Raw genomic sequence first — 115,343 nt, 5'->3', positions numbered from 1 at the left:
AGGTCGCGTTCCCAGTGCTTGCCGCCTTCGCCGTAGCCCAGCCAGGCGTAGCCGCCGCGCGGGTCCATGTGGCTGCCGTCGATGCCGCTGCCGCGCACGTACAGGGCGCTGAAGGTCAGGCCGGGCACGCTGTAGCCGGCCATGTTCAGGTCGTAGCGGGCCTGCCAGGAGGCTTCCTCAGGGGCGTTGAAGTCCGACAGGGCCACGGCGTTGCTCAGCAGGATCGCGCCGCGGGTGACGTAGTCGTAAGGCGTGTCGCCGTCGACCTTCTGGTAGCCCAGGCCAAAGCTGTGGGCGCCGCTCTTGTAGGTCGACATCAGGCTCCAGGTGGTGTTGTCGATGCGCCCGGACAGGGCCTTGCCGGTGTCCTGGGTGCGGTACAGGTTGAAGTCGAACGTCAGGTCCTGGCCCGGGCTCAACGGCAGGTTGTAGAGCGCGCCGAGGTACTGCTGGCGCCAGGTGTCTTCGTACAGGGCGCTGAACAGGCTGGCGTTGAGACCCTTGATTGCAGTATTGCGCACACCGATCAGGTCGAAGCTGTCGCCCTGCTGGCCATTGGAGTAATTGACCACGAAACCCTGGTCGTGGCTGGTGGCGTTGCGGTCGGTGCTTTCGTTGAAGTGGCCGCCGTACAGGGTGGTGTCGCTCAGCTCGCGGCTGGTGAGGAACCAGCCGGTGGCGGTCTCGGGCAGCAGGCGGCTGTCGGAGGAACCGAACACCGGGGTCTTGACCCGCTGCTCGCCGTAGCGCAGTTCGGTGGAGGAAAAACGCAGCTTGGCCACCGCGCCGCCGCGGCTGAATTCGTCCTTGGGATGGCCGTCGTTGTCCACCCCCAGCAACCGCGCCTTGCCGGCCCGGCCACCGCCGCTGTCGAGTTTCCAGCCGGAATACACATGGGCGTCCAGGCCGAAGCCGAGCGTGCCCTGGGTGAAACCGGAGCTGTAGTCGGCCATCAGGCCGTAGGCCCACTCCTCGGCCAGGTCGCTGCGTTCGGCGCGGGGCTTGTAGGCGTTGCGCGCGCCGTTGCTCAAGGAACCGTGCCGATAGTCGCGACGGTCGTAGAGGCTGCGGTTGAACAGGCTCCACTGGCTGTCTTCGATAAAGCCCTTGGCATTGTCCTGCTCCGCGGCCAGCGCGAGCAGGCTCTGGCCTCCCCAATGCCAAAGAAATGCCAACAACAGGGTGTGTCGGGTCAAGGTTTTCACTGTGGAACTCCCGAAAATCGATAAATGACAGGCGATAGGAAGCAGTGCGCCGCTATACGGGCGCACCACCGGGATCCCACTCAGAGGTATTTGAGGATCGCGATATCGCGGCGACGCTGCTTGAGGCCGGCGAACCAGCGCGTCGGGAAGAACAGCAGCACGCCGAGGATCAGGCTCCACAGCCAGACGCCGGACAGGTTGTCGAAGCCGTAGTAAGTGCCCTGGTTGGCGCCCCAGATGGCCACGGCCACCAGGTACATGGCCTTGAGTACGTACAGGTGCAGCAGGTAGAAGAACATCGGCGCGCCGCCGTAGATCGCCAGTTGCGCGGTCGACCAGCGCTCCTGGACCTTCTCGAAGTACGCCAGGAGGATCAGCCCCAGGCCCAGGGTGGGCATCAGGAACATCAGCGACGGCGGGTACTTCTTGGCGCTCATGAAGCTCATGAAGGTGCGCAGCGCATCGCCGGTCTGCACCCAGGGTTTCTCGCCGTAGACGTTCAGGTAGCGGATGAACACGAAGGCCACCAGCAGGCCGACGCCGACCTTGAGCAGCCGCGAAATGCGCGCCGCCGGCTGCACGTCCTTGCCGAACCACGGGCCGATGGCCCAGCCCAGCAGGATCACACCGATCCACGGCAATACCGGGTAGGTGGTGCGGGCGCGGGTGAACTCGGTGATGTCGATGAACACCCGCTGGTGCAGGATCGACCAGGGCACGAAGAACGGCGACTCGGGGCCCACCACCACATCATCCAGCAGGTTGTGCCCGGCGACGATGGCCACCCCCAGCACGATCAGCCAGCTGCGTTTGAAGTGCAGCAGGCCGGCCAGCACGATCATGCAGATGCCGATGCACCAGATCACCTGCAGCCACAGGGTCTTGGGCGGGAACTCGGCGTTCCAGGCAAAACACACGAAGGTCAGTTCGAGGAACACCAGGAACAGGCCGCGCTTGAGCAGGAACACCGAGGTTTCCCCGAGGCTGTGTTTCTGGCTGTAGAGCCAGGCCGACAGGCCGGTGAGGAAAATGAACACCGGCGCGCAGATCTCGCTGAGCATGCGGGTGAAGTACAGGTCCGGGGTCACGCTCAGGGCGTCGATCGGGTCGGTGACCTGGCGATGCAGGAGGAAGGTCTCGCGCACGTGGTCCACCAGCATGCACAGCATGACGAAGCCACGCAGGGCGTCGATCGCCAGCATCCGCGTATTGGCCTTGGCCACGCTGCCCGCCAGCGCAGGGGACGCAACGCCCGCCTGCCCTGCCAATCCAGTAGAAAGAGTCATATCGCTCACTTGTGTGGAAGGTCGTTAAACCTGGGCAGGACGGTCGCGGCGGGACGCGGGCTCGGGATGGTTCTTCGGGGTACAGGGGCTGGCCCTGTGGGGGTGTTTGCCATGCTCATTGGCATTGTCGTGTGCTCCTTTGGACTCTCATTCAACGAATCGCCTCCCCACGCTCTGATGGCGTTGCAATTGCTCGGGGAAAGACTGCGCGCCTGCCTCTGGCGGGCATTGCCGCGCGGTGCTTGGGTTGTCTGCTGGGGGCTGTCGTGCACAGGGCTTTGCCTTGCGCGCGCAACCCGCTGTCGGTCGAAGCTTCGTGGGCCGTTATCGCCCGGGTCTGGCAAATGGCCGGCCCAGACGCAAGCGCGCCCTTTTGAGGCGCGCGCGGGAGTGAACGATCAGACGACGAAATGTTATCAGATAACATTTCATATTGAGAGTGGAACGAGTGAGCGGCGTGACAATTTACGTCGGGGAGGATGCGGTCTTTGGGGATCGACGAGCAGATTGCGCCCTTTCCAGCCCGGCAACGCAACGGGCCCTGTGCGAACCGGCGGCGCCGGCGCCTGCAACCCCCCATGTGACTGTAAAACCAGCGTTTTATTCGATCCTGGCGAGGCACTGGCGGACCGACGGTCATGTCGTGTCCAACGCGAACGGTCACGCCTGCTCAATGGGAATTCCTGTCCCACAGCCAGTTCCACAGCCCCGGCAACCGCACCGGCTGTTCGCTGTTGGTGACAGTACGGGTCATGACCGCCCGTTGCAGCGCCACGGTATCGTCGTAGAACGGCTTGGGTGCGGTCGCAAGGCCAGTGGCCTGGGCGCTGTCGAGCAGGATCTGCAGGTATTCCCGGGTGTGGCGGGCGGTGTAGCGATTGAGGTCGTGGAAGGTCACCACCACCGGGATCACTCCGTCCACCGTCGGCAACTGGCCCAGGGCAATGCGTTCGCGCACCTGCGACAGCTGGCGCAGCATGTTGGCCCGGCGCCGTGGGCTGGCGTTGAAGCCCCAGACCTTGCCGTCGTTGGCGCTGAGGTCGGTGAGCAACACATGCAGGCCATGCCGTTGGTAGGCGGCGAAGGTGCGCTTGTCGTAGTTCCAGAATGGCGGGCGCACCAGGTTCGGCGGCACACCGGTGATCAGCGCGATATCGGCGCTGCCGTCGTTCAGGGACGCCTCCAGTTCCGGTGGGTCGAGCGAGCGATGGTTGGTGTGCCTCGGCGTGGCGGTATGAAAGCCCAGCACATGGCCCTCGGTGTGCTCGCGGGCCATGATCCGCCGCCCTATGTCGCTGCCGCCGGCCCGCGAGGCCCGGGTCTGGACGAAGAACACCGCTTTGATCGCCGGTTGCAGTGGATTGTCGAGCAGGTCGTCGAGCACCCGTTCGGTCGGGTTGTAGAAACTGGAAGCGCTGGGGCCGTCGTCGAAGGTCAACAGAAAGCGGATCGACGCCTGGGCGCGCAGGCGTTGCTCGGTCTGCGCGGTCATTTCGATGGGGGCAGCGATGCAACCGCCCAGACCAGCGGCGAGCAACACTGCGCAGAGAAGCTTGAAGCCTTGTTTCATGTTTTGCCCTGTGCCGGACCGTTGCGGTCGTCACCTCAATGGCAAAAATCCCTCGCCCATGGATCCCTCGCCCGGCCTGCACGCAGCGCCGGGCACAGCTTGGAGGGGCAACGGCGGTTTTGGTTCCGGAGCGCCCGCTTTCAGGCAGCCCGGGCCTTCATGCCGAACCGCCTTCGCAGGGGCGCTGCCAGGCGCGCTGCAACAGGTCGATCACCTCCTCGTCCGAGGTCTGGGCAAAGTCCGCGTAACCATTGCCGATCGACACGAACCACAGGGGCGTGATCGGGCAGATCAGCTCGTCGACCTCGAAACTCAGGGTGTCGACGGTTTCCTGCGGCGCCAGGGGCACGGCCACCACGATCCGCGCCGGGTGCTGCAGGCGCGTCGCCTGTACCGCGGCGTGCATCGAGGCGCCGGTGGCCAGCCCGTCGTCCACCAGGATCACCACCTGGTCACGCAGGTCGGGCGCGGGCCGGGCGCCACGGTAGACCCGCTCGCGGCGCTGCAACTCCTGGGTTTCCCGTACGGTCACCGCTTGCAGCGCGGCATCACCGAGGTGATGGCTGCTCAGGACGTCCTGATTGAGGATGCGGATACCACCGCTGGCGATGGCGCCCATCGCCAGTTCTTCATGGCCGGGCACGCCAAGCTTGCGCACCAGCATCAGGTCCAGCCGCACCTCCAGGGCCCGGGCGATTTCCCAGGCCACCGGCACCCCGCCCCGGGGCAACGCCAGCACGATCACCTCGGGCCGGCGGCTGTATTTCTGCAACGGCGCGACTAGCCCTTGCCCGGCGGCCTGACGGTTGCGCAGGGTCATCTGCAATGACGGATATTCGCTCATGTCTCACCTCCCAAGGCGCCCGGCTACAGCGCCAGCAGGCTGCAGGGCAGCTGATACAGCGCGTGCTCGGTGGTGCTGCCCACCAGTTTCTCCAGGCCCTGGCGATGCACGCGGCCCATGACCAGCACATCGGCCTGGTTCTCGGTGACGAAGTTGGCCAGCACGGTGACCGGTTGTCCGAGGATGAAATGCCGGCGTTCCTCGGGCACGCCATAACGCTCGGCCAGTTCCAGGAAGGCTTTTTCCAGGGTCACCCGCAGTTCCCGGGTCAGGTCCGCCAGCACCAGGCCACCGCCCCCGGCATCGCCCAGGTAGACCGACGACACGTCATAGGCGTGCAGCAGGTGCAGCTCGGCATCGCATTGCAGGGCCAGGCTGTTGGCTTCGTGGATGATCCGGTCGTTGAGCCCGTTGTGCTGGTACTCCGGCCGCGACGGATCGACCGCCGCGACCACCATTTGCGGCAACGTATGGCCGTGGCGGCCCATGAGATACAGCGGTACCGGGCACTGGCGCAGCAGATGCCAGTCCATCGGCGTGAGAAAGGCGCGTTTGAGCGCCGGTTCGTGCTGCACGTCCTTGATCAGCAGGTCGGGCTGGATTTCCGCGACGTGCTGCAGGATTTCCTCCAGCAGGTCGTCGGCCCAGGTCACCTCGCCGTTGACCGTGACACCATGGCCACGCAGACGATGCACCTCCTCCTGCAACCATTCCTGATGCCCCAGGCGGTAACGTTCGCGCGCCTCATTGCGCACGTTGTGCTCGAACAGGGAAAGAATCGACGCCGGTTTCAGCAAGGCCGCGATATGCAGGCTCGCGCCGCTGGCCTTGGCCAGGGCAGCGGCACGCGGGATCGCGGGGGACTGGCGCATTGCCGGGTCGATGACCAGCAACAAGCGTTGATACTGGCTCATGGCGCACCTCCAGATAGGCTGGACGCCCACGCCGGCCACCGGCGCCCGCTTCTCTATACGCCAGTGCGTCAACGCCGGATCGAACGCCAGCATGACTTCAGACTTCCCACTGACAATGCGCCCGTCGCGGCGTTACGGCAAGTGCGTCCAGCGCCGGTGCAGACCACGGGCCAGGCTGTCCAGGGCAAAGCCCAGGGCGCCGATCAGCAGCACCATGGCCATCAGTTCCGAATAGGCCAGGCGGTCGCGGGTATCGAGGATGAAATAGCCCAGGCCGGCGCTGACGCCGAGCATTTCGCAGGGCACCAGGACGATCCACAGAATGCCGATGGCCAGGCGCACGCCGGTCAGTACATGGCCCAGCACCCCGGGCAGGATCACCTTGCGCAAGGTTTCCCAGCGGGTGGCGCTGAGGCTGCGGCTCAGTTGCAGCCAGCGCGGGTCGAGCTGGCGCACCCCGGCCGCGGTGTTGAGCAGGATCGGCCAGACTGCGGCGAAGGCCAGCAGGAAGTAGATCGGCTGGTCCCCTACCCCCATCAGCATCACCACCACCGGCATCCACGACAGCGGCGAGATCATTCGCAGGAACTGGAACGCCGGGGTGGTGGCCGCCTCCAGGTGGCGGTAGCTGCCGATCAGCAGGCCCAGGGGCACGCCGACCAGCAAGGCCAGGGCCAGGCCGACCAGGATGCGCTTGAGGCTGACCAGCACATGCTCGTACAGCTCGGCGCGGCCCAGCAGTTCCAGCAGGCTGGCCAGGGTCGCCGCCGGCGAAAAACGCACCGCGAGCCCGTCGGCGCTGCCAAACAGGCGCACCCCCAACCACCACAACAGCAGCAGGCACAACAGCCCCGCCACGCCCAGCAGCCCATGCAGGATCGATGCGGATCGCTTGGCCATCAGAGGCTGAACTCCTCGCTGCGTTCGAAGCTGTCGGGCAAGCCGAATGCCTTGAGCCCGCCAACCGACGCGATGGCGTTGCGCACGAAGCGGTCGTCCACCAGGTCCCGGGCGGTGTGCTGCGGGTCGAGGCTGGCCAAGAAGCCCTTGTCGCCTTCGACCAGGGTGTCCTTGAGGCGCTTGACCAGTTCCTCGGTGTAGCTGGGGAACGGGTACGGCTGGAAGTCGATGCGCTGCTCGTCCCACTGGGCGTGCTGGATCGCGCCGTCGGCCAGGTACTGCTGGCGTTCGCTGGCACTCGGCGCCAGGACCCGGCTCAGCACCTGGGGCGCATGCGGGGTGTAGCGGTTGGCGCCGTCGCGGGACAGCAGACTGGCGGCCTCGGCGCGGTGGTCGCGGGTCCACAGCTGCGCCTTGACGATGGCGTTGACCACCTTCTGCGACCATTCGGGGCGGTTATTCAAATCCTGCTCGTGCATGAACACCACGCAGCAGGCGTGGTTGCGCCAGATATCCCCGGTAAAGCGCTGCACCCGGCCGACCTTGAGCTCCTCGGCCAGGGCATTGAAAGGCTCGGCGACTATGTAGCCGGCGATGCGCTTGCTGGCCAGGGCCGGCGGCATGTCCGACGGCGGCAGCACCAGCAGGTTGACCTCGTTGGCCGCCAGCGGACTGTTGGCTGGCCGGCTGACCGGGGTCAGGCCGTTGTCGCGCAACAGTTGCTGCACCACCACGTTATGAATCGAGTACCAGAACGGAATCGCCAGCGCCTGCCCGCCCAGTTGCCGGACCTCGGTGATGCCCGGCGCCACGGTCAGGCCGGAGCCGCCGACGTGGTTCCAGGCCACCACCTTGGCTGGCACCTGACTGCCATAGCGAGCCCAGACGGTCATCGGCGACAGCAGGTGGATCACATTGACCTGCCCGGAAATAAAGGCCTCGATCACCTGCGCCCAACTGCGCAGCAGCACCGGGCGCTCGGAGCGGATGCCCTCGGCCTCGAACAGGCCGTTGTTATGGGCCACTAGCAAAGGCGTGGCGTCGGTGATCGGCAGGTAGCCGATGCGCACCGGCGCGTCCGGCTCCGCGGCGGCGCGGGCCTGCAGGCTATTGAGCAACGGCAAGGCGCCGCCGGCGGTGAGCAAGGCGCTGAGCTTGAGGAAGTCGCGACGGCTGTGGGTGAAGTCATCCAGGCACATGGTGTATCTCCGATCATTCGGGCAAGGGGTTGAACCCGGCCATTTACCGCCTATTCCGGCTCATCCGGCTCGTCCGGCTCTTATGTAGGAGCGAAGCTTGCTCGCGAATGACCTCAACGTTGACGGGGTGTCTGGGACCCTGCGCCGCACTGACGTTTTTATCGCGAGCAAGCTTCGCTCCTACAGAGACAGAGGTGCGGGCTGAGGCAGCAAGGCTTGGGGTTGTGCAGCGCGGCTCGCCCGCCGAAGGGTTTTGAGAATCTCGATACGCAGGGCGCCCAGTTCTTCCACCCGCTCGGCGCGCGGCTGAGGCAGGTCGATGCGCCACTCGCCGAGGGTCCGCGCCGGGCTGTTACCCAGTAGCAGGATTCGGTCGGAAAGCAGCAGGGCTTCGTCGATGTCGTGGGTGACCAGCAGCGCCGCGGTGCGGTGCTCGGCAATCACCTTGAGCAGCAGTTGCTGCATGTCGGCGCGGGTCACTTCGTCCAGCGCGCCGAAGGGTTCGTCGAGCAACAGCACCTGCGGCTGGCGCGCCAGGCAACGGGCCAGCGCGGTGCGCTGGGCCATGCCGCCGGACAGCTGCGCCGGGTAATGCCCGCGGGCATGCTGCAGGCCGACCTCGACGATTGCCTGGTCGATCCGCGCCTGGCGCTGCCGGGCGTCCAGCGCCGGCTGGCGGGCGAAATCGAGGCCGAAGGCGACGTTGTGTTCCAGGTTCAGCCAGGGCAGCAGGCTGGGGTCCTGGAACGCCACGGCCACCCGTGGATGCGGCCCGTCCAGCGCCTGGCCCAGCAGGCTGACGCTACCACTGAGGGGCGCCTGCAAGCCGGCCAGGACCCGCAACAGGCTGGACTTGCCGACGCCGCTGGGGCCGAGGATCGACACCACCTCCCCCGGCTGCAAGCGCAAGTCGAAGCCTTCCAGCACCGCTTGCCAGCCTGCTTCACCGGGGTAGCCGAGGCTGATCTGCCGGGCTTCGAGCAAGGCCGCACTCATGCCGCCGCGTCCCGGGCCTGGCGCTGCAACTCGGCGCGCAACTGCACCAGGCTCGGCGTGACGATCGGCACGAAGGCCGACTCGCGCCAGCGCCGGGCAAAGCCACCGCCATGCTCGCTCAGGTAGGCCTTGCCGCCACTGGCCTGCAACTCCAGCTGAACGGCGTTGGCGGCAGCTTCGGCCAGGGCGATGCGCAGCCGGAACAGCGCCGCGGGCTGGGTCAGGAAACGCCCCTCCAACAGGCCGCGCTTGAGCTCGGCGACGCTCTCCTCCAACTGCTGGCGTTGCTCCTGCAACGGCTCGCGAAGAATCGAACGACCGCTGTGCAGGTGCGTCTGCACTTCATCCAGCGCGCGCCGCGCCAGGCCAATGGCCATGCCGCATTGCAGGCCGAGAAACGCCGGGCGCACCGCAGGCAGAAAGGCCTTGGCGTCCTCATGCAGCAACCAGTCGTGGCCGACCTCGACCTGTTGCAACTCCAGCGCCGCGGTGTTGCTCGACTGCAAGCCCATCAGTTGCAGGTCCTCGGAACGTTGCAAGCCAGCCAGGCCCGCGGGGATCGCCAGGATAAAGGGTGCGCCGCCCTGCTCGTGCTCGATGGCCGCGGCCACCACAAAACCGCTTTTGCGCAGATTGGTCACCCAGTGCAGGCGCCCGTTCAGATTCCAACCACCAGCCCGTGGCTGCGCGCGGACTTGCAGGGCCTCGATGCCGGAGAGGAACTTCATGGCGTTCGACAGCCCGGTGGCCCCCGCCAGTTCGCCGCTGAGCAGGTCCGGCAACAGACGCTCGCGCAAGGCCGCGTTGGGGCTGTGCAGCAGGTATTCGATAAAGGCCCGCTGGCCCCAGAACACAAAGGCCGCCGCCAGGGAACGGCTGGCCACCGCGGCCACCGCCTCCACGGCGTCGCCCAGGTCGCCGTCGCTACCGCCCTGCCCGGCCGGAATGCCGATGCGCAGCACCTGCGCCTCGGCCAGTCGCGCCAGTACCTGCTGTGGGTCGCAGTGGCCCAGATCCAGGGCCTGGGCCTCGGCGTCCAGCCATTGACTGAATGCGGGGTTGAGCATGTGGTTTTCTCCTTTTTACGCGGCACCGACCAAACGGCCGTGCCTTGAATCCAGCCGCTGCATCATTGCTGCGGCGCTTGCCAGCGGTACTTGGCCAGTTCCGGGTTCAGCGGCGTGCGGGCGAACACGTTGGCGAAATTGCACAGGGTCGCCAGGCTCACCCCGAGTATCACTTCCAGGGCATTGCCCTCGCTGTAGCCGGCGGCCTTGAACGCCGCGAACGTCGGCTCGCTGACGTTGCCGCGGGTGGCGATCACCTCGGCAGCGAAGGCAGCCAATGCCTGCAGTTTTTCCTCCGGCACCGGGCTTTGCTCACGCAACGCACTGATCACTTCGTCCGGCAGCCTGGCCTTGTTCTGCGCCACCGCAGTGTGCCCGGCCACACAGAAATCGCAACCGTGGGTGGTGGCGGCCACCAGTTGCACCACCTCCCGTTCGGCCAGGCTCAGCTCGGCCTTGCCATTGAGCGCCGATACCGTAACGTAGGTCTCCAGCGCCGCCGGGGCATTGGCCAGGATGCCCAGCAGATTGGGGATGAACCCCGAGTTGTTCTGGGCGTTCTGCAAAAACGGCCGGGCCGCTTCGGGGGCGCTTTGCAGGCTGTGCAGAGTGATGCGCGACATGGGGTGAACTCCTGTTGTAGAGGTGTCCGGCCAGTCTGTTGGTTATAAGAATTTCGATCCATATTCTAAAGTAGCGATTACTTGCTCCTGAGTGTTTCCCTTAGATGATTTCGTCCAGCCCACTGGTTGATTGGTTATTAGAAAGCCTCGAACTCGATGCCAGCCTGTTCCATGTCGGCCGCTACTGCGGCGGCTGGCACGCCAGCACCCACGGCCTGGCCCGGGCCAGCTTCCACCTGATCGTGCAGGGCCATTGCTGGCTGCATATCGAGGGCCATGAGCCGGCCCAGCGCCTGAATGCCGGGGATGCGCTGTTCCTGCTGCGCGACCTGGACTATCGCCTGTCCAGCGCCCAAGCGCATGGCGCCGCTCTTGAACTGCCACGCAGGGCCATGCAGGCGCTCGACGCTCACGCACAAGATCAGGCCGAGGATGGCGTGGGCCTGGTCTGCGGCTTCTTTCATTTCAAGTCCGGGTTGTCGTCGCTGATCATCGACGGCCTGCCGGACTGGATCGTCCTGCGCGCCGGCGATCCGTCCCTGAGCGCCGCCCGGGCCCTGTTCGAGCTGATCCTGGACGAGTGCCAGCGCACGCCCGCGCCCTCCTCGGCGCTGCTGGAGCGCCTGAGCCATCTGCTGTTCCTCTATGTGCTGCGCCAGCAAGTAGCCGACAACCAGGGCCTCGGCGGGCTAGTGGCACTGGCCCGGCACCCGGCGTTCGCGGCGCTGCTGGAACAGCTGATCGAGCGCCCGGAACAACCCTGGCCCCTGGAAAGCATGGCGGCCTGCACCGGGTTGTCGCGCTCGGCGTTCTTCAAGCGCTTCAACGAACTGGCCGGGCAATCCCCGGGCCAGGTCCTGCTGGCGCTGCGCATGCGCCATGCCTGCCAGTTGCTCAAGGCCAACCACACCGTGGAGCAGGTCGGCGCGGCGGTGGGCTATCAATCGGTCGCGGCCTTCACCCGGGCCTTCGCCAAGACGGTGGGCGTGCAGCCGGGGCTTACCGGCGCCAGCACGAAGGGCGGTGAGGGCTAGCGCTTCGCTGGCTCAGGGCCTGGGTAGACGAAGTGGTGTGCCGGCGAGTACCTGATCTACCGCCTCGCGGTTGAAGGATTCGGGAAACGTCTTCTGGTCTGGGTCATGAACGCTCTTTGCGGTGGACATTATCCACTGTGAGTCAGTCTCCACTCAGCCCGGGACATACCACCCTAGCTCTTGCAATTACCGAGGCCGGCGATTATCGGAAGAGCTTCTTACCCCCATCTTTTTCTGCCTGCGTGGTCATCGCATACAACTGGTCACGGTCAATATCAGCAACAACTTTGCGCTTACTGGACTCGTACAGATTGCGACGTCCACATCCAACACATTGGTACTGGCAAGGTTCCAAAACCTCTAACTAGCGTCCTCACCGTCGGACCAGTTCCTCCGGGGAGTTCACCAGGCGAGAGGCCTGAAATCCCTCTTTTGGGATTCACATTCATTGCTCTCAGCACGATCTCCATACACGTCCCTGAGCGGGTTGCCTACGGGGTAACCGACTTCGTCTAGCGCTCGAGAAGGGACCTATCGAACGCGATGGTGAGTGCGCCCGACAGGACGACATCCGAGTCGCTGTGACTTCTATGGAGAGGACTATGGACGGTCGTACTTTACTGTGCTGCATGGGTCAAAACAGTTCGGAATGGAGCGTAATTCAGAGAGGCTATTCAGAGTTATCCTCACGAGAGGTATCAGCTGCATTGAGGATGATCAACGATGAATTCTCTCGAGAATTGTTCTGCTACGTTTGGTGGCCGGATAGTGCATCCCACAACAAACGAGACATAGAGCGAATGCTGTTGCGGCAAGTTCTGGACCAATGCAAGGTACGTGCAATTCAGGCTCTAACTACCCAGCTGACTCATGACATAGCGGAGCTTGAGCTGACCGCGTTTAGGCATCGCTCGCAAAGCCCGGCAAGTAGCCTTACTTCCTATCGAAGCGCGATGGAAGTGGCTAAAGAACAACGATGGCCCTCTCCCAGCCCCGTCTATCAACGCCTTACTCGTGGCGTGTTGGTCGAGTTGAGTACCGCGGTGATTTGCTCGATATGTCGGGGAGCCAGGTATCAGCTTGCTCATGGACGCTCCGGGCCCTGTCAAAAGTGCCTGGGCAGTGGTCGTCGCCCTTGTTCAGATTTGGCTCGCGCTCATACCCTGGGGATTACTTGGCATGCCTATGCCAAGGCGTGGAAAGCCCCGTTCGAATGGGCATTGAAGCTATGTGAGCAGGCGATCCAGTTGGCCTGTGATGTCCTGTGCGCAATCTTGGCATCGCAGGTGAACGACACAAGGCGGCGGAAGTCTTGAGCTAGTGCCCGGGCACTGAATCCTGCCCCCTGCCACATCGAGTCGACCCATCGCTGGTTCTCGTTCTACCGCTCCTTGAACCGAGCAATCAGCGACGACTCAATCCCGTTGAATCTGTTGCACCACTTGTTGAATGCCGCTGAACTGACTCGGTGTCTGTAGCTGTGTTCTGGTGCCAGCGTCTGGGCCTCGCCCTCCCCCCTTGAGTACCGCGGTGATTCAGCGACCGACAATGCGGGACTCTGCAAGTCGGACGGTAAGAAAGTCCCCCCGCCGAGCCAAAGGCTTTCCCAACTTGTTCGCCCCGTCAACATCCCGGCGCACTGTTTTGCAGTGTTGGCGCTGACGTCGATGTCTGCGGTTCAGGATACGAGAGCAGTGGAAACGTCATTGGTACTAGCGAGGTTCCAAACGCTCGAACTAGCCTCCTGATCGTCGAACCAAATCCTCTGGCGAGCTCATTACCGCCCCGCGGTATGCCGTCATCCACTGGCTTCAGGTGAAGGGAAAAGGCGGCTGAAAGTCGATAGCAACGGAGCTGATGCTACAGCTGGCTATCTGCATGACACCACGCCGAGAGGTTCGCAGTGCAACGTCTCAATTGCGAGGAGAGAACACGGACCATGAACGCTCCCATCGAAACACTGCCGGCGACCAACGACCAATGGCAATTGATGGTCCTCCCCTTTATGACTCGAGCCATTGCTGTGATGGGGCTTCTGTTCTTTCTGAGTAGCTTTATCCAGATACACCTGATGCGCGTCGAGCTGCAAACTGCCCCTGAAGTCGAGGAAGCATCAGCGTCCTTTGACAACTTAGAAAGCACAGCCAAGGCCGAGCTGATGCGATGGAACGCCCTGGTGACTCTCGAGCGTGAAACGCTTCGAGCAAGAGAGCAGGCCACCAACGCGGTGATTCTGCGTCAGGCCTCGTTGCTGAACCACGGCTTCTTGACCGGAATGGTGCTGTGTCTGGTCGGTGCGGTCTTCGTGCTGGGTCGATTACAAGAACCAGCCACCTCCCTCAGCGGAGAAACACCGCAATTGAAGGTAGCGCTGAACACGTCCTCTCCCGGCATCGTTCTGGTTGTGCTTGGAGCAGGACTGATCTGCGCCACGCTCTTCCATCACTTTCAGTTCAACCTGCCCGACAAGACCGTGTACCTGCCGCCGGCCCAGTACACGCTGTCAATACCCTCGGGTACCCCACAGACGTCAACCGCCATCCATCTGCCAGTTGCCACTGCGCCGAGGGAATCTACCGGCAACAACACAAGTTCACCTGCACCACTACCTTAGAGGAAACAAGCATGAGTCTAATTATCTCGGATCAGGCATGGACCGCATCGGCACAAAATCTTGGCGTGGAAGTCGCATGCCTGCAGGCCGTCGCCAGCGTTGAGTCGGCTGGCACCGGCTTCCTTCCACCGCCGTCCAATGAACCGAAGGTGCTCTTCGAGGGGCACATCTTTCACCGACTTACGAGCGGGCGCTTCGATGCCACTGCTCCCGACCTGAGTTATCCGCACTGGGACAAGTCCAAGTATGCCGGTTCGCTGGAAGGAGAATGGGCCAGGCTTAATGCCGCTATGGCCCTGGACCACGACGCTGCATTGAAGTCCGCCAGTTGGGGGACGTTCCAGTTAATGGGCTTCAACTATCCCACATGCGGCTTTTCGACAGTGCGCGACTTCGCCGAAGCACATCGTGCAGGAGCAGATGAACAGCTGGCGGCATTCGTGCAGTTCATCGATCGGCCTCCGTTCCGCGACGCGTTGAGGACAAAGGACTGGGCCGTTTTTGCAGCTGCCTACAACGGACCCGATTACGCAAAGAATCAATACGACATACGGCTGGCCACTGCTTATTCGCAGCACTGCGGATAAGTGGCCTCTGTGTACTGGGGCTCAGACGGCTGCACACCCTCGCATTATTAGTGCATTGGACATGGGCTTCTTCATCGACCTCTGAACGGTGTTCGTCGAGGACCGCATCAATCATGCGGAAAAAGAGTTGTAACGAGTGGGCACGGTAAGTACACCCCAGAAGTAGGCGTACGGATCATGGTAGGCAGGCTCTGTGATTGAAGGTGATGTAACACTTTGATCTTTTCGCCTGCACGCTAGATTGCCGAAGCAACATTATGACGGCCACGGACGGGTGACGCAAAGTCCATTGGCTCTTGCGAAAACAAGGAGAAATATCATGGCATTTGGTATCACGGCGACAGTCACTGTGGCGGAAATGGTGGCCGCAGACCTGGGTTTCGTATTTATTGATGGTGGTGAAAGTGCGGCAGTGACAGCAGGGAAAATTAGTTTTGGCATCGTGAAATCCGAAGGCACGGATGCCGCTAAAACATGGGGTATTGGCCCAGCAATGGAGGGCCTAGAGTTGGCTAACGCGATAACGGATGCCCCGTCAGCCGTCAACTACAACAACGTGAGTTATGTTTTCACCCAGAGCGGGGGAATACTCCAGTATTCTACCTGCAGTGGGAGCGGCTGGTCCGCAAGCACGACGTTGGTTCAGTCTGGCCTCTGCCTCACCGATACACCAGAACCCACCAGATTCACCCCAGAGTTCGGGCCCTCCGCAGTCGTGTTCAACGATCTGTTGTATGTCTTCTACCAGGGCACACCTCTCGGGAGCACCACCACCGGGCTCTATTACAGTGTGTTCAATGGAACAACCTGGTCTGACGCCATTCAGGTTGATAATGTGGGTATTTCCTGTTCGCCATGCGCCGTCGTGTTCAACTACCAGCTCTACGTGTTCCACCAGGGCGGGGGTAATAATGGACAACTGTGTTACAGCGTGTTCAATGGCGCCAGCTGGGCGGCCGACAAGCAGGTAGCGGGCGTTGGTATGTCTGTTTCGCCGGCCGCCGCGGTGTACAACGGCGAGCTGTATGTCCTGTACCAGGGCAGTGGTAACGATGGGCAACTGTGGTACAGCACGTATAACGGAAACTGGAGCAGCTCCAATAACACCGACAGCAGTGGGGGCATTAGTGCCGAGCCATGCGCCATCGTGTACGACGGTGAACTGCTTGTGCTCCATCAGGGCTCTGGAAACTCTCGGAATATCTATGTCAACGCTTTCAATGGCAGCAGTTGGGTCGGCGACACCCAAATGGCCCCGATAAGGATCTCAAACTCCCCCGCCCCCGTCATTTTCAACGATGAACTGTATTGCTTCTGGCAAGGCCCAGGATCAAATGGACAACTGCAATATAGTGGAAGTGATAGCAGCAACTGGATGCCAACTACGACGCTGAGTGGCGCCCAAATGTCGTGCAGCCCGAGCGCCACGGAATTCAACAATCAGCTGTATTGCATGTATCAGGGCTCGTGGCAAAGCGGCTACCTTTACCAAAGTGTTGGCACTGTCCAATCGACCTGGTCTTCGCCAAGCACCGCAAGCCCGATTAGCCTGTCCGCGTCACCTTCTGTGGTCGCCGTCTCCGACACGCTGCTTTACTCCTTCTTCCAGCAGGAGGGGCAGCTCTGCTATACCACCTGTACCAGCACCAATGCGTGGACATCGCCCTACCTTGTCGGGTGGTCGTCATCGGCCACCCAGCTCAACACCATCGGCCTCATGTACACCCCCTCGACCGTCATGTTCACACCGAGCGGGGCCACCTCGGCCCAGCTCTACATCTTTTACCAGACCGCCGATAACACCGTCTCCGGACAGCTTTGGTATGTGATCTTCGATACCGCCACGGGAACCTGTTCGCCCCCGATTCAGGTAGCCAACGTTAGCCTGTCGTACTCACCTTCGGCAGTTGTTTTCAATAAGCAGCTCTACGTCTTTTACCAAGGCGGCGCGGGTGGGCAGGGCAATAGCGGGCTGTACTATGACTGTCTGTCGACTGCAGGAGCCTGGTCCGGCAGCCAACAAGTCCCCGGCGTTGGAATTGCATACTCGCCGGCGCCTGTCGTCTACAACAATCAGCTCTACGTCTTCCACCAGGGCGAAGGAGGCGGACAACCCGACAATGACCTTTTCTACGACTGCCTGTCGAGCGCTGGCACTTGGTCTGGCGACACCCAGGTTTCTTGGGTCAACCTCTCGTACTCACCATCGGCCGTCTTCTGCGGCAATCAGATCCTTGTCTGCTACCAAGGCGAAGCAAATGGTCAACCCGATGGCTGCACTTACATCGCATCGTTGACAAGCTCCGGGGGTACCTCGCTTGAGGGCTACGTCGATATAGTACCTGCGACCCCCCCGGTCATGAATGGGCCAGGGACGGCAGCCGCGCCCATTACCTATGCACCCGCGGTCGCTGTGTGCAACGACAATCTCTATATCCTGCACCAAGGGGGCGGTGCTAGTGGCCAGCTCTGGTTCAACGTGATGAACAGCACCAGCTGGAGCGGTGCTACCCAAGTGAATCCGCAGGTACTGTCGGCATCGCCGTGTGCGGTGAACTTCGGCAATGTGATCTACAGCTTCTACAATCAAGGTGGTCAACTGTGGTGTAACGGCAACGCCGGTGGGGCGGCCACCTGGTTGCCTGAAACCCAGATCCCCGGTGTCATGCTCTCCGGGACACCGTCCGCGGTCGTGTTCAATAACGAGATCTACGTTTTCTACCAGGGGGCCAGCAATAACGGGCAGCTCTGCTACGTGACCTACAATCCGAGCACGAGCAGTTGGGCCTCGCCAGTCTGGATAAACTCTGCGGGCGAAGTACTGATGGAAAACTCGCCGTCCGCGGTGGTTTTCAACAATGTACTGTACGTCTTCTATCAGGGTGTTGGCGTAAGTTGGTGCTACAACACCTGCAGTGACGGGTCGACGTGGGGCGGGCAGGTCCAACCGTCCATTGGTGGAGGGGAGGCTTCACCGTCTGCCGTCGTGTACAACGATCAGCTCTATCTCTTCTACCAGGGCGGAGATGACTGGGGGGTGTATTACAATATATTCGATGGGAGCAGTTGGACTCCTGACGCCCCTATACCAGACTATCCCGTCATCTCCGCTTCGCCGTCAGCCGCGGTCTATGCGGGTGAGCTTTATGTCTTTTACCAGACCTCGGCTAATAGTGGCGGGCTCGACTACTCCGTGCTTAACGGAAGTACTTGGAGCTCAACCCTTGAGGTGATGCCCACTGGCTCCATGTCCGGATCGCCGGCGGCGGTCCTACTCAACAACTACGCCCTTTGGGTCTTGTATGAGGGCCCTGGCAATAACGGCGAGCTGTGCTACGTAGCCTACAACGGCCAACTCAGCTGGAGCACGCAACACCAGGTGGTCCCCGCCGTCTCCTCAACCTATTACTCCGGTCAGAATGCCATTCTGTCGTGGTGTCCGAATCTGTTGGTCTCGGACAACCTCCTCTATGTATTCATGCCCGCATCGAAAGAGGCAGATGTCCCCTACTACCTGTGGTCTGCCGACGGAAGCAGTTGGAGCACCCTGTACAAGGTCCCCGGTACGGGCATTTGGGATTCCCCATCGGCCGTCGTGTTCAATAACACGATCTACCTCTTCCACACGGGCACCAGTGGCACCTCATCCGGCACTGACAGTCAGCTTTGGTGCAACAGCGCGCCCTGCAACCCTGCCGGCCCACTGACCTGGTCCGGCGACAAGCAACTTGTGAACGGGGCCACAGGGCAAGCTATGGGGCTGATGGCTAACCAGTCACCTTCTGCGGTGGTGTTTAACAACAACATCTATTGCTTCTTCGCGTCACCGAACAATACGCTCAGCTATGTCATATTTAATGGCAGCAGCTACAGCCCAGGCATTAATTATATTATTCCCAGTTCGGGCTCAAACGAGATAGCGAGTTCGAGTCCGGCGGCGATCGTTTACAACAACCAGCTTTACGTCTTCTTCCAGGGCGTTGGTCGTAATAGCCAGCCGGATGGGCAACTTCTGTACGTTACCTCCTCTAACGGATCTAGCTGGTCTGGTGTCCAACAAGCTGGGTACCTGCAAGCGGCGACCGGACTCTCCGTTTGGAATATCCTGTCGACTCAGGTTCAGTCCTTGATCCCTCCAGTGATGACGAACCTCAAGGGCCAAGGCCCCGTTGATGACAAGGATATTTTTGGACCAAACCTGTTTCCAGCGCCTTGATGAAACAGAACTCCTCGATAGATAGAGAATGCATCTATCGAGGCGTTTTTCATGACCGACAAACGCAGAACATTCAACGACAGCTTCAAGCTGGAAGTCATGAGGATGATCAAGGACAAGGGCCTGGGCGTTTCACAGGTTTGTCGTGATCTTGATATTGGTGATACGGCCGTTCGGTGCTGGGGACAACAGTACAAAGCCGAGCAGTTAGGGCTCCTTCAGCCATCCGAACATACGCTCGATAATATTGCGCCGCCGGTATTTGGGCCGATCAAACAACCTGGGCAAACCCGGTCGAGGCTTTCGCTTCATGCTTCGCAACGGGATCACTGGCTGCATCCGATAACGATCGCAGTAACGGCGCAAGGCCAATGCGTCATAACCCTTGTCAGCCAGCAGCCATCGACAGCGTGCAGGGACGGCCGCGCAGGCTTGAAATGCAAGCCTCATCCAGCAGCGGCTGGGCATACGCGATATCGCTGACCTGCCCGCCTGAAAGTAGGAAGTGCAAAGGCACGCCATTGGCATCGCACAGCATGTGAATCTTGGTCATCAGGCCGCCCCGACTGCGTCCGAGCGCGTGGTCTTGCGGCTCTTCAGGCCCTCTTTATATCTTCTATCAAGGCGGCAGCAATGACGGTGCGCTTTGGTATGTAACCTCGACTAATCCGTCCAACTCACAAAGTTGGTCTTCACCCATCAAAACTCCTGGAGTGAGCATTGCTCAATCGCCATCCGTGGCAACTGTTGGTAACCAGATTTACGTTTCGTACCAAGGTGCCGGCACCAACTCCGGGCAGTTCTATTATATAACTTCGTCCGATGGACACACCTGGAGCGCTCCAACGCAAGTCACAAGCCCGAACCCTCAGTTTTCTGGCAGCCCTGTAGCGGCGATTGCATTGATACCAGATGCTTTGGCCGTGCCCTTCCTGCAGTAAGGGAAGCTCCGAGAAGGTCAACCCGGCCATATCCTGTCTAGGGAAACTCCGAATAGGCCGGCTACGGGTATCCGATTGACGACCTCATCGCTTTATAGGTTGCTCTTGGACGTGTGTCACCAGAAACCAGGGGCTTTCCCTGGTTTCTGCGTTTTACAGACGAACTTCGCCTTCACTGGCTCAGCGCCTGGGTAAAGGAGCGGTCGACCACCGTGGCAGTGGCCAGCGGCGCCGGCAGCGCCTTGACCTTGAACAGGAAGTCCGCGGTGCTTTGCAGGTCGGCGGCGGCCTGCGGGTCCACCGGGCCGACGCTCATGTGCGCCTGGCGCAACCAATGGCGCGAGACGTTCGGGTCGAGGTTGGCCTTTTTCGCCCACAGGTCGGCGTACTGGTCGGTGTGGCTGTCGACCCAGGCACGGGCCAGCTTCAGGCGGCCGAGGAAGTCGGCGATGGCTTCACGCTTGCTGTCGATGGCCGGGGTCGAGGCGGCGATGGCGCTGAGACCGGGCATCAGGTTCTTCGCGGTGAGGATCGGCCGCGCGCCGGAGAACAGGATCTGCTGCGAGATATAGGGTTCCCACACCGGGAAGGCGTCGATGCTGCCCTGGGGCAAGGCCGCGGCAGCGTCGATCGGCATCAGCTTGATGAACTCGACATGGTCCTCCGGCAGGCCAGCCTGCTCCAGGGCGCGCAGGGTCAGTTGCTGGCTCCAGGCGCCGGGCCAGTAGGCGACCTTCTTGCCCTTGAGGTCGGCGATGGTCTGCACCGGCGAGTCCTTGGGCACCAGCAAGGCGATGGTGTCCGGGTTCTGCCGCGAGACGCCGATCAGCTTCACCGGCGCCTGTTTCGCGGCGAGGAACAGAAAGCCCGAATCGCCGAGAAAGCCCAGGTCCAGGGCGCCTGTGTTCAGCGCTTCTGCCAGGGGCGCAGCGGCCTGGAAGTGTTTCCAGTCGACCTGGTAGGGCGCGCCTTCGAGCACTCCCGAGGCCTCCACCGAGGCTCGCACGTTGTAGTAGTTCTGGTCGCCGACATGCAGCACCAGCGGCTCGGCGGCCTGGGCCAGGGGCGCCGCGAACAGGGTGCTGAAGAGCAGACGGCGCAAGCGTCGGGAGAGCGTCATGGGAAATTCCTGGATGATTGGAAAAGCGGATTTTCTAGAACATAACGCTCTTAGAATCCGATTTTGAAATTCTGTTAATGCATAAGCTCATAGCCGCTTTGGCATCCGCAACCGGGGCTGTTGGCGGAGAAACAGCGCGGCAACAGACTGTCGGCCAGGCAACATCGCCAGAGGCTTTTTTCCTGTTGGAACACCTTGCAACCGCCCTTCCCCAGCTATGGCATAGAGCCTGCAATATTCCTTTCCGACAGGATTTATTCCTGCCTTCCGCGACTTTTGAAATAAGGAGCGGAAATAACAACATTGCCCTCTCGCCGCCTTGTCCGGAGCCATCCATGAAACCCGTCTTGCGCTTCCCCCTGGCCCGCGCCAGATACCTGTTCAGCGCCTGCGCCCTTGCACTGTTCCTGAGTTCGAGCCTGCAACCCCTGACCCAGGCCGCGGAAAGCCCGCCGGCCGAAGTGCACCTGGACTACGCCTATTACTCGCCGGTCAGCCTGGTGCTCAAGCACTTCGGCTTTCTCGAAAAGGCCCTGCCCCAGACCAAGGTCGGCTGGGTCCTCAGCCAGGGCAGCAACCGCTCCCTGGAATACCTCAACAGCGGCGGCGTCGACTTCGCCTCCTCCGCCAGCCTGGCGGCGGTGCTGAGCCGGGCCAACGGCAGCCCGATCAAGTCGGTGTATGTCTACAGCCGCGCCGAGTGGACCGCCCTGGTGGTGCGCAAGGATTCGCCGTACCAGACCGTCGTCGACCTCAAGGGCAAGAAGATCGCCGCCACCAAGGGCACCGATCCCTACCTGTTCACCCTGCGCAGCCTGCAACAGGCCGGGCTGAAAAAAGACGATGTGGAACTGGTGCACCTGCAGCACCCGGACGGTCGCACCGCCCTGGAGAAAGGCGACGTCGACGCCTGGGCCGGCCTCGATCCGCATATGGCGGCCAGCGAAGTACAGGCCGGGTCGCGCCTGCTGTACCGCAACACTGCTTTCAACAGCTACGGCGTGCTCAGCGTCACCGAGCAGTACGCCAAGGAGCATCCGCAGACCATCGCCAGCGTGCTCGCCGCCTATGAGCAAGCCCGCGAATGGTCGGTCAAGCACCCGGACGAGCTGGCCAAACTGCTGGCGGACGAATCCGGCCTGCCGCTGGAAGTGGCCCGGCTGCAACTGTCGCGCACCGACCTCGGCAACCCGCGGTTGAGCGCCGAGGATGTGCTGGCCTCCAAGGCCGCCGCGCCGATCCTGGTGTCCGAGGAACTGGTACGCCGCGGGGTCAACGTGGACCAGGTGATCGACCAACTGCTCGACACCGACGTCAAGCAGGCCGTGGCCCGTCAATAACCCACCGCCCAGGCGACGACCGAGTCCGCGCCTGGCGCGGATTCGGTGTTGCCGGAGAATCGCCATGAGCAGCGACAGCAACGACCTCTCGACCCGCCTGGCCCTGTCCGCGCCGGGCAAGCTCCCAGGCTTCAACCCCGCCCGCTGGCGCCTGCGCCTCAAGGGCCTGGCCCTGCCGGTAGTGATCATCCTGCTGCTGGAGTTCGTGGTGCGCATCGGCTGGCTGCCGTCGTACCAGATGCCGGCCCCCAGCGAGATCGCCCTGACCCTCGGCGACCTGGCCGAAAGCGCGCTGTGGAAACACATTGGCGCCAGCCTGCTGCGGGTGCTGCTGGGCTTTGCCATCGGCGCCGGCCTGGCGCTGGTCTTCGCCGCCTGGGTCGGCCTGAGCCGGGAGGCCGAAGCCTACCTGGAGCCGACCTTCGCCGGCCTGCGTTCGATCCCCAGCCTGGCCTGGGTGCCGTTGCTCCTGCTGTGGCTGGGCATCGACGAAACTTCGAAGGTGGTGCTGATCGCCATCGGCGCCTTCTTCCCGGTGTACCTCAATGGCGTGGCGGCGATTCGCGATATCGACCGCAAGCTGGTGGAGGTCGGCCACATGTACGGTTTCGGCCGGCGCCGGCTAGTGCGGCGGATTCTCCTGCCGGCCGCCCTGCCCGGTCTGTTCACCGGCCTGCGCAGCGGCATGAGCCTGGCCTGGATGTTCCTGGTGGCCGCCGAACTGATCGCCGCCACCAAGGGCCTGGGTTATCTGCTCAGCGACGGCCGGGAAACCTCGCGGCCGGACATCGTGCTGGCGGCGATCATCGTCCTCGCCGTGCTGGGCAAGCTCAGCGACGGCCTCCTCGCCGGCCTGGAAAAACGCTGCCTGGCCTGGCGCGACACCTTCAATGGCCAAGGCGGCAACGACTAACGCACAGAGGATCGAGCCATGACCCAAGCCCTGCTGGACATCCACGTGGAGCGCAAGACTTTCGCCGCCACCACCGTCCTCGACGATATCCGCCTGCAACTGCAACCGCGGGAAACCGTGAGCCTGCTGGGCCCCAGCGGCTGCGGCAAAAGCACCCTGCTGCGCATCGTCGCCGGCCTGGAGAAGGACTTTCAGGGGCAACTGCTGAGCCACACCGAACGCCTGGCCTTTGTCTTCCAGGAACCGCGGCTGATGCCCTGGCTGACGGTGGAACAGAACATCGGCTTTGGCGACGACGAGCATTACGACCGCGCCTGGGTCGCGCAACTGATCGACGAAGTCGGCCTCGCGGGTTTTGCCCAGGCCCTGCCCAAGGCGCTGTCCGGCGGCATGGCGCAGCGGGTGGCGATCGCCCGCGGCCTGTACGCGCGGCCACAGGTGCTGCTGCTCGACGAGCCCTTCAGCGCAGTGGACGCCTTTACCCGGATGAAACTGCAGGACCTGCTGCTGCAACTGGCCGAGCGTCACGCCATCGCCCTGCTGCTGGTGACCCACGATGTCGACGAGGCGCTGTACCTGAGCGACCGGGTGCTGGTGATGGACAACCGCCCCAGCCGTATTCGCCAGGAACTGGCGGTGCAACTGAGCCACCCGCGGGACCGCCGCGACCCGCTGCTGGCACGCCTCAAGGCGTTGGCCCTGACCGAATTGCACAAGGCCCATGTGATTTGAGCGGGCTTTGCCACGGCCCGGCATTTAAGAACACAAAGGAATTAATAAATAAACAATCAGTATTTATGGTTATAAAAATAACCACGTACTCTCAGCTCATCCCGCCCATTGGTCACGACAGTGAAGTGCCTTATGAAACCGACTGACAACGTTATCGACTTCGCCCAGTTCCGCAAACGCAAGCAGGCCCAGCAACTGGCCCGGGCCATGTGGGAGATGTACGCGCGCAATGCCGGTTACCAGGCGTTCCAGTGGGTTCAGGCGGCCCGGCCGACCAGGACCTACCACGCGTGAGCGCCCAGGAACCCTCGCGTTTTCTGGCGAGCGCCGACGAACCCGGCCTTGATTTGACCCCTCTGGAAACTCAGGAAGAAGACCCCATCAGCGAACGGGTCGCGCAAAACCTGCAACGCCTGCGCAGCAAGCGTCATCTGTCCCTGGATGCCCTGGCCCGCCAGTGCGGGGTCAGCCGGGCGATGCTGGCGCAGATCGAGTCCGGGCGCAGCGTGCCGTCGATCAAAGTGCTGTGCAAGATCGCCAAGGGCCTGAAGGTGTCGGTCGCGGCCTTTCTCGAACACCGCGCCTTCGAAGGCGTGGCGGTGCTGCCGTCGAGCCGGAGCAAACGCCTGGTCAGCGCCAACGGCGCCTTTGTCAGCCGCGCCCTGTTCCCCTTCGACGTGGCGCGCCAGTCGGAATTCTACGAACTGCGCCTGAGCCCGCTCGGCGAAGACCAGTCCGAAGGACACGGGCCGGGGGTCCAGGAAAACCTGGTGGTGTCCCAGGGCGTACTGGAAATCAGCGTCAACCAAGAACGCTACCTGCTCTCCACCGGCGACTCGATCCTGTTCTACGCCGACCAGCCGCACCGCTACCGCAACCCCGCCGACAGCGAAGCGGTGGCCTACCTGGTGGTGACCTACCCGGAACGCCTGGACTGAATCCTTGCGCGCGTCATGCCAGGCGTGAAGGCGAATACGGATTGAACGGCCGGGGAAACGGCCAAACGGCAGTGTGCCGGCCTTGCGGGTTCCATTCGAGACAGGCGATGTCGAGCTTCGATGTCGTGACAACGGATTTCATAGGACTTTCACCATTCGCTTACCGACGTTCTCTCCCCCCAGCAAACCGATCAACCCAGCCGGCAAACTGTCCAGCCCCTCAAGCACATCCTCGCGCACCCGCAACTGGCCGGATTCGACCCAGCCTTTGAGTTCGAGCATCGCCTGCTCGCGGTTCTCCAGGAAGTCCGCCAGCAGGAAGCCGCGCAATGTCAGGCTCTTGATAATGACCATCCCCGGCACCGCGAGCGATCCGGAGCCCGCTACACCGCCGTCGTATTGTGAAACGGCGCCACAACAGACGACTCGCCCATGGTTCGCCATATTCGACAGGCAGGCATCCAGTATGCGGCCCCCGGTATTGTCGAAATAGACATCGATCCCGTCCGGGCATGCCGCGCGCAGATCGTCGAGCAGGTTGCCCGCCTTGTAGTCGAGCGCCGCATCGAACCCCAGTTCACCGGTGAGCACGCCGCACTTGGCGGCGCCACCCGCAATGCCGACCGTACGGCAGCCCTTGAGCCTGGCGATCTGCCCGGCGATCGAGCCAACCGCCCCCGCCGCCGCGGAAACCACCACGGTGTCACCGGCCTTGGGCCGGCCGCATTCGAGCAGGCCGAAATAGGCCGTCAGGCCCGGCACGCCATAGATGCTGAGCAGATACGTCAGTGGTTCGATCCGCGGCAACCTGACCAGACCGTTGGCAGCAACCGCGGCGAAGGCCTGCCAGCCCGTCTCGGCAAACACCAGGTCGCCGATCACCAGGTGCGATGAGCGTGATTCGATCACCTCTGCCAGCGCCATGCCGGCCATGACCTCGCCGGCCTCAAGGCCTGCCCGATAGGTAGCGCCCTGCATCCAGGCCCTGCTGGCGGCATCCAGCGATACGTACAGGGTGCGAACCAGCACCTGGCCCTCGGCCGGTACTGGACGCGCGGCTTCCTCGATACGGAAGTGTTCAGGCCCCAGCTTGCCCTGGGGAAGCGCAGCCAGGATGACTTGACGATTGCTCATGAGAAGGCATCCACCCGGGTCAGTTCGGCCGACAGGCGCCAAAGACGTTCGGCCTGTTCCGGATCGACGGCATGGGGCCTTACGCCAACGAACGACGCCGGCTCGCTCTCGTCGAGCATGGCCACCTCGCAGTCTTCGCAATACAACCCACCCAGGCCATCCAGCTTCGGCGATGTCGCGGCCCAGACCTGGGTGGCGGCGCCTTGCCGAGGGTTCTTGAAGGCCGGGTTCGCCGGATTGCCCTCGGCGTCTATCCAGCCCAGGGCGACCATTTCTTCCTTGGGCAGGTAACGCTGCAGAGGTGTGGCGATCATGCCGGGGTGCAGAGAGAACGCCCGCACGCCCTGCTCGCGCCCCAACCGGTCCAGGTGCACGGCGAACAGCGCGTTGGCGGTTTTCGACTGGCCGTAGGCAAGCCACTTGTCGTAACCCCGATCGAACTGCGGGTCGTCCCAGCGAATGGCAGATGAGTGATGGCCCGCGGAGGACACCATCACCACCCTGGCACCGCCTTGCAACGCCGGCCAGAGCCGGTTGACCAGCGCATGGTGGCCCAGGTGATTGGTCGCGAACTGCGCCTCCCAACCGGGTCCCACTCGGGTTTCAGGGCAAGCCATGATGCCGGCGTTGCCCATCAATATGTCCAGGTGCGTGCCGCTCGCCAGAAACGCCTCCGAGAAACGCTTGATGCTCGCCAGGTCGGCCAGGTCCAGCCCATGCACCTCGACATTGGCGAGACCGGCAATCCGGGCCTGGGCCGCCTGGCGATCGCGGGCCGCCACTATGACCCGTGCCCCGGCGCCGGCCAGCGCCCGAGTGGTTTCCAGGCCCAGGCCGGAATGCCCTCCCGTTACCAGGGCCGTGGTTCGGGAAAGATCGAGACCTTCGAGCACCTCGGATGCCGTCGAAGCTGCGCTGAAACCGGAATGAACAGGCGTCTGTCTATGGGTCATTGCAATGTCCTTTACGAATGGAAACCAAGCTGCCAATTTGAAGCGCTTTCATTCTGCGAGCCCGAAGCTGGAGCGTGAATGCAATGGCGTCCTACTTTCTATCGAGAGCGTCCGGTTTGACACATGGATCCCCTATCAGAAGTCCTCACCCAGCTCAGTAGCCAGCATTCCTTTTTCGGTGGTTTGAAAGCCGGCGGCGACTGGGCCGTGCGCTTCCCGGCACCGGAAGGCGTCAAGTTCAACGTGCTTGTGCGGGGGGCTTGCTGGCTGGCCGTGGAAGGAGAAGCAGAGCCGATATGGCTGCAAGCAGGCGACTGTTTCCTGCTATCCCGTGGGCGCCCCCTCTTGATTGGCAGCGATCTTTCGCTGCCAGCGATCGCTGCCGAGGCGATCTATCCTCACGCCGTTAACGGCGTGGCGCACTGCGGCAGTGATGAAGATTGCTTTCTGGTCGGCGGGCGTTTCGCCTTTGGCGACGAAGCCGAGCTTTTGTTCGACAGCCTGCCACCGGTCGCGGTGATCAAGAACGAGTCGGACCAGGCATCCGTATTGCGCTGGGCCTTGCAGCGGCTGGCGCACGAACTCTCCACCCCATCCCCGGGCGGCGCCCTGATGGTCCAGCACCTGGGCCACATCATGCTGGTGCAGGTACTGCGCATTTACCTGGAGCAGGAAGGAGGCAATACACCGGGTTGGCTCTCGGCGCTGTCCGAACCGCGTATCGGTGCCGCCGTTCAGGCCATTCACTCCAGCCCTGCCCAACGATGGACGGTCGAGGCCCTGGCCCAAGTGGCCGGTGTCTCGCGCTCGACACTGGCGCTGCGTTTCAAACAGGCCGCCGGCTTTTCGCCCCTGGAATACGTGTTGCGTTGGCGCATGCAACTGGCAACCCGGTCCTTGCGCAACACCCACCTGACGATTTCCTCGATCGCCCAGGCCCTGGGCTACGAGTCCGACAGCGCGTTCAGCAATGCCTTCAAGCGCATCATCAAATGCTCGCCACGGGAGTACCGGGAACGAGCAAGGGCCGTCGCCCAACCCCAGGGGGAATCCGAAGTTCGAGTGGGTGCCTGAAATAAAAAAACCCGGCGGGATCGTCCCGGCCGGGCTTGTTGGGTGCCGCTGCGAGGAATCAGCAGGTGCAGCACATCATCGGCATGCCGTTGCAGCTCATCATCATCGGCATGCCGCAGTCGTTCATCATCTTCATCATCAGGGCGCAGCAGCTTTTCATCATGTCCATGTTCATGCCGGCCATTGGCATGATCTTGCACATCATGCAGTCGGCATCGACTGTGCACTCCATCACGCACTTCATCGACGGCATCGGCATGCCCATCATCGGCATTGGCATCATGGCGCCCATCATCGGCATGGCCATGCTCGCCCGGGACATGCACATCATGCTCATGTTGGCGCAGTGCATCATCATCGGCATGCCGCAGTTCATCATCATCTGCATCATTTGCGCACTGTTCTTGAACATGGCCATGTCCATGCCCGCGGCCGGCATCATCTTGCACAGCATGCCGTCGTCCATCATTTCGCAGCTCATGGTCGCCATCATCATCGGCATGCCCATCATCGGCATCATCGGCATGTTGGCGTTCATCGGCATTTGCATCTGCATGGCATTCATCATGGTGAAACTCCCTAAGCGATTCGATAGTTGGACGAAGCGGATGGGGCGGATTCTAGGGAGTGGCGAACGCCGCACAAGATGCCGATCGAACAGCAATCGCGGCTGCCGGGACAGCTTCAGCGCAGCCGCTCGTGCGGGATTTTCCGCTTCAGCAGCCGGATGGATTTCATGGCGGACGGGAGCAGGACAACAGCGTGTTTTCCGCTGCGATGGATATGCGCGAATCAGCGCATCCCATAACCCAAAGAAATAATCATTCTAAAGAGGCCCGACTTTTCTCGGGAAAAGGCCCCTTGCCAGCCTCGCCGGTGCCCTGTGGCAGGGCTCGGCGAGGGTCGCTAGCGCGGTGCGGGGCATGACGCGGGCTCGGATCGCGGGTCTCAAAGCTTGGCGATCGACACCTCGGTGGATTTGACGAAGGCGATGACCTCGCTGCCGACCTTCAACTCCAGGTCGCGCACCGAGCGCGTGGTGATCACCGAGGTGACGATGCCCGAGGCGGTCTGCACATCGACCTCCGAGACCACCTGGCCTTCATGGATCTCCTTGATGATGCCCTTGAACTGGTTGCGAACATTGATTGCCTTGATGGTCATGATGGGCCTTCCTGTCTGGGGTGGGCACTGGCGCATCGCCGTGCAGGCCTCTAAGGTGCCTTGTGTCTTTTCATATTAAAAGGAATAAATAGTAGTTATTTTATTCCTTAAATGAATATGAAAATTTCTCCCGTCCCCTTCGTTACCTTGACCGAGCACCGCGCCTTTGCTTCTCTGGATCCCTAACCCTTTCAGGAGATTGTCATGCGAACACTCGAGCTGGCGGGCGTGCCCGTCCCGGTGATTGGCCAGGGTACCTGGCGCATGGGCGAGGAGCGCCACCAGCGCAACGCCGAGATTGCCGCGCTGCAGGCCGGTATCGAACGGGGCATGAGCCTGATCGACACCGCCGAGATGTACGCCGAGGGCGGCGCGGAGGAAGTGGTTGGTGCCGCCATCACCGGCCAGCGCGACCGGGTGTTCCTGGTCAGCAAGGTGTACCCACACAACGCCAGCCGCAAAGGCATTCCCCAAGCCTGCGAGCGCAGCCTGCGGCGCCTGGGTACCGACTACATCGACCTGTACCTGCTGCACTGGCGTGGGCAGTACCCGCTCGAGGAAACGGTGGAAGCCTTCGAGCGCCTGCGCGAAGACGGCAAGATCGGCCGCTGGGGCGTTTCCAATTTCGACCTCGATGACCTCGAGGAACTGACGAGCCCGGCCTGCGCCACCAACCAGGTGCTGTACAACATCGAGGAACGCGGCATCGAATTCGACCTGCTGCCCGCCGCGCGACAACAGCGTTTGCCGCTCATGGCTTACTGCCCTATCGCCCAGGCCGGCAAGCTGCTGCGCCACCCTACGCTGCAGCAGGTCGCCGACCGCCATGGCGTGACCACGGCCCAGGTCTTGCTGGCCTGGGTCCTGCGCCAGGACGGCGTGATCGCCATTCCCAAGGCGGTACACCCCGAGCATGTCCGGCTGAATGCCGAGGCGGCCGGGTTGCGCTTGCACGACGAAGACCTGGCGGCCATCGACCAGGCCTTCCCCGCGCCACTGCGCAAGCAGCGACTGGCGATGGTCTGAGCCGGCTATCGCGAGCTGCGCCACCCCGAAAAACCTGGCACCCATGCCAGGTTTTTTTCGTCGTGGACCAGGCTGGAAGCGGCGAAATACCAGCGACTTTAAGGATCGTCCTATCCCGGATTTTTGAGGGTTTATTTAGAGTGGGTCAATGAGATTAAAGACCTACCTTCATCAGATCAGTCCCCTATTTTCCAGTCCTGAAGCCGCCAGCAGGTTGCTGCGTCTTTTCGCACTCATTCTTTTGGTCGGCATCCTCGGCGCCGTCTACAACTTCCTCAATTCCACCCTCAGCAACGATATTTCCCGGCGCCGCGGCTACATGAGCAGCGCCATCGCCGAAGCCCAGACCTTCTTCACCAGCCGCGAGGCCTTGCTGGAAAGCCTCAGCCTGTCCGCGGTACGCCGATCCAGGCAGGTCCAGGGGTATCCGCCTTCCAGCGAAGAACTGCACCTGCAACTGGGCGACATCGATGATCCGTGGAGCATCTGGCTGAGCCAGCGCATGCGCGAATACTTCAAGGCCAAGCAGGTCAACCTGCTCTATGTAAGCCCTGGCCCCGAGGCCCGGGTCATGCGCCTCTACAGCAGCAACCCGACCTCCCCCAACCTGCCCAGGACCATCCTCTCGAAGCTTGAGGTCCTGAACCATGGGGAGCATCCGGACACCAACGAGCTGTGGCTGACCGACCCGTCCACGCAGACTTCGCAGCTGTACATTTTCACCCGGCTTGACGAGCGCACCAATGACTCCGGCTGGCTGGGCCTGGAAATGGATGGGCGGGAAGTGCTCAAGGCCCTCAGCGACCAGAGCGCCGGCGAGTTCATGATGTTCAACTCCGAAGGCGCGCTGCTGTTCACCAACACCCCGGCCGGGCGCCTGGGGCAGGCCCTGCAGCAACTGCAAGGCAGCAACTTCTTCGGTTTTGTCGGCAGTGGCTGGTGGCCCGATCACCTGGTGATCCGCAAGCAACTGATGACCTCCGACTGGCAACTGGTCTACTCCTTCAGCCTACAGTCCCTGCTGATCGCGCTCTGGCCGCAGCTGGCCGGCGCCCTGGCGTTCTGCCTGTTCAGCATCAGCCTGATCTGCCTGCTGACCCGCCGCATCGAGCACCGTTTCATCACCCCTGCGCTGAGCCGTATCCAGGCGCTGGTCGAGAGCGAGCTGTTCAGCCGCGATGTGATCCAGACCGCGCCCGTGGCCTTGTGCGTGCTGCGGCGTACCGATGGCCGAGTGGTCCTGGAAAACACCCTGGCGCAGCAGTGGCTGGGCGATGGCGCCGAACGGGAAATACTCTGCGCCGGCTGGATCCAGCAAGCCTTCAAGAGCCACGAACCGAACCGCTTCGACTACTTCGAGACCACCGACGGGCGTCATCTTTACCTGAGTTCCGCGCCCACCCGCTACAAGGGCGAGGACGTATTGTTCTGCGCCTTCAGCGACATCAGCGCGCGCAAGCAGGTGGAAGCCGCGCTGGAAGAAGCGCGGCAGATGGCCGACGCCGCCAACGAAGCCAAGACCCTGTTCCTCGCCACCATGAGCCATGAAATACGCACCCCGCTGTATGGCGTGCTGGGCACCCTGGAGCTGCTCGCGCGCACTCAACTCGATACCCAGCAGCGCGATTACCTGCGCGCCATCGAGTGTTCTTCCTCGACCCTGTTGCAGTTGATCTGCGATGTGCTGGACGTGTCCAAGATCGAGGCCGGGCAACTGGCCCTGGAACTCAATGAGTTCTCGCCACTGGACCTGGTCCACGAGCTGATCCAGGGCTATTCCGCGGCGGCGTCGAACAAGGGCCTGCTGCTGTATTCCTGCGTGGACCCGCAAATCCCCGAGCGACTGATCGGCGACGTCACCCGGATCCGGCAGATCCTCAGCAACCTGCTCAACAACGCGGTGAAGTTCACCGACCTGGGGCGCATCGTGCTGCGGGTCAACCTGCTGAGCCGCGATGGCGAGCGCTCCAACATCCTGTGGCAGGTCTCCGACACCGGTAAAGGCATTGCCCAGGATCATCAGCCGTTGATCTTCGAACCCTTCTATCAAACCGGCGGCAACGCCAACGTGGTGGCGGGCACCGGCCTGGGCCTGCCTATCTGTCAGCGTCTCACGCAATTGATGAACGGCAGCCTGCGCATGGTCAGCGAACTGGGGCTGGGCAGCAGCTTCTCCCTCACCCTGCCCCTGGAAGCGGCGATCGATGGGCCGGTCACCCTGCCCGCCACGCAGCTGCTGCCGGAAACCATCTATGTGATGTCCAGCGTCCGCGAGCTGGCGGAATCCATCGGCGGCTGGCTGCGCCAATGGGGCGCGCGGGTGCAACTCTGCCATCCCTCGAAGATCGCCCCGACCAGCGATTGCCTGCTGGTCGAGGTTCACCCCGGCGAACTGGAACAACGCCTGCAGCCCGACTGGCCAGGTCCGCTGATCCTCGCCACCGGGACCGGCAATAACCAACCGCAGGTTCGTGCCGGATGCTGGCACGTGAACCTGAACCACCTGCGTTCCATTCATCAGGCGGTCAGCCAGGCCCAGGGGCTGTGGGTGGCCAAGGCCGAGAATCACAACGAACACTGGACGTTGAAGCAACTGAACCTGAACGTGCTGGTGGCCGAAGACAACGTCATCAACCAGCTGATCCTCAGGGATCAGCTGGAAGAGCTGGGCTGCAGTGTGGAGCTTGCGTCAAACGGCGAGGAAGCCCTGTCGATATGGAACCCCGAGCGGTTCGATCTGGTCCTCACCGACGTCAACATGCCCATGATGAATGGCTATGAACTGGCCAAGGAGCTGCGACGCCGTGGCTGTACGGTCCCGATCATCGGTGCCACGGCCAACGCGATGCGTGGAGAAGAAGAGCAATGTCTGGCGGCCGGAATGAACCATTGCCTGGTCAAACCTTTTGCATTACGCGCCCTGTTCAATTACCTAGCGCCCTATGAAAGAGCGAAGAATGAAGCCCTGTAGCATATTGATCGTTGAAGACCATCCCTTCCAGCACATGTACCTGCAGCATCTGTTCGGTGAGCTGGGCCCCTACTACCTGGAAGGCGCACGGGATGGCGAAGAGGCGCTGGAACGCTTGAAATGGCGCAAGTTCGACCTGGTGCTCACCGACCTGTTGATGCCGGGAATGGATGGCGTGCAGTTCATCCAGGGACTGGCGGCCCTGCACTCCAAGCCGGCGCTGGCGATCATGAGCTCGGCTTCGCGGCGCATGCTGATGAGTGCCAGCCTGGTTGCCAAGAACCTCGGGGTGAAAGTCATCGGCCTGATTTCGAAACCGGTGAACCTTGCCGCCTTGCAGACCCTGACCACGCAATTGAGCATTTCGCAGCCGAGCTCGCCGCGCCCCTTGCCCGCCTCCATGCTCAGTCGGAGCGCGCTGGTCCAGGCCATCGAGCAAGAGCAGTTCGAAGCCTGGTTCCAACCCAAGAAATCACTGTTCAACGGCCGCATCGTCGCCGCCGAAGCCCTGGTCCGCTGGATGCATCCGACACAGGGCATGCTGCTCCCCGACACCTTCCTGCCCGCCCTCAAGTCCTTCGACCTCGAGGAGGACCTGCTGTGGCTGGTCCTGCGCCAGGCGATCCAGGCCCAGGCACGCTGGCGCCAGCAGGACTACGACATTCCGGTGTCGATCAATCTGCCGACCCATCTGCTCAACAGCCACGACCTGGCGGACCGCCTGTTCGACTTTGTCATGGAACACCAGGGAGTGCCGGGGCAGATCTGTTTCGAACTCATGGAATGTTCGGTGCCCCAGGACATCAGTAACTTCTATGCCGGTGCCTGCCGCTTGCGCATCAAGGGCTTCGGCCTGTCCCAGGACGACTTCGGCAAGGGTTACAGCTCGTACATGAACCTGGTTTCCACCCCGTTCACCGAACTGAAGATTGATCGCGCCCTGGTCCAGGGATGCCACGCCAGCGAAGAACTGACCAAGGCCCTGACCAGCATCATTGCCCTGGGTCGCCAGCTGGGCCTGACCGTGGTGGCCGAAGGCGTGGAAAGCGCCGAGGAGCTGGCGTTGCTGCGCAAGATCGACTGCAGCCAGGTGCAGGGTTTCCTGATCTCTCGCGCAGTCCCCTCCGAGCAGTTTCAACAGTTGCTGGTGAACGACGGTCCAGCCGCCAGTTATTGAACCGAGGACATCCACCCTTCAGGATTACATGCCCCACATCACTGACAAGTCGTTGTTTAAAGGTAAAATCCTCAAGGCTTCGACTTTTTCATGCTTTTTTGGATACCAGTGATGAACCACCAGGACACGCTCATCGAGAATCTGAAACGATACTCGACTCGCCTGAACAAGGGATTGTTGATTTTTCTCGGCTTGACCCTGTTGTTGATCGCCATCAGTTACTGGTCGTCGCACAAACTGCTCGAAGAACAACACGGCAGGTTCAAAGCGCATTTTGCGCGGATGATGGAAGACATCCGCGAACATGAAGACTTCCTCCGGGGCGTGGCCGTACAAAGTAGCAAGATCCCCCTTCACGCCAACGATTCGGTTTCATACCTGAAAAGCGCCTTGCCCGAAGAGGGGCCGCACAACTACCTGGGCCAGGAATTTGCCTTTTCCACGCCCTTCAGCCTCTCTGTCGATCACCAGAGCGTCGAGCCTGACACCTTGGCCAGGCTGGCCGACCTGGGAGAGCACCTGACCGACTATTACAGCGCCTTCTGGTCCACTTCCCATTACCAGTCACCGCCGTTTTTCCTGTTCGATGCCAAGGGCAACTTCAATATCGGTATTCCGGCCGCCGGGCATTCACGCGACCCGCTCTGGAAAAACGACACCCCCAACAAGACCCTCGTCCTGCAAACGCTCAAGCGTCTGCTGGCGAAAGATTCGGCACGGGCCGATGGCGCGGTCGATTGGGAGCCCCTCGTCCCCCATCAGACCAATGAGGCCCCCGTCCGGCTGCTGGCTTATGTCAGCACCCATCTCGGGCCGCAATGGTCACGAGTCCAGGACAGCGGCAACCAGATCGGCGTCGCGTCGCTGTTCAGCATGGATCTGGTCAATGACATCAAGCGACTCATGCCGTGGTCGACCTATGACCATGTCGCCCTGGTCGCCCCCTCCGGAAAGGTGCTCAGCGGTTCGCTGCAACCGGGCGTCGTGCTGCATGACGGGCTGAACATCACCAGCGACGGCATGGTCTTCAAAGTCTCGAGCCATTCCGCCGAGCCCTGGACCGCCCTCTACACCATCGGTTTCAAGAGCTACTTCAACTACACCCTGTGGCCCTTGCCAGTCTTGCTGGCCCTGCTGATCGGCGGCATTGGCTGTGGCTGGCTGGTCAGTCGCCGGTATCAGTCGCGTATCGTCAAACCGGTCTACGAGGCTTACCAACGCACCACCGAGAGCGAGGCCTTCAGCCGGGCCGTGATCGATTGCGCGCCCACCGGCCTGTGCGTGGTGCGTCGCTCGGACTTCAAGGTCCTGCTGGAAAACCGCAAAGCCCAGCAATGGCAAGGCAGCACAAAACTGCGGATGGCCCTGGAGAGCCGGCAGGACCTGTGCGTCGCCGGTGAAACCCGGCTGGACATCGACGGTACTCACCTGCAGGTAGGGTTCGTGCCCACCCGCTATCAGGGAGAGGATGCCTTGCTCTGTGCCTTCCACGACGTGACCAGCCACATCGAGGGCGCGGCCATGCTGGAGCAGGCGCGACGCTCCGCCGATGCGGCGAGCGAAGCCAAGACGCTGTTCCTCGCCACCATGAGCCACGAAATACGCACCCCGCTCTATGGCGTACTGGGCACCCTGGAACTGCTCGGGCTGACGCGCCTGGATGCCCGCCAGCGCGAACACCTGCAAACCATCCAGCGCTCGTCCAGCACCCTGTTCCAATTGATCAGCGACGTCCTGGACATTTCCAAGATCGAATCCGGGCAGATGGCGATCGAGTCCCAGGCGTTCTGCCCGCTGCAGATGATCGAGGACACGCTGCACGCCTACAGCGTGTTCGCCGAAAACAAAGGCCTGCTGCTGTACGCCTGTATCGATGCGGCGTTGCCCGACCAGTTGCTGGGCGACCCGGTACGGATCCGGCAGATCCTCAGCAACCTGCTCAGCAACGCCATCAAGTTCACCGACACCGGGCGCGTGGTATTGCGCGTCAAGCTCCTGCACTGCGTGGATGGCCAGGCCAGCCTGGAGTGGCAGGTCACCGACTCCGGCATCGGCATTTCACCGGCGCAACAGGAACGCCTGTTCGACACCTTCTACCAGGTACGCGACGCCTCCAGCGAGGCCGGAGCCGGACTCGGCCTGGCGATATGCCGCTGGTTGACGGAAATGATGAACGGCCAGATACGCGTGGTGAGCGAGCCCGGCCTGGGCAGCAGCTTCTCGCTCCGGCTGGGGCTGAAGGTCATGCCCGGCGCTCTGGAAGGTTGCGCGGACATCCTGCCGAGCACCCAGGCGGTGTATGTGCGGGCTCCCGCCGTGGAGCTGGCGCAGAGCACCAGTGACTGGCTGAATCGCCTCGGCGTGGTCGCCAAGCCATTGCCGGCCTTTGTCGAAGAGTCGCGCCAGGCCAACCTGCTGGTCGATGTCCTGCCCTCCGACAGCCTGCCGGCCTGGGCCGGACCACGGGTCCTGTGCGTCAGCGGCGAACACCCGGCACCGCCACCGCGAGGTTGCACCGTGGATGCCCATGATGTGCGGGCCATCGCCAGGGCCGTGTCCCTGACCCTGCACGGGAAAACCATCGCGCCCGCCGCTCCCGAATGCGACCTGAGCAACAGGCTCGGCCTGCATATCCTGGTGGCCGAGGACAATGCAATCAATCAGGCGATCATCAAGGAGCAGCTCGAAGCCCTGGGCTGTACGGTGACGGCCGCCTCCAATGGCGAAGAAGCCTTGCAGCTCTGGCAGCCGCAGGTGTTCGACCTGGTGCTGACCGATGTGAACATGCCGCTGCTCAACGGCTATGAACTGACCCGCGCCCTGCGTGAGCGTGACCGGGAGACTCCAATCGTCGGGGTCACGGCCAATGCCATGCGCGAAGAAGGCGCCCGCTGCATGGCTGTCGGCATGAATGCCTGGTTGGTCAAACCCTTGAGCCTGCAGACTCTGCACCACTACCTGTCGAATCTCTGCGCGAATGCGCCTGCCCAGGAACCGCAACCGATGATCGATGCAACGCCTTCCCCCGCGACCGGCGACACAATGATCGAGCTGTCCCCGAAAATGCGTGAGCTGTTCATTACCACCATGCGCCAGGATGTCCAGAGCGTGACCGACGCCCTCGACGCCCAGGATGCCAAGCGGCTCGCCGAACGGCTGCACAGCGCCGCCGGAGCGCTGGGTGCCGTGCAGCTGAGCGGGCTGGCGAAAAACTGCGCCGAACTGGAGTCCCGGATACTGCAAAGCGCGATCACCTCTTCCGTGACCCTTGAGGTGAAAAGCCTGATACAAAGCTTGACGGATATTCTTAATGCACTTGAATGAGACGCGACAAGATTTGATGAGCGCAATCCTTTACTCTTTCTCCTTACCAACCGGCGTATTACGAGTGGCTAGTCATGGAAAAATTTAAAGTAGTCATCGCCGACGATCATCCGATTGTTCTGCTCGGCGTTCGCGAGTTGATGGAACGGGAAAGCAACTTTGAAATAGTCGGTGAAGCCATCAGCTCACAGGGCTTGATCGAGATTCTCGAACAACAGCCGGTCGATATCGTCATTACCGACTACAACATGCCCGGGGACTCTCCCTACGGCGACGGCCTCAAACTGGTCGAGTACCTGAAGCGCCACTTCCCGCGCCTGCAGATCCTGATCCTGACCATGATCTCCAACCAGTTGATCCTCACACGCCTGCATGAACTGGGGGTGGTCGGGGTGATCCAGAAAAGCCAGCTGCACAATGAAATCCAGGTGGCGCTCAAGACCATTGTCGAAAGAGGCTCTTATCAGAGTCTGGAACCTGCGCCGAGCTCGGTCATCGAATCCAACGCCAGCATCGACGACCGGATCTCCATGCTCTCGCCCAAGGAGTTTGAAATCCTGCGGCTGTTCGTTTCCGGCAAGAGCGTCAGTGACATTGCCCGCAGCCAGAACCGCAGTTCGAAGACCATCAGCGCGCAGAAAATCTCCGCCATGCGCAAGCTGGAAGTCGAGAGCGACCAGGACCTGCTGACGTACTGCATCGGGCGCAACATTTTCAACTGACCCCCCTCTTACCCAGCGAAGACAGAAGGCCCGGACGACGATGACCTGCGACGACCAGTTCGACCTGCAACAGCTTCAAGGTGCCTGGGAACAGGTGGAGTACGAGGACAACGGGGTCAGCAACCCGCCTGACGAACATGGTGCCCCAGGAGCTCTTACCCTGATCCAGGGGCAAGGGTTCCGCGTCGTGACGCTCGAAGGCGAGCTGTTGCTCGCGGGCAGTTTTACCCTCGATACCCGGACCACGCCGAAATCCATTACCTGGGTCGACTCCATGGGCGCCGACACCGGCAAGCACTTGCCTGCCAGCTATCGACTGGACGGCGATGACTTCGTCTTCATCGCCGCGGACGAGGGCCAACCCAGGCCCACCGAGTTCCGCACCGGGCCAGGTGAAACCCTGCGCCGGTTCATCCGCGTCTCACAGGATGGAACAGGCCTCGGCAGCCGCTGAGGTTGACTCATTGGCCGGCATGCCGTCAGGCCCTGGCCCGCTGTATTTCCTGCCCCGCCAACTCGCCGATGGCCAGCAACGCTGTGCAATCCGCACCATCCTGGGCCTGTACCGACATGCCTTGAATGATCGCCCCGATATACCGGGCCAGCGCCGCTGCCTGGGTATCGGCGCGCAGTTGCCCGTTGGCGATGCCCTGCTCGATATGCGCTTCAAAGGCCTTGAGGGTGTTGGCCCTCAGGGCACTGACGAACTCCCGCAGCGCATCGTTTTCCACCGCGCAGGTCAGGGTCGCGGTGGAAATCATGCAGCCCCGCGGCCGCCCGGGCAGGCTGTATTCATGGGCCGCCTCGCGCAGCAGGCGGAGGAAACCGTCCACCACATCCGCCTCCTCGCACAGTGCCCGCTCGGCAAAGGCGCCAGTGCTGCGCTGGTAATGCGCCAGCGCCTGCTGGTAAAGCTCGGCCTTGGACCTGAACGCGGCATACAGGCTTTGCACGGTGATGCCCATGGCCGCCGACAACTCCGGCATCGAGGCGCCTTCATAGCCCAGGCGCCAGAACACCTCTGCCGCAAGGCCCAGGACCTGGTCGCGATCAAAGGCAATCGGCCGTCCACGACGGCGCACCACGGCAGCAGGATTATTTATCATAGTGATCACTATTGAAATTAGAACGAATGCCGGTTAATCATAGCGGACATTGTGATTATAGAGGCTCTCCCCATGGATCGACCCCATAAAGGCCTGCTCGCCCTGGCCGCCACCCTCGGCGCTTCGCTGGCCAGCGCCGCCACGCCGGACGAGGAGCTCGGCAGGCGCATGGACACGGCCATCGAACGCGCCATCGGCGAACAGCGGATCGTCGGCACCGTGGTGGTGGTGATGCGCGACGGCCAGGTGGTGTACCAGCGCGCCGCCGGTTTCGCCGATCGGGAGGCGGCCCGGCCCATGACCGGCGACACCATCCTGCGCCTGGCCTCTATCACCAAGCCCATGGTGTCCGTGGTCGCCATGCGCCTGGTGGAACAGGGCACGCTGTCCCTGGACGATACGGTCAGCCAATGGCTGGCGGATTTCCGCCCAGGGCTGGCCGATGGCACCCACCCGCCGATCACCCTCAAGCAATTGCTCACCCACACCGCCGGCCTGAGCTATGGCTTTCTCGAGGCCGAGCATGGGGCGTATCGCACGGCCGGGGTGTCGGATGGCCTGGCCGAGCCGGGCATGAGCCTGGAAGACAACCTCAAACGCATTGCCAGCGTGCCCTTGAGTTATCCGCCGGGCACACAGTGGCGCTATTCCATGGCCATCGACGTGCTCGGCGCCGTGCTGGAAAAGGCCAGCGGCAAAAGCCTGCCGGCCCTGACCGAGGAACTGGTCACCCAGCCTTTGCACATGAACGACACCGCGTTCTCGGTCAAGGACCCTGCCCGCCTCGGCGCGGTGTACCGCGATGACCGTCCGCGGCCGAGCCGGATGCAGGACGAGGCGGCGATCAGGGTCGGCGAAAGCACCACGCTGTTCTCCCTCAAGCGGATCTTCGACCCGCGCGCCTACCCTTCCGGTGGCGCCGGCATGGCCGGTACCGCCATGGACGTGGCGCGTTTTCTCGACACCTTGCGCCAGGGTGGCGGCCCGCTGCTTTCCGCCCGCAGCGTGCAGGCGATGATGACCGACCAGGTCGGCGCCCAGGCGCAGACCCAGGGGCCGGGCTGGGGCTTCGGCTACGGCTGGGCGGTACTGGACGATCCGGCCCTGGCCGGCACCCCGCAATCCCGGGGCACCCTGCAATGGGGCGGCGCCTACGGCCACAGCTGGTTTGTCGACCCGCAGGCCAGGCTGACCGTGGTGGCGCTGACCAACACCGCCTTCGAGGGCATGTCGGGAGCTTTCACCCGGGAAATCCGCGACGCCGCCTACCCGGCGCCCTGAAGCATCTCGCCGCCCGGAGCGTCGAGCGCCCACCAGCCCGGCAGCAATTGCCGGACCCGGGGATCGGCGAACCGGTCGTCGATCAGCATCACCACACCGCGGTCCTGCTGGCTGCGAATCACCCGGCCCGCGGCCTGCACCACCTTCTGCAGGCCGGGATACAGGTAGGTGTAGTCGTAACCGGCGCCGAAAATCGCCGCCATGCGCTGTTTCATCTGCTCATTCACCGGGTTCAGCTGGGCCAGGCCGAGGGTGGCGATAAAGGCGCCGATCAGCCGCGAACCCGGCAGGTCGATGCCCTCGCCGAACGCCCCGCCCAGCACGGCGAAACCCACCCCCTGGCCATCGGCGTCGAAGCGCTCGAGAAACCCCTGGCGTTGCCCTTCATCCATCCCGCGCGACTGTTGCCACAGAGGAATATCCGGGTGCTGTTCGGCCAGCAGGCTGGCCACCTGCTGCAAGTAATCGAAGCTGCTGAAGAACGCCAGGTAGTTGCCAGGGCGCTGGCGGAACTGGCTGGCGATCAGCTCGACGATGGGCGCCAGGGACGCCTGGCGATGGGCGAAACGGGTGGAGATCCGGCTGACGATGTGCACGTCCAGCTGCGCGGCACTGAACGGCGACTCCACGTCCACCCACACCGTGGTCTCCGGCAGCCCCAGCAGGTCGCGGTAGTAATGCCAGGGGTTGAGGGTCGCCGAGAACAGCACCGTACTGCGCGCGGCGCTCAGCCGCGGCGCGAGGAAACCCGCCGGCACCACGTTGCGCAGGCACAGCTCGGACAGGCTGCGCCGGGCATTGAGTTCGCGCTTGCTGATATCGAACAGGAACTGCCCATCGAACAGTTCGGCCACCCGGGCGAATTGCAGGGCATCGAAATAGAAGCCCTGCAACCGGCTGTCCAGCCCTTGCGGGTGGTCGCCCAGGTAATCGCCGATCGCCGAGATACACAGCGACAGCGCCTTGAGCAACGGGGCCGGCGCCTGATCGTAGGCCTGGTACGGCCGCAGCTGTTCCTTGTGCAGGGCATTCCATTCGCGGTTGAGCCGTTGCAGCGGCTTCTTCAGCGGCTCCGGGGAAACCTGGCGCACGGCGTTCAACTGGTACTGGTCGAGGCTGGCGCTGTACATCGAGCGCCCGCGCTCCACCAGGTTGTGCGCTTCGTCCACCAGCGCGGCGACCTTCCATTGGTTGGCCTGCGCCAGGCCGAACAGCAAGGCGCTGAAATCGAAGTAGTAGTTGTAGTCCGCCACCAGCAGATCGCTCCAGCGGGCCATTTCCTGGCTCAGGTAATACGGGCACAGCCCATGCGCCAGGGCGATCTCGCGCAGCGCCTGCTGGTCCAGCAAGGATCGCTGGCTCGCCGCCTGCCGCGCCACCGGCAGACGGTCGTAGAAACCCTTGGCCAGCGGGCAGGACTCGCCATGACAGGCCAGCTCCGGGTGCTCGCAGGCCTTGTCCCGCGCCACCAGTTCCAGCACCCGCAACGGCATCCCGGGGCTGCGTTCGAACAGCACCTGGGCGGCATCCAGCGCCAGTTTGCGTCCCGGGGTCTTGGCGGTGAGGAAGAACAGCTTGTCCAGCTGCTGCCCCGGCATCGCCTTGAGCATGGGAAACACCGTGCCCAGGGTCTTGCCGATCCCGGTCGGCGCCTGGGCCATCAGGCAGCGCCCGGTGCTCACCGCCTTGTACACCGACTCGGCCAGCGCGCGCTGCCCGGGACGGAAGTCGGGATGGGGGAAACCCAGCGCCGCCATGGCCTGGTCGCGGGCGTGCCTGTGGGCCAGCTCCTGCTCGGCCCACTGCAGGAACAGGCTGCATTGGCGGTTGAAGAACTGCTCCAGGGCCTGGGCCTCGTGCTCTTCCACCAGCGACGTCTCGTGCTCGCTGAGGATGTCGAAATACACCAGCGCCAGACGGATGCTGCTCAACTGCAACTGCTGGCACAGCAGCCAGCCATAGACCTTCGCCTGGGCCCAATGCAACTGGCGATGGTTGGCCGGCATGCGCTCCAGGTCGCCGCGGTAGGTCTTGACCTCTTCCAACAGGTTGGCGTCCGGGTCGTAGCCGTCCGCCCTGCCCTTGACCGTCAACGCGCCGAAGCTGCCTTCGAGGGGCACCTCGCTCCGATAGTTCGCGCCGCGCCGCGCCGCCACCGTGCGATGGCCCTGGATGCCTTCCAGCGCGGTGGGCGACGGGGTGAAGCGCAGGTCGAGGTCGCCGACCTTGGCGGTGAATTCGCACAGCGCCCGTACCGCGATGCGGTAATTCACCCGTCCTGCTCCGCCCATTGCACGTAGCAGACCGCCACCGGCATCTGGTGCTGCCGGCAGAACTCCAGCCAGCGCAGCTGGTTGTCCTGCAGGCGGTCGCCAGGGCCCTTGACCTCGATCATGCGGTAGGTTTTCTGCTGCGGCCAGAACTGGATCAGGTCCGGCATGCCGGCGCGGTTGGCCTTGATGTCCTGCAGCAGGCGCTCGAACCAGTGCTTGAGGTGCTCGGCCGGCAGGCAGGCCAGTGCCTGCTCCAGCAATTCTTCGTCGAGGACGCCCCAGAACACGAAAGGCGACTGCACGCCCCACTTGTCGAGGTAGCGCTGGCGGATGGTCTGCGCATAACGCCCGTCATCCAGCTCCGCCAGGCAGGCCTGGAACAGTTCGGCGCGACGGCTGTGGAAGTCCTCGCTCAACAGGTCGGCCGGACCGCGCTGGAACGGGTGGAAGAACGCCCCGGGCAACGGCGCGAAGATCGCCGGCCAGCAGAGCAGCCCGAACAGCGAATTGATCAGGCTGTTCTCCGCGTAGTGCACCGGCGCCCGCTCCTCGTGGAGATGAGCCTGCACATGGAATTCCACCGACAGCACCGGATCGACCCGCGGCAGGCTGAGGTCCAGGCGCAGCGTCGGCTGGGTGCCGCCGCGCGGCGTGGCCGGGCCGCCGAGCTTGCGCCGCAACCTGGGCAGCAGCCGCAGCAGTTGCTGCTGCTCGGCCGCGTTGTGCGGGGCCAGTGCCGCCGCCTCGGCCAGGGCCAGCGCCTGCGGGTAATCGCCGCTGCGCTCGAAGACGCGGATCAGCCGCGCTCTCGCCCCGGGATCGGCGCAGGCCTGGTAGATGGCGGCCGCCAGCGGCCATTCTGCTAGCCGCTCGCAATGCTGCCCCAGCAGGAACAGCAGCTTGGCCCGGCGCCGCTGCAACCAGGGATTGTCGCTGGCGAACGCCTGGATGCTCGCCAGCACCTCCTGCAGCGCCGCGCCGTTTTCAAAATGCTGCCGACAGTCCTCCAGGTACAGGAAACCCTCGACGTCGGCGCGGCTGCGCAGCGCCCGGGCGTCGTCGCGAAACTCGACCTTCTCGTAGGTGAAGATGCCCAGGTCGGCCAGCACGAACTCCGACCAGTCCTGGTGCAGGTTGCCGAAGAACATCAGGCGCAGGCGATCGCACAGCGCCATGACCGTCAGGCTGCACACCCCGTCCTCCAGATCCGGGCACCATTGGCCCAGGCTCCGCGGCTCGTCGAACAACGGCGCCAAGGCGGCCAGCCAGTCGGACTTGCGGGCCTTCGGCTGCTCGATTTGCGCGCGAAAAACGTGGAGGATCTCCGCCTTCTGCAACAGGTTGAACAGCTCTTCCAGGGTCAGCGGCGCCTGCTCGTCGACCCAGCCCAGGCGCACCAGCGGCGCGACGGCCGCGCGAGTATCGCCAATTTCTTCATAGACCAGCCGGGACGTGCGAAAATGACAGCCTTTGCGCATGATCATGCGCACCAGCAGGGCCTGGGATGGCTGGGCCAGCGTCGAGAAGTCGTCGATGAAGCTACGCTCTTCGGGTGACAGCACATCGGCGTAGCGCAGCTTGAGCCACGCCAGCACCTGCTGGAAGTTGTGCAGGTAATAAAGAGGGTTTTCCAGAGGGTTGGAAGTCACAGGACAAGCGCGCCGCAAAGAGGTTGATACTGGTTATGCATACAGATAACAGCTGCCGACCTGCCCTGGCAAACACTATTGGATAAGTGGCGTTACAGGTTTTTTTACGGGGCCGCAGAACTTTCTTGCGGTTAATCACACCAAGGGCGGATAGCCATATAGTCGCGAGCCGCCAATCATGGGTGGACTCACAGAGATTCATGAAGAGAGGTTTGTCTATGAACGTCAAATACCTGGGCCTGCCGTTGGCCGTCGCAGCCTTCCTGGCACTGGGCGGCTGTGCCTCGCCAACCGTGGTGACACTGCAGAACGGCACGCAATACCTGACCAAGGACATGCCTAACGCCAAGACCGCCGACGGGTTCTACGAATTCGAAGACATCGCCGGCAAGAAAATCCGCATCAAGGCGGCCGATGTCGCCACCGTCCGCCAAGAAGACTGACCGATCGAACCCGGTCGCCCTCAGGGCGACCAGGGTGCCGAGTTCTGCCCCGGCACGCTGTTATCGCAGGAAATGTAGTGCTGTTCCCCGCGCTTCTGCAGTTCGCCACGCACCCGCTGACACCGCTCGAACTCCCGGGCCGCCGCATTATCGATGCTGATATTGCCGGTGGCTTCAGGCTTTTTACCCTCCCCCAGGGTCACGCTCGCCCAAGGCCGCTCCGCGTCGATATGAAAGCGGCTGCCCGGTTCGGGCTGCACTTCTTTTTCGGTGGCCTGCGCGGCGGCCGGTAGCTGGTCCGGGGTCACGCCGTAGCGCTTGAGGATCGACTGCTGAGGCAAGTCCTCGGCCATTGCGCTGCCCGCCATCAGGACCAGCGCCAGACCGATGCCATACCTCTGGTTATCACTCACCTTGTGTTTCTCCTACTGTTCACTGTTGCCATTGAATGAGCCTCGGCAGCGGCTGCCTGCCTTGATAACGCGCAAGCCCCCGCGGACTTTAAGGGCCCGGAGCGCGCACGCGGCATCCACCCGCCTGGCGACAGGCCGATGTTTTATCGAGCGCTGTGTCACAGGGGCAGGTATTGGAGTCACTTCCAGGCTGGCGGGTCACCCTTTGGGCAAATACCCTTGGTTTTGGCGAAAAAAGTGCGGTCGAGGGACACACAAAGGCAAACCCGTGACCGCGCGAGGCAAAACTCGCCACCCCGCGCGGTCGGGCTTCAGGCGATGGTGATGCTCGCACCGTTGAGGCTGTCCAGGCTCACCCCTACCAGGGTCACCGAGTCGCCGCCAAAGGTCAGCAGGGTATCGTTGCCCACGGTGCTGGCGTGGGCGCGGAAGTCGTCGTTGGCGACCACGCCTGCGACGCCGAGGAACACCAGTTTGTCGCTGCTCTGGTAACCCAGCACCCGGTCCTGGCCGAAGTTGCCGCTGAACAGCAAGGTATTGCTGCCCCCGCCCGCCTGCAGCAGGTCGTTGCCCGCGCCGCCGACCAGCACATCGTTACCCTGGCCGCCAATCAGGTGGTCATCGCCGTCCAGGCCGAACAGCCAGTCGCCGCCGGCGTGGGCGGTCAGGGTATTGGCCGCGGCGTCGCCCTTCACCGAAGCGGCGTACTGGGTCAGGTTGCTCCCCGCCAGCAGGCCCTTGTCGGTGACGCTGTGGGTCACATCGTCCTTGAACAGGCCCCAGAGGAACCCCGGCTCCTTGCTGGTGATCGCGCCGATATCGCGGGTGATGCTGATGCCGCCATTGGCATCGCGCACATACAGGGTGCCGGCGCCGTCGTTGGCGAAACTGAAGTTCTTCACCGACTGCTGCAGGTCCAGGGTGTTGTGGCCCTGCCCGCCCAGCAGGATGTTGTAGCCGCCGGCATCGCGAAAGGTATCGTTGCCGGCGCGGCCTTCGAGGTAGTCGTTGCCCTGGCCGCCCTGGATCAGGTCGTTGCTGTCGGTGCCGATGATAAAGGTGCTGCCCTTGTGGGTTTCGGCATTGCGGTTGAGGTCCTGGACCCAGGTGGTGGCCCGCGCCGGGTCCGACAGGTTGGCGACGATGATGGTCGAGTCCTTGCTCGTCAGGTCGTAGAACTTCGACTCGAGGATCCGTGTCATGCCGTCGCCGTAGCCGGTGGGCAGGTGCGACAGCCAGGTCGGGATATTCAGGATGGAGAACGGCAGCAGGTTCCAGGCCGCCGAGGCGTAATGGTCGTTGAAACTGACGATGTTGTTGGTCGCCGACTCCTGCGCCGTGTCGTGCACGCCGAGGGATGCCAGGTTGAACGAAGAGCCGTCGAGGGCGCGGAACACCGGATCGTTTTCGTAGCCGATATTCAGCACCTTGTCCCCCGCGCTCTGGGTCGGCGAGGCGTAGGCGACGTAGCTGGCATCCTGGTAGAACCCCGACCAGTGATCGCCACTCAGGTCCGCCAGGCTGTTGACCGCCAGGCCGCCGAGGCTATGGCCGCTGACCAGGATGTCTTTGCCCGTCAGGCCATTGGCCTGGGCGAAGGCCGCGACATCGGCGAGCAGTTTGCCGAAGGCTTCGCCGGCGTAGTTTTTCGCGTAGTCCCTGGGCCCGAACGCCGCCAGCAGGTCGTTGATCACATCGCCGATGGAGTCGCCGATCACCGATTCACGGGGACCGCTGGTGCCGCGAAAGGCAATGCCGATGGAGGTCAGGTGGCCCTGATCGTCGTACTTGCCGAGCACTTCCGCCTGGGCGGTGGTGTAGCCGGCCTTTTCCCCGTAGTAGGTGCCCCTGAAGTCGGTCTTGCCGTCGTAGCCCAGCTGGGAAGCGCCGATCGGTGTCCAGCCGGCCTTTTGCACCGCCTCCAGCGCGGCCTTCTCCGAGTCGGGGTTCCAGGGCAGCCCGGGAATCACCCCTTGCGAGTCGCTGCTGCCGATCAGCCCCGTCACCAGGGTCGCCGGCAGGCCGAGGCCGAAGCCGTACTGCTGATAGCCGGCGGAAAAACCGTTGTCGAGGTTGTGGTAGGAATACAGCGTGATCGCCAGCGCATCGGAAAACAGCGCCTTTGAGTCTTCTGTGCCGAGGTTTTTGTAGTCATACACACCCATGGTATTGCCTCTCTTTGTTGTTGAACTTTATTCGAGATAGCTCACGCGAACGGGACGCCCTCAACAGACGCCCCGCCCTTAGTGCAATGCCTTTTGCCGCTCTTATCTAGGCGAAGACGATCCCCCCTGCGGCGAGACTGTCCGGCGCGACCCCGACCAGCGTCACGGCGTAGTCGCCGACGCTGAGCAAGGTGTCCTGGCCGTTCTGGAACAGGTGCTGCGTGTAGTCGTAGCCCTGCCCCGCGCCCGCCACGCCCATGAACACCAGCTTGTCGCTGCCCTGGTAGCCATGGATCGCGTCGAAGCCGAAGGCGCCGCTGAACAGGAAGGTGTTGGCCCCGCCGCCGCTGGAGTACATGACATCGTTGCCGGCGCCGCCGACAAAGGTCACGTCGCTCTTGTCGCTGCGCAGCACATCGTCGCCGCCGTGACCGAACAGCCAGTCGCCGTCGACGCTGGCCACCAGCGCATTGCCGTAGGCGTCGCCATTGAGCGAATGGTTGTAGTGAGTCAACTGGTTGCCGGCCAGCAGGCCCTGGTCGGTCACGCTGTGGGTCACCTCCTTGCTGAACAGGCCCCAGGCGAAACCCGGCTCCTTGCTCACCAGCGCGCCGATATCGCGGGTCATGCTGATGCCGTCATAGGCATCGCGCACGTACAGGGTGCCGTCACCATCGTTGACCACGCTGAACTTGCCCAGCGACTGCTGCAGGTCGAAGACGTTATGCCCCTTGCCACCCAGCAGGATGTTGTAGCCGCCTGCGTCGCGGAAGGTGTCGTTGCCGTCGCGGCCCTCGATGAAGTCGTTGCCGCGTCCGCCCTTGAGCAGGTCGCTGCCGTCGGTGCCGAAGATAAAGGTGCTGCCCTTGTGCGGTTCGGCGTTGCGGTTGAGGTCCTCGACCCAGGTCTTGCCCCGATTGGCCTCGGACAAGGTAGAGACGATCAGGGTCGAGTCCTTGCTGGTCAGGTCGTAGAACGCCGAATCCACCACCCGGTTCAAGCCATCGGCGTAACCTGCGGAACCGTGGGCCTTCCACGACAGCGGGTTGAGGATGCTCTGCGGCAGCAGGTTCTCCAGGGTCGACGCGTAGTGCTCGTTGAAGTTGACGATGTTGTTGGTCGCCGACGCCTGGAACTGGTCATGGCTGCCCAGGGACGACGCGTTGAAGGTGGTACCGTCGAGCACCCTGAACACCGGATCGTTTTCGTAGCCGATGTTCAGCACCTTGTCCCCCGGGCTCTGGGTCGGCGAGGCGAACGCCACATAGCGGGCGTCAGCGTAGAAACCGCCCCAGTGCTCGCCGCTCAGCTCGGCCAGGCTGTTGACCCCCAGGCCGCCCAGGCTGTGGCCGCTGACCAGTACATCCTGGCCGCTCAGGCCCTGGGCCTTGGCGAACTCGGCGACGCTGGCGAACAGCTTGTCGAAGGCATTCTTGCTGTAGTTCGCCGCATAACCCACCGGCCCGACCGCCGCCAGCAGGTTGTTCTTGATGTCGCCCAGGGTATCGCTCAAGCCCAGGCCGCCGGTGCCGCGAAAGGCGATGCCGATCGACAGCAACTTGCCAGCCTCGTCGTAACGCCCCAGCACCTCCACTTCGGCGCTGGTAAAGCCTGGCTGCTCGCCGAAGAAGGTGCCCTGGGGCCCGACCTTGCCCTGGTACCCCAGCCGCTCGGCACCAATCGCCGTCCAGCCCGACGCCAACGGCTGCCCGGTGGGCGTGTAGGCGTAGAGCGTCAACGCCAGGGCATCGCTGTACAGCGCCTTGCCCGCCTCGCCCTTGAAACTCCGGTAATCGAATACACCCATGTTGTGTCTCACTCTTATGGTCATTGGCCCGCAGGCCTCAGAACTGCCAGTCCAGGGTCAGGCCGACCCCGTGACTCTTGTCCCGAGAACCCAGCAGGCCGTTGTAGTCCAGGTTTACCCGGGTATCGCGCCCCAGCAACAGGCCGGCGCGAGCCCCGACCACAGCGGCGTTACGATCCAGCGCAACGCTCTGTATGTTGAACGAACCACCATTGGCAAAAGCCAGGTGCTGGTCCGAATGGGTGTCGCTCAGGTTGTGCTGCCAGCCGAGGGTGCCGGCCAGTTCCAGCTGCCGGGCATCGGACAGGGCGAAGCGTTTGCTGGCCCGCAGGCCGAGGGTCGAGAGCACCGCGTCGCGGTTGTCATCGCCACTGCGCAGGGCGGTGGCCCCGCCTTTTTCGCGGAAGCTGTCGCTGCCCACATGCACGTAAGCCAGGTTGACGAAGGGCTCCAGAGCCACACCTGGCAGCGCCACTTGCCACGCTGCTTCGGTGAACAGTTGGGCGGTCTGGGCGTCGCGCTTGACCTTCTGCCGGTCCGAGAACTCGCCGTATTGCAGGTCACGCTTCACATCGATGCGATGCCAGCTGTAGGAACCACCGACGCTCAGGCGCACGGCATCCAGCTGATGACCCAGGTAGGCACCCAGGTGATAGCTGTCCACCGAGGCCGAGGAATGGGTGCCGTCGCCCATGCTCAGGGAACTGTCGCTGTAGCCGGTGAACAGGCCAAGACGGGTGTCCTCGGCGATCAAGCCATCGACCCCGGCGAGCAGACCGCCGATCGAGGTGGTGTAGTCGGCATGGTCATAACCGCCATCGGCCTTGCCCCAGGCCCCCAGCACCTTGAACCACACATTGTTGTCGCTGGCCGCGGGCGCCGACGAATCGAGCAGGCCGTCCTGACGCAGACGGTCGCCCACCGCATCGCGCAGCTGGCGACTGTCGTTGATCAGCAGCGTGCCGATGGCTGGATGGATCTCCCCGGTCAGTTGCTGGAAGGCTTGTTGCGCGCTGGCGGCGTTCTCCGACAGCAGCAGGCTTTCGTACACCGGATTGCTCGCCCCCAGTCGCTCGGCGGCAGCCGCCACGGAACGCTGGTTCGGGGTCAGGCCGACGTCGCTGAAGGACGTGGCGTTACGCGCGACCTGCAACTGCACGCCGGTGGCGGTGTAATCGAGGTTGCCACCGAGGAACAGGTAGTTCGGCGCGATCGAAGCGAAACGACCGTCGATGCCACCGGCCGCCTGCAGGATGTTGTATTGCCGGCCGAGCAGGCTTTGCGCCTCGCGGGCACTGAGCAGGGTCGGGCTGTTCTCCAGGGCCAGGGTCACATTGGCCCCTTCGACGGTGGCCTTGCCGCCAGCGACTATCTGGTCGCTGCTGGTGGGCGACAGCTCCACCGCGTAGGTCGAGCCCGGTTGCAGGGTCACGTCGCCCGCCACCTGCAAGGTGCCGATCGAGTTGCCCGGCGCCACGGTACCGCCACGGTTGGCGGTCAGCGCGGCGATGCGCCCGTTGCCGCCGAGAATGCCGCTGTCATTGACCGTCACCGCCGAGGCCAGCGAACCGTTGATTGCCAGGCGTCCCTGATTGACCAGGGTCGGGCCGCTGTAGCTGTTGTTGCCGGTCAGCACCAGGGTGCCGATACCCTGCTTGGTCAGGCCGCCGTGTCCGGAAATGTCGTTGCGCCAGACATCCAGGCCGCAAGACAGGCCAGTGCACAGGCGTTCGGTGGGTTTGCCGGCATCCACCACGGCGCCGATGCCGGGCAGGTCGACCACGAACTGGCCGGAGCCGTAGGCGCCTTCGACCCGGAACTCCTGGGGGATGTCCGCTTCGGTGACGAACATGCCCGGGCCGTCGATGCCCTTTTGCAGGTTGATCATGCCCCAGCCGTACAGCGCGTCGATGCCCGGATCGCCCATGTCGGTGGCGGTGGTCCTGAGCACCGTGGCGATCTGCGAAGCGCTCATGTACGGAAAGCGCTCCATCAGCACCGCCGCCGCGCCCGCCACATGGGGCGCGGCCATCGAGGTGCCGCTCTTGTTGGCGTAGCCGATGGTCATGTCGTCCAGGTTGGTGCCGCCGATCACCGCGCTGTAGATCCGCGTACCCGGCGCCGAGACGCAGAAGCTCGCGGTATAGCCGCAGCGCGAGGAGAAGGTGCTGAGGGTGTAGGGATTGGGGCTGGCGGTGTCCGGGTTCTTCTGCAAGGCCGCCACCGTCATCCAGTTCGGCGCGATTTCCGGCACGAAATAGGCCAGGCCGGCGATGGCGTCCGGGTTGTTCAGGTTGTAGTCGTTGCCGGCGGCGAAGATGGTCAGCACACCACCGCGGGCCGCGTCGATCGCCCCGCTGTAGGCGCCGCCCTGGCGGGTGCCCAGCAGCGGCTGGATCTGATCGAACTGCAACTGCGCGTCCTGCACGGTGAAATGCGGGAAGGCCGGGTCGCGACCGCCCTGGTCGAAGCGGTCGGTGATGCCGATGCCCCAGCTGTTGTTGATGATCCGCGCGCCGCTGTTCACCAGGGCATCCCAGCCGGCCCGGTAGACCGCGCCGTCGTTGCCGAGAATGATCCCGTCCTCGGGGCCCGGGTCGCCGTTTTCGGCGCTGATGATCTGCGCGTCGAAGGCCACGCCATGCATCGGCCCGCCGTCGCGGCTGCCCGCGGCGATCCCGCCGACATGGGTGCCATGGGAGCCGAGCTTGCCGTCGGAGCCCACCGAGGGCGTGCCGTCATAACGGAAGGCATCGCCGGCTTTGACCGGAATGTAAGGGTCGGTGTATTCGCGGATGCCGCTGGTGACCAGGGTGATCACCTTGTTGCTGCCGCTGAATTCCGGGTGCTGGGCATACACCGGCTGGTCGAAGATCCCCAGCTTGACGCCCTTGCCGGTATAACCGGCGGCATAGGCCTGCTCAGCATGGATCGCCCCCAGGCCCCATTCGGCGTTGAACTCGGCACTGCGCCAACTGCCGGGATCGCCTGGCTGGCCGCTTTCGACATAAGGCGCGGCCTGGGCGTTACCCGCCACGGCCAGGCCACAGATCAAAGCGCCGCAGGAGGCGCGCACCAGGCTGTTGGCCGCCGGAGCAGCCCCCGTAAATCTGTATTTCATCGGTACCTTCCTTAGTTGCCTTGCTAGAAATAGTTGCCTTACTGGAAATAGTCGCCTTGCTAGAGGAAACGCCGCGCCAGACCCGGCGCGGGTGGTTTTACCGAACAGCCGGCCCGCCAACGACGAGCCGTGCTGTACCGATAGCGGCTGCCGTGTCGACGCGACCTTGCGTCGACACGGCGCTGTCAAAAGCCGGGTCAGAACTGCCAGTTCAGGCTCAGCCCCGCCCCGTGGTTCTTCTCACGGCTGGCCAGCTGGCCGTTGTAATCCAGGCTCAGGCGCAGGTCCCGGCTCAGCGCCAGGCTGGCATGGGCGCCGACCAGCGCGGCATTGCGCGGCAGCGAGGTGCTTTCGACGCTGAACGGCGTACCGCCGGAAGCAAAGGCCAGGTGTTCCTCGGCCCGGGTATTGCTCAGGTTGTGCTGCCAGCCCAGGGAGCCGGAAAGGTCCAGGCGGGTTTGCCCGGACAGCTCGAGGCTTTTCAGGGCGCGCAGGCCGAGGGTACTGAGTGCGGCTTTGCGACTGTCGCTGCCGCCTTTCAACGCCGCGGCGTCGCCCTTCTCGCTGAAGCTGTCGCGGTGCAGGTGCACGTAGGCCAGGTTGGCGAACGGTTCCAGGGCCAGCGCCGGCAGGTCGAGGCGATAAGCCGCCTCGCCGAAGACCTGGCTGGTGCGGGCATCGACCTTGGCTTTCTGCTTGCCGCTGACTTCGCCGAACTGCAGGTCGCGCTTGACGTCGGCGCGATGCCAGCTGTGCGCCGCGCCCGCGCTCAGGCGCCAGGCGCCCAGCTCGTGGCCGAGGTAGGTGCCCAGGTGATAGCTGTCCACCGAGGCCTTGGAATGGGTGCCGCCGCCCATGCTCAGGGAGCTGTCGCTATAGCCGGCGAAGGCGCCCAGGCGCGTGCTGTCGCTGAGCGCGCCATCGGCTCCCAGCAGCAACCCGCCGATGGACGTGTTGTAGCCCTCGGTGTCGTGGCTGCCGTCGTTCTTGCCCCAGGCGCCCAGCACCTTGAGCCAGAGGTTGCCCTCGCTCTGCACCACCGCGCCCGGGACCTGCAGACGCTCGCCGACCGCATCGCGCAGCTGCCGGCTGTCGTTGAGCAGCATCGAACCCAACGCCGGGTAGATTTCCCCGGACAGCTGCTGGAACGCCTGTTGCGCCACACCGGCGCTCGGCGAGCGCAGCAGGCTTTCATACACCGGGTTGCCCGCCCCCAGCTGCTCGGCGGCGGCCGCCACCGAGCGCTGGTTCGGGGTCAGGCCGACACTGGCGAACGAGGTGGCGTTACGCCCGATGCTCAGCTGCACGCTGCTGGCCGAATAATCGAGGCTGCCGCCGAGGAACAGGTAGTTCGGCTCCACCGAGCCGAAGCGCCCGTCGATGCCGTTCGCCGCCTGGAGGATCTGGTACTGGCTGCCGATCAGGCTTTGCGTCTGTTGCAGGCTGAGCAACTGCGGGCTGTTTTCCAGGGCCAGGGTGACCCCAGCGCCGTTGAGGGTGGCCTTGCCGCCAGCGACGATGCGGTCGCTGCTGGTGGGCGACAGCTCCACCGCATAGGTCGAGCCCGGCTGGAAGGTCACGTCCCCCGCCACCTGCAAGGTGCCGATGGAGTTGCCCGGCGCTACGGTGGCGCCGCTGTTGGCCAGCAGCGCGCCGATCCGTCCGGAACCGCCGAGGGTGCCGCCATCATTGACCGTGACACTGGAGGCCAGCGAGCCATTGACTGTCAGCAAGCCGCCGTTGACCGTGGTCGCGCCGCGATAGCTGTTGTTGCCGCTGAGCACCAGCCAGCCGGCGCCGGACTTGATCAGGCTGCCCTCGTACACCCGCTGCGCGGCGGCCGCGTCGCGGGCCATGCCGACGGCGTAGTCGGTCTTGTCCTGCTGGCTGGCGCCGGCGCCGAGGCCGTTTTCCCAGCCCTTGTCCTTCAGGGTCTGTTGCCAGGCCGCGTGTTCGGCGGCGTCCTCGCCCTGGCGCTGCAACAGCGCCTTGTCCGAGATGTCGTTGCTCCAGACATCGCCCTGCCCGGCACCCAGGTTGGCGTCGAACGATCCCAGCAACTGCCCGGGACCGTGCATGGCCCGCTCCAGGTTGGGCACGCCCCAGCCGACCAGGCTGGTGGGCGCCTCGGTGATCGAGCCGTCCAACTGGGTGGCGGTGGTCAGCAGCACCTCCAGGGCCTGCTGGTTATTCATGTAGGGATAACGCTCCATCACCAGGGCCAGCGCGCCCGTGGCATGGGGCGCGGCCATCGAGGTGCCGGACTTGGTGGCGTAACCGCCGCCGGGCACGGTGCTGGAGATCAGCCGCCCGGGCGCGGCCACGCACCAGTACTTGGCGATGCCGCACTGGTTGTAGCGCTGCTGGTTGTTCGCATCCAGGCCAGACACCGCCAGCCAGTGGCCTTCCAGCTCCGGCTGGAAGTACGGCAGCGCCGCGCGCACGCTGGCGTTGGCGTAACCGCTGTTACCGGCGCTGAACACGTTGATCACGCCCTGGCGCGAGATATCGGCCGCCGCGTCCAGCCAGGTGCCCTGGCCATAGTGCTGGGCATAGGCGGCGTGCAGGTCGCCCAGGGTCTGGTAGCTGACACCCGGCGGCTGGCTGCCCCAGCTGTTGTTGATGGCGCGCACCCCGGCATCCGCCAGGGCGCCGTACACCGCCTTGAAGTACTGCGGGTCCGGGGTCGGGCCGAACAGGAAGCTGTCGTTCTTGTTGGTGTTGCCCACGTAGACCTGGGCATTGAAGGCCACGCCGTGCATGCCAACGCCGTCGCGGGCCGCGCCCATGGTGCCGGTGACATGGGTGCCATGGCTGTCGTTGTTGCCGTTGAGCACCCCGGAGACGCTGAACGGCGTGCCATCGACATAGGTGCCGGTGGCGGTGACCCCGTGGAAGCGCTCGGGCGAGGCTTCGCCATGGCTGGCGTCGAAGCCCGAGTCGAGGGCACCGATCTTCACCCCGCTGCCGGTGATGCCGGCGGCATAGGCGGAGCTGGCGCGCATGCGCTCCAGGCCCCAGTCCTGGGTGTATTCGGCCGATTGCCAGCTGGCCGGCACCCCCAACTGGCCGGTTTCCTGGTACTGCGCCTGGGCCATACCGGGCAGTGCTACCGCCGACAGCGTGGAGCAAGCGAGCAACGAGCGGCGACTCAGCGCCTTGAGCTGATAAAAGCGTCTATCCATGTGATGACTTCTCGTTTTTTGTTTTTGTCGAAAATGTCAGGTCGGGCCGCCCGCGGCCGCCTTTTTGTCAGTTCATGAGCCGGGCCTGAAGGCTTCGTCGACCCGGGCCAGGTCGTCTTCACGCAGGGTGCCTGCGTAGTAGTGCAACTTGGTCCAGGCCATCAAATAGTCGTAACGGGCCTGCGCCAGGTCGCGGCGCGTGGTGTACAGCTGCTGTTCGGCGTTCAGCGCGTCGAGGTTGACCCGTTCACCGCCAAGGATGCTCTGCTTGGTCGAGATCACCAGGGCCTCGGCCGAGGTCAGCGCCTTCTGATAAGCCCGCAGCTTGCTGACCCCGGACAGGCAGGCGCTGAACTGGCGCCGCAGTTCGATCAGGGTGGTGCGGGTCTGCGAATCCAGTTCGTACTCGGCCTGTTCCATGGTCCGGCTGGCCTGGCGGGTGGCCGCCGAGACCCCGCCACCGGCGTACAGCGGCATGCTGATTTCGATGCCGATGGTGTTGGTGTCGTAGCGCTGGTTGTAGGTGTTGCCGCTTTCCGACTCGACCCGGCGCGAGGTGGCATAGGCGCTGAGCCGCGGCAGATGGCCGGCGCGGTTGCGCTCGATCTCGTAACGCGCCACTTCCACGGCCTGGCGCTGGGAGGCCAGGTTCGGGTTGTTGCTGATCGCCAGCTCATGCCAGGCGTCGTAGTTGGCCGGCGACAGGGTGAAGGACTCGAAACGCTCGCGCAGTGGGTCGAGGTCGCGGATGTCCACGGTCGGCACGCCGATCAACGCGCCCAGCTCGCGCAGCGCCGCGTCCTGCTCGTCGCGGGCCTCGATCTCTTCGGCGGTGGCCAGCTCGTAGCGCGACTCCGCTTCGAGGATGTCGGTGCGGGTGCCCTCGCCCTGGCGAAACATGTGCTCGTTCTGCTGGAACTGCTGCTCGAAGGCCTTCTTCTTGGCCTGGGCGATCTCGATCTGGTCCTGGGCGAACAGCGCCTGGGTGTAGTAGGTCAGCACCCGCACCAGCAGCTCCTGGCTCTTGCCACGAAAGTTCTCGTCGGCGAACAACGCCTGGGCCACGCCCTTGCGGTAGGAGGCATAGGCCTCGTAGTCGATCAGTGGCTGTTGCAGGGTGAAGGTGGAGCCGTAGCTGTCGTAGTTGCGGTCATCGTGGCTGGTGCCGCCGCGGCCGTCGGGCACGGTGGCCTGGGAGTTGTTGCGGCCCTTGTTGTAGCTGTAGTTGAGTTTCGGCAGCAGCCCGGCGCGGCCAATGATGCGGTTCTCCAGGCCGGCATCGCGCTCCTTGATCGCGCCGAGGAACACCGGGTCGTTGCGCAAGGCCTGTTCATAGACCTGGAACGGCCCCATGGCCTGGGCGTGGGTGCATACCAGTAAAGCGACTGTGGCTCCGAAGATGGAAAACTGACTCATGCGACGGAACATCCTTATTCCTCGGTCAATGCGGAACCCGCCCGGTCGAGCAGGGGTTTGAACAGGTAGTTGAGCAGCGAGCGCTCGCCGGTACGGACGAACATCTCCGCCGGCATGCCCGGCTTGATCACCAGGCCGTGGAGTTTTTCCATGGCCTGGTCGCTGACGCTGCTGCGCAGCACGTAGTACGGCACGCCGGTCTTTTCATCGACCATCTGGTCGGCGGAGATCAGGCTGACCTCGCCGGACACCCGCGGCGTGCGGCTCTGGTTGAAGGCGGTGAACAGGATGTCCACCGGCAGGTGGCTGCCGACCTTGTCGATCAGGTTCACCGGCAGGTGCCCTTCCACTTCCAGGCGCGTGCCCTGGGGCACGATCTCCAGCAGGTTTTCCCCGGGGCGGACCACGGCGCCCTCGGTGTGTACCCCGAGGTTGACCGCGATGCCGTCGGCCGGGGCGAGGATTTCGCTGTGCTGCAAATCGAAACCGGCCGAGGTCAGTTGCTGTTCCAGGGTCAGGCTTTTCAGCTGGGCTTCGGCCAACTGGCTGCGCACTTCCTTCTGGTACTCCTCGCCGTGCTGCTGCAACTTGAGCCGCGACTCGAGAATGCCCTGCTCCACCCGCCCGCTTTCGCCGGTGTTCTGCGCCAGTTCCTGCTGCACCTGGGACAGCTGGCGCTGGTACTCCATCAGGCGGTTGCGCGGGATGTAGCCGTTGTCCGCCAGGGGCTGCAGGTTGGCCAGCTGCTGGCGCAGGGACTCGGCCTGGTTGTTGAGGTCGGTACGCGCGCGGCGCATCCCGGCCAGTTGCGCGGTGGCGCCTTCGATATTGGCGCGGATCCCCGCCTGCTCGCGGGCGAAGGCTTCGCGCCGGCTGCTGAACAGTTGCCGCTGGCCTTCCAGCACCAGGGCCAGGCGTGGATCGGGATCGGCGCTCAGGGCCTCGGGGAAATTCACCTGCTTGAGGTTGTCGCGTTCGCTCTGCCAGCGCGCCAGGCTGGCCCAGGCCATGCGGTACTGCGCTTGCAGCGACTGCACGTCGGCTTCGACTTGGGTCTGGTCCAGGCGGAACAGCGGCTGGCCCTGCTTCACCGCCTCGCCTTCACGCACCAGGATCCGGCTGACCACCCCGCCGCTCATGGATTGCACGGCCTTGCGCTTGCCCGAGACCACCACCGTGCCTTGCACCGGGATGCCCTGGTCCAGCGGCGCCAGGGCCGCCCAGAGAAAAAAGCTGCCGGCGCCGGCCAGTGCCAGGACCCAGCCCATGCGCGCGAAAAACCGCGCATCGCGCTCGGGACGCTCCGGCGCGTAACCTTGTTCGATCATCATTTCGCTGTCCTTGCTCATGCGCCTGGGTTCCGTGTCGGGGCCTGATACTGGCGGCTCATGCTCAAGCCGCCCGGGGCCGTCGGGGCCGAGGTTTTTTCTCGCTGCTGCTGTTCCTGGTTTTGCGCCTGGTTTTGGTGTTGTGCCTGGGCACCACTGGACAGCGCCTTGAGCACTTCCTGGCTCGGGCCGAAGGCCTGCAGGCGCCCTTCGTTGAGCACCAGCAGCTTGTCGGCCTGGGCCAGCGCCGAGGAGCGATGGGTGACCAGGATCACGCTGGTGCCCTGGGCCTTCATCTGCGCGATGGCCGACGCCAGGGCGCTTTCGCCCACGGTGTCGAGGTTGGAGTTCGGCTCGTCGAGCACCACCAGGCGCGGCTGGCCATACAGCGCCCGGGCCAGGGCCACGCGCTGCTTCTGGCCGCCGGACAGGCCGCTGCCGTCATCGCCCAGCAGGGTGTCGTAGCCCTGGGGCAGGCGCAGGATCAGTTCGTGCACGCCGGCCTGTTGCGCGGCCTGCACCACCTGCTGCGGGTCGGCTTCCTGAAAGCGCGCGATGTTCTCGGCGATGCTCCCGGAAAACAGCTCGATGTCCTGGGGCAGATAACCGATGTGAGGCCCCAGTTCGTTGCGGTTCCAGCGATGGATATCGGCGCCGTCCAGACGCACCGTGCCGGCCAGGGTCGGCCATACGCCCACCAGCACCCGGGCCAGGGTGGATTTGCCGGAGCCGGAAGCGCCGAGCACCCCCAGCACCTCCCCCGCCCCGAGGTTGAAACTGACCTGCTGCAAGGTCGCCATGCGCTTGCCCGGCGGGCCGGCGCTGACCTGCTCGAAGCTCACCTGGCCCTTGGGCGCCGGCAGCGACATCGCCGTGTCGCTCGGCGGGAAGGCCTGCAGCAGCGAGTCCAGGCGCTGGTAGGCCAGCTTGGCGGAACTCCACTGCTTCCAGACGGCGATCAACTGGTCGATCGGACTCAGCACCCGGCCCATCAGGATCGAGCCGGCGATCATCATCCCGGCGGTCATGTCGCCCTTGATCACCAGCAAGGCCCCCAGGCCCAGCACCAGCGATTGCAGGCACAGGCGCAGGGTCTTGCTCAGCGAGCTGATGACCGCACCAGTGTCGCTGGCCTGGTTCTGCAGGCCGAGAAAACGCGAATGCACCTCGAACCAGCGCTTGCGCAGCGCGCCGAGCATGCCCATGGCCTGGATGGTCTCGGCATTGTGCAGGTGGCTGGTGGCCAGTTGCGTGGATTTCTGCGAATAACCGCTGGCCTCGCCCAGAGGCTTCTTGGTCATGGCCTCGTTGAGGTACGCCAGGGCGATCAGCAATACCGCGCCCGCGGTGGCGAACACCCCCAGCCAGGTATTGAACAGGAAGATCACGAACAGGTAGACGGGGAACCAGGGCGCGTCGAAGAACGCGAACAGCGCAGGACCGGTGACGAACTGGCGGATATGGGTCAGGTCGCCCAGGGACTGCCCGGCGTGGCCTTCGCCGCGAAACAGGTTGCGCTCGAAGGCCGCCTGGTAGACCCGCAGGTTGAAACGCCGCTCCAGCTGGCTGCCGATGCGAATGACGATGAAGCTGCGCACCACCTCCAGCAGGCCGATGAATGCGAAGAACCCGACTACCATCAGCGACAGCATCGCCAGGGTGGTTTCGTTCTGCGAGGAAAGTACCCGGTCGTAGACCTGGAGCATGTAGATCGAGGGGACCAGCATCAGCACGTTGATCAGGGCGGTGAAACACCCGACGCTGATCAGAATGCCTTTGTAATCGCCCAGTGCCTTGAACAGCGGTGCAGTGGTCTTCGCCATCTTCATTGGTCTTTCCTGAGCTGTAATATCCCGTGCCAGGGGCGCAGGACAAATAAACCGCCCGTACTTGAGTCGGGACATTATTGGATTTATTGCGGCGGACAGGCGAAAGAACTCTACCGTCAGACGAAACGGAGTTCTAGTTATTTAGTTGTCTTTAATCGAACGAAGGACATCGCGTATATGGCACTGCCTTATACGCTTATCCATACAGATACATTTAAAGATGCATACAGCCGCGATTATTCAGGGCGTACGCTGCAATATAATGGTTATGCCTGATTTCAAAGTGCCTTGATATAAGCCTTCTTTCTGACGACTTAGAAAGATGATCTTCGAACCCTCTTTGCCGGTCACGGCAATACCGTCCGGCTCGGGAAACCAGCCGATGGCCGAATCGCCCAGCCAGGCGGAAAAACACTCGGCGCCAGCGCCCAGGGTGCCGTTCAGCTCGAGGTCCAGGGCACAGTGGTTGGCAGGTTGCGCCGGCTGCGACAGTTGCCAGTGCCCGGCCAGTTCCGCGGGGTCCGCCAATCTCAGGCTGCTTGCCATGCTTGTCTCTCCATAAAACATCATCAGCGTCGCGATCAGGTACGCGCCGGCCTTAGCGATCAAGGCAGTTCGAATCATAAGGGGTTAGCTCCGGGCCACAGCCTCAGGCAGTTCGCCTGTCAATGCAAGGTCAGAGGGCGGCGCCTGGGCGCCACCCTCCTTCTTTTACCTTACCGCAATGACTCAGGCGACGATGTCGGTGTAGGCCGCCTGGCCGACGGTGCTGACCAGGAAGTCCGCCACGCCGTGCCCGGAGAAGTCCACCGACAAGGTGCTGTTGCCAGCCGAGGTGCTGAGGATCGCGTCGCCGGCGTTACCGGTGAATGCGTTCACGAAGTGCAGCCCAGCGCCCTTGGTGATGCCGGTCAGATCGATCTTGTCCAGGCCGCTGACAAAATCCAGGATCTGGTCGGCCGCACCCGGAGCGGAGTCCGAGCTCGCGCCGAAGACGAAGGTGTCGGCACCCGCGCCGCCCCAGAGCTTGTCCGCACCGCCGGCGCCGTAGAGGATGTCGTTGCCGGCACCGCCCTTGAGCTCGTTGGCCACCTTGTTGCCGATCAGCAGGTCGCTGCCCGAACCGCCGATCGCATTCTCGACGGTGACGCCCTTGGCGATGGACACGTTGCCCACCAGGCCGCCAACGTCGGAGAACGAGGTCTCATTGAGGTTGATCTTCTGGTTTTGGGTAAAACCGGAGAAGTCCAGGGTGTCCTTGCCGCCCGCGTCCCATACCGAGAACACCAGCTTGTCCGCCGACGAGGTCGCGCTGAGGAAATCGCGACCGGTGTTGGAGTTGAAGCCGTAGGTGGTGTCGCCGGTACGGGTGGTGGTGTTGGCCCCGTAGAGCTTCTGGATCGCCGCGATATCGTCCATCAGCGGGCCGGACGAATAGGCTTCGACGCCAGCCTTGCTGAAGTTCTGGCTGGTATTGCTTTCGCTCCAGTAGCTCATGACGCTGTAACCGCGCGTGTCCTGTCCATAGACCGCGTCGTTATAGGTCGGGTTACCATTCCCGGCGTTGTAGTCGCCAGGGTGGGCCAGGCCCAGGGTGTGGCCGATCTCGTGGGTCAGCGTCTGCCGGCCGTAGTTGTTCAGATCGGGGGTCTTGTTCTGGGTGTAGCTGCTGTTGATCAGGTACCAGGACGTACCGTCGTAGCCAGCACCGGTGCCCGGCAGGTAAGCGAAGGCCGCCGCGCCGTCCTGGCCGCCGCTGTAGTTGCCGAAGGTCATGTGACCGTCACCACCGGAAGCCTTTTCGGTGAAGGTGACATTGGCCACATCGGCCCAGGATTGCATGGACAGCGCGGCCTGGGCTTTCTGCTGGGCGCTGAACTGGCTGAACCCGGAGATGCCATGCTTGTACATGGTGCTCGAGGAGGCCGAGGTGAGGAAGGTATAGGTCAGTTCGATCTTGCCGTTGCCGTTGAGATCCTGGTACGCGGCACCGTCGCGCAGCAGCTGGGTGGCTGCCTGATCGACCGAGTAGGAGGGTTTGCCATTGACCGTCAGATTGCCACCCCGGTCATACTGATGGCTGAAGCTATTGATCTGGTTGTAAGCCGAACTTGCCGCGGCCAAGGGCACGAGTTCTTGTTCGGCGGTCACAATAGCTTTCGCTTTAACTTTCGACATAAACACACTTCCTTGTAATCAATGGAACAGTTTTTGTCCGACAGCGACAATCCCTGGCGAGATCGTCCTATCACTCGCCCTATCCGGGCGTAAGCAACCTGACACAATTTGAAATCAGGCGTCCACTACTTTTTGACGCCTGATTTTCGCTGTTCCAGCAAACTCCCGAAAACAATGACTGGTGAGTCGAAATATTCTTTAAGCCTCAATACCCGCTGATAATTGTCGGACAATCTCGAATTTAAATATTAAATAACAGTACAGATAGTTTTGCCGACTACGTCGCAGTTTTTAGTTCATGCAAGTTTGTTCCATCCGGTTAGTTTCATCGCTTGCAGCAGGGTTTCCCCGGTCAGCGCCGGAACGCTCGCGCCACTGTCCGCGGTCATCGGCTCGCCCGCCAGCAAGGCATTGACAATGGCCTCCTCCACCGCTTCGGCGGCGGCGCTGAACAGGGCCGAGATGTAATCGTTGTTGAGCATCGCCAGGGGTGTGCTGAACGGCACGCCCTGGCGCCCGTAGGCGGAAGGCGGCAAGTCGCGGTTGCCGGTGGCGAAGGCCAGGAAGATATCGCCGCTGGAGTCCTCGGTGCCGCCGCCGGTGCGGGCGATGCCGATCGACGCGCGCTGCGCCAGGCGCTGGCACTGGTGCGGCAGCAAGGGCGCGTCGGTGGCCAGGATCACCACGATCGAACCCATGCCCGGCGTACCGCGCCGGGCGAAAGGCGACGGGATGCCGCTCAGTTGCCGCCCCACCGGGTAGCCATCGACCCGCAACTCCTCGCGCTTGCCGTGGTTGGCCTGCACCAGCGCGCCGACCGTGTAGCCGCCCTGCTCCCCCGGCACCCGGCGCGAAGCCGTGCCGATCCCGCCCTTGAATTCATGGCAGATCATGCCGGTGCCGCCGCCCACCGCGCCCTCGCGCACCGGCCCGGACTCGGCATTGGCCAGCGCCTCGCGGACCTGCTGCGGGCCGACATGCTGGCCCCAGATATCGTTGAGCAGGCCGTCATAGGTCTCCATCACCACCGGCATGCACCAGTATTCCGCGGGGTCCGCCAGGCTGGCGTGCTCCTCGGCGATCAGTGCGTCGCGCACCACGCCGACGCTGTGGGTGTTGGTGATGGCCAGCGGCGTGGTCAGCAGGCCCGCTTCGCGGATCCACTCCAGGCCGGTGGCATCGCCGTTGCCGTTGAGCACATGGCAGCCGGCGAAACAGGGTTGCAGCCGGGCAAAGCCCTCGCGGGGCTGGATCAGGGTCACCCCGGTACGTACCTGCTTGCCGTCGACCGTGGTCCTGAGGGTGCTGTGGCCCACCCGTACCCCCGGAACGTCGGTGATGGCATTGAAGGGGCCGGGAGTACCCAGGCCCAGGCTGATCCCCAATTGACGTGCGCGCATGACTTCTCCTTAGAGTTTCTGGAACGCCGGGCTGAACCGGCCGTTGGTGCCATACAGGATCACCGACAGCGCCAGCAGACCGATGATCACCATGATGTCCCTGAGCGAAGCGTCCAGGAACAGATTGAACAACAGATACCCGGCGCCGATCACTGCCAGCAGCGCCGGCAACGGCCACAGCGGCATGCGGTACGGGTGGGCGCGGTCGCGCAGCAGCACCCGGCTCATCAGTGCGCTGAGGGCGACGATCAGGTACACCAGCATGATCAGCAGCACGCTGAACGAGGTCAGGTCGGCCAGGTTCGAGCTGAAACTGAGCACCGCCGAGGGAATGGCCAGGAACAGCGTGGCCAGCCACGGCGAGTCCCAGCGCGGATGAATCCGCGTGAACAGGCGGTTGATGCCCGGCGTCCACAAGGCATCGCGGCCGCTGGAGAACACCACCCGACCGATCTGGATCACGATGGCGACGATGGCGTTGAACACCGAGAGGAAGATCCCGGCGCTGACCACCCGCGACAGGGTTTCGTTGCCGTGGCTGGTGAGCAGGTAGCCGATGGGGTCGGGACTTTCGAGCATGGCGCTGAGGGACGGCGCGCCAATCAATAGCGCGGTCAACGGCACCAGTTCGATGATCACCACCAGCACCAGCGACCAGAGCACCGCCTTGTGCACGCCCTGCCCCTTGCATTTCATGTCTTCGGCCAGCAGCACCGCCGGGCCGTAACCGTTGTAGGAAAACAGGCCGATGCCGACCGCGCCGATCACCAGGGCCCAGGGCGCCATGTGTAATACGCCGTTTTCGACGATCTGCGGTTGCAGCAGGATGCTCGCCGGCTGCGAGGCATTGCCAAAGCCCAGGAACACGATCACCAGCAACGCGGCAATTTCCAGCAGCAGACAGGTGCCGGTGATCCAGGCATTCAACTTGATGTTGAGGATGCCCAGCGCATAGCTGCAGATCACGATCACCAGGGCCACGGTCTGCGAATCGAAGCGCGTGCCCAGGGCATTGTTCAGGTAAGTCGCCGCGCCGGTGGCCAGCACCGGCGGGATGAACAGCAACATCACCAGCACCGTGAGAAAGGTCGCGTACCCGGCCATGCCGCCGAACACCCGCTTGGCGTACACATACTCGCCGCCGGCGCTGTTGTGGGCGCGGCCCAGCTCGGCGTAGCAGAAGGCGAACATCAGCGCCAGCAGCCCCGCCATGACAAAGGCCAGGAACACCCCGCTGCCGGCCTGGTGAATAGCGAACGGCGCGATAACGAAGACCGAACTGGCCGGGGTCACGCCCGACACGGTAATGGCCACCACATCGAACACACTCAGCGTGGGTTTCAGGGCGCCTTGCGGCGCGCAGGGAGAGCTCATGTCGTTATCCTCGTGGTTATTTTTGGTTTGAGGCAGAAACGAAGAACGTCAGGTGGATGCGCTCTGGGGCGCACTTGATGGAGGCCACTTTAGGCAGCCGGGGGTACAGGGCCAATTCCCCTATTGGAGTACTCCCCCTTGACGTCGCCGGGCAAATCGCCGAAACCTTGCTGCCACCTGGCGAGAAAGCAACCCGCCAGACCACAGCGGCATCGACGCGGAGCCACCTATTTGATCACTCTGTTCAGGGAAATCGGCATGCATGCCGGACTCGGGCGCACCCTCTCGCAGATCGGCGGCGAGCGCTTCTGGAAACAACTGGTGCTGTTGCTGCACCAGGCCTTGCCGTTCGATAACGCCCTGGCGATCTTCTACCCGCGCAACGGCCTGCCCATCGCCCTAGAGGAATACGACGCCGAGCCCTCGGACAAGCCGGCGTCGATGCTCACCTACCTCAATGGCCTGTACCTGCTCGACCCGTTTTTCCAGGCCTGCCGCGAGGGTTATCCCAACGGCCTGTACCGCCTGGAGGAAGTGGCGCCGGACCATTTCCGCCAGACCGAGTATTTCTCCAGCTACTTCCACGACAACGTGCTGGAGGACGAACTGCAGTTCATCCTGCAGATCCCGGAGGCCGGCACCCTGTCCCTGTCGCTGGGCATGCAGCGACCGTTCAGCGCCGAGGAGATCGGCCAGCTCACCACCTTCTCGGCCTGGGTCCTGCCGTTGATGCAGCAGCATTGGCAGCAAAGCAACCAGCGCCCGCAGCCACCCGCCGGGGAAGAAATGGCCAGCCAGATCCGCGATGCCCTGAGCCATTTCGGCTGTGGCGTGCTGTCGGATCGGGAAGTGGAAATCGCCCGGCTGATCCTGCGTGGGTTCTCCTCCAAGGCCATGGCCGAGCGGCTGAAGATCTCGCCGGACACCATCAAGGTGCACCGGCGCCATCTCTACGCCAAGCTGGATATCTCCTCACAGCCGGAGCTGTTCTCGCTGTTTATCCAGTCCCTGGGGCACGACCTGGAAAACCCTTGAACCCGGTCCTTGCGCCGCGCGGTGCCGGCACCGCGCCATCGCGAGCAAGCTCGCGCCTAAACGTTCAGCGAACGGGCGCGGTAATCCCGCGGCGATTGCTCGAAATGCTTCTTGAAGGTACGGCTGAAGTGCGCCGAGTCGGTGAACCCCCACTTGAAGGCAATGTCGGTGATCGACGCGTGGCGCAGGCGCGGGTTGCTCAGGTCCGCCGCGCTGCGGTCGAGGCGCGCGCGCTGGATGAAACGGCAGACGCTGTCGCCCTGCTCTTCGAACAGCCGGTACAGCTGGCGCACCGAGATATTCATCTGGCTGGCCAGTGACACCGGGGTCAGGCTGGGCTCGGTGAGGGATTGGTTGATCAACTGCCGGGCCTGGCTGCGCAGGCAACCGCCGTGCTGGCTGTCGTAGCCGTCGAGATGGGCGCTGGGCGTCTGGCGCAGGGTCGGGCCGAGCAAGGCGATCAGCGCTTCCTGCAACGCCTGGCCTTCCTGCGGGTCGGCGCAACCTTGCAATGGCTCGCCGCAGATCTGTTCCACCAGCAGGCGCATCAAGCGGCCACTGGCGCACTGCTGCGAGAGCTTGCCGAACTTGCGCTGCTGCGCCGGCAGATGGCGATACACCTCGTCGCGGGACAGGTGCAGGGAGGCATGTTCGATCAGCCCGTGGGGGACGATTTCGCAGGCCCCGGCGGAATCCAGCAAGGCCATTTCCCCCGGTGCCAGTTCGATGCGCTCGCCGCCCTGGCTGATCTGGGCATGGCCGCTGCGCTGCATGATCAGGAAACAGTGCCGGTCGTCTTCATGATCGACGCTGGTGCCTTTGCGCGAGATCAGTCCGGCATTGGTGCGGATCTGCGCCACCTCGAGGCCGGCGTAGTCGCGCAAGCCGACTTCGCCGATGAACAACGCCGAGTTCAACGCCTGGCGGGCGTCGAAGCGACCGCAAACCCCCTGTAATGCGCCGATCCAGGAACCGAAACTTTGCGAAGCAAGCACTGTGCACCTCCAGAAGCCGGCTGAGACCGCCTTTGTTGTTATGGCGATATCATTAACATGTTATCTATTTGCCGGGCAAGGAAGCGCGGCGCAATGGATAGTCCGTTATAGCCTAAGCACGGGTTGTGCCAGCGCGGGTGGGAATAGTTCAGTGATCGCGCAGCAGTGAATCCAGGCGCTTGAATGTTGCCAGCAAGGCGCCGCGTTGCTCGGCGCTCAGGCGGATATAACGGCGGAAGCCGGGCAGCCGGTTGACCACCTCGCTGGCGCCGAAATGCTCCAGGCGCACCCGCCAGCCCTGCTCGTCGCGCTGCAATTGCAGGCGCTTGAAGTCCAGCGGCAGCAACGCCGCCAGTAGCTGCGGGTCGCTGTGCAACTGCTGCAACAGCCCCGCCCACTCATCCTGCGCGCCCTGCTTCAGGCCGGCGGCGACGCCCTGGCGGCGGATCGCGCCGGTATGGCGAATGTCGATCTGTGCCTGCGGCCCCGGCGAACCGGGAACCCGCAGGCGAAACTCGCAGACCACCAGGTGCATCAGGAACTGCGCCTGTGGCAGTTCCTCGACCTCGAAGTCCAAACCCTCCTCGGCCCAGGTGAACCGCGCCAGCCCGGGCGCCTGCGGCGCCCAGTCGAGCCCCGGCAGGTCGCGACGCAACTGGTTCAGGGTCACCCCCGGGCGATAGCCCGAGGGTGGCTGCCGCCAGAACTCAGAGAGGTTTTGCCGCCAGCTTGTACTGCTCATCGGGCTTGGCTCCAGGCAGGGTCTGCGCTTGGGTTTCAGTGGGGGATTGCAGGTTGAAGGCGTTTTCCAGCACCTCCTCCACCGGCACCGGGCGGAACGGGTTGACCTTCTGCACGAAGACCGTCCAGACCAGCGCATAGATCGCCGTCAGGCCGAGCATGCTGCCAAAGGGCACGTAGATGTCCCGCGGGTTCATGCCCGGCGGCGTGATGAACCACATGCCCAGGAGGATGCCGATGGACGAGACGATCTGCGGCAGCGGGAACCAGGGCGACTTGTAGGCCCGCGGCAGGTCCGGGCGCCGGATGCGCAGCAACACCACCGCCAGGGTCACCAGCAGGTAGGCGGTGCTCCAGGCACAGACCGCGGCCAGCACCAGGTGCATGATGTTGTCGGTGCTGCCGCCCAACCACCAGGCGTGCAGGCATGGGATCAATACCGCCACGGCGATGCACAGCAGCGGCGTCTTGAAGCGCGGGTGCAGGTAGGTGAAGGCCTTGGGCAGCGCGCCGTCCAGCGCCATGCCGTAGAGAATGCGCGGCAATCCGGCCATCAGCGTGTTGATGGTCGCCGCCCCGGCGAACAGCAGGCCGACGCCCAGCCAGATCCGCCCGTAGGGCCCCATCACCTGCTCGGCGAACTGCGGGATGGCCATAGGCGTGTCCAGCAGGTGCACGCTGCCGTCTTCGTTCAGCGCGATGTTCGCCACCTGGCGCTTCATCGCCGCGCCATAGATGAACATGCAGGTGGCCACCCCCACCAGGCCCAGGGCCATGGCCCGGGGAATGGTTTTCGCCGCCTTGCGCACCTCCGGCGTCAGCGGGGTGACAAACTCGCACCCGACGAACATGAACATGGCCATGCCCACCAGCGAGAGGATGGTGGTCAGGTCGGTGCCGACCATCGACTCGCCGAACCAGCCGCTCAGTTCCACCGCCGGCGCCTTGAACACCCCGACCACGCCGAAGATGATCAGGGTGGTCCACATGCCGAAAGTCAGGATCACCTCGGCGCGGCTGAACGCGGTGATGCCCACGGCGTTCAGCAGTCCGAAGAAGATCACCAGCCCGACACCCACCAGCCAGGCGCTGCCGCTCTGCTCCAGCAGGGTGTTGAGGGACTCGAAGTTCACCAGGGCCATGACGCCGCTGAGGATGGTTTCCGCCGTGCCGGCGAACACATGCACGATCAGGTAGGCGGAGATGGTCCCGGTGATCGCGAAGAAGCGCCCCAGGCCGCAGGCCAGGTAGTCGTACACCGAGCCGGTGGTGGGGATCATGCAGGCCGCTTCGGCGAAGGTCGTCGATTGCGCGAGCATCATCAGCATGGCGATCAGCATGGCCGCGGCGAACGCCCCGCCGCCGATGCCGAAGCCGGTGGTGGCGGTGAGGATCACCGGGCTGGCCATGATCAGGCCGACGGCGCTGGCCAGGGCCGTGGGAAAGCCGACCACGCCCTGGTTCAAGTGGCGGGTGAGTCTGTCGTTGAAAGACATGGTGCTGGACCTCGAAAGCATGGGTGATGTTGTTGTTCTAGGCATTTCAAGGGCACGCCGGGCGGGCGTGTTTTACCTGGCTGTCTGCGCAGCCTGGCCGGTTGCATCCGACTGTAGCCGCTGCCGCAGGCTGCGATAAGGCCGAAGGCCTTCGGCGATCTTGAGATCTTGCGCACCCTGCGGGCGCGATCGCAGCCTGCGGCAGCGGCTACGGGATCAGAACGCGATGCACACCGACTTGTTCTCGGTATACGCCTCTATCGCCGCGTGGCCCATCTCGCGGCCGATGCCCGATTGCTTGTAGCCGCCAAACGGCATCGACGGGTCGAGCATATTGTGGGTGTTGACCCAGACCGTACCGGCCTTGATCCGCGGGATCAGGTCCATGACCTTCGCCAGGTCGTTGGACCAGATACTCGCCCCCAGCCCGTACTGATTGTCGTTGGCCAGCGCCACCACCTCGTCGATCTCGTCGAAAGGCGTGGCCACCACCACCGGGCCGAAGATTTCCTCGCGCACCACCTGCATGCCTGCGTGCACGTCGGCCAATACCGTCGGGCGCACATAGAAGCCCTGCTCGCCATAGGCGACCCCGCCGCACAGCACCCGGGCGCCGTCGGCCACGCCCTGGCCGATCATGTCCAGCACGCGCTTCTGCTGCTTGGCGGAAATCAGCGGGTTGATCTGCGCCTGTTCGTCGAGCCCGGGGCCGATGCTCAGGGAGCCGGCGATGGCCGACAAACGCTCCAGCACCTGGTCGAAGATCGCCCGCTGGATATACAGCCGCGAACCGGCGGTACAGACCTGGCCCTGGTTGAAGAAGATCGCCCCGGCGGCACCGGCGGCCGCGGCCTGGGGGTCGCAGTCATCGAGTACGATCACCGGCGACTTGCCGCCCAGTTCCAGGGAAAACCGGGTCATGTTGTCCACCGCCGCATGGCCGATGACCTTGCCGATCTGGGTCGAGCCGGTAAAGGCCAGCTTGTCGATGCCTTTGTGCGCGGCCAGGGCCGCGCCGGCCTGGGCACCGCTGCCGGTGACCACGTTGACCACCCCCGGGGCAATCCCGGCGTCCAGGCACAACTGGCCCAGGCGCAAGGCGGTCAGCGGGGTTTCATCGGCCGGCTTGAGCACCACGGTGCAGCCGCAGGCCAGGGCCGGGACGATTTTCCAGATGGCCATCAACAAAGGGAAATTCCACGGCACGATGGCGCCGACCACGCCCACCGGCTCCGGAACCGTGTAGGCACGGTACCGCGCGCCCGGGACGGCGGCGATGGACAGGTCCAGGCTCTTGCCTTCGATCTTGGTCGCCCAGCCCGCCATGTAGCGGGTGAACTCGGCGGCGGCGCCGACTTCCAGGGCCCGGGCCAGGTGGATCGACTGGCCGTTGTTGAGGGTTTCCAGCTGCGCCAGCTCCTCGCCATGGGCTTCCAAGAGGTCCGCAAGCTTCAGCAGCAGGCGCTCGCGATCCGCCGGGCGCTGCGCCGCCCAGGGGCCCTCGAAGGCTCGCCGCGCGGCGGCCACGGCCAGGTCGATATCGGCGTCGGCACCGGCGGCAACGCGGGTCAGTTCTTCGCCGGTGGCCGGGTTGAACACCGGCATCTGCGCACCGGACAAGGCCGGCTGGCTGCGCCCGTCGATCAACAGGCCGTGCTGGCTGTCGATAAAGGCGGCGACACGTGGGTCGATGGCAATACTCATGGGCAATCCTCGCTAGTTGGCCTCATGGATCGAACTCTGAGACCAATGCCGGCCAGCGTCTTGATCCTGGCTGCCGCGAAACTTGCCACTGGCTGCCAGGGAACCGCGACACACGCTTTTTCCGCCGCTGGCGCGTCTATCCAGATAAACCGCGGACTCAGCATTTGCGGTTGCTTCGCAACCGTTCGCAGCCTCACGGGCTCGGCAGCGGCTACAAAAACACCGCGTGCCCGGTAGCCGCTGGCGCAGCCTGCGATCGGCGGCGCAGCCGTCGCCAAGCCTGCGAACGCATTTTTACAGGCAGATCGGCAATGCGCGGGACGCCGGGTCGATGGCAGTGGCGGTCAAATGCCTGGCACACAGAGGCAAGCAGGCATCCGGCAAAGGGCGCACTACTATGTCCCACGCTGTCTGTGCGTTTTCAGGAGATCCAACGTGAGCGAACCAAGCCGTTTCTGGCATCCCATGCTGCACCCCAACGAAATGCAACAACGCGAGCCGATCCGCATTGTCCGTGGCGATGGCTGCTACGTGTACGACGACCAGGGCCACCAGCTGGTGGATGGCGTCGCCGGGTTGTGGAACGTCAACGTCGGCCACAACCGCAAGGAAGTGAAGGCGGCGATCACCGCCCAGCTGGACGAACTGGAATACTTCCAGCTGTTCGACGGCGTCAGCCATCCGCGCGCCGAAGAGCTGTCGCGGGTGGTGATGAACCTGCTGGAGCCCGAGGGCATGCGCCGCGTGGCCTTCAGCTCCGGCGGCTCGGATGCCATCGAAACCGCGCTGAAACTGGCTCGCCAGTACTGGAAACTCGAAGGCCAGGCCGACCGCACCAAGTTCATCTCGCTGCGCCAGGGCTACCACGGCACCCACTTCGGCGGCGCTTCGGTCAACGGCAACACGGTATTCCGGCGCAACTACGAGCCCCTGCTGCCGGGTTGCTTCCACGTCGACACCCCGTGGCTGTACCGCAACCCCTACAGCCAGGACCCGGAAGAACTCGGCAAGATCTGCGCCGACCTGCTCGAGCGGGAAATCCAGTTCCAGAGCCCCGACACCGTCGCGGCCTTTATCGCCGAGCCGATCCAGGGCGCCGGCGGCGTGATAGTGCCCCCGGCCAACTACTGGCCGCTGATCCGCGAGGTCTGCGACAAGTACGGCGTACTGCTGATCGCCGACGAAGTGGTGACCGGCTTCGGTCGCAGCGGCTCGATGTTCGGCAGCCGCCTGTGGGGCGTGAAGCCCGACATCATATGCCTGGCCAAGGGCATCACCTCCGGCTACATCCCGCTGGGCGCCACGGTGGTCAACGAACGGATCGAGTCGGCGTTCAGCAAAAACGCCAACTTCACCGGCGCAATCATGCACGGCTACACCTACTCCGGGCACCCGGTGGCCTGCGCGGCGGCCCTGGCCAGCCTCGACATCGTGGTCAAGGAAGACCTGCCGGCCAACGCCGCGAAGATGGGCGACTACATGCTGAACAAGTTGCTGCCGTTCGCCGAGCGCTTCGACAGTGTCGGTGAAGTGCGTGGCAAGGGCCTGATGATCGCCCTCGACCTGGTGGCTAACAAAACCACCCGCGAGCCGATCGACCCCATGGGCGGCTATGCCAACCAGGTGGCGCAGATCGCCCGCGACAACGGGGTGATGGTGCGTCCGGTGGGGACCAAGATCATCCTGTCGCCGCCGCTGGTGATCCAGCCGCCGCAGATCGACGCCATCGTCTCCGCCCTGGAGCTGGGTTTCACCCAGGCCCGTTGAGCCTGACGCCGCAGCCTTGAAACCCGGACCGCGCTGGAGCCGATATCAGCGCGGTCTGCATGATCGCGGGAAGCCCCTGCGGGGCTTTTCGCAGCCTGCGGCAACGGCTACAAGGAACGCGGTGCCCGTGTAGCCGCTGCCGAGCCCGCGAGGCTGCGATCGGCAACGCAGTTGCCGCAAAACCTGGGCTCGCGATCTGTCTGAAATACCGTGGCATCAGGTTTGGCGCCCGCTACGCGGTCGTTCGCAGCCTGCGGCAGCGGCTACAAGGAACGCGGTGTCTACGTAGCCGCTGCCGAGCCCGCGAGGCTGCGATCGGCAACGCAGTTGCTGCAAAACCTGGGCTCGCGATCTGTCTGAAATACCGTGGCATCAGAGGGTTACGGCCCTCTTTATCGGCCGTTCATGAAGAGGGAGTCGTCCCATGCATACGCCAACCGCCCAGCCGGATGCCCAACAGCTTGGCCAACGCTGCATCAGCGCCTTTACCCGGGTGGTGCCGGCGACCCTGTGCGCCTTCTACCGCATCGACGCGCAACTGCAGGCCGAGCATTTTTCGCTGTACCACATGAGCCCGCAGATGCATGAGGCCTACCTGCAACGCTACCGGCACTACGACCCGCTGCGGCCGCGCAACTGCGTGGCGGCGGGCCGCCCGGTGCTGTCGCTGCACATGGGCATGGCCCAGCAGGGGCGGCACGAAACCGAGGTCTACCAGGGTTTCCTGCAACGCCATGGGGTGCTGGATGTGGTGGAAATCCTCGCGCGCAATGCCGACGGCAGCCCGATCGCCGGCCTGTCCCTGCTGCGCGATGCCAGCCTGGGCCCGTTCCGGCCAGACGAGCTGAGCACCCTGCAGGCACTGCAAGGCCTGTTGGAAATCGCCGCCCAGGCGCCCTATTCGCGCCACGACGAACGCCTGCAGGCCCTTACGCCCCGGGAGCGGCAGATCGCCTTACTGCTGCGCGACGGCGCCTGCAACAAGACCATCGCCCAACAGCTAGCGCTGGGCCTGCCGACGGTCAAGACCCACCTGATCAACCTGTTCCGCAAGGTCGGGGTGAACAACCGCACCGAGCTGGTGAGCGCGCTGTTCCTGTAAAAACCGCCGTGCCTCAACCATTCGGTTGATGGGCAACAACGGCTTGCGCGATGAACATGAGGTTCTCCTTCATCGACAAGGTCCGCCCTCATGAACCTGCAACCCGAATGGATTACCGTTGGCGCCCTGGCCGAAGGCTTTGCCGCCGATAACCATATCCTGCCCAGCCTGGATGACCTCAACGGCCGCAGCCTGACCCTGCATTTCGCCAATGGCTGGCGCATCGAACACCTTTTCGGCTCACGCTCGCTGCATTGGCAGGACACTGAGAACCAAGCCAGCGGCGAGACGACTTATCGAGCCACTTCAATACGTTCCGGTATTTACCTGGTGGACTTTCTCAAGTCGGAGAACCACCAGATCCACTCGGTAAGCCTGATCCTCGACCTGGGCCGGAACATCTTCACCGCGGTGATCGGGCAGATGCCGAGCCAGGCCGAGACCCGGGTCGATCTGTTCAGCCGCGCCCTGTCCGGCCGCGAGCTGACCAGCGTCCAGGCCCAGTTCATCCACGGCAGCATCGACACGCCACTGACCGCCAGCAGCCCGCAACACGCGCTGACCGAAGAGCTGGTCGGCCTGCGCAACCAGTACGTCTACAGCGCCACCGAGGCCTACGAGCACGTCTACCTGAACCGCAACTTCTACAGCTGGCAGTGCCTCAAGGGCGTCGAGCAGGGCCTGGCGGACACCGACCGCTGCCATTACTACAAGCTCGCCGAACAGTTGTACCTGTTCGTCTGGCGCGAAAAGATCGTGCCGACCCTGGGCCTGGTGCTGATCGACCTGCAAGCGGGCAGGACCGATGGCAAGATCTTCGGCTACCAGGGCAGCGACTTCGCCGCACCCAGCAACTTCCCGGTGGGCGCCCTCGCCCATGTGCTGAACCGCACCGCTTACATCTGATACTACCTGTCGCGATCCGCAAAACGCGCTCGGCCTGACACACCGCAAGCGCAGGTTTCGCGGCAACTGCGTTGCCGATCGCAGCCTCGCGTTGCTCGGCAGCGGCTACCCAGACACTTGCTCCTGTAGCCGCTGCCTTTACCGCCCTTCGGGCCGATCGCAGCCTTCGCCAGCGGCTACAAAAGCCTGTCAGCGACAACCCTCTATCCCAGGACTTCGACCATGACCCTCGGCCTCAACCTCGACCGCGTCGCCAGCCGTTACCAATCAGAGCTGCAACTGTTCGCCGAACGCCACCCGCGTTCCGCCGGCTTCTACCGGGAAAACCTCAAGCACTGGCTGTACGGCGCGCCGCTGCACTGGATGCAGCAATGGCCGGGGCTGTACCCGATCCTGGTGGCCGACGCCCAGGGCGCGACGCTGACCGACTGCGACGGCAACCGCTACGTCGACTTCGCCCTGGGCGACACCGGCGCCATGTTCGGCCATGGCCAGCCCGCCGTGGCCGAGGCCATCGCCCATCAGGCCCGGCACGGCTCGACCCTGATGCTGCCGACCGCCGACAGCCTGTGGGTCGGCCAGGAACTGGTGCGGCGCTTCGGCCTGCCGTTCTGGCAAGTCACCACCTCGGCCACCGACGCCAACCGCTTTGTGCTGCGCCTGTGCCGGATGATCACCGGGCGGGAGAAAGTGCTGGTGTTCAACTGCAACTACCACGGCAGCGTCGACGAGTCCCAGGTCGAATTCGACGCCAGCGGGCAGATGATTCCCCGCGAAGGCGTGCACGCCAATGGCCTGCGCCACGACGCCACCACCCGGCTGGTGGAGTTCAACGACCTGCCGGCGCTGGAAGCGGCACTGGCCCACGGCGACGTGGCCGCGGTGCTGACCGAGCCCTTCATGACCAACGTCGGCATGGTCCCGCCCGCCCCCGGCTTCCACGACGGCTTGCGCGAGCTGACCCGGCGTTTCGATGTGCCGCTGATCATCGACGAAACCCACACCATCTCCTGCGGCCCCGCCGGCTACAGCGGCGAACATGGCCTGCAACCGGACTTCTTCGTGCTCGGCAAGTGCATCGCCGGCGGCATCCCCACCGCGGTGTGGGGCGCCAGCCAGGCCATGGCCGAGCGCATCTGGCAGGTGCTGCCGCATTTCCAGCCCGGCCAGGCGATCAACCACTTCGGCTTCGGCGGCACCCTGGCCGGCAACGCCCTGCAGATGGCCGCCATGCGCGCCACCTTCAGCGAGGTCATGAGCGCGGCCAACTACGCGCACATGATCGCCCTGGCCGAACGCCTGCGGACCGGGGTCCAGGCGCTGATCGCCAAGCATCGCCTGCCCTGGCACGTGACGCGGATCGGCGCCCGGGTCGAATACCTGTTCATGGACCACGCGCCGCGCAACGGCGGCGAAGCCCACCATGCCCGTCATGGCCTGATCGAGGCCTACCTGCATCTCTACCTGCTCAACCGCGGGGTGTTGCTGACCCCGTTCCACAACATGGCGCTGATCTGCCCGGCGGCCACCAGCGACGACGTCGACCTGCACAACCGCCTGCTGGACGAATGCCTGGGCACCGTCACTCAAGGAGAACATCCATGATCCTCGACCTCAGCGGCCGTATCGCCCTGGTCACCGGCTCCGGCCAGGGCATTGGCCGCGCCATCGCGCAAGTCTTTGCCGCCCAGGGCGCCAAGGTGCTGCTCGCCACCCGCAGCGAAGCCTCGGGCGCCGAAACCCTGCGCCTGATCCGTGAAGCCGGCGGCAGCGCCGAGCTGCTGGTCGTGGACCTGAGCACCCGGGCCGCGGCCAACCAGGCGGTGGCCGCCACGCTCAGGGTCTTTGGCGGACTGGACCTGCTGATCCACAACGCCGCGGTGTTCCCGATGGAAAACCTGCGCGACCTGAGGGATGAAATCCTCGAGTCGACCCTGGCGGTGAACCTCAAGAGCTGTTTCTGGCTGACCCAGGCGGCGCTGCCGGCGTTGTGCCGGGCCGAGCATCCGCGCATCGTCATCACCTCCTCGGTGACCGGGCCGCGCACGGCGATTCCCGGGCTGTCCCACTACGCCGCGTCCAAGGCCGGGGTCAACGGTTTCATCCGCGCGGCGGCCCTGGAACTGGCCGAACACCGGGTCACCGTCAATGGCGTCGAACCCGGGCTGATCGCCACCCAGGCCATGGCCAACCTCGGCGACTCCCCGGCCCTGGCCGCCAGCATCCCGCTCAAGCGCCTGGGCAGCCCGCAGGACATCGCCCACGCCATGCTGTTCCTCGCGTCCGAGCAGGCCGGCTATATCACCGGGCAGACCCTGATCGTCGATGGCGGCGCCCTGCTGCCGGAGAATACGCAGCTCATCTGACGGCAGACGCCCTCCCTCACCCACGGCGCCCCACCGGGCGCCGGCACGCCAACCCCGACAGCACCGTTCGCCTGGCTCCTTCGTCCAGCGAGATCAACGGCTCAATGGTGCGATGGGTAGAACGCTGCATCCCGTTTTTACCGATTGACTTGAAGTTAACTTTAACTTTTAGAGTCGGCTCCGACCCATTGGCGCGCCTCACCCCGGCGATCCTCGCCCGCCCGCCTGCTTTCGGAGAAGCCCATGACCTCAACCAAGCCCGACACCCTCAGCTACGCCGTCGCCGATACCGGGTATTGGCCCGCCGTGTTCAACGTGCTGTTTGCCGGCATTGCCGCGGCGCTGCATATCGGCAAGGCCACCATCGCCCTGCCGCAGCTGCAGCAGGAATTCGGCCGGTCCCTGGAATCCCTGAGCTGGGTCATGTCGGCCTTCCCCTTGGTCGGGGTGTTCGGTGGCATCGCCGCCGGCATCCTCGTGCAGCGCTGGGGCGACCGCTATCTGCTGGCCCTCGGCCTGCTGATCATGTGCGCCGCCAGCGCGCTGGGCTCCAGCCTGCACGACTTCCATGGGCTGCTGGCCACGCGTTTTGTCGAAGGACTGGGCTTCGTCATCGTGGTGGTCGCGGCGCCGGCGGTGCTCAATCGCCTGGTCCCGGCGCACAAACGCCACCTGGTGTTCGGCATCTGGAGCACCTTCATGGCGTTCGGTATCGGCACCTCGATGCTTATCGGGCCGCTGCTGGGCGGCTGGCAACAGAGCTGGATCGCCGGCGCGGCCTTGACCCTGCTGGCGGCGCTGCTGTTGCCGTTGACCACGCCCAGGGACCCGCTGGCGCTGCGCCGCCAGGCGCAATCCGCTTTGCGCCACTCGCTGAGCAGCGTGCTGCGCGCCCGCCAGCCGCTGCTGATGGCGCTGATTTTCACCGCCTACAACCTGCAGTTCTTCGCGGTGATGGCCTTCCTGCCGGTGTTCCTGATGCAGCGGGTCGGGCTGTCGATCGCCAGCGCCGGGGTGGTCAGCGCCGCGGTGGTGGCGGTCAATATCGTCGGCAACCTCAGCGCCGGCCTGCTGCTGTCACGGGGCGTCCGCCCACAAGCCCTGCTCGCCGGCACCAGTATCGTCATGGGGCTTTTCGGGATGGGGATCTTTCTTTCGGTCACGCCGACCGGCCTGGTAATCCCTTTGTGTTTCTTCTTTTGCGCGGTGGCCGGCATGCTGCCCGCCACCCTTCTCGCCAGCACCTCGCTGACCTCTCCGGAGCCCGCGCTGATCCCGCTGTGCCTGGGCCTGGTGATGCAAGGCAACTATCTGGGCCAGGTGCTCGCGCCCATCGCCCTGAGCGCCGCCGTCGCCTATGCCGGCTGGTCCGCCCCCGCGGCGCTGGTGCTAGCCGCCGCAGTGCTAGGGGTGATGCTGGCGATGCGCCTGAAGATAAAGCAATAAAAACGCCGCTCCCCGACGGCGGTCGCCAGATCGGGGAGCGGTGGCGTTGCTTCAACTGCCGGTGCGGATCTTGTTCCACACCCGGGTGCAAATCCGGTCGATATTCAGCGGCATGGCTTCCAGGGCGAACAGCTTGCCCATCATGTCCGGGCTCGGGTAGACCTTGGTGTCGTTCTTGATGGCCGGGCCGATCAGGCTGTCGGCCTAAGTGGAGAACAGGCTTCGATGTGGCTATAGCCTTGATCAAGCACGAGGCCTGCGGCCTCGCGTTTGAATTCAGCGAAAAATGAACGACGTTGCTTGGTCATCAGACACCTCTATCTGGCGAGCATTCTCGCCTAAATGGGTGTCCTGTTTCATTAGACCACTACAGTTAAAACAGCACGGCTACCCGGTACAGGACGAGGATCTGGCTAGGTTGTCGTCGCTGATCTTCGAGCCCATCAATATGTTGGGGCAGTACTTCTTTGCGGTACCGGAAGAAGTCGCCCGAGGTGAACTGCGGCCACTACGCAATCCAGACGAAGATCAGTGCCCCCTCCCGCCAAAAGATCACACAAACCGGGCTATTCGAGCTTAAGAGCACTTTCTGTTCCAGCTCCCCAGCCCCCGGTATTGGCCTGCATGGAAGACCAGCGGTTCTGCGTCGCTGTATCGGTATTGTTCGATCTCGCCAATGAAGATCAGGTGGTCACCGCCCTCGTACTGGGTGACGTTGCGGCATACCAGCACTGCCACCACATCGTCCAGCACCGGGGCTCCCGCCTTGCCATAGGAATGAGCTACACCGGCGAACTTGTCAGCTGCTGCCCGTGCGAACTGCTCCGACAAGTGGTGCTGGTGCGCGCCCAGCACGTTGATGGCGAAGTGGCTCGCCGAGCAAAAAACCTTCAGGCTCGGTGCCGTGCGTGCCAGGCTCCAGAGCACCAGCGCCGGCGACAGCGACAGTGAGGAGAACGAGTTGGCGGTCACACCGACGTTGCGGCCGTCAGCGGTGCGCGTGGTGATCACGGTCACACCGGTAGCGAACTGCCCCAGCAAGTTGCGCAGTTCGCGGACACCGCGGCCCTCGGCATCGAGCAAATCGTGAGCCTTGGTTTCGGTGGCGGCATTCATGGTGATCTCTCCCCTCAAGCTGGCTCAGGCAGCCTGTTGGCTCATTGCGCGCGATTGCACGCGCAGCGTGAATCGAATCAACGGTGCGGTCAGCGCCGTGGTCACCAGCGCGAACACCACGAGGATCGTGTAGACCCTTGGCGGAAGGATCTGCATCTGCAGACCGATTGACAGGACGATCAGCTCCATCAAGCCGCGCGTATTCATCAACGAGCTCACCAGCATCGCATCGTGTGGCGCAAGCCCGGTGGCACGCGCGCCCAGATAGCTGCCGCCGAACTTGCCGATGAATCCGCCCGCGAGGAATACACCGAACCATATCCATGATGCTGCGTCGTCGATCGTGCCGATCGACGCATGCAGCCCCGCATACGCGAAAAACACCGGCATCAGCACAAGCTTGACGAAACCTTCGACGTTGTCGCGCCACTCCTTCGCGACGCCGGGCACGCGCCGCACGAACAGCGCCGCCGCAAGTGCGCCAAATGCGCTATGGAATCCGATCAGCGATGTCGCGAGTGCCGACGCTATTACGAAGCAGAACAACACGGCCAAACGGTCGCGCGCCGCATGCGCAGTCGATGCGAGCCGCGCAAGCGCCGGTCGAACCACGAAGCGCACCAGGAGCGCGCACAGCACCAGATACGCGAGCAGGCTGAGGAGCATGCGCGCAAATGCCCAGCCAGGCCCGCTCGATAGCGAGGCAATCGTTGCAAGCAGCATCCATCCGAGCGCATCCGTCAGCATCGCGGCAGACATTGCGTGCCGTGCGCCCATCATGGCGCCGAGCTCCAGGTCGTCGATGATGCGCGCCATCACCGGCACCGCTGAGACCGCAAGTGCGACACCGCAGAAGAGTACATAGGGCAGCGCCGGTGCGTCGCTGGCGAGCGTGTCTTTCGAGACGATGGCGACGATCATGCCGATCGCGGCCGGTGCGACGAGCCCGCCCGCTGCGATCGCGACGGGCATGCGCCAGCGCTTGCCGCGCAGCGTCTCGCCCAATTCCATATGCAGACCGACCTGAAACATCAGCAGTATCAGGCCGACTTCGCTGACTTGCGCCATCGCTGACAGCGCACTTGGGCCGAACAACAGGTCGTAGAAACTCGGTGCGATCACGCCGAACAGCGAAGGCCCCAACAGCAGACCGGCCGCGATCTCGCCGACGACCGCGCACTGGCCGAGCCGTTCGGCAATGCGGCCGCAGACGTTGCAGAGCGCGATCACCAGCACGAGTTGCAACAGCCAGATAGTCATGAATGCCTCGGCAAGAGCGACACCGACACGCAGCGGGTGGCCGCGAACCCAAGCGGGCCCGCCGCGCCGTACGCCGTGATGACCGTGACGCCGCTCGCCAGCTTCGCGAGCGCCTGGCGCAGCGATACGGCCGAAACCGGCTCGGCTTCACGCATCACCGCTCACTCGCGACGCGGTCGACCCAGCCCCGGTAGAACGCACGGTACTTGAGCACGAGCTTGTCGTACTTGCTGTATGCGCCGCCGCCGTCCGGCTTCATCCCGTTCCAGATTTTGACGTCGTACCCCGCCGCCTGCCTGGTCTGCAGCCCGAACAGCACGAAGTCGGTCGCGCGGCGCAGGATGCCGCCCACCTTCTTGATCGAGATGAGCATGTGCATGACGTTCTTGCCATCGCTTACCGGCGTCACACACTGGAGCAGCTTGTATTTGACGTCTCCGTCCAGGGCGACGGTCATGACGCACCCGCCGGGGTAGCCATCGAAATGCAGGTTCATCTGCGACATGTTCAGGCCGAGCGCGCGCGACAGCATGCCGAGGGGGCCGAAGTACCGGTCCACGGTGAAGTCGATCCCGGCACCGAACCACGCGCCCGCCCGGGCCAGCGACTCAACCTCCGGCCACTGGCGCCAATCGTCGAAGAGCTTGAGCTCGAAGGCCGAGACCGGGAGCGCGTGCACGGGGGTCGCGTGCTGCGCGTCGTAGAAGTTCTCGACGATCCGCAAGACCGCCGTCGTCGTCTCGAACGCGAAGTGCAGGTGCATAAAGTCGCCGTTGTCGACGTCGGCCGCGGCGATTTCAGGCAGCGGGTGCAGCGGCTGCGGGGAGCCGTACCAGACCCACACGTAGCCGTATCGCTCGACGGTGACCAACGTCGGCTGGCGCGCCCCGCGCGGCACGGGCTCCAGCCGGGGCACCGCCTGGCTGTGGCCGGGGATGTGAATGCACTGGCCCTGCTCGTCGTACCGCCAGTGGTGAAACGGGCACTGGAGGCACCCGTCCTTGACCCGCCCGTCAGCCAGGTTCGCGCCCAGGTGCGAGCAGTGGCGGTCCATCACCACCGCCCGCCCCGTCGCTCCGCGCCACGCCACGCACGGACGGCCGAAGAGCGTCAACTCCGTCGGCTTGTCCTTGAGGTCGTCCGAGCGCATCGCGACGTACCAGCTCGCGGCCAGGCGCGTGGTCGCGTCGTACACGCCCGGGGGACGCTTCTTGACGCTCGCTTGATCCAATTGAATGTCGTTCATCGGCCGACTACTTCTTCAGCGCCAGGCCGATGCGGGTCGTGATGTACGCCTTGAGCAGCGCGAACATCGGGTTGTAGTCGAAGTACTTTTTCACCTCTGCCGGCGCTCTGGTTTGCGTCCAGTACATCAGCTTCATCGCCGGCAGCAGGCTGTACTTCGAGTTGTTGAGCTGCGGCTTGTCCCCGGTGATGCAGTACCCGAAGCCGAACATCGGCTTGGCGAAGTCTCGCTCGTCGATGAGGGCGTGAATCCGCGCCGCGGCCTCCTCCGCCGGCTTGAGCCCGGCGCTCACGGCTTCGACCTCGGCTTTGGCGTCGTTGAACAACTGGTAGTACTCCTCCATGTCCGCGCACAGGTACCCGAGATACGGGGGGTCGTTGTCGAGGTGATCGAGGTCGCCCTCGTCGCGCGACGCGCGGAACCTCGCGTGGGCTTGCACGAGCCGGAACTGCCCGAGGATTGTGCCGACCGCCCACAGCCTGTGGAACGCGTCCCATAGGCGGAAGTCCGAGAACGCCGTGTAGCAGCAGCTGACGAAGTCGTCGTTGTGGTCCAGAAGCTTTTGCTGCAGGCGCTCGATGTACTCGAAGCGCTCGGGGGAGAAGTCGTCGTCGCGCAGCGCCTTGATGAGGCGCGTCGCGAGCGCGTGGATGGTCACCGCGGTGTTCTCCAGCCCCCGGGAGAAAAGCGGGTCGATGAACCCGTTCGCGTGCAGCATCAGGCAGTAGCGGTCGCCGACGCAGGCGTTCGACGAGAACTGCAGGCGGTCGGTCTTGACCCAGTCGCGCACCGGCACGGCGTCCCGGAACTGCGCCGCGATGCTCGGGAACCGCGCGAGGAACTCGTCGAATTCCTGCTGCGCGCAGATGTCCGTTTTCGGGTAGACCCGCGGGTCGAGCTGCAGGCCGACGCTCACCAGGTTGTTGGTCGACCGCGGGTGGTTGTTGAACGGAATCACCCAGAGCCAGCCGCCCGTGAACATGTGGTGCAAGGTCCCTTCGTGCCAGCGCCAGCGCTGCCCCTTGACCTTGAAGATGTCGTCGAACGGCTTGACCCCGAGCATGTGCGTGTAGAGGCTGCGCGAGTGCGTCTTGAAGCGACACGGTTCTTCGCGGAGCCCGAACTTGGTCGCGAGCGGCGCGCGGGGTCCTCCGCAGTCGATCATGTACCGGCCGGTGAACCGTTCGCCCTGGGCAGTGGTCACCGCGACGCCGTCTTTATCGGCGTGGTATTCGGTCACGGTAGTCTTTTGGTGGACCTTGCAGCCGTATTTAATGGCGGCTTGCAACAAGTAGGCGTCGACGTCTTGCCGGTAATAATGGCTCTCCGGCCCCCACGGCAGCTCGGGAATGACGCACTGCGTGAACTCCTTCGGGTCGTGCTCCTGGCCGGGCTTGTGGAACACGAAGCCGAAGTTGCGCTTGATGCCCGTGCTCGACGCGACGTAGCGTTGCGTCGAGTAGAACGACGTGATGTGGTCGAGCTCCGGAATGCCGTAGCGATCGGCGATGATGCGGTTCATGAGAGACGTCTCGGGGATCGACGATTCGCCGATCGTGAACCGCGGGTGCGACGACTCCTCGATGATCAGCACGCGAAACTGTTGTTTGGCCAGGATGGCCCCCATCTGGGTGCCGGACATGCCCGAACCGAGGATGATTACGTCGAAGTGGTTGCTATCGTGTCCGTTCGCGGGGCTCTTCTGAGTCATGGGGGCAAACTCTCCTTGTGAGATAACACTTGGTCGCGCGCATCAGGATTCGTCGAGCGCGGCGCGGATGCGGGACCGCGCGGCATACGTGAGCGTGAGTAGTTCACCGAGCATGCTGGGCGCGTACCCCCCGCTGCCGATTGTGGGGCCGCTTTGCCCGACTTCGTACGCCCGCTCCGCCAATTTGAGGTGAGGCGCCCGGAAGCGCAGCAGGACCTTGAAGACCCGCTCGAGGGCTGTCAGCCCAGCCCGGACGTGCTCGTCCCGCGCACCGACCGCTCGCGCCTCGTCGAGCGCGCGGTCGATGAGCGCCGGCTCTCCGGAGAACCGAGCGTAGACCGCCCTGTACGCGGGAAGCACGTAGGGCAGGTACGTCTCTTTGAATTCTCGATAAGCCTGGTCGTTCGATTGCGAGCCCCACAGCACGTGCTCCAGCACGAAGAGGGGCATTTCTACGGCACCGGGGCCGAGGTAGCTCTGGCCCCCGACTCGAATCGGTTCGTAGAAGGGGCGCAGCTCATCGTAGAAGACCTGCGGCGAGATGAAGCGGTACGCGTAGACGATCGATTCGACCATTTTCTGCAGATAGGCTTCCAGCTCGTCGCACCCTTGCGCGAATGCGGGCGACCGCAGGGATACATCGGACAGCTCGACGGTCACTGCGATGGCCGCCTCGAGGGCCGCCATCGAGATGCGCACGCTCTCGAGCAGGTGCGCTTCGTCGGGCAGCCCGGTGTAGCTGCGCTGCGCGTCGGCCGCCGTGGGGTTCCAGACCGTCACATGCAGGAGCGTCTCGCGCGGCGGCAGGTCGGTCGCGCGCGCCAGGTCGAGCAGCATCGGCTCAAGGCCGGGCACCACGTCCGCGGGCTCGTGTCCGTGCCGCTTGAGCGACCCCAGGAAGAACCCGATGTCCCGCATCGCGGCGGCGGCTTCAACGAAGCCCCAGCCGGAGGGCACGCCGCGCGCCGGGAGGAACTCGCGCAACAAGCCGACGATGCCCGGCACGTCCTTGTTACGGTTCAGGCCCGGCAGCTGGAGAACGAGCGCGCGCGCCTGCAACGGATCACAGGCCGCCACTGCCGCGTGCGTGACTGCGAATGCGCCTACCCGGTCCAAGGTGCGTTCCACTACAGGATTTCCTGCGCCGTGAGCGTCGGCCCGCGCTGGCCGCGAGACCGCCCAGCGTCGCCGTCACGCAGCGACCGCAGGTAGTCGTAGTTCGTCGGCAGGCTCGTGCGCAGACGCTCGGCCTCGCGCCGGATGTTGGCGAACATCGCCTCGGCCTTCTCGATCGACTCCGGCCGGTGCTGCAAGAGCGGCAGCGACCGGTCGGGCAGCATGCCCAGGCCGGCAAAGATGCAGTAGTAGTTGCCGTTCAACCAGAAGTTCTTGAATTCGTAGTCGAAGGTCTCGTAGTACGTGGAATCATCGAACGACGTGGTGGTCAGCGGCAGCCCCGCCTTGTAGCGCTGAACCTTCTCTTTGATGGCGTCCGAGAGCCGCAGGTCGTGCCGGTTCGCGAGCCAGAACGGCGTGTCTTTGCGCGACGTGGTGAAATAGTGCGCTTGGACGAAATCTCGGCAGTCGTCGAACATATAGACGATCTCGGCGTTGAATGCGTCGCTCAACCGCGGGTCAAACGAGGTGTCGGGGAAGTGCTTCACGAGCTGGTAAAGCGCCGCGTAGATGAAGTAGATCCCCGTTGATTCCAGGGGCTCCAGAAAGCACGACGACAGCCCGATCGAGACGCAGTTGTTGACCCACGCCCGCTTGTTGCGCCCGACCCGGAACTTGATCTGGTTGAGCGGCTGATTGTCCGAGAGGCCCCAGAGGTTGAGGAAGTCGGCGGTGGCCTGGTCGCGCGAGGTGAACTTGCTCGAGAAGACGTAGCCGCTGCCGAACCGGCCCAGCATCGGAATCTTCCAGGTCCACCCCGAGTTCATGGCGATCGCGGAGGTGTACGGCTCGACCCCCTCGCGCGCGTCGTCGTTGGGCACGGCGCTGGCGACCGCGCTGTCGCACAACAGGTAGTCGGACATGTCGATGAAAGGCTCCTTCAGGGCCTGATTGATCAGGAGCCCCCGCATGCCGGAGCAGTCGATGAACAGATCCGCCTCCAGCGTCCGTCCCTCCTTGGTGAACAGGCTGGAGATGTAGCCGCGCTCGTTCAGGTGAACGTCCACGACCTCGTCGACCACGCGCTTCACCCCGCGTTCGACGGCCCAGCGCTTCAAGAAGTCAGCCACCAGGTGCGCGTCGAAGTGCCACGCGTGGGACATCTGGCGGGTGCCGTCAGGCAGGCACGGCGCCAGCTTGCCGTCGAGCGCCGCGGCCTGCGGGTAGCACGCGTACTCCATCGGCTGCTGGAAGCCCTGTTCGCGCTTGCGCAGCCAGTAGTGGGTAAGCGGCACGCCGTCGCAGTTCGGCACGTTGCCGAACAAATGGTAGAAATGATCGTCGCGCGAGGAGTCGGGAGACTTCCTCCAGTTCACGAACTTGATCGCGGCCTTGAACGCGCCGTTCACTTGGGGCATCCACTCCCGCTCCGGTATCCCGAGGAAGTCGAAGAACACCTTCTGCAAACTCGGGATGGTCGCCTCGCCCACGCCGATCCGGGGGATCGCTTCAGACTCGATGAGCGTAATGTTCGCCTGCTGTTGGAGCGCCCGGACGAGGTACGAGGCGGCCATCCAGCCCGCAGTGCCGCCGCCCACGATGACGATATTCTTGATCGGCTTGTTCATAACACTCCCTGTTTCAAGGCGGCCTGCCTGTGACGAGGGGAAGGCCGCCAGTCTCCGTGCATCCGTGCAAGAGGCACATCAATGTGCTGTGAGATTTAGACTCTAGCCTGCCGGAAAAGCGACGCAAATTCCGTTTCCGAATTAACAAACTGAAACGCAAAGGCATTCGGTATAACGAAAAGTTTTGCGTACGGTTTTTTGCGCCTAATCAGCCCGCCGCTAAGGATGGTCTGAAGTAGCGCAACATTTGTTTTCCTCGCCGTGCAGCAGTTTGTCGACCTGGGTGATGTCCGCAACATTGGCGGCGATCACCACCACGCTATGCACCAGGCCCATCGATGCGCATCGGTGCGTGCCACCAGCTCGCCCAGGACATCTGTAGTGGAGACGTACAACATATTTCCTGCTTAGGAGTTCAATCTTCTCTATTGCCAAACAAGAAGTGCCCACCAGCGACCGGGCTGCCCAGGGGCACGGCCACCGGAGTCGATTGCTCCAGGGTGACGTGGGCGGTGTTCTTGAATTGAGTGATGCTCATGGCGCTACCTGTCGATGGAAAAAACCGCTGTCAAAAACCTGGTTAGTGCATCAGGCCTTCCATGAAGCCCGCCACCCGGCTGGCCAGCCGTCGGCGCCAGGGCGGCGTGGCCGGGTTGGCCAGGGTCTGGTCTTCATGGACGAAGCTGCGAATGATCGCGTTGTAGCCCAGCCAGCGGCACGGCTCTGGCTCCCAGGCGCGCAAGGCGTCGAGGCCGCCTTCGGGGATCACCCAGGGCTGGCGGGTCAATTCGTTGTTGCTCTGGAGAATCAATGCGGCCAGGGTTCGCCCGCCGAGGTTGCTGGCGCCCACGCCTTCGCCACCGTAGCCGCCGGACAAGGCGATGCCGCGCTGGCGGTCGCAGAGCATGTGCGGCCGGAAGTGCCGGGACATGCCCAGGTTGCCGCCCCAGGAATGGGTGATCCGCACATTGTTCAGCTGCGGGAAAAGCTCGCTGAACAGGTAGCGCCGCAACTCGACTTCACTGCGGGTCAGGTCGAAGTCGTGACGCAGCTTGCCGGCGAACTGGTAACCGCCGCGGGCGCCGAACACCAGGCGGTTATCCGCGGTGCGCTGGCCGTAGGTCACCTGGCGACTGCTTTCGCTGAACGCCTGGCCCTGGCTCAGGCCGATCTCGTCCCAGGTCGCGGCCGACAAGGGCTCGGTGGCCACCAGCAGGCTTTGCACCGGCAGCTGGTAACGGCCCAGGGGCGGCAAGGTCACCGAATAGCCCTCCACCGCCGGCACTATCCAGCGGCAACGCACGCTGGCCTTGGCGGTTTGCAGGCTGCCGGCCTGCCAGTGGCTGACCGGGCTGTTTTCGTAGATCGGCACGCCCAGGCGCTCCACGGCCCGGGCCAGGCCGCGCACCAGCTTGGCCGGCTGGATGGTCGCGCAATGGGGCGCGTAGATGCCGCCGTAGGCCTTGGCCACGCGGATCTGCCGGGCCAGTTGCTCGGGGCTCAGCCAGCGGTAGTCGCGCTCGTCGAGGCCCTGGCGGTAGAGCTTGTCCAGGTAGCGGCGCTGAGTGATTTCCTGCTCGGGGTAACGCGCCGCGCAGTACAGCACCCCACCCTTGCGGTAGTCGCAGTCGATGCCTTCGCGTTCAAGGACGATGGCCACTTCATCGGGAATGCCGTGCAGCAGGTCGAAGGAGGCGCGGCGCTGTTCGGGGCTCAGCCCGGCCAGCAACCGGTCCTCCCCCAAAAGGTTGCCCATCAGCCAACCGCCGTTGCGCCCGGAGGCGCCGAAGCCGGCGGTCTGCGCCTCGACGATGGCGATGTTCAGGGGCGGCGCCAGGCGCTTGAGGTAATAGGCGGTCCACAGCCCGGTATAACCGGCGCCGATGATCGCCACGTCGACATCCAGGTCCTGCTCCAGCGACGGCCGGGCCAGCAGCGGCTCGTCGAGCTGATCCATCCACAAACTGATATTGCGCCACGCAGGCATACACGCACTCCACCACCCGAACTTCGATGGCGTCGATCCTAGTGCCTGGGCTCAGGGGTTGTCTTGCGCGCGTGCACGCAAAGAAATTTGCTTGGCGTAGGCCTTGGGCGACAGGCCGGTGTGCTGGCGGAAACAGCTGTAGAACGCCGACAGCGAGTTGAAGCCAGCGGCGAACGCCAGCTCGTCGATGCGCACCGGCGGCGTCGCCTGGTCCAGCGCCGCCAGCAGATGCTGCAGGCGCGCCTGGTTCACATAGCGGTAGAAGCTCTGCCCCAGCACCTGGTTGAGCAGGTAGGAGATCTGGTTGCGGCTGTAGCCGCACTCCTTCGCCACCCGCTGCAGGTCCAGCTCGGGGTCGAGGTACGGCTGCTGGCGCTCGAAGTACTGCTGCAGGTCCTCGGCCATGAAACTCAGCTGGCGCGGCGACAGCCCCAGGCGACTGACCGCCGGCCGCGCGCTACCTTGGGCCTTGCCCGACACAGCCTCGCGCACCAGCGAGGCGTATTCATTGACGCGCCAGATCAGGCCGTCGCGCACGGTGATCGCCTCGCTGGCGCGAAACGACACCAGACCCTGCCCGCCACGCAGAGTCACCTGGTATTGAATGAACGCGGTGTTGCCGTCCAGACGGATGCGGTCGCTGTGCTCCAGGGCCTCATCGGGTGCGCGCGGCATGCTGTTGCGCACGTATTCGCGCAACTCGTCCAGGCCCAGGGTGCGGTTCTGGAAAAAGTCGTTGTACTGGATTTGCGGGTGATACAGCGCCATGACGCCATCGAGGTCGCGGTGCTTCCAGCACAGGTGATAGCGCAGCACCGTCTCGCCGGTGGCCTGGGTTTGCGCCGGGCCATCATCAAGGGAAGACATAGGGGCAGATATAGGGCTCAGGGGACGGAAAGGCGCAGCTTGCCGAAGTTCGTCCAACGCTTCAATGGCCAATGCATGGCCCCTGGATACTGGCGTTTTGCCTAAATCGCAGGCGGAAATGACCTGCATCAAAAAAGTGCCAGACAATCGCCAAACGGCCTGAAAAAAACCGTTGAATGTCATATCCCGGTGCTATTTTTAAAAGCTCCACAGGTTGGTCCAGTGACGGTCCTTCCGTACCTACCGCGAGCACAAGGAAGCGCTCAATGATCAAGGTGGGCAATCCATGAATAGAGTCTCCGCCAGTAAAGTCACCTTTCCCAACGCCTGCCAGCTGATGCGCTGGCATTTTCACCCCATGGGCTTCGAGGCCAGCATGGATGCACCCGGCAGCATGATCGCCCGGCTCTTCGATCGTGCCAGCGGCGAGACCATGATCGCCATTGCCGGCATCCCCTGCGCCACCGTGATGAACGCCACCGATGTCGAGCGAATAATCGAGGCGGTGGAAGACGAGCTGGAGGCTTTCATGCCGCCACTCGCGCTGAAAGCCTAAGATCGCTCTGCTCCTGGCCCCAGGCCACTCCAGACTGTTTTCAAGCCCGCCATCGCGCGGGCTTTTTCAGGCCCGCAGGTCGGCGAAGAACGGCTTGCCCTGGGGAACCCGGTCCGACGCCTTGGGTGCATTGGCCGCCTGGGTGTCCGGGCGGTCCACATACCAGTAGCAATGTTTCACCGCCCGGGTGATGCCGACATAGGCCAGGCGCAAGGTCTCGTCCTTCTGCGCATTGTCGTAGGGCTCGCTGTCGCCATCCTTGCCCAGCCCGGCCATGCGATAGACCTGGTTCTTGTAGGGCGAACTGGTCAGGTGCTGGCAATCGCCCAGCAGGAACACCGCATCCGCCTGCAAGCCCTTGGAGCTGTGATAGGTCAGTTGCTTGAGGCGTCGGTCCTGGGCCGGCAATCTAGAATCAACATTAACTATTGGCAAAATATGCTCTTCAATCAATGATTTATCGCTACTTTTTCGAAACAACATCAAGATTGAATCGCCATTGCGATAGTGCTCCGCCAGCCGTGCTGCAAGCCCCTGGTCGTCGCGGTCCAGCACATTCACCGGCAACACTTCCTTGGGTTCGCCGCTGGCCTTGGCCTTCTTCCCGGCAATCGCCGGCGCGGCGCGGACGATATGTTCCGCAGCGTCGATGATGTGCTGGTGGCTGCGATAGTTCTCGCTGAGCATCACTCGGGTGGTGGCCGGCGACGGGAATTCCTTGTTGAACTCCATGAAGAATTTCGGCGAACTGCCGCGCCAGCCGTAGATCGACTGCCAGTCGTCCCCTACGCAGAGCAACGACGAGCGCTGTGCCCCGCGGCCGACATGCATGGCCGGCCCGCGACTGCGGATCTCGCGCAGGCTGGCGCGAATCCACGAGACGATCTGCGGCGAGACGTCCTGGAATTCGTCGATCATCAGGTGCGACATCGGCCGCAAGCACTCATCGCTGAGCAGCTTGAAGTTCTCCGGGGTATTCTCGCCGAACAGCGCGAACATGCGGTTGTAGCTCATGATCGGCGGCGACTGGTCGAGCAGATGATCATCCAGCGCCCGCCAGAACAGGCTCAGTGCCTCGAAGAAAAAGCGGTCCGGGTCGTCCCGGGCAAACACCATCTGGCCCACGGCCACCGAGACGTCCAGCCCGAGGTTCTCGATAAACCCGGCCGCGGCGACAAAACAGTCCAGCAACGGCGCCGAAGCCAGCTCACCCTTGACCTTGTAATCGAAGCCCGGCCCGGCACTGGCATCCCCGCCCAGGGACGACAGGACGCGCTTGGCCGAATCGTAACTATCCAGCCAAATTATTGGCTTACGGCAGAAAGCTTGAAACAGGGTGCGCTTTACCGCCCACTCCGCGCGCACCGAAAGCTTCGATCCGGGGCGACTCAACTGCGGGTTTTCCCGAGGGTCGAACCCCAGCACCACCCAGGCATCCAGCTCGGCGACGTAGCCATGGCAATGGAACTGCGAGCCGTTGATCTCGACCGTCTGCCGGTTCGGCTCGATGCCCTTGATCGGCCAGGCTCCGGCACGAAACCACAGGTCTTCCAGGGTGTCGCACAGCTCTTCGTCGCGCTTGGCCGCCAGTTCGGTCACGGCCATGCGTTTTTGCACGTCCGGGTGATCGCGCTCCAGCTCCTTGAGTTGCAGGGCATGGCGCAGCAACGGCTTGATCGCTTCGCGAAAACGCCCGTCACGCCGGTGCAGGGCGTGGTAACAGGCATTCAGGTGCTTGCGCTGGGCGTCGTTGATCCGCAGGTCGAAGGGATTGCTGTCGACCTCCAGATCCCCCGCCACCGGACGATCGCTGAGGTTCTCGAACGCCTGCAGGCGCTCGAAACCCGGCAGGCTGCGGACCATCGGCAGGATGCGCGAGTGGAAGGTGCGCACCAGCTCCCGCGCCTGCTTGAGGCCCAGGGGCCGGCCCCAGAGTGCGAACACCTCCATCAGCTTGTTGATGAAGTCCTTGCGCGACTCGCGGGTGAAGGTCACCACGGTCATCGAGTCGAGCTCGAAGCCCAGGTAATGATTGAGCAGCAGGATGCGCAGGACCAGGGAAGTCGACTTGCCCGCGCCAGCGCCGGCAATCACCGAGGTGGACGGGGTTTCGCTGAAGATCATCTTCCATTGCGCGCTGCTGGGTTGGGCATGGGCCGGCAGCAGGCGGCCAACATCGGCCTTGATGCGCTTCTTCAGTTCGGCGCTCAGCGGCAGGCGCCAGTCGTCGAACAGATAATCGTCTACCCCGGGCGCCGGATGCTCGGTGGAGCGGCTGTCGCGAATCAGCAGGACCTGACGACCCTGCTCCAGACCTTCGGCCTTGCCCTCCTGGTAACCGTATTCCACCCCGGCGGTATGCCCGCTGCGAAAGCCGTCCGCCTGGCCATGCAACCAGGACGCGCGATGCTGGGCGCGCAAGCGACTGAGGCCATGACCGAAGAACCTGGCCGCCAAGCGCTTGAGCAGCGGCATTTCGGCCAGGGGCAAGAGTTCGGGAGGAAGATCGGGGGTGTGTTGCGGCACGCTGACTCCAGGGTGTGAGGCTGTGTGGGACGGTATGGTCGCTTCATTCGTCGATGACTTCTAGTGAAATGCTTACAGGTCATCCACTTAAGCCCCGAACTGAATGTTTGGAAGCAGAAGAAAGACCACAAAATATATCTATTTATTAGATCTGATAACGGCAGTTTTTGCGCTTTTTATCGATGCTTTGCTGATGGATGATGAGCGCCATCAATCACCGGTCTCGTTCTGCGGCTCCACCAAGGCGCCCCATGACGAACCCTGACAGGAGACGATCATGCTTGAACTCAGACCCTTCAAATCCCTGGGCGGCGCCCATCATGGCTGGTTGGATGCCCACCACCACTTTTCGTTCGCCGAGTACTACGACCCCAAACGCATGAACTGGGGCAACCTGCGCGTGTGGAACGACGACGTGATCGCTCCCGGCAGCGGTTTTCCGCAGCACCCGCACCGGGACATGGAAATCATCACCTACGTCCGTGAAGGTGCTATCACCCACCAGGACAACCTGGGCAACCAGGGCCGCACCGAGGCTGGCGACGTGCAGGTGATGAGCGCCGGTACCGGGATTGCCCACAGCGAATACAACCTGGAAGCCGGCGAAACCAGGATCTTCCAGATCTGGATTATCCCCAACGAGGCCGGCTCCGCGCCGTCCTGGGGTGCCAAGCCGTTCCCCAAAGGCCAGCGCGAAGGTTTCGTGACCCTGGCCAGCGGCAAACAAGGCGATGACCAGAGCCTGCGGATTCGTGCCGACGCGCGCCTGATAGCCGCCAACCTGAAGGCCGGCGAGTCCGCCGAATACCCGCTGGACAAGGATCGTCGGGCCTATCTGGTCCCAGCGACCGGGGTGATTGAAGTCAATGGCTTGCGCGCCGAAGCTCGAGACGGTGTCGCGATCGAGGACGAGCGCCTGCTGCGGGTCACCGCCCTCGAGGACAGCGAAATCGTCCTGGTTGACCTGGCTTGAGATAGCGAAGCAATGCTCCGTTTCTGTAGGAGCGAAGCTTGCTCGCGATGGGTTGCAAAGCAGCCCTGAAGCTGACTCCGCTCCAGTTGAAGATGGCTGTCGCTCTATCGGCAGCCAGCGCGGGCAAGCCTCGCTCCTACAAGACACAGCCGCAATAAAAAGGGGCGACCTTCTGGTCGCCCCTTTTTCGTCTGCCGTGAAACGCCGCTGGATCAGCCGCTGATCGCGCCGTCCACCAGGGTCTGCGCTTCCTGCACCAATTGCTTCAGGTGATCGTCGCCGATAAAACTCTCGGCGTAGATCTTGTAGATGTCTTCGGTGCCCGATGGACGCGCGGCGAACCAGCCGTTCTCGGTCATGACCTTGAGGCCGCCGATCGCCTGGTCGTTGCCCGGCGCGTGGCTGAGGATCTTCTGGATGCTTTCGCCGGCCAGCTGGGTCGAGGTCACCTGCTCCGGCGACAACTTGCCGAGCAGCGCCTTCTGCTGCGGGTTGGCCTTGGCATCGACGCGCACCGAGAACGGCTCGCCCAACTCGTCGCACAAGGCACGGTAGGCCTGGCTCGGGTCGCGGCCGGTGCGGGCGGTCATTTCCGCGGCCAGCAAGGCCGGGATCAGGCCGTCCTTGTCGGTGCTCCAGACGCCACCGTCCTTGCGCAGGAACGATGCGCCGGCGCTCTCTTCACCGCCAAAGCCGAGGGAGCCGTCGAACAGGCCGTCGGCGAACCACTTGAAGCCCACCGGCACTTCGTACAGGCGACGGCCCAGGCGCGCCGCCACGCGGTCGATCAGGCCACTGCTGACCACGGTCTTGCCCACGGCCGCGTCGGCGCGCCAGTGCGGGCGGTTCTGGAACAGGTAGTCGATGGCCACCGCCAGGTAATTATTCGGCGCCAGCAGGCCGCCAGTCGGGGTCACGATACCGTGGCGGTCGTGGTCCGGGTCGCAGCCGAAGGCCACGTCGAAACGATTCTTCAGGCCGATCAGGCCTTGCATCGCATAGCTGGACGACGGGTCCATGCGGATCTGGCCATCCCAGTCGACGGACATGAAACGGAAGGTGGCATCGACTTCCTTGTTGACCACTTCCAGATCCAGGCGATAGTGCTCGGCAATCGCCGACCAGTAGCGCACCCCTGCTCCGCCCAGCGGATCGACGCCCAGGCGCAGCTTGGCGTTGCGGATAGCGTCCAGGTCGATGACGTTGATCAGGTCGGCGACATAGCTGTTGACGTAGTCGTGACGATGGGTGGTGTCGGCCTTCAGGGCCTGCTCGTAGCTGATGCGCTTCACACCGGCCAGCTTGTTGGCCAGCAGTTCGTTGGCCTTGGCTTCGATCCACTTGGTGATGTGGGTATCGGCCGGGCCGCCGTTGGTGGGGTTGTACTTGTAGCCACCGCTTTGTGGCGGGTTGTGCGACGGGGTGATCACGATGCCGTCGGCCAGGCCGCTGCTGCGGCCACGGTTGTAGCAGAGAATCGCATGGGACACCGCCGGCGTCGGGGTGTACTCGTCACCCGTGGCAATCATCACGGTCACGCCGTTGGCGGCCAGCACTTCCAGGGCGCTGGCACCGGCCGGGGTGGACAAGGCGTGGGTATCGATGCCGACGAACAGCGGGCCATCGATACCCTGGGCCTGGCGATACAGGCAGATCGCCTGGCTGATGGCGAGGACATGCCATTCATTGAAACTCAGGTCGAACGAGCTGCCACGATGCCCCGAGGTACCGAAGGCGACCCGCTGGGTAGAGATGGCGGCATCGGGCTGGCCGGTGTAGTAGGCCGTTACCAGTCGCGGAAGATCGACCAGCAATTCTGTCGGTGCCGGTTTGCCCGCAAAAGGACTGAGTGTCATGCAAAACCTCGGGAAATGGATGGTTCGGTGAGTGCTGCGCAGTTTACTGGCAGTTTGACCACAACGCGACGGGATCTATCCGTGGAGGCTTGCACAATAAGCAGGCGCAGCTAGGCCATGGTCGGCTGCTGCACAGAGGCTGCTCAGGATCGAGGCGGGAATAAAGAAGGGAGTGACCGCGAAGACAGAAACGCCAGAGTGCGCGATGGCGAACCCTGGCGTCAGGATCAGGCCGGTTCGACCTGCAGTGCGACCCGTTCGCGGCAAGGACACTCGTCCATGTAGCGGTGGGCTTCGACGAACTCGTTGAACGGGAAGATCCGGGTCTTGAGCGGCAGCAGTACACGGTCCGCCGTCAGCTGGTTGATGTCGCGCAAGGCGCGCTGCAAGGCCACCTGGTCCTGGATGATGCCCAGCTCGGGCTTGCCAGTGAAGTTGCCGATGCAGTGCACGAAGAACTGGATGTTCTTCTGGAACGCCGCGCAGGCCGGGAACGGCGTCTGGTTGCCGCCTTGCAGGCCATACAGCACCAGGCTGCCGCGCGGCGCCAGGACGTCGCCGAGCATCGACATCTGCGGACCGCCGAGGCCATCGAACACCACGTTGACACCACGATTGTCGGTGTATTTGTTGATCTGCATGAGCAGGTCCTGCTCTTCGGTGACGATGACTTTCTCGGCCCCCAGGGACAGCAGGTACTCACGCTCTTCAGCGGTCTTGGTCGCGGCAATCACCCGCACTCCGAGCGCCTTGCCCAGCTGGACAAAGGACGGACCGGCGCAGTGGCTGGCATCGGTGACCAGGGCGAACTGCCCGGGCTTGACCCGCGCCAGGTCGACATAGGCAAAGTAGGCCACCAGCAGCGGCGTGTAATGCACCGCGGCCTCCACCGGGCTGAGCACATCGGGATAGCGGGTCAACGCCGAGCGTGGCAGGACAATCAGCTCGCCATAGACCGGATAATCGTTCGGGCTTTCGGCCGGGAAGCTGGCAACCTTGTCGCCAATGGCCAGGTCGTCGACACCTTCGCCGACCGCAGTCACCACGCCGGCCATCTCATGGCCAAGGCCGGAAGGCAGGCGGGCATGGGAAGACGCCAGGTTCTGGCGCCAAAGGACGTCGTACCAACTGATGCCGATCGCTTCGACACGCACCTGCACTTCGCCTGGCGCAGGCAGAGCGGCCGCATGCTCTTCGCACTTGAGCACCTCGGCCGGACCAAACTTGTGAAAACGGATCGTGCGGGACATCGCAAACCTCGTCAAAGTAACCTCTAATGCCCTGAACTCTATCTGGGCTTTCCGGCCAAGACCATCAGTGACTATTAATAGTCGACATGCCTGTCATTGATTCCGCAGCACCTGCAACAACGGGGAAACAGCGTGCCAGAGCGAAGGGTTCCTTACAGGAAAAAACAATTAGCCGGTGCAGAGTAGCAGCCTTTCCCCGTAAGATTCATGCCGGCCATTGTTCTCATATGGCCGCTCTCGTCAAGTTTGCTGACTCTGCCAGGACTCAAGATGAATCGTAATGACCTGCGTCGTGTCGACCTGAACCTGTTGATCGTGTTCGAAACATTAATGCATGAACGCAGCGTGACCCGGGCGGCGGAGAAACTCTTCCTCGGCCAGCCGGCCATCAGTGCGGCGCTGTCGCGCCTGCGCAGCCTGTTCGACGATCCGCTGTTCGTGCGCACCGGGCGCAGCATGGAGCCGTCGGCCCGGGCGGTGGAAATCTTCGCCCTGCTCTCGCCCGCCCTCGACTCGATCTCCACCGCGGTCAGCCGCGCCGCCGAGTTCGACCCGGCGACCAGCACCGCGGTGTTCCGCATCGGCCTGTCCGACGACGTCGAGTTCGCCCTGCTGCCGATGCTGCTCAAGCGCCTGCGCGCCGAAGCGCCGGGGATCGTGCTGGTGGTGCGCCGCGCCAACTACCTGCTGATGCCGGCCCTGCTGGCCTCCGGCGAGATTTCCATCGGCGTCAGCTACACCCAGGACCTGCCGGCCAACGCCAAGCGCAAGGTGCTGCGCCGCAGCCTGCCCAAGCTGCTGCGGGCCGACAGCATGCCCGGCGCCCTGAGCCTCGACGACTTCTGCGCCCGCCCCCACGCCCTGGTGTCGTTCGCCGGCGACCTCAGCGGTTTTATCGATGAAGAACTGGAAAAACTCGGGCGCAAGCGTCACGTGGTGCTCGCTGTGCCGCAGTTCAACGGCCTGAGCACCCTGCTCACCGGCACCGACATCGTCGCCACCGTGCCGGACTACACCGCCGAAGCCCTGACCGCCGCCGGCGGCGTGCGCGCCGAAGACCCGCCCCTGCCGGTGCGCACCTTCGAACTGCACATGGCCTGGCGCGGCTCCCAGGACAACGACCCGGGCGAACGCTGGCTGCGCTCGCGGATTCAGATGTTCTTCGGCGACCCCGATAGCCTTTGATCCCTACACAAACCGGATCGTCTGCCATAGGCAAAAGGGGCCAGTCCTGACTGGCCGCTCGCGGGACTTTTCTGTTTCTGGGCTGACACCGAGCGTTGCAGCTATGCGCTCGACCCGCCCGACGCCATTGCCCACCACTGACCCATACCGACGTCCTGGCCGCCAGGCCGCGATACACGGCCGGGTGACGCCAGTCGGCCGGGGCCGGCGCTGACAGGTGGGCTCAAGCTTGCGGATTGACCAGGAGTTGCGCAGCCCCACGGCCCTGGTGCCGGACGTCGTGGGTACAGGCGACGAAGTCCTCCTTGCGTAGCACTACCAGGGCCAGCAGCGACGCGATCCCGGTCGCCACGTAGAAGTACCAGGGCGCAGTGATGTCGCCAGTGAGCTTGATCAGCCAGGTGGAAATCAGCGGCGCGCTGCCGCCGAACACCGCCACCGGGATGTTGTAGGCCACGGCGATGCCGGTGGAGCGGATGCGGGTCGGCAGCAGCTCGCTCATCAGGGCGTAGGTCGAGGACGCATAGAGCCCGAACAGGATCGCCACGGCCATCAGCGGCCAGAACAAGGTGGCCGGGGTCGCGTTGGGCGCGGCCTTGAAGAACCAGTACATGGCCAGGGTCGCCAGAGTACCGATCACCATCAGGAAAGGCTTGCGCCCGTAACGATCGGTGAAGGCACCGCCGAGGGGCATGACCACCGCCGCCGAGAGACTGGCGACGAATACATAGAGCAAGGTCGTGCCACTGTCGAACTTGAGGGTGTTGGACATGTAGGTCGAGGCGAAGGTCAGCACCAGGTAGAAGATCGAGCTGTGCAGGGTGATGATGAAGAACACCAGGGCGATCGAGCGCTTCCACTGCCAAACCTCGTGCAGCGGCGCCTTGGAGGTCTGCCCGGCCTGCAGCAAGGCCAGGAATTCCGGACTGTCCTCCAGCTTCAGGCGGATATACAGCGAGATGAAGCCCAGGGGGCCTGCGATCAGGAACGGGATCCGCCAGCCCCAGTCCTGCATCAGTTCGGCGCCCAGGGCCCAAGTCATGCCGTTGGCCACGGCGCCGCCCAGGAGCAGGCCGAGCACAGCGGTGACCATCAGCCAGCAGGTGGCGAATCCCCGGCGCCCTGGGCTGGCGTATTCGGAAATGAAGCTGGTGATGGTGCCGATCTCGCCACCGGCAGAGAAACCCTGCACACAGCGGACCAGCACCAGGATCACCGGCGCGGCGATGCCGATGCTCGCGTAGGTCGGTAACAGGCCCAGCAGGCAGGTGGAGCCGGCCATCATCACCAGCACCGTGATCAGGGTCTTGCGTCGGCCGATCTTGTCGGCCAGGGGGCCGAAGAACAGGCCGCCCAGGGGCCGGATGAAGAAGCTCAGGGCAAAGGCTGCGAAGCTTGCCAGAAGGCTGCTGGTGGGATCGTCGGAAACGAAGAAGGCCTTGCCGATGTACAAGGCCAGGAAACCGTAGACGCCATAGTCGTACCACTCGATCAAGTGGCCGGAAGTGGCGCCGATGAAGGCCCGGCGCCGCTGGCGCTGGGGGTTGGAAGGTGGCACGCCCATCGTGGGGACTCCTGTCGTAGTGCTATCCATGAAATGCCGCGCTTCAGAGGTTGCTCAAGGGCCCGGTGGGGTCCTGCAACCACTGGCGTAAGCGGGTCTTGAGAATCTTGCCATAGCTGTTCTTGGGCAGCTCGGCGCAAAACAGGTACTTCTTCGGCTTTTTGAACGAGGCCATGCGCGCCAGGAACCAATGGTTGAGCGCCTGCGCATCGAGGTTGCCGGGCGAACGCAGGACCACGAAGGCCACCACCGACTCGCCCCACTGCGGGTCGGCCTCCCCCACCACGCACACTTCGAATACCTCGGGGTGCTGGATCAGCACTTCCTCGACTTCCCGCGGGTAGATGTTACTGCCGCCGGAGATGATCACATCCTTGCTGCGATCGGTCAGGGTCAGGTAACCCCGCTCATTCAGGAAACCGATGTCACCGGTGAGCAGCCAGCCGTCCACCAGGGCCTCCCGGGTGGCTTGCGGATTATCCCAGTACCCCTGCATCACCACAGCCCCGCGCACGGCGATTATCCCCCTCTCTCCGGCAGCCAGGGGTTGGCCCGCAGTATCCACCACGCGCACCTCAACGCAGGCGTGGGCACGCCCTACCGAGGCAGCAATGGTCGGCCAGTCAGCATGGCCGCGGTCGGCAATGGTCTCCCTGGACAGGGCGCTGATGGTCATTGGGCATTCGCCCTGGCCGTAGATCTGCACCAACCGCGGGCCGAAGGTGTCCAGGGCCTGGGCGAGATCCGCCAGGTACATCGGGCCGCCGCCGTAGACGATGGTCTTGATCCCTTCGCCGCAATAGCCCTGCTGCCGGGCCTGCTGCACCATGCGCTTGAGCATGGTCGGCGCGGCAAACAGGCTGACCTGGCCCAGCGCCTGCGCCAGCTCGAACAATTCCGCCGCCTGGAACCCCTGGGACGTCGGCACCACATGCCGCGTACCACAGCGCACATGGATGAAGTTGTAGAGGCCGGCGCCGTGAGACATCGGCGCGGCATAGACCACTGCGTCATCAGCGGCCACCGGGTCCACGTCCAGCGGATAGCACAAGGACATGGCGATCAGGTTGCCATGGGACAACATCACCCCCTTGGGGCGGCCAGTGGTCCCGGAGGTGTAGAACAGCCAGGCCAGGTCGCTGTCCTCCCGCAGGTGCGGCTCTACCAGTTCATCACCCGGCACCCGGCCTTGCACGGCCAGCCCGGGCGCGGCCAGTTCGCGGCAGCCGGCCGGCAGGGTCGCGGTGTCGAAGCTCTGGCCCTCATCGGTGTAGATCAGCCGGGCCCCGGCATTGCCGGCAATCCAGGTGGCTTCCAGTGCATGCAACTTGCTGTTGATCGGAACCGCCACCGCCCCGCTCCACCAGATGGCGTACAACAGTTCGAGATAACCGCAGCTGTTCTTCAGCAGCAGCGCCACTCGGTCGCCAGGCTCAATGCCGTACTCGTGGCGCAGTTGCAGGGCGCGTGCCCTGGCCTGCTCGGCAAACGCCTGGTAGTCGGCGACCTGGCGGCGGCCCTCGAACAGAGCTCCCCGCCGCGGCCAGCGCTGGGCCGCATCGCGCAGCCAATGGGCGATGTTCATCCTCAGACCTTGACCGCTTGCAGGACGCTGGCGTAGTTGGCCACCGCCATGCCGCCCATGTTGAACAGCAAGCCGAACTCGGCACCTGGCACACCCAGGCCGATGGGTTTGCCGATCAGTTGGGCAAAGCCCAGGGCATGCATCGATACCCCGGTGGCCCCCACCGGATGCCCCTTGGCCTTGAGCCCGCCGGACAGGTTCACCGGCAGGCGTCCGCCCTGGCGCACGGTGCCGTCGTCGAGGGCTCGGTGCCCCTCGCCCCTGGGCGCCAGGCCCATGGCTTCGTAGATCAGCAATTCAGCGATGGTGAAGCAGTCGTGTACCTCAGCGAAACTCAGGTCGCCGAGGGTCACGCCGGCCTGGCGCAGGGCCCCGTGGATGGCCCGGCGCGGCCCCTCGAAGGCCAGCATGTCGCGGCGCGACAAGGGCAGGAAGTCGTTCACCTGGGTCATGGCACGAATCGCCACCTGGCGTCGCATCGAACGGGCGCGCTGGGGCGAGGCCAGGATGATCGCCGCCGCACCGTCACTGATCAACGAGCAGTCGGTCAGGCGCAGTGGCGGCGCGATCAGCGGGTTGCCCTGGGAAACGTTGTTGCAGTGTTCAAAATCCATCACGCGGTGCATCTGTGCCAGGGGGTTGGCCATGGCATTGGCATGGTTTTTCACCGCGATCATGGCCATCGAGGACAACGGGCTGTGGTAGCGGTCGGCGTACTGCTGCGCCACCCGGCCAAAAAGCTGGGCGAAACTCATGCCGGCCTCCTGGAGGGCGTTCTGGTAGCCGGCGCCGGCCAGGGCCCGGGTGACTTCGACGGTACTGTTGCCGGTCATTTTCTCCGCGCCGACCACCAGTACCAGTTCGGCGGCGCCGCTGCGGATCGCGTTGATCCCGGCCTGGATCGCCGCCGAACCGGAGGCGCAGGCGTTCTCGCAGCGAGTGGCGGGCTTGAAGCGCAGTTGCGGATCGGCCTGGAGCATCAGCGAGGCGGGAAAACCGTCCGCCACCAGGCCGGCGTTGAAGTGCCCGAGAAACAGCGCGTCGATTTGTGCAGCCTCGATCTCAGCGTCTGCCAGGGCCTCGCGGGTAACCTGGACGATCAGGTCCTCGAGGTTCAGGCCGTCCAGACGACCGAAAGGACTATGGGCGGCAGCGACGATGGATACGGAATCATGAACCATGTGATTTTCTTCTTCCTTGAAGCGGGTATTCCATACAATGATTCAACACCCGAATCACACGCTAGTTGGGGGAACTACGTACGGCAGTAAGTAGTCCCCCGCCCCCCAAAAAAGGGGCGCGCCGATAAACCCGAGGCAGGATGCCTGATGACCCTACACGCCCAGCAATTCCAGGACCTCGAGCGCCTGGCCTTCCAGGTTTCCCCCGCACCGCAGATGATCACCGGACATCGCCGGATGCTCGACTGCAACCAGGCCTTCGTACGCCTGTTCGGCTACGAGCGCGAACACTTGCAAGGCCACCTGACCCTGCTGTTGTACCCCTCCCAGGCCGACTACCAGAGCATCGGCGAACGCAGCGAGCACTGGCTGCGCAACGGACCCGGCACCTTCTACTCCGATGAACGCTTCATGCAGCATCGCAACGGCGAGGTGTTCTGGGCCCGCGCCCACGGTTTTTCCCTGACGGCCGAGGACCCGTTCAAGCTGATGGTCTGGCATTTCGAGCGCCTGGACCGCCAACCGGCGCCGATGATCCAGTTGACCCCACGCGAACGGGAAATCTCGCTGCATATCGTCAATGGCCTGACCTGCAAGGAAGTGGCACGCAAGCTGGGCATTTCCCACCGCACAGTGGAAGTCCACCGCGCCCGGCTGATGAAGAAACTTCAGGCCAAGAACAGCGCAGAACTGGTGTCGAAGATCATCTTCATCAGTTGAGCGCCTAGGCAAGCATGTCGCCGGCACTGATGCGCAGCAGTTGCAATGGCCCGATAGTCGGGCCCTCCACGCTGCCGTCCTCTGCCAGGACCTGGTGGATGGCCCCCATCTTGAAAGCCAAAAAAAATCCGATGCCTTGCGGCATCGGATTTTCATTGCTTGCCCTCAGCGATCAAGTCAACAGGCTTGACTGTCGAGCATCCGGCACGTCTGCCGGATGTCTCCTTGATCGAATGCTAGAGGGCGGTCTGTGGGTGGGACTCATCCTGGGTTGAGGAGGACAGCTTGCCACCGTTGATCAACGACCCGTAGCGCCGGCTGAATTCCTGGTTGTAGGGCACGTGGTCCTTGTTGACCCCGCTGTCCCAGTTGACCGACCAGGTCATCAGGCCCTTGATCGACAGCCCTTTGGCATGGAGGCGTTTGAACGCATTGGCAACGGCCGCCGGGTTGACCACGTATCCGGTGGCCGCGGCATCGACGTTGGCGGGCAGGCCAATGACGAATTTGTCAGCGGCAATCCTGGTGAAACCGCGAGTACCACTCACCAGGCTTTCGGTCAGGTAATAGAGGAAGTCCTCTTTCATGGCGTCGTTGTTCTGGGCGATCCAGGCCCCCTTGCCGTTGTTGGCCTCCTGAACCCAGAGGCCATCGCCGCCCTGGTTGTAGAACTGCGGCGCGATGAAGTCGTAGTAGCCTTCCAGCGCCTTGAGGTAGTCGACGTATCGACCGGCAGCGGTCAGGTAGGGGAACTCCGGCGCCATGCTGATGATGAAATGCTTGCCCTCGGCAGCATAGTGATCCTTGACCAGCTTCAGCGCGGCCGGCAGGACGATCTTGTTGCTGGCAGAGTCAATCGCACTCTGTTCAAGATCGATGTCCAGCCCGTCAAAGCCGTAGGTTTCCACCAGGCGGATGATTTCATTGGCCAGGGGCTGTTCGTGGCCCGGGTTCAACGCGATATGAGCGTCGGCGCCCCCCAGGGACATCAGCACCGCCCTGCCCTGGCTGTTCAGCACGCCCACCTGGCGACGAAACTCGGCATCGGACAGGTTGTACGGCTTGAACGTCGGAATACCGCTGCCTTTCATGAACGCCACGGCCACCACGTTGTAGTCCCGGGGCACATCCTCCAGGTTCATATTGGCAAACTGCCCGCGCTGGTAGCCGTCCGAGGGGCCGGCCGGCCAGTTGTGCCAGTAGCCCATGAGGATTTTCTTGCCATCCAGGCTCGGCATCCGCGACGCGGCATCATCCTGCGTCGTTTTCAGTTGGGTAAAGTCAATCTGTGACATGTTCTAATCCTTCAGAACGTTTGGACGATCCGCAGACTTATTTGAAGTCGACGTCGAAGGCCTGATAGAAGGCGTTGCCGGTATTGGCCACGATCCACATCAGGACAATCACGTGACGGCCCTTTTTATTGGCTGGCAGCTTCACTTCGTGATCGACCTTGGCCTTCAGTTCGCCGGCATGGCTGTAGTAAGGCACCTGCGGGTAGAAGTCCTCGGCGAAAGGTTGAGCCTCCAGTTGAGCGCGGGTGATGCGCTGTTTCGGATCCCAGCCGTCCTTGGTGATCAGCCAGCGATAACCACGGGTGGTGTGTGGCGCGGTGTACTGCCAGGTCACCTTGAAGATCTGGCCGGGGTTGACGTTGAGCGTCGGCCAGGTGAAGGCGCGGCCGAGCTTCTTGCTCATCTCCTCATCGCTGAAGTTGACGCAGTCCCGGGCATCGGTCTTGCCACCGCTGAGGATGAAGCCATCGGCCGGCGGCACGTCGCTTGGGTTGTCCGTGTTGAACGGTGCAGGGAACGGACCCGCGGCCAGGGCCGGGAAGTTCTTGCCGCCTTCCATCTCATTGACCTGCCAACCGCCCAACAGGCCCAGGTCGATGGCGACTGCGCCGCGGGAGGCTGGGGAGGTGACCCGACCGTGGCGAAGCGGTGATTGGGTTTGTGGTTTGTTCATGTTTATTGCTCCATTGATTTAAGAAACTCTCCCTTTCCAAAGGAGAGGTCTTCAAATTAACCGAGCTGGATTTTCTGTCCACGCACCCATTTTTCGTTCCGCATCACGCTGGCAGAGGAATCACCCGAAAATACTGGATATATAACCAGTACACCAAGATTTCTCCTACCCAACTTGAAGTAAAAGTCCTACATGTCCAGGCGGCACCTGGAAGCTGTACCTCTACCTGCAAGCCTTTGCGGCACTGCGCGCCTACCCAGCGAAAATATCCCCACTGCCGAGCAAAATCCGCTGCAGCGCCAGTCCGCGGAGCGGGTATCGTGGAGCAAAACCATCGGCCAGAGGTGCACTGTGGCGTCCTATTCCTTGCGTCAATTGAAGTATTTCGTCACCACCGTCGAATGTGGCAGCGTCGCCGAGGCGTCGCGCAAGCTGTATATCGCCCAGCCGTCGATCTCCACCGCGGTCAAGGGCCTGGAAGACAGCTTCGGCGTGCAGTTGCTGATCCGTCATCACGCCCAGGGCGTGTCCCTGACCCCGGGTGGCGCGCGTTTCTACCGCAAGGCCCAGGAACTGCTGCGCATGGCCCACGAGTTCGAGCAGAACGCCCTGGCCGACAACGATGTGGTGTGTGGGCAGATCGATATCGGTTGTTTCGAGACGGTCGCCCCGCTCTACCTGCCACGGCTGATCGCCGGCTTTCGCCAGCGTTTTCCGGGGGTGGAGATCCGCCTGCAGGACGGCGAGCAGCAGGAGCTGGTGCAGGGGTTGACCGGCGGGCGCTTCGACCTGGCGATCTTCTACGAGCACGACCTGGACAGCACCATCGAGACCGAGGCGCTGATGGCGCCGCAACGGCCGTATGCCCTGGTGCCGGCCGGGCACCGTTTTGCCGGGCAGGCCCAGGTGTCGCTGCGCGACCTGGTCCTGGAGCCGATGATCCTGCTGGATGTGCAGCCCAGCCGCACCTACTTCGTGAGCATCTTCGAGGAGTTGCAACTGACGCCGAATATCGTCTTCGGCTCGCCGTCGATCGAGATGGTGCGCGGCATGGTCGGCCAGGGGTTCGGCTTTGCCTTGCTGGTGACCAGGCCCCATGGCAACAGCACCTATGACGGCCAGGAAGTGGTCTGTGTGGAGATTGCCGAGGATGTCACCGGCTCGGCGCTGGTGGCCGGCTGGCTGAAACGGGCGCAGCTGACCAAGCCTGCGCAGTTGTTCGTCGATTACTGCAAGGAGCAGTTCGCTGCGTGGTTGAAATAGCACCCCAGGTATAACCGGAGCGGGCTTGCCGGCGATGCGGCCAATGCAACCCGCCTATCCAGGGTTGAACAGGTTATAGGCCAGCCCCGGGCTCGCGGCCAATACCCCATCTGCATCTGTAGGAGCGCAGCTTGCTCGCGAAGCGTCGCATCAGGCACACCGCGTTGCCTCTATCGCCAGCAAGCTGGCTCCTACAAAGAGCGGGTGCCCTCCTTTACGAAGCTGGTGGCCATTGACCTCAGCGCGCCGCCCAGGCGTTGAAGCGCTGTTCCAGCTCCTCGCCATGGTCCACCCAGAACTCCGCGTCCACCGCCCGCGCCCCGGCCAGGTTGGCCTCGGCGGTGGGCAACTGCCGTTGCACCGCCGCCGGCAGCAGCGCCAGCGCGTCACGGTGCACCGGCCCGTAGGGGATCTCCTCGGAGAACACCTTCTGGGTCTGCGGCTGGCTGGCGAAGGCGATGAAGTCTTCGGCCAGCGCCTTGTTCGGCGTGCCCTTGACCACCGCCCAGTACTCCGGGTCGTACAGGCTTTGCGGCCAGACGATGCTCAGTTTCATGCCTTCCTTCTGCGCCGAGGCGATCCGCCCGTTGTAGGCCGCGCTCATCACCACGTCCCCGGCGATCAGCCATTGCGGCGGCTGCGCGCCCGCCTCCCACCACTGGATATTGCCCTTGATCTGATCGAGCTTGGCGAACGCCCGGGTCACGCCCTCGGGAGTACCCAGCACCTGGTACAGCTGGTCCGGCTTGACCCCGTCGGCGAGCAAGGCGATTTCCAGGGTGTACTTGGCGCCCTTGCGCAAGCCGCGCTTGCCGGGGAAGTCGGCGACGTTCCAGAAGTCCGCCCAGGAGGTCGGCGCCTTGGCCAGCTTGTCCTGGTCGTAGGCCATGACCATCGACCAGACATAGGTGGCCACGCCGCATTCGCTCAGGGTCCCCGGGACGAACCGCGCCGGGTCGCCGAAGCGCGCCGGGTCGAGGCGTTCGAACAAGCCTTCGTCACAGCCACGCAGCAGCTCCGGGCTTTCGACTTCGACCACGTCCCAGCTGGTATGGCCGACATCGACCATGGCCTTGATTTTCGACAGCTCACCGTTGTATTCGCCGGCGACCACGCGTCCTGCGCCGCTGGCGGTGAAAGGTTGGAAGTAGGCCTTGTCCTGGGCCTGCTTGGTGGCACCGCCAAAGGAGATGACGGTGAGGCTCTGCGGTGCGGCCGCAACCGCGGTGCACAACAGGGCCAGGGCAAAGGGAACACAGCAACGCAAGGATCTGGACATGTAGCGGTTCCTCGAATAGGCCGACGCGCCCGCGCGCGCCGGCCGCTTTTGGGCCTACAGACGACCGTATTCGCGGGCGGTCCTGTCTACGGCGGTACGGGTCTTGTCGACCAGTTCATCAATGTCGGCGTGGCTGGCCACCAGGGCCGGGGCCATGATCATCCGGCCCAGGGTCGAGCGGATGATCAGGCCCTCTTCGAAGCCGATGGTGCGGCAACGCCAGGCCATGTCGTTTTCGTTGGCGAAGCGCTTGCGGCTGGCCTTGTCTTCGGCGAACTGCAAGGCCGCCACCAGCCCGGCGCCCTGCACTTCGCCAATCAACGGATGGTTGTCGAACACCTCGCGCAGGCAGCGCTGCAGGTACGGCCCGGTCTCGTGCTTGACCCGGCTGACGATGCCTTCGTCGCGCAGGGCCTTGAGGTTGGCGATGGCCACCGCCGCCGCCACCGGGTGGCCGGAATAGGTCAGGCCGTGGGCGAACACCCCGCCCTGCTCCACCAGCACCTCGGCCATGCGCCTGGAGAGGATCAGACCGCCCATGGGGATGTAGCCGCTGGTCAGGCCCTTGGCGATCGACAGGGTGTCGGGCTCGAAGCCGAAATGCTGGTGGGCGAACCACTCGCCGGTACGGCCGAAACCGCCGATCACTTCATCGGCGCACAGCAGCACGTCGTACTGGCGGCAGATGCGCTGGATTTCCGGCCAGTAGCTTTCTGGCGGGAAGATCATGCCGCCGGCGCCCTGGAAGGGCTCGGCGACGAAGGCCGCGACATTCTCGGCGCCCAGTTCGAGGATCTTCTCCTCCAGCTGGCGCGCCGCGCGCAGGCCGAACTCGGCCGGGGTCAGGTCGCCTTCGTGGGCGAACCAGTACGGCTCGTCGATGTGCGCCACGTCCGGGATCACCCCTCCCATGTCGTGCATGAACTTCATCCCGCCCAGCGCCGTGGCGCCGAGGGTCGAGCCGTGGTAGCCGTTCCAGCGGCCGATCATGATCTTCTTCTGCGGCTTGCCGAGGATCTGCCAGTAGCGGCGCACGGTGCGGATCAGCACCTCGTTGGCCTCGGAGCCGGAGTTGGTGTAGATCGCGTGGCTGTAGTGCGCGGGCAACAGGCTGAACAACAGCTCCGACAGCTCGACCACCGCCGGGTGGGTGGTGTGGAAGAACATGTTGTAGTACGGCAGTTGCTCGAGCTGCTGGCTGGCAGCGGCGGCCAGGTCCTTGCGGCCGTAGCCGAGGTTGGTGCACCACAGGCCCGACATGCCGTCCAGGTAGCGCTTGCCGTCGTTGTCCCAGAGCGCCAGGCCCTCACCGCGCACGATCACCCGCGGCCCTTCGGCGTTCAGCGCCTTCTGATCGAGGAACGCATGAATGTGGTGCGCGGCATCCGCGGCCTGGTAGTCGCCGGTGCTGCGCACGGGTTTGATCTGAACGGTCATTGCGAGTCTCCTTGCGGGTTTTTATCGAGAGTGCCGAGCACGCTGGCCAGCGGCTCCGGCTTGAACAGTGGCTTGCCCATCACGCCCTTGATCCACAGCACGGCGATGATCGAGACGATCAGCAGCACGAGACCTGCGTAGGCAAAAATCGAAAAGGTCATCTCCGGGCTGGGCGAGACGTTCCAGATCGCAAACAGCATGCCGGCGATGCCGAACACCTGCGGCAAGGGGTAGAACGGCGTGCGGAACGGCCGCGCCACCTGCGGGTAGCGCCGGCGCAGGGCGATGACATTGACGTGGGTGATGATGTAGGCCAGCAGCCAGGCCAGGGCCGCCGAGAGCAACAGCTGGTTGATCGCATCGGCATGGTCGTGCATCAGCAGCAACGGCAGGCCAGTGACCGCGGCGATAAACAGCACCGCCACCCAGGGCGCGCCGGTGCGCTTGCCCTGGCGCTTGAACACGCCAAAGGCCTGGCCATTGCGAGCCATGCCGAACAGCATGCGCGGGATCGCCGCCAGCGAACTGTTGAGGGTGCTGCAGGTGGCGGTGATCGCGGCGGTCACCAGGAACACCTTGCCCGCCTCGCCGAACACCGTGGTGGCGAACAGGTAATGCGGCAGGCCGTTGCTGGCCAGTTCCGCCTGGGGCACGGTGAGCAAGGCGCCCAGGCCATACAGGCTGATGATCACGAAGATGATGGTCAGGCCGAGCATCATCGAGCCCGGGATATTGCGCTCCGGACGCCGGGTTTCTTCCACCAGCGGGCAGACGAACTCGGCGCCGACGAAGCCCCAGACCGCCATCGCCGTCAGGGCGACCACGCCCAGGCCCAAGGGGTTCCAGTGGGCGCTGTCGAACAGCGTCGGGTTGGGCGCGACGATGTCGCTGTTCATCGCGCTCAGGCCCATCACCAGCAGGACCACGGTCATCACCACCGCCAGCACCGTCTGCAGGCGGGCGAAGATGTCGATGTTGAACAGGTTGAGCACGGTGAACAGCGCCAGTACCCCCAGGGCCACGGTCAGCGGCGGCATGGAGTGCGGGTAGACCTTGTCGATGATGAACTCCATCAGCAACAGCTCGGCCGACAAGGCGAACATCGCTACCACGATGTAGCCGGAAAAGGTCGCCAGGATCGCCGGGAACTGGCCGATGGCGACCTCGGTGTAAGTGCTCAGGCTGCCGGCGCGGGGGATCATCAGCGCCAGTTCGGAGAACGAACAGGCGTAGCTCAGGGCCAACAGGTAGGCCAGGCCCAGGGGCACGATAAAGCCCAGGCCGGCGATGCCGACGCCTTGCAGCATCAGCACCATCACGCCTTGTGAGACCACCAGGCCGATGGCCACCGCCAACAGCGCGGTGAGGCCGAGTTTCTTGCGACTCGCGGGCGGCGCCAGGGCGCCGGTTTGCACGCTTGCATTGCTGTTCATCGGTTGCTCCGTCTTGTTGTTCTATTTTTTTGAAGATCGGTGCCGCGCTTCGGGGCCTCAGCCGCGCAGTTGAATCCAGGTGGTTTTCAGCTGGGTGTACTTGTCGAACGAATGCAGCGACAGGTCGCGGCCAAAGCCCGACTGCTTGCCGCCGCCAAAGGGCACGGTGACATCCAGCGCATCGACGGTATTCACCGACACCGTCCCGGCATTCAGCCGCCGCGCCACTCGATGCGCGCGATTGAGGTCGTCGGTCCACAGCGAAGCGGCCAGGCCATAGATGTGCTGATTGGCCAGGGCCACCGCCTGGTCTTCGTCGTCGAACAGCGTGATCGCCAGCACCGGGCCGAACACCTCTTCGCGGGCCAGGGTCATGTCGGCGGTCACGCCCGTGAAGATGGTCGGCTCGATGAAGTTGCTCGAACCGTCGATGCTCAGTTGCCGACCGCCGCACACCAACTGCGCGCCCTCGGCCTGGGCCTGCTCGATGTACTGCTTGATGCGCTGCGCCTGGCGCGCATCGACGATGGCCCCGGCCCGGCTCGCCGGGTCCAGCGGATTGCCCGGCTGCCACTGGTGCGCCTTGGCAACCAGGCGCTCGATGAACCCATCGGCGATCGAGCGCTGCACCAGCAGGCGCGAGTTGGCCGAGCAGACTTCGCCCTGGTTGAAGAAGATGCCGAACGCGGCTTTCTCGGCCGCCAGGTCCAGGTCCTGGCAATCGGCGAACACCAGGTTCGGGCTCTTGCCGCCGCACTCCAGCCAGACCTGCTTGAGGTTCGACTGCGCGGCGTACTGCATGAAGTACTTGCCGACCTCGGTGGAGCCGGTGAACACCAGGGCATCCACCTCCATGTGCAGGCCAAGGGCGCGACCGGCCTCCTCGCCCAGGCCCGGCACCACGTTGAGCACGCCCTTGGGAAGGCCGGCTTCGATGGCCAGCTCGGCCAGGCGCAGGGCCGAGAACGGCGACTGTTCGGCCGGCTTGAGCACCACGCTGTTGCCGGCGGCCAGGGCCGGGGCCAGCTTCCAGGCGGCCATGTCCAGCGGGAAATTCCACGGCACCACCGCACCGATCACCCCCAGCGGCACCCGGGTGATGGTCGCCAGGACATTGCTGGCGCTCGGCGCCACCTGGTCATAGAGCTTGTCGAGGCTTTCGCCGTACCAGGCAAATACATGGGCCGCGCCCGGCACATCGATATTCCAGGCATCCATCACCGGCTTGCCCATGCTCAGGGAATCGAGCAAGGCCAGTTCGTCGCGGTGCTCCAGCATCAGCTGCGACAGGCGCAGCAGGATCGCCTTGCGCTCGCCGGGCGCCATCCTCGCCCAGGGGCCCTGCTCGAACGCACGGCGGGCGCTGCGCACCGCCCGGTCGACTTCGACCGCGCCGCAGGCGGCCACCTGAGCCAAGCGTTTCACGGTGGCCGGGTTGACCACATCGAAGCGCGCGCCGCTCTCGGCCTGGCACGCCTCACCGTCGATAAAGGCGCTGTCGATCAGGCGTTGGCGCTGCGCCAGGGCTGTCCACTCGTTGAAATCTTTCACCGCGGATTCCTTGTTCTTATTGAAAAATCGTTATCAATGCTTGCAGAGGTATTCGGCCAGGCGGTCCATCAGCCGGTCGCAGGCCGCCATCTGCTCGACGCTGACGAACTCGTCCGGCTTGTGGCCCTGGTCCATGCTGCCGGGACCGCAGACCACCGCCGGGATGCCGGCCTGGTCGAACAATCCGCCTTCGGTGCCAAAGGCCACGGTGCCGAAGGCATCGCTCCCGCACAGTTGCGCCACCCGTTGCGCGGCGGCGCTTTCGGGAGCAGTCGCCAAACCTGGATAAGCCGAGATCGCTTCGAAGCGGATCGCCGTATCGGCCTTGACTGCCTGCATCGCCGGCAACAGCTCCTGTTCGGCATAGCCTTGCAGTTCGTCCACCACCGCCCGGGGTTCGAAGGCTGGCAAGGCGCGCACCTCGAAGTCGAAGCGGCAGTCGGCCGGGACGATATTCAGCGCCGTGCCGCCCTGGATCACCCCGACCTGCACGGTGGAGAACGCCGGGTCGAAGCGAGCGTCGTGATGCTCCGGGGCCGCCAGGCGCCGGCCGATCTCCCCCAGCCGGCCGATCAGCCGCGCCGCCTGCTCGATGGCGTTGACCCCATAAGGCGCATAGGCCGAGTGGCACGGTGCGCCGTGCACATGGCAACGCATGGCCAGCTTGCCCTTGTGGCCGAGCACCGGTTTAAGCTCGGTGGGCTCGCCGATCAGGCACAGCGCCGGTTGCGGGATGCGCTGTGGCAGCACTTCCAGCAGGCTGCGCACGCCGAGGCAGCCGACTTCCTCGTCATAGGAGAACGCCAGGTGCACCGGCCGGCGCAGCGGGCTTTCGAGAAACAGCGGCACCGCGGCCAGCACCGAGGCCAGGTAGCCTTTCATGTCGGCGGTGCCGCGCCCGTAGAGCTTGCCGTCGCGCTCGGTCAGGCTGAAGGGGTCGAGCGTCCAGGGCTGGCCGTCCACCGGCACCACGTCGGTGTGCCCGGACAGCACGATGCCGCCTTCCACCGCCGGACCGATGCTGGCCAGCAGGTTGGCCTTGGTCCGCTCGGCGTTGTAGATCAGCTCGCCGCTCACGCCCAGGCCGTGCAGGTAGTCGCGCACGAACTCGATCAAGGCCAGGTTCGAATCGCGGCTGACCGTGGCAAAGCCCACCAGCCTGGCCAGCAAGGCGCGGCTGCGCAGCTCATTCATCGCCCGGCACTCCGTAGCTCGGCGCCAGGGTCGGGTTGAGGGCGCGGGTCAGGTAATCCTGCAACTGTGGCTCGTAGGCGCTCCAGAGCCTGTGCAGCTCGCCGATGGGGTTGGCCTCGGCCCAGTCCACCCGCAGGTCGACGATCGGCCAGACCAGCTCGCCGACCACCGACAGCGCCGCCGAATGCACCGCGCCCGCCTCGCCCCCGGCGTCCTGCCCGGCCTGCAACGCGCTGAGCAGCCGCGCCGCCAGGCAGCCTTCGCTGCTTTCGAAGGCCTCGACCATGCGCTCGATCACTGCGCTGTTGGCCAGCAAGTTGCCGGCCGCCACGCATTGCTCACCGGCCACGGCATTGTTAATGCCCAGTGCGTGGTTGCCACTGAATACCGCCGTGCGCCCCCGGGCATCCACCACCGCCACCTGGCGGTACTGGCTGTAGCCGTTGCGGGTCAGCGCCTGGTCCAGGGCCTGCGCCGGCTCCAGGCCTTCGCCCAGGCCGTCGAGCACCTGGGGGCCGAGGGCCGGCAAGGTGATGTTCTGGCTCGACACCGCGCCCACGCCGCTGCGCAGCCAGGGGCAACGGGCGCCGACGGCGATGCTCGACGAGCTGATGGCAATGCCCAGCTGGCCGGTTTCGGCGCAGCGGCCGACGATGGAGAAAGTCATGGCGCACTCCTTATTCGGGGATGACCGCGATCACGTCGATTTCCATCAGCCACTGCGGCTGACCCAGGGCGCTGACCACCAGTCCGGTGGAGATCGGGAACACGCCCTTGAGCCACTTGCCGACCTCCTGGTAGACCGGTTCGCGGTAACGCGGGTCGATCAGGTAGGTGGTGGTCTTGACGATATGACTGAGGTCGCTGCCAGCCTCTTCCAGCAGTTGCTTGACGTTGCGCATGGCCTGCTCGGCCTGGGCCCGCGGGTCGCCGAGGCCGACCAGCTGGCCATTGAAGTCGGTGCCGACCTGGCCGCGCACATACACGGTGTTGCCGGCGCGCACCGCCTGGCACAGGTCGTTGTCCAGGCTCTGGTTCGGGTAGGTATCTTTGGTGTTGAACATGCGGATGCGGGTATGAGTAGGCATCAGCGGGCTCCCATGCGGCTGGCGGGTTGAGTGGCGGATTCGCGCTCGGCTTGGCGCTGCGCGGCGTCGCGATAATCGAAGTAGATGCGCTGTTTGACGATGTGCTCGGCGATGTGCCGGGCGTCGTGCCACACGCCCCAGATAAACGCCGAGCCGCGCCGCGACAGCCACGGCAGGCCGACGAAATAGACCCCGGGCTCGCTGGACACGCCGCGCTGGTGCCGGGGCTTGCCGTTGTCCTTGAAGGCATCGACCTGCAGCCAGCTGTAGTCCACCGAATAACCGGTGGCCCAGATGATGGTGGCGACGTTGGCCTTGACCAGGTCGAGTTCGAGGATCGGCTGGGTCAGGCACGGCGGGTCCGGCAGCATCACCCGGGCTTCGGGCTCTTGCGGCAGGTCCAGGCCGTTGCGGGCGATGTAGGCATCGGCGGCGTCGAGCAGCGCCAGGTAGTTTTCGTCGCCGCGGGCAATGTTCTCGGCCAGGTTGGCCTCGAAGCTGACCACGCCGTTATCGAAGGCCTTGGTCAGGCCGACCAGGGTCATGCCCTGGTGGGCCAGCCGGCGGAAGTCCACGGTATGCCCGCCACGGGCGCCGCTGACGGCGATGGTCACGTGCTCCTTGCCCGGCTGCATGGTCTCGGCATCCCACTCGCCGAGCACCCCCAGCCACCAGCAGAAATCACGGTTGCGG

General features: G+C 63.9%; 89 protein-coding genes and 8 pseudogenes (2 of these 97 cut by a window edge). 32 read left to right on the top strand and 65 right to left on the bottom strand.

Features of this window, described 5'->3' with window-relative positions; genetic code table 11:
• From PMI20_RS14830 to PMI20_RS14785, 10 genes are all read right to left on the bottom strand, one after another.
• Positions 1–1,205, bottom strand: the 5' portion of a protein-coding gene (locus PMI20_RS14830) for an OprD family porin (RefSeq protein ID WP_007929030.1). It extends 151 nt beyond the left edge of the window; only the first 1,205 of its 1,356 coding nucleotides appear in the window; its start codon is at positions 1,203–1,205; its stop codon lies beyond the left edge, outside the window.
• Between the two features lie 80 nt (positions 1,206–1,285).
• Positions 1,286–2,491 (bottom strand): acetyltransferase domain-containing protein, encoded by a 1,206-nt coding sequence (locus PMI20_RS14825; protein ID WP_007929031.1) that lies wholly within the window; start codon positions 2,489–2,491, stop codon positions 1,286–1,288.
• 670 nt (positions 2,492–3,161) lie between these two features.
• Positions 3,162–4,061 carry a polysaccharide deacetylase family protein gene (locus PMI20_RS14820; RefSeq protein WP_007929032.1) on the bottom strand — a complete coding sequence of 300 codons (900 nt, stop codon included), beginning with the start codon at positions 4,059–4,061 and terminating at the stop codon, positions 3,162–3,164.
• 157 nt (positions 4,062–4,218) lie between these two features.
• Entirely contained in the window at positions 4,219–4,905 is a 687-nt protein-coding gene (locus tag PMI20_RS14815) for a phosphoribosyltransferase (RefSeq protein ID WP_007929033.1), read from the bottom strand.
• Between the two features lie 23 nt (positions 4,906–4,928).
• Positions 4,929–5,819 (bottom strand): universal stress protein, encoded by an 891-nt coding sequence (locus PMI20_RS14810; RefSeq protein WP_007929034.1) that lies wholly within the window; start codon positions 5,817–5,819, stop codon positions 4,929–4,931.
• Positions 5,820–5,951: 132 nt separating this feature from the next.
• Entirely contained in the window at positions 5,952–6,719 is a 768-nt protein-coding gene (locus tag PMI20_RS14805; RefSeq protein ID WP_007929035.1) for an ABC transporter permease, read from the bottom strand.
• Positions 6,719–7,918, bottom strand: coding sequence for an ABC transporter substrate-binding protein (locus tag PMI20_RS14800; protein ID WP_007929036.1), 1,200 nt, complete (start codon positions 7,916–7,918; stop codon positions 6,719–6,721). Before PMI20_RS14800 ends, PMI20_RS14805 begins: the two co-directional genes overlap by 1 nt.
• A gap of 180 nt (positions 7,919–8,098) precedes the next feature.
• Positions 8,099–8,914, bottom strand: a complete 816-nt coding sequence (locus PMI20_RS14795) for an ABC transporter ATP-binding protein (RefSeq protein WP_007929038.1) — start codon at positions 8,912–8,914, stop codon at positions 8,099–8,101.
• The gene (locus PMI20_RS14790) at positions 8,911–9,981 is read right to left on the bottom strand and encodes an acyl-CoA dehydrogenase family protein (protein WP_007929039.1); all 1,071 of its coding nucleotides are present in this window, start codon (positions 9,979–9,981) and stop codon (positions 8,911–8,913) included. The genes PMI20_RS14795 and PMI20_RS14790 overlap by 4 nt, the downstream gene beginning before the upstream one ends.
• A 62-nt stretch (positions 9,982–10,043) precedes the next feature.
• On the bottom strand, positions 10,044–10,604 hold the full coding sequence (locus PMI20_RS14785) for a carboxymuconolactone decarboxylase family protein (protein WP_007929041.1): 561 nt from the start codon (positions 10,602–10,604) through the stop codon (positions 10,044–10,046).
• A 104-nt stretch (positions 10,605–10,708) separates the two neighbouring features.
• Here PMI20_RS14785 and PMI20_RS14780 point away from each other — a divergent pair.
• The 5 genes and pseudogenes from PMI20_RS14780 to PMI20_RS30970 form a co-directional block, all read left to right on the top strand.
• A pseudogene (locus tag PMI20_RS14780) lies at positions 10,709–11,631 on the top strand (cupin domain-containing protein).
• A gap of 1,946 nt (positions 11,632–13,577) precedes the next feature.
• A complete protein-coding gene (locus PMI20_RS14775; protein ID WP_037035394.1) occupies positions 13,578–14,252 on the top strand; it encodes a hypothetical protein in 675 nt (224 codons plus the stop codon).
• A gap of 11 nt (positions 14,253–14,263) precedes the next feature.
• Positions 14,264–14,839 (top strand): N-acetylmuramidase family protein, encoded by a 576-nt coding sequence (locus PMI20_RS14770; RefSeq protein WP_007929047.1) that lies wholly within the window; start codon positions 14,264–14,266, stop codon positions 14,837–14,839.
• Between the two features lie 319 nt (positions 14,840–15,158).
• A complete protein-coding gene (locus PMI20_RS14765; protein ID WP_007929048.1) occupies positions 15,159–19,055 on the top strand; it encodes a glycoside hydrolase in 3,897 nt (1,298 codons plus the stop codon).
• 51 nt (positions 19,056–19,106) lie between these two features.
• Positions 19,107–19,208, top strand: a pseudogene (locus tag PMI20_RS30970) (transposase); the annotation flags it as partial.
• A gap of 60 nt (positions 19,209–19,268) precedes the next feature.
• On the opposite strand, the pseudogene PMI20_RS14760 reads toward PMI20_RS30970, so the two are convergent.
• Together PMI20_RS14760 and PMI20_RS14755 are read right to left on the bottom strand one after the other, a co-directional pair.
• Positions 19,269–19,659 (bottom strand): annotated as a pseudogene (locus PMI20_RS14760) (IS5 family transposase); the annotation flags it as partial.
• A gap of 509 nt (positions 19,660–20,168) precedes the next feature.
• The gene (locus tag PMI20_RS14755; RefSeq protein WP_007929051.1) at positions 20,169–21,116 is read right to left on the bottom strand and encodes an ABC transporter substrate-binding protein; all 948 of its coding nucleotides are present in this window, start codon (positions 21,114–21,116) and stop codon (positions 20,169–20,171) included.
• A gap of 335 nt (positions 21,117–21,451) precedes the next feature.
• Here PMI20_RS14755 and PMI20_RS14750 point away from each other — a divergent pair, with 335 nt between their 5' ends.
• The 5 genes from PMI20_RS14750 to PMI20_RS14730 all read left to right on the top strand — a co-directional run bounded on the left by PMI20_RS14750 (position 21,452) and on the right by PMI20_RS14730 (position 25,039).
• Positions 21,452–22,456, top strand: coding sequence for an aliphatic sulfonate ABC transporter substrate-binding protein (locus tag PMI20_RS14750; protein WP_007929054.1), 1,005 nt, complete (start codon positions 21,452–21,454; stop codon positions 22,454–22,456).
• Positions 22,457–22,520: 64 nt separating this feature from the next.
• Positions 22,521–23,369: an ABC transporter permease gene (locus PMI20_RS14745; RefSeq protein WP_007929056.1), complete on the top strand. Its 849-nt coding sequence runs from the start codon at positions 22,521–22,523 to the stop codon at positions 23,367–23,369.
• Between the two features lie 18 nt (positions 23,370–23,387).
• Positions 23,388–24,101 carry an ABC transporter ATP-binding protein gene (locus PMI20_RS14740; RefSeq protein ID WP_007929065.1) on the top strand — a complete coding sequence of 238 codons (714 nt, stop codon included), beginning with the start codon at positions 23,388–23,390 and terminating at the stop codon, positions 24,099–24,101.
• Between the two features lie 132 nt (positions 24,102–24,233).
• Positions 24,234–24,395: a hypothetical protein gene (locus PMI20_RS14735; RefSeq protein ID WP_007929067.1), complete on the top strand. Its 162-nt coding sequence runs from the start codon at positions 24,234–24,236 to the stop codon at positions 24,393–24,395.
• 53 nt (positions 24,396–24,448) lie between these two features.
• Positions 24,449–25,039: a helix-turn-helix domain-containing protein gene (locus PMI20_RS14730; protein WP_371860905.1), complete on the top strand. Its 591-nt coding sequence runs from the start codon at positions 24,449–24,451 to the stop codon at positions 25,037–25,039.
• Positions 25,040–25,177: 138 nt separating this feature from the next.
• Here the strand turns inward: PMI20_RS14730 and PMI20_RS14725 are convergent, their stop codons facing one another.
• Positions 25,178–26,173 carry an NADP-dependent oxidoreductase gene (locus PMI20_RS14725; RefSeq protein WP_007929072.1) on the bottom strand — a complete coding sequence of 332 codons (996 nt, stop codon included), beginning with the start codon at positions 26,171–26,173 and terminating at the stop codon, positions 25,178–25,180.
• Positions 26,170–27,126: an SDR family NAD(P)-dependent oxidoreductase gene (locus PMI20_RS14720; protein WP_007929074.1), complete on the bottom strand. Its 957-nt coding sequence runs from the start codon at positions 27,124–27,126 to the stop codon at positions 26,170–26,172. The genes PMI20_RS14725 and PMI20_RS14720 overlap by 4 nt, the downstream gene beginning before the upstream one ends.
• Before the next feature lie 123 nt (positions 27,127–27,249).
• Between PMI20_RS14720 and PMI20_RS14715 the strand changes: the two genes are divergently transcribed.
• Positions 27,250–28,200 carry an AraC family transcriptional regulator gene (locus tag PMI20_RS14715; RefSeq protein ID WP_007929076.1) on the top strand — a complete coding sequence of 317 codons (951 nt, stop codon included), beginning with the start codon at positions 27,250–27,252 and terminating at the stop codon, positions 28,198–28,200.
• Positions 28,201–28,258: 58 nt separating this feature from the next.
• Here the strand turns inward: PMI20_RS14715 and PMI20_RS14710 are convergent, their stop codons facing one another.
• Both PMI20_RS14710 and PMI20_RS14705 read right to left on the bottom strand, forming a co-directional pair.
• Positions 28,259–28,768, bottom strand: coding sequence for a hypothetical protein (locus tag PMI20_RS14710; RefSeq protein ID WP_007929078.1), 510 nt, complete (start codon positions 28,766–28,768; stop codon positions 28,259–28,261).
• A 380-nt stretch (positions 28,769–29,148) separates the two neighbouring features.
• Entirely contained in the window at positions 29,149–29,364 is a 216-nt protein-coding gene (locus PMI20_RS14705) for a TOBE domain-containing protein (protein ID WP_007929084.1), read from the bottom strand.
• Positions 29,365–29,568: 204 nt separating this feature from the next.
• Between PMI20_RS14705 and PMI20_RS14700 the strand changes: the two genes are divergently transcribed.
• The 3 genes from PMI20_RS14700 to pvrR all read left to right on the top strand — a co-directional run bounded on the left by PMI20_RS14700 (position 29,569) and on the right by pvrR (position 34,538).
• Positions 29,569–30,390 carry an aldo/keto reductase gene (locus PMI20_RS14700; protein ID WP_007929086.1) on the top strand — a complete coding sequence of 274 codons (822 nt, stop codon included), beginning with the start codon at positions 29,569–29,571 and terminating at the stop codon, positions 30,388–30,390.
• 148 nt (positions 30,391–30,538) lie between these two features.
• Positions 30,539–33,361 (top strand): response regulator, encoded by a 2,823-nt coding sequence (locus PMI20_RS14695; protein ID WP_007929088.1) that lies wholly within the window; start codon positions 30,539–30,541, stop codon positions 33,359–33,361.
• The gene (gene pvrR, locus PMI20_RS14690) at positions 33,333–34,538 is read left to right on the top strand and encodes a response regulator cyclic di-GMP phosphodiesterase PvrR (RefSeq protein WP_492571340.1); all 1,206 of its coding nucleotides are present in this window, start codon (positions 33,333–33,335) and stop codon (positions 34,536–34,538) included. The genes PMI20_RS14695 and pvrR overlap by 29 nt, the downstream gene beginning before the upstream one ends.
• A gap of 24 nt (positions 34,539–34,562) precedes the next feature.
• On the opposite strand, the gene PMI20_RS14685 is transcribed toward pvrR, so the two are convergent.
• Positions 34,563–34,844, bottom strand: coding sequence for a hypothetical protein (locus PMI20_RS14685; RefSeq protein WP_238543445.1), 282 nt, complete (start codon positions 34,842–34,844; stop codon positions 34,563–34,565).
• Here PMI20_RS14685 and PMI20_RS14680 point away from each other — a divergent pair.
• From PMI20_RS14680 to PMI20_RS14670, 3 genes are all read left to right on the top strand, one after another.
• Positions 34,821–37,862 carry a hybrid sensor histidine kinase/response regulator gene (locus PMI20_RS14680; RefSeq protein ID WP_284173149.1) on the top strand — a complete coding sequence of 1,014 codons (3,042 nt, stop codon included), beginning with the start codon at positions 34,821–34,823 and terminating at the stop codon, positions 37,860–37,862. The two genes, PMI20_RS14685 and PMI20_RS14680, sit on opposite strands and share 24 nt — an antisense overlap.
• 74 nt (positions 37,863–37,936) lie before the next feature.
• The gene (locus PMI20_RS14675) at positions 37,937–38,584 is read left to right on the top strand and encodes a response regulator (protein ID WP_007929094.1); all 648 of its coding nucleotides are present in this window, start codon (positions 37,937–37,939) and stop codon (positions 38,582–38,584) included.
• A 40-nt stretch (positions 38,585–38,624) separates the two neighbouring features.
• A complete protein-coding gene (locus PMI20_RS14670; RefSeq protein WP_007929097.1) occupies positions 38,625–39,038 on the top strand; it encodes a TIGR03067 domain-containing protein in 414 nt (137 codons plus the stop codon).
• Positions 39,039–39,063: 25 nt separating this feature from the next.
• Here PMI20_RS14670 and PMI20_RS14665 read toward each other — a convergent pair whose 3' ends face one another.
• The gene (locus tag PMI20_RS14665; protein ID WP_007929099.1) at positions 39,064–39,690 is read right to left on the bottom strand and encodes a TetR/AcrR family transcriptional regulator; all 627 of its coding nucleotides are present in this window, start codon (positions 39,688–39,690) and stop codon (positions 39,064–39,066) included.
• Between the two features lie 72 nt (positions 39,691–39,762).
• Between PMI20_RS14665 and PMI20_RS14660 the strand changes: the two genes are divergently transcribed.
• Positions 39,763–40,971, top strand: coding sequence for a serine hydrolase domain-containing protein (locus tag PMI20_RS14660; RefSeq protein ID WP_007929100.1), 1,209 nt, complete (start codon positions 39,763–39,765; stop codon positions 40,969–40,971).
• Here the strand turns inward: PMI20_RS14660 and PMI20_RS14655 are convergent.
• Both PMI20_RS14655 and PMI20_RS14650 read right to left on the bottom strand, forming a co-directional pair.
• Entirely contained in the window at positions 40,956–43,244 is a 2,289-nt protein-coding gene (locus PMI20_RS14655; protein ID WP_284173145.1) for an ATP-dependent DNA helicase, read from the bottom strand. The genes PMI20_RS14660 and PMI20_RS14655 overlap by 16 nt on opposite strands.
• Entirely contained in the window at positions 43,241–44,893 is a 1,653-nt protein-coding gene (locus PMI20_RS14650) for a VRR-NUC domain-containing protein (RefSeq protein WP_007922765.1), read from the bottom strand. The genes PMI20_RS14655 and PMI20_RS14650 overlap by 4 nt, the downstream gene beginning before the upstream one ends.
• A 218-nt stretch (positions 44,894–45,111) precedes the next feature.
• Here PMI20_RS14650 and PMI20_RS14645 point away from each other — a divergent pair, with 218 nt between their 5' ends.
• Positions 45,112–45,336, top strand: a complete 225-nt coding sequence (locus PMI20_RS14645; protein ID WP_007922767.1) for a YgdI/YgdR family lipoprotein — start codon at positions 45,112–45,114, stop codon at positions 45,334–45,336.
• 20 nt (positions 45,337–45,356) lie between these two features.
• Here the strand turns inward: PMI20_RS14645 and PMI20_RS14640 are convergent, their stop codons facing one another.
• The 12 genes from PMI20_RS14640 to PMI20_RS14585 form a co-directional block, all read right to left on the bottom strand.
• Entirely contained in the window at positions 45,357–45,749 is a 393-nt protein-coding gene (locus PMI20_RS14640; protein ID WP_007922768.1) for a hypothetical protein, read from the bottom strand.
• 311 nt (positions 45,750–46,060) lie between these two features.
• Positions 46,061–47,914 carry a polyurethane esterase gene (locus PMI20_RS14635; protein ID WP_007922769.1) on the bottom strand — a complete coding sequence of 618 codons (1,854 nt, stop codon included), beginning with the start codon at positions 47,912–47,914 and terminating at the stop codon, positions 46,061–46,063.
• 106 nt (positions 47,915–48,020) lie between these two features.
• On the bottom strand, positions 48,021–49,721 hold the full coding sequence (locus PMI20_RS14630; protein ID WP_007922770.1) for a polyurethane esterase: 1,701 nt from the start codon (positions 49,719–49,721) through the stop codon (positions 48,021–48,023).
• 37 nt (positions 49,722–49,758) lie between these two features.
• On the bottom strand, positions 49,759–52,842 hold the full coding sequence (locus tag PMI20_RS14625; RefSeq protein WP_007922771.1) for an autotransporter serine protease: 3,084 nt from the start codon (positions 52,840–52,842) through the stop codon (positions 49,759–49,761).
• 197 nt (positions 52,843–53,039) lie between these two features.
• Entirely contained in the window at positions 53,040–56,027 is a 2,988-nt protein-coding gene (gene eprS, locus PMI20_RS14620; RefSeq protein ID WP_007922772.1) for an autotransporter serine peptidase EprS, read from the bottom strand.
• A gap of 72 nt (positions 56,028–56,099) precedes the next feature.
• The gene (locus tag PMI20_RS14615; RefSeq protein ID WP_007922774.1) at positions 56,100–57,455 is read right to left on the bottom strand and encodes a TolC family outer membrane protein; all 1,356 of its coding nucleotides are present in this window, start codon (positions 57,453–57,455) and stop codon (positions 56,100–56,102) included.
• A 2-nt stretch (positions 57,456–57,457) separates the two neighbouring features.
• Positions 57,458–58,774, bottom strand: coding sequence for an HlyD family type I secretion periplasmic adaptor subunit (locus PMI20_RS14610; RefSeq protein WP_370686821.1), 1,317 nt, complete (start codon positions 58,772–58,774; stop codon positions 57,458–57,460).
• Between the two features lie 14 nt (positions 58,775–58,788).
• On the bottom strand, positions 58,789–60,600 hold the full coding sequence (locus PMI20_RS14605) for a type I secretion system permease/ATPase (protein ID WP_007922779.1): 1,812 nt from the start codon (positions 60,598–60,600) through the stop codon (positions 58,789–58,791).
• Positions 60,601–60,840: 240 nt separating this feature from the next.
• The gene (locus PMI20_RS14600) at positions 60,841–61,224 is read right to left on the bottom strand and encodes an AprI/Inh family metalloprotease inhibitor (RefSeq protein ID WP_007922782.1); all 384 of its coding nucleotides are present in this window, start codon (positions 61,222–61,224) and stop codon (positions 60,841–60,843) included.
• Between the two features lie 105 nt (positions 61,225–61,329).
• A complete protein-coding gene (locus tag PMI20_RS14595; RefSeq protein WP_007922785.1) occupies positions 61,330–62,778 on the bottom strand; it encodes a serralysin family metalloprotease in 1,449 nt (482 codons plus the stop codon).
• 296 nt (positions 62,779–63,074) lie between these two features.
• Positions 63,075–64,178, bottom strand: coding sequence for a DmpA family aminopeptidase (locus tag PMI20_RS14590; RefSeq protein WP_007922786.1), 1,104 nt, complete (start codon positions 64,176–64,178; stop codon positions 63,075–63,077).
• 9 nt (positions 64,179–64,187) lie between these two features.
• On the bottom strand, positions 64,188–65,552 hold the full coding sequence (locus tag PMI20_RS14585) for an APC family permease (RefSeq protein ID WP_007922788.1): 1,365 nt from the start codon (positions 65,550–65,552) through the stop codon (positions 64,188–64,190).
• 231 nt (positions 65,553–65,783) lie between these two features.
• On the opposite strand from PMI20_RS14585, the gene PMI20_RS14580 reads away from it, so the two are divergent.
• Complete coding sequence (locus PMI20_RS14580; protein WP_007922792.1) at positions 65,784–66,587, top strand: response regulator transcription factor; 804 nt, start codon at positions 65,784–65,786, stop codon at positions 66,585–66,587.
• A 56-nt stretch (positions 66,588–66,643) separates the two neighbouring features.
• Here the strand turns inward: PMI20_RS14580 and feaR are convergent, their stop codons facing one another.
• The 4 genes from feaR to PMI20_RS14560 form a co-directional block, all read right to left on the bottom strand.
• Positions 66,644–67,582 (bottom strand): transcriptional regulator FeaR, encoded by a 939-nt coding sequence (gene feaR / locus PMI20_RS14575; RefSeq protein WP_007922794.1) that lies wholly within the window; start codon positions 67,580–67,582, stop codon positions 66,644–66,646.
• 148 nt (positions 67,583–67,730) lie between these two features.
• Entirely contained in the window at positions 67,731–68,252 is a 522-nt protein-coding gene (locus tag PMI20_RS14570) for a DUF3156 family protein (protein ID WP_081502418.1), read from the bottom strand.
• Between the two features lie 37 nt (positions 68,253–68,289).
• Positions 68,290–69,819 (bottom strand): APC family permease, encoded by a 1,530-nt coding sequence (locus PMI20_RS14565; RefSeq protein ID WP_007922802.1) that lies wholly within the window; start codon positions 69,817–69,819, stop codon positions 68,290–68,292.
• 216 nt (positions 69,820–70,035) lie between these two features.
• Entirely contained in the window at positions 70,036–71,523 is a 1,488-nt protein-coding gene (locus PMI20_RS14560; RefSeq protein ID WP_007923743.1) for an aldehyde dehydrogenase family protein, read from the bottom strand.
• A gap of 435 nt (positions 71,524–71,958) precedes the next feature.
• Between PMI20_RS14560 and PMI20_RS14555 the strand changes: the two genes are divergently transcribed.
• The 6 genes from PMI20_RS14555 (at position 71,959) to PMI20_RS14530 (ending at position 79,110) form a co-directional block, all read left to right on the top strand.
• A complete protein-coding gene (locus PMI20_RS14555) occupies positions 71,959–73,290 on the top strand; it encodes an aspartate aminotransferase family protein (RefSeq protein WP_007930811.1) in 1,332 nt (443 codons plus the stop codon).
• Positions 73,291–73,714: 424 nt separating this feature from the next.
• Positions 73,715–74,392 carry a helix-turn-helix transcriptional regulator gene (locus PMI20_RS14550; RefSeq protein WP_007924787.1) on the top strand — a complete coding sequence of 226 codons (678 nt, stop codon included), beginning with the start codon at positions 73,715–73,717 and terminating at the stop codon, positions 74,390–74,392.
• Between the two features lie 90 nt (positions 74,393–74,482).
• Positions 74,483–75,298, top strand: a complete 816-nt coding sequence (locus tag PMI20_RS14545) for a molybdenum cofactor biosynthesis F family protein (RefSeq protein ID WP_007924788.1) — start codon at positions 74,483–74,485, stop codon at positions 75,296–75,298.
• Between the two features lie 222 nt (positions 75,299–75,520).
• Complete coding sequence (locus PMI20_RS14540) at positions 75,521–76,903, top strand: aspartate aminotransferase family protein (RefSeq protein WP_007924790.1); 1,383 nt, start codon at positions 75,521–75,523, stop codon at positions 76,901–76,903.
• Positions 76,900–77,664, top strand: coding sequence for an SDR family oxidoreductase (locus tag PMI20_RS14535; RefSeq protein ID WP_007924792.1), 765 nt, complete (start codon positions 76,900–76,902; stop codon positions 77,662–77,664). The genes PMI20_RS14540 and PMI20_RS14535 overlap by 4 nt, the downstream gene beginning before the upstream one ends.
• Before the next feature lie 243 nt (positions 77,665–77,907).
• The gene (locus PMI20_RS14530) at positions 77,908–79,110 is read left to right on the top strand and encodes an MFS transporter (RefSeq protein ID WP_007924794.1); all 1,203 of its coding nucleotides are present in this window, start codon (positions 77,908–77,910) and stop codon (positions 79,108–79,110) included.
• Between the two features lie 51 nt (positions 79,111–79,161).
• Here PMI20_RS14530 and PMI20_RS14525 read toward each other — a convergent pair.
• A pseudogene (locus PMI20_RS14525) lies at positions 79,162–79,314 on the bottom strand (spermidine/putrescine ABC transporter substrate-binding protein PotF); the annotation flags it as partial.
• A 166-nt stretch (positions 79,315–79,480) separates the two neighbouring features.
• On the opposite strand from PMI20_RS14525, the pseudogene PMI20_RS14520 reads away from it, so the two are divergent.
• A pseudogene (locus PMI20_RS14520) lies at positions 79,481–79,690 on the top strand (hypothetical protein); the annotation flags it as partial.
• Here PMI20_RS14520 and PMI20_RS14515 read toward each other — a convergent pair.
• The 11 genes and pseudogenes from PMI20_RS14515 to PMI20_RS14470 form a co-directional block, all read right to left on the bottom strand.
• On the bottom strand, positions 79,687–80,226 hold the full coding sequence (locus PMI20_RS14515) for a flavin reductase family protein (protein WP_007924798.1): 540 nt from the start codon (positions 80,224–80,226) through the stop codon (positions 79,687–79,689). The pseudogene PMI20_RS14520 and the gene PMI20_RS14515 sit on opposite strands and share 4 nt — an antisense overlap.
• Positions 80,227–80,250: 24 nt before the next feature.
• The gene (locus tag PMI20_RS14510; protein ID WP_007924799.1) at positions 80,251–81,486 is read right to left on the bottom strand and encodes a cation:proton antiporter; all 1,236 of its coding nucleotides are present in this window, start codon (positions 81,484–81,486) and stop codon (positions 80,251–80,253) included.
• A complete protein-coding gene (locus PMI20_RS14505) occupies positions 81,483–81,641 on the bottom strand; it encodes a flavin reductase family protein (protein ID WP_007924800.1) in 159 nt (52 codons plus the stop codon). Before PMI20_RS14505 ends, PMI20_RS14510 begins: the two co-directional genes overlap by 4 nt.
• Positions 81,641–82,732 (bottom strand): aminopyrrolnitrin oxygenase PrnD, encoded by a 1,092-nt coding sequence (gene prnD, locus PMI20_RS14500; RefSeq protein ID WP_007924801.1) that lies wholly within the window; start codon positions 82,730–82,732, stop codon positions 81,641–81,643. Before prnD ends, PMI20_RS14505 begins: the two co-directional genes overlap by 1 nt.
• Positions 82,733–82,739: 7 nt before the next feature.
• Positions 82,740–84,443, bottom strand: a complete 1,704-nt coding sequence (prnC, locus tag PMI20_RS14495; protein WP_007924802.1) for a monodechloroaminopyrrolnitrin halogenase PrnC — start codon at positions 84,441–84,443, stop codon at positions 82,740–82,742.
• A gap of 42 nt (positions 84,444–84,485) precedes the next feature.
• The gene (gene prnB / locus PMI20_RS14490) at positions 84,486–85,571 is read right to left on the bottom strand and encodes a monodechloroaminopyrrolnitrin synthase PrnB (RefSeq protein WP_007924803.1); all 1,086 of its coding nucleotides are present in this window, start codon (positions 85,569–85,571) and stop codon (positions 84,486–84,488) included.
• Positions 85,571–87,187 (bottom strand): tryptophan 7-halogenase PrnA, encoded by a 1,617-nt coding sequence (gene prnA / locus PMI20_RS14485; protein WP_007924804.1) that lies wholly within the window; start codon positions 87,185–87,187, stop codon positions 85,571–85,573. The genes prnB and prnA overlap by 1 nt, the downstream gene beginning before the upstream one ends.
• A 225-nt stretch (positions 87,188–87,412) precedes the next feature.
• Positions 87,413–87,520: pseudogene (locus tag PMI20_RS30965) on the bottom strand (IS5/IS1182 family transposase); the annotation flags it as partial.
• Between the two features lie 118 nt (positions 87,521–87,638).
• Positions 87,639–87,725: pseudogene (locus PMI20_RS14480) on the bottom strand (cupin domain-containing protein); the annotation flags it as partial.
• Between the two features lie 42 nt (positions 87,726–87,767).
• Positions 87,768–89,174 (bottom strand): NAD(P)/FAD-dependent oxidoreductase, encoded by a 1,407-nt coding sequence (locus PMI20_RS14475; protein WP_007924806.1) that lies wholly within the window; start codon positions 89,172–89,174, stop codon positions 87,768–87,770.
• 51 nt (positions 89,175–89,225) lie between these two features.
• On the bottom strand, positions 89,226–90,041 hold the full coding sequence (locus tag PMI20_RS14470; protein ID WP_007924807.1) for a helix-turn-helix domain-containing protein: 816 nt from the start codon (positions 90,039–90,041) through the stop codon (positions 89,226–89,228).
• A 286-nt stretch (positions 90,042–90,327) separates the two neighbouring features.
• Here PMI20_RS14470 and PMI20_RS14465 point away from each other — a divergent pair, with 286 nt between their 5' ends.
• Complete coding sequence (locus PMI20_RS14465) at positions 90,328–90,597, top strand: DUF1652 domain-containing protein (RefSeq protein WP_007924808.1); 270 nt, start codon at positions 90,328–90,330, stop codon at positions 90,595–90,597.
• A 66-nt stretch (positions 90,598–90,663) separates the two neighbouring features.
• On the opposite strand, the gene PMI20_RS14460 is transcribed toward PMI20_RS14465, so the two are convergent.
• Entirely contained in the window at positions 90,664–93,123 is a 2,460-nt protein-coding gene (locus PMI20_RS14460) for a UvrD-helicase domain-containing protein (RefSeq protein WP_007924809.1), read from the bottom strand.
• Positions 93,124–93,400: 277 nt separating this feature from the next.
• On the opposite strand from PMI20_RS14460, the gene PMI20_RS14455 reads away from it, so the two are divergent.
• Positions 93,401–94,096 (top strand): pirin family protein, encoded by a 696-nt coding sequence (locus tag PMI20_RS14455; RefSeq protein ID WP_007924810.1) that lies wholly within the window; start codon positions 93,401–93,403, stop codon positions 94,094–94,096.
• Positions 94,097–94,308: 212 nt separating this feature from the next.
• Here PMI20_RS14455 and pgm read toward each other — a convergent pair whose 3' ends face one another.
• Together pgm and PMI20_RS14445 are read right to left on the bottom strand one after the other, a co-directional pair.
• Entirely contained in the window at positions 94,309–95,952 is a 1,644-nt protein-coding gene (pgm, locus tag PMI20_RS14450; RefSeq protein WP_007924811.1) for a phosphoglucomutase (alpha-D-glucose-1,6-bisphosphate-dependent), read from the bottom strand.
• A 227-nt stretch (positions 95,953–96,179) separates the two neighbouring features.
• Entirely contained in the window at positions 96,180–97,202 is a 1,023-nt protein-coding gene (locus PMI20_RS14445; protein WP_007924812.1) for a zinc-dependent alcohol dehydrogenase family protein, read from the bottom strand.
• Positions 97,203–97,472: 270 nt separating this feature from the next.
• Here PMI20_RS14445 and PMI20_RS14440 point away from each other — a divergent pair, with 270 nt between their 5' ends.
• Entirely contained in the window at positions 97,473–98,387 is a 915-nt protein-coding gene (locus tag PMI20_RS14440; RefSeq protein WP_007924813.1) for a LysR family transcriptional regulator, read from the top strand.
• Between the two features lie 223 nt (positions 98,388–98,610).
• On the opposite strand, the gene PMI20_RS14435 is transcribed toward PMI20_RS14440, so the two are convergent.
• Genes PMI20_RS14435 through PMI20_RS14425 form a run of 3 tightly spaced genes read right to left on the bottom strand, consistent with a single transcriptional unit; the run spans position 98,611 to position 102,717 of the window.
• Positions 98,611–99,951, bottom strand: coding sequence for an MFS transporter (locus PMI20_RS14435; RefSeq protein ID WP_007924815.1), 1,341 nt, complete (start codon positions 99,949–99,951; stop codon positions 98,611–98,613).
• Positions 99,952–99,994: 43 nt separating this feature from the next.
• Positions 99,995–101,536 (bottom strand): class I adenylate-forming enzyme family protein, encoded by a 1,542-nt coding sequence (locus tag PMI20_RS14430; RefSeq protein ID WP_007924816.1) that lies wholly within the window; start codon positions 101,534–101,536, stop codon positions 99,995–99,997.
• Between the two features lie 2 nt (positions 101,537–101,538).
• Positions 101,539–102,717 carry an acetyl-CoA acetyltransferase gene (locus PMI20_RS14425; RefSeq protein ID WP_007924817.1) on the bottom strand — a complete coding sequence of 393 codons (1,179 nt, stop codon included), beginning with the start codon at positions 102,715–102,717 and terminating at the stop codon, positions 101,539–101,541.
• A 147-nt stretch (positions 102,718–102,864) separates the two neighbouring features.
• On the opposite strand from PMI20_RS14425, the gene PMI20_RS14420 reads away from it, so the two are divergent.
• On the top strand, positions 102,865–103,437 hold the full coding sequence (locus PMI20_RS14420; RefSeq protein WP_007924818.1) for a LuxR C-terminal-related transcriptional regulator: 573 nt from the start codon (positions 102,865–102,867) through the stop codon (positions 103,435–103,437).
• A 4-nt stretch (positions 103,438–103,441) separates the two neighbouring features.
• On the opposite strand, the gene PMI20_RS14415 is transcribed toward PMI20_RS14420, so the two are convergent.
• The 3 genes and pseudogenes from PMI20_RS14415 to PMI20_RS14405 all read right to left on the bottom strand — a co-directional run bounded on the left by PMI20_RS14415 (position 103,442) and on the right by PMI20_RS14405 (position 105,405).
• Positions 103,442–103,582 carry a hypothetical protein gene (locus tag PMI20_RS14415; protein ID WP_157173148.1) on the bottom strand — a complete coding sequence of 47 codons (141 nt, stop codon included), beginning with the start codon at positions 103,580–103,582 and terminating at the stop codon, positions 103,442–103,444.
• Positions 103,583–103,721: 139 nt separating this feature from the next.
• Positions 103,722–104,732, bottom strand: a pseudogene (locus tag PMI20_RS14410) (chitinase); the annotation flags it as partial.
• A gap of 37 nt (positions 104,733–104,769) precedes the next feature.
• Positions 104,770–105,405, bottom strand: a complete 636-nt coding sequence (locus PMI20_RS14405; RefSeq protein ID WP_007924820.1) for a lytic polysaccharide monooxygenase auxiliary activity family 9 protein — start codon at positions 105,403–105,405, stop codon at positions 104,770–104,772.
• A gap of 351 nt (positions 105,406–105,756) precedes the next feature.
• Between PMI20_RS14405 and PMI20_RS14400 the strand changes: the two genes are divergently transcribed.
• Complete coding sequence (locus PMI20_RS14400) at positions 105,757–106,668, top strand: LysR substrate-binding domain-containing protein (protein ID WP_007924821.1); 912 nt, start codon at positions 105,757–105,759, stop codon at positions 106,666–106,668.
• A 238-nt stretch (positions 106,669–106,906) separates the two neighbouring features.
• Here PMI20_RS14400 and PMI20_RS14395 read toward each other — a convergent pair whose 3' ends face one another.
• The 8 genes in view from PMI20_RS14395 to PMI20_RS14360 are tightly spaced (at most 57 nt apart) and all read right to left on the bottom strand, a layout consistent with a single transcriptional unit that may run on beyond the window.
• Complete coding sequence (locus PMI20_RS14395) at positions 106,907–107,947, bottom strand: gamma-aminobutyric acid-binding protein (RefSeq protein ID WP_007924822.1); 1,041 nt, start codon at positions 107,945–107,947, stop codon at positions 106,907–106,909.
• Between the two features lie 54 nt (positions 107,948–108,001).
• Complete coding sequence (locus PMI20_RS14390) at positions 108,002–109,384, bottom strand: aspartate aminotransferase family protein (protein WP_007924823.1); 1,383 nt, start codon at positions 109,382–109,384, stop codon at positions 108,002–108,004.
• Complete coding sequence (locus PMI20_RS14385; protein WP_007924825.1) at positions 109,381–110,817, bottom strand: APC family permease; 1,437 nt, start codon at positions 110,815–110,817, stop codon at positions 109,381–109,383. Before PMI20_RS14385 ends, PMI20_RS14390 begins: the two co-directional genes overlap by 4 nt.
• A gap of 57 nt (positions 110,818–110,874) precedes the next feature.
• Entirely contained in the window at positions 110,875–112,368 is a 1,494-nt protein-coding gene (locus tag PMI20_RS14380; RefSeq protein ID WP_007924827.1) for an aldehyde dehydrogenase, read from the bottom strand.
• A gap of 33 nt (positions 112,369–112,401) precedes the next feature.
• Entirely contained in the window at positions 112,402–113,562 is a 1,161-nt protein-coding gene (argE, locus tag PMI20_RS14375; protein WP_007924829.1) for an acetylornithine deacetylase, read from the bottom strand.
• Positions 113,555–114,229, bottom strand: a complete 675-nt coding sequence (locus PMI20_RS14370) for a DUF1028 domain-containing protein (protein ID WP_007924831.1) — start codon at positions 114,227–114,229, stop codon at positions 113,555–113,557. Before PMI20_RS14370 ends, argE begins: the two co-directional genes overlap by 8 nt.
• Positions 114,230–114,239: 10 nt before the next feature.
• Positions 114,240–114,650, bottom strand: a complete 411-nt coding sequence (locus tag PMI20_RS14365) for a RidA family protein (RefSeq protein ID WP_007924833.1) — start codon at positions 114,648–114,650, stop codon at positions 114,240–114,242.
• Positions 114,650–115,343, bottom strand: partial view of a flavin-containing monooxygenase gene (locus PMI20_RS14360; RefSeq protein ID WP_007924835.1) — the 3' portion only. 623 nt of this gene lie beyond the right edge of the window; only the last 694 of its 1,317 coding nucleotides appear in the window; its start codon lies beyond the right edge, outside the window; it ends in the stop codon at positions 114,650–114,652. The genes PMI20_RS14365 and PMI20_RS14360 overlap by 1 nt, the downstream gene beginning before the upstream one ends.

Source organism: Pseudomonas sp. GM17 (assembly GCF_000282175.2).
Lineage (GTDB): Bacteria > Pseudomonadota > Gammaproteobacteria > Pseudomonadales > Pseudomonadaceae > Aquipseudomonas > Aquipseudomonas chlororaphis.
This window is presented reverse-complemented; position numbering and strand designations above follow the sequence as displayed.

What these genes read in the sequence shown, in the direction of transcription:
- PMI20_RS14405 (WP_007924820.1), bottom strand. Translation starts at nt 105,405, where the DNA reads ATGAACAAACCACAAACCCAATCACCGCTTCGCCACGGTCGGGTCACC.
- PMI20_RS14565 (WP_007922802.1), bottom strand. Translation starts at nt 69,819, where the DNA reads ATGTCTTTCAACGACAGACTCACCCGCCACTTGAACCAGGGCGTGGTC.
- PMI20_RS14415 (WP_157173148.1), bottom strand. Translation starts at nt 103,582, where the DNA reads ATGCCGCAAGGCATCGGATTTTTTTTGGCTTTCAAGATGGGGGCCATC.
- PMI20_RS14660 (WP_007929100.1), top strand. Translation starts at nt 39,763, where the DNA reads ATGGATCGACCCCATAAAGGCCTGCTCGCCCTGGCCGCCACCCTCGGC.
- PMI20_RS14720 (WP_007929074.1), bottom strand. Translation starts at nt 27,126, where the DNA reads ATGACCCATAGACAGACGCCTGTTCATTCCGGTTTCAGCGCAGCTTCG.
- PMI20_RS14550 (WP_007924787.1), top strand. Translation starts at nt 73,715, where the DNA reads ATGCATACGCCAACCGCCCAGCCGGATGCCCAACAGCTTGGCCAACGC.
- PMI20_RS14615 (WP_007922774.1), bottom strand. Translation starts at nt 57,455, where the DNA reads ATGTTCCGTCGCATGAGTCAGTTTTCCATCTTCGGAGCCACAGTCGCT.
- PMI20_RS14625 (WP_007922771.1), bottom strand. Translation starts at nt 52,842, where the DNA reads ATGAAATACAGATTTACGGGGGCTGCTCCGGCGGCCAACAGCCTGGTG.
- PMI20_RS14755 (WP_007929051.1), bottom strand. Translation starts at nt 21,116, where the DNA reads ATGACGCTCTCCCGACGCTTGCGCCGTCTGCTCTTCAGCACCCTGTTC.
- PMI20_RS14505 (WP_007924800.1), bottom strand. Translation starts at nt 81,641, where the DNA reads ATGCGTGAAGCCGAGCCGGTTTCGGCCGTATCGCTGCGCCAGGCGCTC.
- PMI20_RS14430 (WP_007924816.1), bottom strand. Translation starts at nt 101,536, where the DNA reads ATGAACATCGCCCATTGGCTGCGCGATGCGGCCCAGCGCTGGCCGCGG.
- PMI20_RS14790 (WP_007929039.1), bottom strand. Translation starts at nt 9,981, where the DNA reads ATGCTCAACCCCGCATTCAGTCAATGGCTGGACGCCGAGGCCCAGGCC.
- PMI20_RS14675 (WP_007929094.1), top strand. Translation starts at nt 37,937, where the DNA reads ATGGAAAAATTTAAAGTAGTCATCGCCGACGATCATCCGATTGTTCTG.
- PMI20_RS14385 (WP_007924825.1), bottom strand. Translation starts at nt 110,817, where the DNA reads ATGAACAGCAATGCAAGCGTGCAAACCGGCGCCCTGGCGCCGCCCGCG.
- argE (WP_007924829.1), bottom strand. Translation starts at nt 113,562, where the DNA reads ATGAATGAGCTGCGCAGCCGCGCCTTGCTGGCCAGGCTGGTGGGCTTT.
- PMI20_RS14630 (WP_007922770.1), bottom strand. Translation starts at nt 49,721, where the DNA reads ATGGGTGTATTCGATTACCGGAGTTTCAAGGGCGAGGCGGGCAAGGCG.
- PMI20_RS14810 (WP_007929034.1), bottom strand. Translation starts at nt 5,819, where the DNA reads ATGAGCCAGTATCAACGCTTGTTGCTGGTCATCGACCCGGCAATGCGC.
- PMI20_RS14740 (WP_007929065.1), top strand. Translation starts at nt 23,388, where the DNA reads ATGACCCAAGCCCTGCTGGACATCCACGTGGAGCGCAAGACTTTCGCC.
- prnD (WP_007924801.1), bottom strand. Translation starts at nt 82,732, where the DNA reads ATGAACGACATTCAATTGGATCAAGCGAGCGTCAAGAAGCGTCCCCCG.
- PMI20_RS14470 (WP_007924807.1), bottom strand. Translation starts at nt 90,041, where the DNA reads ATGTCTTCCCTTGATGATGGCCCGGCGCAAACCCAGGCCACCGGCGAG.
- PMI20_RS14515 (WP_007924798.1), bottom strand. Translation starts at nt 80,226, where the DNA reads ATGAATGCCGCCACCGAAACCAAGGCTCACGATTTGCTCGATGCCGAG.
- PMI20_RS14795 (WP_007929038.1), bottom strand. Translation starts at nt 8,914, where the DNA reads ATGAGTGCGGCCTTGCTCGAAGCCCGGCAGATCAGCCTCGGCTACCCC.
- PMI20_RS14610 (WP_370686821.1), bottom strand. Translation starts at nt 58,774, where the DNA reads ATGATGATCGAACAAGGTTACGCGCCGGAGCGTCCCGAGCGCGATGCG.
- PMI20_RS14710 (WP_007929078.1), bottom strand. Translation starts at nt 28,768, where the DNA reads ATGATGAATGCCATGCAGATGCAAATGCCGATGAACGCCAACATGCCG.
- prnC (WP_007924802.1), bottom strand. Translation starts at nt 84,443, where the DNA reads ATGACTCAGAAGAGCCCCGCGAACGGACACGATAGCAACCACTTCGAC.
- pvrR (WP_492571340.1), top strand. Translation starts at nt 33,333, where the DNA reads ATGAAAGAGCGAAGAATGAAGCCCTGTAGCATATTGATCGTTGAAGAC.
- PMI20_RS14670 (WP_007929097.1), top strand. Translation starts at nt 38,625, where the DNA reads ATGACCTGCGACGACCAGTTCGACCTGCAACAGCTTCAAGGTGCCTGG.
- PMI20_RS14805 (WP_007929035.1), bottom strand. Translation starts at nt 6,719, where the DNA reads ATGGCCAAGCGATCCGCATCGATCCTGCATGGGCTGCTGGGCGTGGCG.
- PMI20_RS14750 (WP_007929054.1), top strand. Translation starts at nt 21,452, where the DNA reads ATGAAACCCGTCTTGCGCTTCCCCCTGGCCCGCGCCAGATACCTGTTC.
- PMI20_RS14715 (WP_007929076.1), top strand. Translation starts at nt 27,250, where the DNA reads ATGGATCCCCTATCAGAAGTCCTCACCCAGCTCAGTAGCCAGCATTCC.
- PMI20_RS14535 (WP_007924792.1), top strand. Translation starts at nt 76,900, where the DNA reads ATGATCCTCGACCTCAGCGGCCGTATCGCCCTGGTCACCGGCTCCGGC.
- PMI20_RS14645 (WP_007922767.1), top strand. Translation starts at nt 45,112, where the DNA reads ATGAACGTCAAATACCTGGGCCTGCCGTTGGCCGTCGCAGCCTTCCTG.
- PMI20_RS14465 (WP_007924808.1), top strand. Translation starts at nt 90,328, where the DNA reads ATGAATAGAGTCTCCGCCAGTAAAGTCACCTTTCCCAACGCCTGCCAG.
- PMI20_RS14435 (WP_007924815.1), bottom strand. Translation starts at nt 99,951, where the DNA reads ATGGGCGTGCCACCTTCCAACCCCCAGCGCCAGCGGCGCCGGGCCTTC.
- PMI20_RS14585 (WP_007922788.1), bottom strand. Translation starts at nt 65,552, where the DNA reads ATGAGCTCTCCCTGCGCGCCGCAAGGCGCCCTGAAACCCACGCTGAGT.
- PMI20_RS14635 (WP_007922769.1), bottom strand. Translation starts at nt 47,914, where the DNA reads ATGGGTGTGTATGACTACAAAAACCTCGGCACAGAAGACTCAAAGGCG.
- PMI20_RS14745 (WP_007929056.1), top strand. Translation starts at nt 22,521, where the DNA reads ATGAGCAGCGACAGCAACGACCTCTCGACCCGCCTGGCCCTGTCCGCG.
- PMI20_RS14775 (WP_037035394.1), top strand. Translation starts at nt 13,578, where the DNA reads ATGAACGCTCCCATCGAAACACTGCCGGCGACCAACGACCAATGGCAA.
- PMI20_RS14545 (WP_007924788.1), top strand. Translation starts at nt 74,483, where the DNA reads ATGAACCTGCAACCCGAATGGATTACCGTTGGCGCCCTGGCCGAAGGC.
- eprS (WP_007922772.1), bottom strand. Translation starts at nt 56,027, where the DNA reads ATGGATAGACGCTTTTATCAGCTCAAGGCGCTGAGTCGCCGCTCGTTG.
- PMI20_RS14395 (WP_007924822.1), bottom strand. Translation starts at nt 107,947, where the DNA reads ATGTCCAGATCCTTGCGTTGCTGTGTTCCCTTTGCCCTGGCCCTGTTG.
- PMI20_RS14665 (WP_007929099.1), bottom strand. Translation starts at nt 39,690, where the DNA reads ATGATAAATAATCCTGCTGCCGTGGTGCGCCGTCGTGGACGGCCGATT.
- PMI20_RS14825 (WP_007929031.1), bottom strand. Translation starts at nt 2,491, where the DNA reads ATGACTCTTTCTACTGGATTGGCAGGGCAGGCGGGCGTTGCGTCCCCT.
- PMI20_RS14685 (WP_238543445.1), bottom strand. Translation starts at nt 34,844, where the DNA reads ATGTTCGCGGATGTCTTCCATCATCCGCGCAAAATGCGCTTTGAACCT.
- PMI20_RS14425 (WP_007924817.1), bottom strand. Translation starts at nt 102,717, where the DNA reads ATGGTTCATGATTCCGTATCCATCGTCGCTGCCGCCCATAGTCCTTTC.
- PMI20_RS14765 (WP_007929048.1), top strand. Translation starts at nt 15,159, where the DNA reads ATGGCATTTGGTATCACGGCGACAGTCACTGTGGCGGAAATGGTGGCC.
- PMI20_RS14455 (WP_007924810.1), top strand. Translation starts at nt 93,401, where the DNA reads ATGCTTGAACTCAGACCCTTCAAATCCCTGGGCGGCGCCCATCATGGC.
- PMI20_RS14560 (WP_007923743.1), bottom strand. Translation starts at nt 71,523, where the DNA reads ATGAGTATTGCCATCGACCCACGTGTCGCCGCCTTTATCGACAGCCAG.
- PMI20_RS14590 (WP_007922786.1), bottom strand. Translation starts at nt 64,178, where the DNA reads ATGCGCGCACGTCAATTGGGGATCAGCCTGGGCCTGGGTACTCCCGGC.
- PMI20_RS14820 (WP_007929032.1), bottom strand. Translation starts at nt 4,061, where the DNA reads ATGAAACAAGGCTTCAAGCTTCTCTGCGCAGTGTTGCTCGCCGCTGGT.
- PMI20_RS14365 (WP_007924833.1), bottom strand. Translation starts at nt 114,650, where the DNA reads ATGCCTACTCATACCCGCATCCGCATGTTCAACACCAAAGATACCTAC.
- PMI20_RS14440 (WP_007924813.1), top strand. Translation starts at nt 97,473, where the DNA reads ATGAATCGTAATGACCTGCGTCGTGTCGACCTGAACCTGTTGATCGTG.
- PMI20_RS14695 (WP_007929088.1), top strand. Translation starts at nt 30,539, where the DNA reads ATGAGATTAAAGACCTACCTTCATCAGATCAGTCCCCTATTTTCCAGT.
- PMI20_RS14800 (WP_007929036.1), bottom strand. Translation starts at nt 7,918, where the DNA reads ATGTGCCTGGATGACTTCACCCACAGCCGTCGCGACTTCCTCAAGCTC.
- PMI20_RS14700 (WP_007929086.1), top strand. Translation starts at nt 29,569, where the DNA reads ATGCGAACACTCGAGCTGGCGGGCGTGCCCGTCCCGGTGATTGGCCAG.
- prnA (WP_007924804.1), bottom strand. Translation starts at nt 87,187, where the DNA reads ATGAACAAGCCGATCAAGAATATCGTCATCGTGGGCGGCGGCACTGCG.
- PMI20_RS14705 (WP_007929084.1), bottom strand. Translation starts at nt 29,364, where the DNA reads ATGACCATCAAGGCAATCAATGTTCGCAACCAGTTCAAGGGCATCATC.
- PMI20_RS14595 (WP_007922785.1), bottom strand. Translation starts at nt 62,778, where the DNA reads ATGTCGAAAGTTAAAGCGAAAGCTATTGTGACCGCCGAACAAGAACTC.
- PMI20_RS14725 (WP_007929072.1), bottom strand. Translation starts at nt 26,173, where the DNA reads ATGAGCAATCGTCAAGTCATCCTGGCTGCGCTTCCCCAGGGCAAGCTG.
- pgm (WP_007924811.1), bottom strand. Translation starts at nt 95,952, where the DNA reads ATGACACTCAGTCCTTTTGCGGGCAAACCGGCACCGACAGAATTGCTG.
- PMI20_RS14680 (WP_284173149.1), top strand. Translation starts at nt 34,821, where the DNA reads ATGATGGAAGACATCCGCGAACATGAAGACTTCCTCCGGGGCGTGGCC.
- PMI20_RS14785 (WP_007929041.1), bottom strand. Translation starts at nt 10,604, where the DNA reads ATGTCGCGCATCACTCTGCACAGCCTGCAAAGCGCCCCCGAAGCGGCC.
- PMI20_RS14770 (WP_007929047.1), top strand. Translation starts at nt 14,264, where the DNA reads ATGAGTCTAATTATCTCGGATCAGGCATGGACCGCATCGGCACAAAAT.
- PMI20_RS14815 (WP_007929033.1), bottom strand. Translation starts at nt 4,905, where the DNA reads ATGAGCGAATATCCGTCATTGCAGATGACCCTGCGCAACCGTCAGGCC.
- PMI20_RS14420 (WP_007924818.1), top strand. Translation starts at nt 102,865, where the DNA reads ATGACCCTACACGCCCAGCAATTCCAGGACCTCGAGCGCCTGGCCTTC.
- PMI20_RS14540 (WP_007924790.1), top strand. Translation starts at nt 75,521, where the DNA reads ATGACCCTCGGCCTCAACCTCGACCGCGTCGCCAGCCGTTACCAATCA.
- PMI20_RS14735 (WP_007929067.1), top strand. Translation starts at nt 24,234, where the DNA reads ATGAAACCGACTGACAACGTTATCGACTTCGCCCAGTTCCGCAAACGC.
- PMI20_RS14605 (WP_007922779.1), bottom strand. Translation starts at nt 60,600, where the DNA reads ATGAAGATGGCGAAGACCACTGCACCGCTGTTCAAGGCACTGGGCGAT.
- PMI20_RS14510 (WP_007924799.1), bottom strand. Translation starts at nt 81,486, where the DNA reads ATGACTATCTGGCTGTTGCAACTCGTGCTGGTGATCGCGCTCTGCAAC.
- PMI20_RS14600 (WP_007922782.1), bottom strand. Translation starts at nt 61,224, where the DNA reads ATGATTCGAACTGCCTTGATCGCTAAGGCCGGCGCGTACCTGATCGCG.
- PMI20_RS14370 (WP_007924831.1), bottom strand. Translation starts at nt 114,229, where the DNA reads ATGACTTTCTCCATCGTCGGCCGCTGCGCCGAAACCGGCCAGCTGGGC.
- PMI20_RS14445 (WP_007924812.1), bottom strand. Translation starts at nt 97,202, where the DNA reads ATGTCCCGCACGATCCGTTTTCACAAGTTTGGTCCGGCCGAGGTGCTC.
- PMI20_RS14475 (WP_007924806.1), bottom strand. Translation starts at nt 89,174, where the DNA reads ATGCCTGCGTGGCGCAATATCAGTTTGTGGATGGATCAGCTCGACGAG.
- PMI20_RS14390 (WP_007924823.1), bottom strand. Translation starts at nt 109,384, where the DNA reads ATGACCGTTCAGATCAAACCCGTGCGCAGCACCGGCGACTACCAGGCC.
- PMI20_RS14530 (WP_007924794.1), top strand. Translation starts at nt 77,908, where the DNA reads ATGACCTCAACCAAGCCCGACACCCTCAGCTACGCCGTCGCCGATACC.